Origin of the sequence: Streptomyces sp. NPDC051963, assembly GCF_044593495.1 — a bacterium.
Classification (GTDB): domain Bacteria; phylum Actinomycetota; class Actinomycetes; order Streptomycetales; family Streptomycetaceae; genus Streptomyces.
On the sequence record NZ_JBIUCC010000002.1, the window covers coordinates 63753 to 179095 of the forward strand.

Sequence of the window (115343 nt, forward strand, 5' to 3'; positions counted from 1 at the left end):
GGCGGCGGACGTCGCGCTCGTGCTCCTCGCGGCCCTTGGCGTTGGCCTCGTGGACGCTGCTGTAGTCCGTGCTGCCGCGCATCTGACGCTGGATCTCACGCGTCGTGGCGTCGACCTTCGGCTCACTCGTGGTCACGTCGGCACGCCCGCCGCGCATCGTGGCCATGATCTGTGCCGCCCTGTTGTCGGTCATGGTCCCTACTCCTCTTCTTCGAAAGCGGGGGGTGTGGTACGGCGGAATGTGTCGGGCACGAATTGCCGCGCTTGCTCGGCTCGACCCTGGAGAACCTTCTTCTCCAGCTTGGAGTCAGGCTCCCTTTCCCACGGCGGAGTGGGGTCGGGAAGACCCTTCCTCAGTCGAGCCTCACGAACCACTTTCGCCCATTCCGAGCGCTGGCGGATCTGCTCATCCGAGAGCTTGCGAGGCTTACACGGGGGCGGGCTTTCTGCCGTCCGGCGGATTACCACGACCCCGTCCATGTCGAGTTTGCTCCGCTCCCGCAGGAGCGGGTGATCCGGGTACTTCGGGCAGGGCGGGCCGTGAACAACGCACACTTCCACACCAGCCTCTGCGCGCTCGCGGAGAATCCGGCTCGACATGAGAGGCATTACTCATCCCCCCATACCGGATCACCCTGGAAGTGCAGAAGCTCAACCGCCTTCTCCATTTCCAATGTGACCTTCGCGGGCATCTCCAGACCGAGGAGCTTGGACTTCTTCATCTTGAGATCGGCGATGGTGCGGATAACCGCGTTCCGCTCCGCCACCGTCTCGGCGCTCTTGAGGTTGCCGTAGGAACGTCGGATCAGCTCATCCAAGCTGGCTTCCACGTCCGTACGCATGTCGGCGAGCGCTTCCTCACCCAGGTTCTTCCGAGCCCGAGCGAGACGACGGTTCACGACTTCCCGGGTGATTCCGAGGGAGCGGGCAATGGCCGAGCGGTTGTTACCCGCCAGCCAAAGGCGGTATGTCTTCTCGGCTTCCCGATCCCATTCCGCCTCTTGCTTTGCAGTACCCACGCTGTCCTCCTCCTCTAATCCGGGGCAATTCCATATCGCTTGTCGGCAATTTGATGATGACAGATGCTTGACAAAACGGCAAGGAATCGCATATGGACTGCCTTCGCGGGGAAGCCGCAAATCGGCGTATAGCTTGGATTTATGAAGTCGAACGCTAACCGTCATTACGAGCGGTTCATGTCCCTGGTCGATAAGTCGGGCGAATGCTGGGTGTGGAAGAACTCGCTAGGCCGGAATGGATACGGCACCTTTACGGTGGATGGGAGGAAGTACGCTGCCCACCGCTGGATACTCGCCCACGCTCTCGGGCGAGAACTCGCCGCCGATGAGGTGGCGCGGCATGTGTGCCACACTCCCGGCTGTGTTCGTCCCGACCACTTGGAGCCCGGTACCCAGACGGACAACATGCGTGACATGGCAGAGGCCGGGCGCGGCCGTCGTGGGCCTCATGCCGAATGTGACCACGAGAACAGCAAGCGGGCCCGCTATCTCTGCCGGAAAGCCAACGGAGCAAAGCAGGCGTACACCCGAGGCGTGGGCGACTATGAGCGGTTCATGTCCTACGTAGATACGTCAGCCGGGCCCGATGCCTGCTGGGTCTGGAAGCGGTACATCAACGGCTCGGGATATGGGGAGTTCGACGTAACGGAGAACGGACGGCAGCGGAAGTTCACAGCTACCCGCTGGCTTATGGGTCATCTGAGGGGGAGAGAGCTGGAGCGCGGGGAAGTCGTTATGCACTCGTGCGATCGGCGGGAATGCGTGGCTCCCCATCACCTGAGCGTCGGCACCCATGCCGAGAACATGGCCGACATGATTGCCAAGGGGCGAGGTCGGAACCAACACTCGCCCCGTTCCACACCAGCCAGCGGCGCAGTAACTCAGGCTGCCAGTACGTGAGTTCGCGTCGCACGCATCGAGCGTCACGCGCTCTCTTGTGCGTTAGGGCGACAGAATCGCGTCTCTCGGCTCCCAACAGAGCGCGAGCGACAGAAGACACGCACTCAGCAACCGATCTCGCCAGACGCGCGCACAGCGCTTTCCGCTCTCATGAGACATCCGCGCTGGTCAGCGTGTGCCGGCGAGCACGCCGAGAAGCCCCCGACTCAGTGAGCCGAGGGCTTCTCTGCTGGGGCTGGACTACTTCGCGGCGTCGTCGGCCTTCGGCTCGACAGCCTTCGCGGGAGCGGGCGTTGACTTCTTCGCGGGGGTCGCTCGGGTGGGCGACTTCTTCGCGGCCGGAGCGGCAGCGGGCTTGGCGGGAGCCTTCTTCGCGGGTGCCTTCGCAACCCCTGCGGTCGGAGCCTTCGCGGCGCTCTCGCCCAGTGCATCGGCTCGCATCTGCTTACGGCAGGCAGCGCGCCCGGCCTTCGTGCTGGCGTGCTCGCAGTTGCTGTGGTCGAAGTGCTGGCGGGTCATCTCGTCTCCCTGGTTCGTCGTGTCTTGCTGACACGGCGAAGCTAGGAAATCTGCGAGTGCCGTCCGTAGGGTCTCGGCTGGACTCCGTGGTGAATCGTGATCCTGACTCATGGCTCCTCGCCTTCTCGATGACCAAGGCGGGTGTGGAACAGGAGACGTCCCACACCCGCCCTCGCGTGCGGTGTTGCTAGGCCGTGCCGTCTGTCGTGACGGCCGGGCGTTCGTGCTCTTCCTGGTCGGCTCGGGTCACCCTCGCGTGGTCGGTGGCAACACGGCGGAACAGGTTGTGACCCGTCCGGCCCGTGTGACGCAGCGCCCAGTCCTGGGCGTCGTTCTGCTCACCCTGCGGGCCGCTCTCCTCACCGCACTCGTGGGTGACACAGAAGATCTCGAACGTGTACCCGCCCTCGGGTGCGTGGTTGATCGTGTGGTCTACGAAGCGGTACACGGCTCGGGTCACAGGACGGCTCCAGTGCTCTGTGCGTTGGCTCGCTTGACTTTCTCGGACAGGACTTCTTCCGGGCTCAGTGGCTCCACGTAATCCGGAGACACCTCCCACTCACGGCCACCGCCGAGCGGGCGCAGCATCGCGTACGGGCCCGCCTTACCCATGAACTCGCCGACGCGGTTCCTGGCCGTGTCTCGCACCAGAGCGCCCGCCTGAAGTAGTCCGACGTCGGTCATGCCGTCGCTCCGTGGAAGTCGATGCCGAGGGTTGCGAGGGTGGCGGCGGTTCGCCGGTCACGCTGTCGTCGCCGCTCCTGCTCTCGCTCGTAGGCGAGGAGGTACGGCCGGATGAGTGGGGTGTCCTCGCCTCGCAGATACGCGGGCGGACGGGGGGAGCGGTGCGAGGGAAGTTCCACACCCACCGTGCGGAGAGCGATGGTCGGAGAATCCGCGGGAGTGTGCGGTGTCGGCTCGGGTGAGGTAGCGCGGCGCTTGCCGGTCGATGGCATGAGCCACGAGAGAAGGACTGCCAGTAGGCTTCGCACGTCGGTCACTCCTTGGGTGATCGGCCACGCCCCCGGACTGTTCGCGCAGTCGCGGGGGTCTTCCGTTGGGGCGGTGCTGGTCGTGCTGTCAAGCTCCTGCGCTTTCGAGCATACGCGCATTCGCGTATACGCGGTCGCGTGAAGACGCAGATACGCGGACGCTTGAAGGTATGGATCTTGACCGCAGCAAGCCCGTATGGCCCCAGGTCGCGGCGGAACTGCGCCGCCGTCTCGACGCTGGCCAGTACGAGAAAGGCTCTCGTTTCCCCGCCGTGAATGACCTGGCTGCCGAGATGGAGGTAGCGCCGTCCACGGTGCAGAAGGCCGTGGCCGCCCTCCGCGAGGAAGGACGGCTTTACACCGTGCTGGGGCAAGGCTCGTTCGTCTCGAAGGACTGAGGGCCTGCGCGGTCATCGTCACTCAGTGCCCGTCCGGGTGCCTGGCCATGAGGACGTTGCAGTCGGACACCGTGGTGTAGTCGCCACCCGCTCGTGCGCGGTCTCGCGTGCTGGCCAACTCGGCACAACCCGCGCACCCTTCAACCGGCGTGGGCTCCAGTTGCTCGCTACGGTCCGGCAGATCCAGCGGCGCACTGTGTGATCGCTTCGGCTCGCTCATGGTCCGAGTCTGAAAGCTCGGAGCCTTCACTTCCGGTGACTGGGTGTTGACTGACTGGTGACTGTCTACGCTGGCACCATGAACGGGGAGTTCGGGCAGCGCGTGAGAGCCGCGCTCAAGGAGCGGCGGATGTCGATCCGCGCTGCGTCGCGGGCGATGAACTACGACCACGCGTTCCTGTCGCGGGTCCTCGCGGGCAAGCAACTGCCGTCCATTGAGCTGGCCGAGAGCCTGGATCGCTTACTCGATGCGGGCGGCGAAGTGGTCGCGCTGGCGGCTCGTCTGCTGGACGGAGACGGCAAGTCCCACACCCAACCGACTGTGCCGACGCTGGATGACTTCCTGCCCGAGGGTGACCCGCTCAGTCTGCTCACGGTGCGCTCGCCTCGTCGGGTGGGTGTGGGAGAGGTGACGGACCTACAGAAGCGCGTCCACGGGCTACGCCTCGCCGACGACGTACTAGCGGGCGGGGATCTCATCGGGCCCGCGCTGCGAGAGCTGAGGAAGACCGTCCGTCTGTACCGCGAGAACACGCACACGGAAGAGGTCGGCCGTGCGCTCTTGGTCCAGATCGGAGAGCTGGCACAGATCGCCGGATGGATTGCGTCCGACGCCGGACGGCACGAGGAAGCCGAGCGGATCTACCGTCTCGGTCTGAGCGCGGCCAAGCAGGCCGAGGACATGACGCTAGCCGGGAACCTGGCTGGCTCGCTCGCCTACCAGATGAGCAACACGGGTCGGACAGACGAGGGCCTGACGCTCGCTCAGGCTGCGCTCCACGACGCGGGAGAAGACGCGCCGGGTAAGGCTCGCGCTCTGTACTGGGACCGCGTCGCGTGGGCGCACACGCAAGCGGGCGGGACGGAGAACGCACGTGCCGCCATGCGCGCGCTGGGCGAGGCGTCGGAAGCGCTGGCCCGGGGTGACGGCGGCAGAGAGGGAGACGAACCGCCGCCCGACTACCTGTACTGGGTAGACGCGGGTGAGCTACAGGTCATGGAGTCGCGCGTCTATACGGAGCTGCGTAGGCCGCTGCGAGCGGTGCCCCTTCTCCGTGACGTGCTCTCGGGTTACGACGCCACGCACACGCGAGAGATGGCGCTGTACCTGTCCTGGCTCGCTATCGCGCTGGCTGACGCGAACGAGCCGGAAGAGGCGGCAGCCGTGGCCGAGCGCGTGATCCGCATAGCGGCAGACGTGGCCTCGGAGCGCACAGCCGAACGGGTGCGCGTCGTGCTGGCCAGGCTCCGTGAGTACGACGACGTGCCAGAGGTCGCGGCACTGCTGGCTGACCACGCAGCCTGACAGGGTGGGTGTGGTGCGTAGGTGATGGACGTACCACACCCACCGTGTCGTCACTCAGTGCTCAGCCGGCCGTCTACCGTCAGTAGCGATCCCCGAGCTGGTGCACCGCGCTGACCGCGCGCTGGCTCGCTTGGTCGTGGGCGTACCTGCGCAGCATGGCCGGAGACTTCCACCCGCGTACGGCCATGACGTTCTCCCCGCTCACGCCCGACGACAGAAGGTCGTCCGTCCACGTATGGCAGTACGAGTGAGGCGACACCTCGGCCGAGTCGTACCCGGCTTCCTCGGCCCGTCGCTTCACCATGCGGTACAGGCCCGAGTAACGGAGCCGGTTCCTGTTCCTCGTGCCCAGCCAGAGCCACGGCCCCTGAGACAGGCTGTGCTCTTCCCGCGCCCGTAGATAACGCTGGAGTGCGCGCACGGTCTTGGGCTGGAGCGGAATGGTTCGTCCATCCTGGCTGTTCCTGTCGCCCTTGAGAGGGACGACGACCAGGGTGTGACCGTGGAGGTCCAAGTCTTGGACCCGGAGGTTCAACAGTTCCTCACTGCGTAGACCCTCTGTCAGAACCCGGATGATGGCGTGGTCTCGGGTGGTCTCGAAGTCTCGGATGCGAGGGTTGCCGTTACCCGTGACTTTCAGACAGTCCGTCACGAACTCCGAGGACAAGGTCTTGGGCTTACCCTGCGGCGGCGCTGAGTAGCGGTGGAGCTTCTTGTCACGCCACGGGTTGGGTACCTCGTACTCCTCTTCCAGCCACGCGAACAGGACGCGGACGTTTCGTTGCAGCGTGGACGTGCCGCCCGTGTAGCCCCCTTTGCCGTCCTGGCTCTTGGGTACGTCGTGGGTGTCGTAGTGATGGCGGAAGAAGCGGTTGAGGAGCGCGGTGTCCACGGCGGTGAAGTCTTCTTCCACACCAGCCGCTGTCATCCATCGGTGCAGCGTGCGAGCCCCTGTCAGGTACGCCCGGACGGTGCCCTGCTGATACGGGCGCCCGAGTCGATTGGTGGTCGTGCTGAGGTGCAGCTCTAGTTCATCGAGCATCGCAGCGCGCACGTCCTGAGCGTCCCTGATGACGCGTACGGACGAGGCAGAGAGCGGCTGTGTGTCTGAGTCTGTCGTCGGCGTAGACGTGCGCCGAGCGCTGCGCAGCGGACTGCGCCGAGTCGCTTTGCCCGGCGCGCTCTGTGCTGCCTTGCGTGGTTGTGCTGGCACGCTTCGTGACCCTCCTGCGGGAGGGAGCTAAGCAAGATCAATCTCCTGAGTCTTCTTGCCTAACCCCGCTGGACATGAGTGCCACAGCGGTATGGATCAGCGTTTGCGCAGCTCAGACATACTGGGCGCCCCCGGCAGGACTCGAACCTGCGGCCAAGCGCTTAGAAGGCGCCTGCTCTATCCACTGAGCTACGGGGGCCGGGTGTGTGGCCTCTGTCGTGGTGCCCGGGTGTGGGCTGATCCGTGACGTTGCCGGGGACAAGGATAAAGCTCCTCGATCCATGTCCCTGTTGCTTCGCCTCCGTGGCTCAATGTGGAGGTTCGGTGAAGCGGTCCTGATAATCGCAGGCAGGTACGAATCGTGCATCGCTTTTGGCGTCTCCCGCCTCGGGTGTTGTGCACTCGTTATGCCTGGGCTTTGCCCTCGCCCCACTCATCCCTTCCATCCCTTGTGTCCTGTCGGCGCGCAGACATGCTCATATGCTTCAAATATCCCCTAAAATTGGGCATTCTTCGCATGTGGTGACCTTGGACGTACGGCCTCAGCTGCTTGACGCACTTTCCGCCCTGCGCGACCGCGTCGCCGTCGCACGCTTTCCGCTACCCCTGGCGGGGGCTCCACGCGCGCGTGCCAACCGCGACGAACTGCTCGCCCAGCTCGACGACTACTTGGTGCCCCGGTTGAGAGAACCTGAAGCGCCGTTGCTCGCCGTGGTGGGGGGATCCACCGGCGCCGGGAAGTCGACGCTGGTCAACTCCCTTGTGGGGCGGCGGGTCAGCGAAGCGGGGGTACTGCGGCCGACGACCCGCACTCCGGTGCTGGTGTGCAACCCGGAGGACCATCACTGGTTCAGCGGGATGCGGGTGCTGCCCGACCTCACGCGCGTGTGGGCGCCCCATCAGGACCCGGGCGACGAACTCCTGTTGCCGGGCGAGGACCCGGCGCGTGTGCTGCGGGTCGAGACCGCCGAAACCCTGCCGCGCGGCATCGCCCTCCTCGACGCGCCCGACATCGACTCCCTGGTGGCCGACAACCGGGTGCTCGCCGCGGAACTGATGTGCGCGGCCGACATCTGGCTCATGGTCACCACAGCCGCCCGCTACGCCGACGCCGTGCCCTGGCACCTGCTGCGCACCGCCAAGGAGTACGACGCCACCCTGGTCACCGTTCTCGACCGGGTGCCCCACCAGGTCGTGTCCGAGGTGTCCCGGCAGTACGCGGCGCTGCTCACCAAGGCCGGACTCGGCCATGTACCCCGGTTCACCGTGCCCGAGTTGCCCGAGTCGGCCTGGGGCGGCGGGCTGCTGCCGGCCACGGCCGTGGCGCCCCTGCGGACCTGGCTCGTCCAGCAGGCCCAGGAACCGGCCGCCCGAGCGCACTCGACGGCCCGTACGGCATACGGCCTCCTGGAGTCGCTCAGATCCCGGATGCCCGAGCTGGCCAGCGCCGCCGCCGCCCAGTACGCGGCCGCGCTACGGCTCACCGCCGCCGTCGACGGGGCGTACGACAGCGAGTACGCGCGCGTGCGGGGCCGTCTTCAGGCGGGCGCCGTGCTCGCGGGCGACGCCCTGAAGCGGTGGCGCGCCTTCCCGCTCGACTGCTCAGCGGGCGAACTGCTCGACGCCCTTGTGGAGAGCCTCGCCGCACTCCTGCTGTGCGCCGTCACCGCCGCCGACGAGCGCGTCGACGACGCCTGGCGGCGCGAACCCGCCTCGGGCGCGCCCGGGCTCACCGACCCCGATCCGTCACTGGAGAGCGCCGAGCACCGGATCGGGATGGCCGTACGGCGATGGCGGCGGGAGCTCGAGGAGTACGCCGAGGAGGAGGTACGCGACGTCGACCGGAGTGTCGCGCCCGATCCGGAAGTGGTCTCCGCCCTCGCCGCCACCACCCTGCTCGGCGGTCGCCGGGCGCGGTCGGCCGGTGAGGGGCTCGCCGAGCGGATCGGCGCCCATGGTGCGCTGCGGCTGCGCGACCGGGGCGGACGGCTGCTCGCCGACCACCTGGACCGGGTCATGCACACCGAACGCGAACGCCGTCTCGCCCCGCTCGACGCACTCGAAGTACACCCCGAACCCCAGGCCGAACTCATCGCCGCGTTGTCCGTACTGCAGAAGGAGAGGTGACCGGTGACCGCCATCACTGACCAGGACCACACCGAGCACGCCGATCATCCGGAGACCGCGGTATCCGAGGACGCCCGCCTCGACATCGAGCTCCCTGAAGAGAGCTCTTTCGGCAACGGCGTCCTCGGGAAGAGCCAGGACGAGGAGAGCGCATCCATGGACGACCGGCCCGACCGGCCCTTCGAGGACGGGGGCGACGGTGACCGCGACCGCGACGAGCTCGCGCGTGTGGGGGACGGTGGCGATTCCGGGCGGCTGGAGGTTGGGCGCCTGGAGGCTGGGCGGCTGGATTCTGGGCGTCCGGACGCCGGCCGTCTGGACTCCGGGCGTCTGGACTCCGGGCGTCTGGACGCCGAGCGTGCGGAATCTGGTCGTGCGGAGTCCGGTCGTACGAAATCCGGTCTCACGGAGTCAGGTCCCTCGGAGTCCGGCCGACAGGACTCTGGTCGGCAGGAATCCGGCGGTGCGGAATCAGGCCGTAGCGAGTCCGGCCGTAGCGAGTCCGGCCGTAGTGAGTCCGGCGGTGCGGAATCCGGCGGCGCTGAGTCCGTCGGCACGGAGTCGTCCGGGCGTACCGAATCCGGCTCTCCCTGGGACGACGGGCTGATCGCGCGGCGGGTCGACGAGAGCGCTGTCGCGGAGCCGGTCGCCGTCGTGGAGAAGCGGCGCTCCGGACCGCAGAACGTGGCGCCGCTGGCGTACGACGGGCCGCTGCGGTCGCGACTGGACGGGCTGCGGGAACTGGTCGGGCTGTCCCGCGCGCGGCTCGACAGCGTGACGCTCGCCGAGGCGGGACGTGTCCTCGACGAGGCGGCGGCGCGGCGCAGGCTTTCCGGGCAGCACACCGTCGTGGCGATCGCGGGCGCGACCGGCAGCGGAAAGTCGCAGCTGTTCAACGTGCTCGCCGGAGTGAACATCTCGGAGACCGGGGTGCGCCGCCCCACCACCGCCGCCCCCATCGCGTGCAGCTGGAGCGACGGCGCCTCGTCCCTCATCGACCGGCTCGGCATTCCCGGGCGGCTGCGGCGGCGCCCGGTGCAGAACCCGGACGCGGAGGCGGAGTTGCGCGGGCTCGTCCTGGTCGACCTGCCCGACCACGACTCGGCCGCCGTGGAGCACCGCGAGCAGGTGGACCGGGTCCTGGCGCTCGTCGACGCGGTCATCTGGGTCGTCGATCCGGAGAAGTACGCCGACGCCGTGCTGCATGAGCGCTATCTGCGGCCGATGGCGGGGCACGCGGAGGTCATGTTCGTGGTCCTCAACCAGATCGACCGGCTTCCCGGTGAGGCCACCGATCAGGTCCTCGACGACCTGCGGCGGCTCCTCGACGAGGACGGGATCGCGCTGGGGGAGTACGGCGAGCCGGGCACGATCGTGCTCGCGCTCTCCGCTCTCACCGGGGACGGGGTGGGGGACCTGCGCGAGGCGCTGGGGCAGTTCGTGGCGGAGCGCGGAGCCGCGGCGCGTCGGATCTCGGCCGATGTGGAGGCCGCGGCAGGACGGCTGCGGCCGCTCTACGCCACGGGGCGGCGGAGCGGGCTCACCGAGGAGGCGCGGGACGAGTTCTCCGCGCGGCTCGCGGACGCGGTGGGCGCCACCGCCGCCGGTGAGGCCGCCGAACGCGCGTGGCTGCGCAACGCCGGCCGCGCGTGCGGGACGCCCTGGCTGCGACTGTGGCGGTGGTACAACGACCGGCGCGAACCTCCCACCGGGCGGGTGACGTTGCGCGCGCAGGCCGACGAGGAGGCCACGGCCCGGCAGCGCGTCGAGCAGGCGGTGCGGGCCGTGTCCGAGCGAGCTTCGGCGGGGTTGCCCATCCCGTGGGCGCAGGCCGTGCGGGAAGCGGCCGTACGCGGGGCGCAAGGGCTGCCCGAGGCGCTTGACGAGCTGGCGGCGCGGGCCGGGCTGCCTCCGGGGCGGCCGCCGCGGCCGGGCTGGTGGCCGGTTGCGGTGCTGGCGCAGGCCTCCATGACGATCCTTCAGATTGTCGGCGGGCTGTGGCTGGCGGGGCAGATCTTTCGGACGATGGCGCCGAACCTGGGCGTGCCGGTGCTGCTGATGGTCGCCGGCATCATCGGTGGTCCGCTCGTCGAGTGGAGCTGCAAGCTGGCGGCGCGCGGACCGGCGCGGCGGTACGGGCTCGAGGCGGAGCGGCGATTGCGGGAGGCGGCCGCCGGGTGCGGGCGGGCGCGCGTGCTGGATCCGGTGGCGGCGGAGCTGCTGCGGTATCGGGAGGTGCGGGAGCAGTACGGGAGGGTGCTGGGGGTGGAGGCCGTGGGGCGGTGAAGGGAGGCGAGGGGAGGTGAGGGGAGGTGAGGGGAGGTGAGGGGAGGCAGGGTTTCGTGGGGTTCCCGCCGTGGGTCACCTGTTCGGGTGGTGGAGTTTTCCACAGGCGGGCGGTGGTCCACAGCGCTCAGCGGGTTCGGCCCGGTGGAGGCAGTCTGGCTCTGCGGCGATCGCGTCGGACGCGGTCGTCGTGGTGACGGCGGTGTACCTGGTGTGCGCGGTCGTTGCGGCAGACGCAGCCGTACGGGACGGGCCCGTCGGCGTTTCCGCCCGGGGTGAGCGCTCGGGGCGAGGGAGGGGTTGTGATGAACGAGACGATGGTCTGCGCTGTGGGCAACGTGGCGACGCAGCCGGTGTACCGCGATCTGGCGGCGGGCAGTTCGGCGCGGTTCCGGCTGGCGGTGACCGCGCGTTACTGGGACCGCGAGAAGGGCGTCTGGACCGACGGGCACACCAACTTCTTCACCGTGTGGGCCAATCGGCAGTTGGCCACGAACGCGGCGGCGTCGCTGTCGGTGGGCGATCCGGTCATCGTGCAGGGCAGGCTGAAGGTACGTTCGGACGTGCGCGAGGGGCAGAGCTGGACGTCGGCCGACATCGACGCGGTGGCGATCGGGCACGACCTCGCACGGGGCACGTCGGCGTTCCGGCGCGCGAACAAGCCGGAAATGTGGGCGGCGGGTTCACCGTCGCAGCCGGAGCCCAGTTGGGAGACGCCGCCCGGTGACTCGGCCGGTGACACGGCCGGCTCGGATGCCCAACGGGAACAGGAACCCATGGCAGTGACGTGATGTCAGCTGCCGGGCTGCCGGGCCGTCTGCACGGCCGTGATTCCAACTGCCGCCGTGAGGCGATTGTCGGCCGTCGTCCTACCTGACTGAACTGCGGCTTATCGGCGAATGCGCACCCCGCAACTGTGGTGGATTTGTCGATAAGCCCTGCTCATAAGCGGTCTTGGCGATAACGATTCCGAGTCGGATCGGCTGTCCGACGGCATCCCTGGGAGGTGTGGTGCGCCACGTCCTTAGGATGCGGTGCGTAGCTCTCGGGGCTTCTGATTCTGCTGGTGGGACCGTACCCCCACGTCAACGGGTCCTGCTCGAAGGGGAATTCTGTGTTTTCTTCGTTCTCTGCGTTGTCCGCACGCAGGCGAGGGGCAGTCCGCCTCGCCGCGGCGACGTTGGTGTCCGGGCTCGCCGCCGTCGCCGGTGTGATGGCGGGTGCCGGCCCGGCGGCCGCCGACGGGACGACGCAGAACCAGGGCGGGGCGACCGCCACCATAGGTGGCCTGAAGACGTACGGCGCGGCCGTGATCCATGACGCGGCCGGCGACCAGGAGCTGTCGGCGGGTCTGTTCGAGATGTCCGTCGAGGGCGGCGGCATGCTTCAGACGTACTGCGTCGACATCCACAACCCCACGCAGAAGGACGCCAAGTACCACGAGACGCCCTGGAGCGGCACCTCTCTTGGCGCCAACAAGGACGCGGGCAGGATCCGCTGGATCCTTCAGAACTCCTACCCGCAGGTGAACGACCTCGCGGCGCTCGCCGCCAAGGCGGGCGTCAAGGGCGGTCTCACCGAGCAGGACGCGGCGGCCGGCACCCAGGTGGCCATCTGGCGCTACTCGGACGACGTGGATGTCGACGCCGTCGACCCGCAGGCCGAGAAGCTCGCGGACTACCTCGAGAAGAACGCCCGCGACGTGTCGGAGCCCAAGGCGTCGCTGACCCTGGACCCGCCCGCGATCTCCGGCCGCCCCGGCGAGCGGCTCGGCCCGGTGACGGTGCACACCAACGCGGACTCCGTGACGGTGACACCGCCGGCGGACGCCGCCACGAGCGGGGTGAAGATCGTCGACCGTGACGGCGAGGCCGTTCCTTCGGCGGCGGAAGGCAGTCAGCTGTTCTTCGACGTGCCGGAGGACGCGGCAGCGGGGGCGGCCGAGCTGACCGTCCAGGCCTCCACCACCGTGCCGGTGGGCCGCGCCTTCGCCTCCGAGAGCCGCAGCCAGACCCAGATCCTGGCCGGCTCCAGCGAGTCCACGGTCTCGGCGACGGCAAGCGCGACCTGGGCCGAGCAGGGCGCCATACCCGCACTGTCCGCGGTGGAGAACTGCGCCGTGGGCGGGGTGGACCTCACCGCGGCCAACGAGGGCGACGAAGAGTTCACCTTCGAGCTGATGGGGATCGAGCACACCATCGCGGCCGGCGAGTCCCGGACGGTGACGATTCCCCTGCGGGAGGACCAGGCCTACGACTTCACGATCGAGGCTCCGGGCGGCTTCCAGAAGCGGTTCACCGGCGTCCTCGACTGCCAGACACAGGGCAGCGAGAGCGGCGACTCGACCCAGACCCTCAGCGAGCCCAGCCCGGCCACCGTGGGCGGCACCGCAACCGACACCAACCTCGCCGAAACCGGCAGCTCCGACGCGACCCCGGTGATCGGCGGGACCGCCATCGCCCTCGTCGTGATCGGCGGCGGCGTCCTGGTCCTCGTACGCAACAAGAAGGCGCCCACGAAGGGCTGACCGGGGTGGCTCCGGTCACCCGAGCCGGGCGAGGACCGCGACCGGACGGTTCCTCCGGCACGACAAGGCCGATTCCATGCCGGTGAGGGGCCGTGTCACCCGTGGGCCGCCTGTGGCCGTCGGGTGGCTGGCGCCGGTGCCTGTTTCAAAGCCCACAGCGGGACGGCCAAGTATTGCTGTCAGCACGCGCTGCCGGCGCCCGGTCAGAGGGGCAACGAAGATCACTGCGCCGGCATTGGCCTGGTCGCAGGCCCGAGCGACCTCGCGGACCTTTCCATGGCTCGGCAGCGTCCGCGAGGAATAGGGCAGGTCATCTTCTGGACCCCGCCGTCCGAGACGCCTCGACGCTGCACGATCTGCGCGATGACCCGAGCGCCCCCAACCACGCCCGACAGCCCCAGCCGCCCCCACCCCCCACCTCCGAACCCCCAGGTCAGCGCCCCCCACCCATACCCGTTTCCCCCGAGGGGTGGCGATCCGGCAAGATGGGGTGTATCTGCCCACTGCCAGAATTCAAGCTGCCGGACGGTTTCTCTTGGCTGAGTACATCTACACCATGCGCAAGACGCGTAAGGCGCACGGCGACAAGGTGATCCTTGACGACGTGACGCTGAGCTTCCTGCCCGGCGCGAAGATCGGTGTGGTCGGTCCGAACGGGGCCGGTAAGTCCACCGTTCTCAAGATCATGGCCGGTCTTGAGCAGCCGTCCAACGGCGATGCCTTCCTGTCGCCCGGCTACTCCGTCGGCATGCTCCTCCAGGAGCCGCCGCTCGACGAGTCCAAGACGGTCCTGGAGAACGTGCAGGACGGCGCCGCCGAGGTCATGGGCAAGCTCAAGCGTTTCAACGAGGTCGCCGAGCTCATGGCGACCGACTACTCGGACGCGCTGATGGAGGAGATGGGCAAGCTCCAGGACGACCTGGACCACGCCAACGCGTGGGACCTGGACACGCAGCTGGAGCAGGCCATGGACGCCCTGGGCTGCCCGCCCGGCGACTGGCCCGTCACCAACCTCTCCGGTGGTGAGCGGCGTCGCGTGGCGCTCTGCAAGCTGCTTCTCGAGGCTCCCGACCTGCTGCTCCTCGACGAGCCCACCAACCACCTGGACGCCGAGTCCGTGCAGTGGCTGGAGCAGCACCTCGCGAAGTACGCCGGCACCGTCGTCGCCGTCACCCACGACCGGTACTTCCTCGACAACGTCGCCGAGTGGATCCTCGAGCTGGACCGCGGTCGTGCCCACCCGTACGAGGGCAACTACTCCACGTACCTCGACAAGAAGGCCTCCCGCCTCAAGGTCGAGGGCCAGAAGGACGCCAAGCGCGCCAAGCGGCTCAAGGACGAGCTGGAGTGGGTGCGGTCCAACGCCAAGGGGCGGCAGGCCAAGTCCAAGGCGCGTCTGTCCCGCTACGAGGAGATGGCCGCCGAGGCGGACAAGATGCGGAAGCTGGACTTCGAGGAGATCCAGATCCCGCCGGGCCCGCGGCTCGGCAGCATCGTCGTCGAGGTCAACAACCTCTCCAAGGCCTTCGGCGACAAGGTCCTCATCGACGACCTCTCCTTCACCCTGCCCCGTAACGGCATCGTCGGCGTCATCGGCCCGAACGGCGCCGGCAAGACCACCCTCTTCAAGATGATCCAGGGTCTGGAGACCCCGGACTCCGGCAGCATCAAGGTCGGCGACACCGTCAAGATCTCCTACGTCGACCAGAGCCGCGAGAACATCGACCCGAAGAAGTCGCTGTGGGCCGTGGTCAGCGATGAGCTCGACTACATCAATGTGGGTCAGGTCGAGATGCCCTCTCGGGCCTACGTCTCCGCCTTCGGGTTCAAGGGTCCCGACCAGCAGAAGCCGGCCGGTGTCCTCTCCGGTGGTGAGCGCAACCGACTGAACCTCGCGCTCACCCTCAAGCAGGGCGGCAACCTGCTCCTCCTCGACGAGCCGACGAACGACCTCGACGTCGAGACCCTCTCCAGCCTCGAGAACGCCCTGCTGGAGTTCCCGGGCGCGGCTGTGGTCGTCTCCCACGACCGGTGGTTCCTGGACCGGGTCGCCACGCACATCCTCGCCTACGAGGGTGAGTCCAAGTGGTTCTGGTTCGAGGGCAACTTCGAGTCGTACGAGAAGAACAAGGTCGAGCGGCTCGGCCCGGACGCCGCCCGCCCGCACCGCGCCACCTACAAGAAGCTGACCCGGGGCTGATCTCTTGCGGCATATCTACCGCTGCCCGCTGCGCTGGGCGGACATGGACGCGTACGGCCACGTCAACAACGTGGTCTTCCTCCGCTACCTGGAGGAGGCCCGTATCGACTTCCTGTTCCGCCCGGAGAAGGACTTCAAGCAGGGGTCGGTGGTGGCACGCCATGAGATCGACTACAAGCGGCAGCTCGTCCACCGGCACACGCCCGTGGACATCGAGCTGTGGATCACACAGATCAGGGCGGCCTCCTTCACCATCACCTACGAGGTCAAGGACCCGGACCAGCTCTATGTCCGGGCCTCGACGGTGATAGTGCCGTTCGACTTCGAGGCGCAGCGCCCGCGCCGGCTCACGGCGGAGGAACGGGAGTTCCTCGCGGAGTACAGGGATGACGACGAGGAGGAGGCCGTCGCCGCATGACGGTGCTCCACCTCGCCGACGAGGGGGAGGCGGCGGATTTCGCGGCCTTCCTCTCCCGGCTGCTCCACTACGACCGTGGAGCAGCGGTGCGCCTTCAGGCGGCCGGGACCGCGCTCGCCGTCTTCGGGCGGCCGCCGTCCTTCGAGGTGCTGGCGATCCGTACGGTGCGGCTCGCCAAGCCGTACGAGAACGGGCTCGAAGTGACGCTGGACGTGACCGTCTCCGCCGGTGAGCTGCTGGAGGCCGTGGACGAGTCGGCGGCCACGGCCGTCGTCCCGGACGCGGTCACCGGTCCGCCGTGGGCCGGGGTGCTGCCGCCGCGCGGCGGGTGGCGGCCCGAGGCGGGGCTGCCGGCGCCGGACGCCCTGCGGGCGATGGTCCGCGCGGGGGTCGCCGAATTCCGGTCCCGTATCGAGGAGTTGACGTCCGAGCGGCGTACACGGACCGAACTCGACCGGATCGGGCGGGAGATCTGGTCCCGGTCGGTCGGGGACACCCACCTGCCGGTTCGGGCCGTGCACGCGGCCCAGTCACTGGGCTTTCTTCGCGTACGACCTGACACGCACCTGCCCGACGAAGCCCAGCTCGGGCTGTTCTCGTCGGGCGCGTGGCTCAGGCTGCGCACGCCGTACGGGTCGATTGCCGTACGCAGGGCGGGACTTGGGGCGTTGGACGTCAGCGTGTCCCGCTAGATGCGTTCCTCCCTTTGTCCCTCCCTCCGGATTCCTCCGGTCAGCCCGGGGTGTTCAGCATCGAGGCCGCCGCGTACGTCAGGTAGTTCCACAGCGTGCGCTCGTGCTCCTCGGAGAGGCCGAGTTCGTCGACGGCGTCGCGCATGTGCTTCAGCCAGGCGTCGTGTGCCGCGCGGTCGACGGTGAAGGGCGCGTGGCGCATACGCAGACGCGGGTGGCCGCGGTTCTCGCTGTACGTCGTCGGGCCGCCCCAGTACTGGATCAGGAAGAGAGCGAGGCGGTCCTCGGCCGGGCCCAGGTCCTCCTCGGGATACATGGGGCGCAGGATCGGGTCCTCGGCCACCCCCTCGTAGAAACGGTGGACGAGCCGACGGAAGGTCTCCTCCCCGCCGACCTGCTCGTAGAAGGTCTGCTCCTGAAGCGTGCCGCGCCGAATCTCATTCACACCACCCATGGTCTCAGACGGGGCGGACCAGGACTCAAGGCTTAGGACCACCCGTACGGACTCCCGGACCGGCTCCCATGCAGACCCCGTACTGGCCCTCGCACCCGTACCGCAGGACAGTGGACATATGAGTGCTCACGCTCTCGACAGCGAACTCGACGACCTCGCCGCCTCGGCGCGGGCGGCGATGGTGCGTGAGATCGAGCTGAGCGGGGCCTGGGCCGGGGATCCGGTGTGGCGGGAGGCGTTCGAGGCGGTGCCGCGCCACCTCTTCGTGCCGTACTACTACGTCGGCGTCATGGGCGGCTACGAGCGCCGGTGGGGTGAGAGCCCCGACCCGCGCACGCGCGAACACTGGGTGCGCGGTGCCTACGCCGACACCCCGCTGGCCACCAGGATGCGCGACGGCGAGCTGGTCTCCTCCAGCAGCCAGCCCTCGCTCATGGCGATCATGCTGGTCGAGCTGTGCGTGGAGGACGGTGACCGGGTCCTGGAGATCGGCGCGGGCACCGGTTACAACGCGGCCCTGATGGCCCACCGGCTCGGCGACGACGACCTGGTCACCACCGTCGACCTGGAACCGGAGATCACCGAGTCGGCCCGCCGGCATCTGGCCGCCGCCGGCTACCACCCGACCGTCGTCACCGGGGACGGAGCGCGCGGGGTGCCGGAACGCGCCCCCTTCGACCGGATCATCGCGACCTGCACCCTGACCTCGGTCCCGCGCGCCTGGCTGGCCCAGTGCCGTCCCGGCGCCCGCATCCTGACACCGCTGGCCACCGGCCTGATCGCGCTGGAGGTGCAGGACGCCGAGCACGCCGAGGGGCGGTTCCTGCACACGCCCGCCTATTTCGTGCGGCTGCGTGGGTCCGGCCGGCCGGAGGCGGAACCCGCGCACCTCGGCGGTGTACCGCGCCGGGCCCGGGAGCACGAGCTGTTCCGCTTCCTGCTGGCCCTGAGCCGCGGCGGCCTCGAACCGCAGGAGGCGTACGCGCTGTGGCAGCGCGAGGGGCAGCCGCAGCGCGAGCGCTACGGCATCACGATCAGCGGCGAGCACGAGTGGGCGTGGCTGGACGAACCGGAGGGGCCGTATGCGTGGCCCCTCCCGAACGATCGGCCTCAGCTACTGACCGAGTGATCGGACGGGCCTAGCCCCGCCGGATCGTGATCGTCGTCCACGCGCCTACGTGCACCCGGTCCCCGTCCTGCAACGGCACCGGCACGAAGGGCTGGATCGGTTCCTCGGAGTTGTTGACCGTGGTGCCGTTCGTCGAGTTCTGGTCGACGACCGCCCAGGTGCTGTCCGGCTGCTGGACCAGCACCGCGTGCTGGTGCGAGACGCCCGGGTCCTCCGGCGGCACCGAGAGGTCGATGTCGGGGGTGTCGCCGGTGGAGTGGCGGCGCCGGCCGATGGTGACCTGGTTGCCGGTGAGCGTGCGCTGCTGCTCGGGCGAGTACGCGGGCAGGTTGAGGCCCGCGGCCTCGGGACCGGAGCGCTGCATCATCGCCATGAAGTAGTCACGGTCCGGACCGATGGTCGCCAGCCAGGTCGCGGGCCCCTGCTGGAACGGCGGGCCGGGCGGGGCCTGGGTCGCGCCGGGCTGCGGATAGCCGTAGCCGCCCTGACCGGGGCCGGGGCCGCCGGGGGCGGTCGAGGCGGGCGGGGAGATCACCCAGTCGTCATTGCCGCCGCCGAAGGACTGACCGCCCTGCTGGGGCCGGTTCGTCTCCTGCGGGTACGCGGGCGGGGCGGGCGGACCGGACTGCTGGAACGCCTGTGCGGGATGGCCGGGACCACCGGGGCCACCGGGGCCACCAGGAGTCGGCCCGGGCGGCGGCGGGACCGGTCGCGACGGATCGCCGCCGTATCCGGGCTGACCGCCGTATCCGGGCTGACCACCCGGGCCGGGCTGACTACCCGGGCCGGGCTGCCCACCCGGGCCGGGCCGGCCACCGTAACCGGGCTGACCACCAGGCCCTGAAGGTCCGGGCGGTCCGGGCGGACCGGAAGGCGCCGACGGGTCCGTGCCGAACGGCGGGAGCGGCTCGGCGGGCCGGTTCATCTGCGACGGACGCGAGCTCTGGTAGTCGTACGACTCTCCGCCGCCGTACGACGGGCCGGGCGGCGGCGCCTGCTGCTGATAGCGCACGCCCGGGCCGGGGGCCGACGGGTGCGGGGCGGCAGGGGTGTACGAGGTCGCCGTGTTCGTCAGGAAGTTCCACCGGCACTCCTCGCAGAACGGCGCGCCGCCCTCACGCGGCGTGCGGCACTGCGGGCAGAGCTCCGGCTCGGGGTCCGGCACGGCGGACAGGTGCGGACGCCCGCCGGGGTGAGCACCGGGCGGCGGGGGTGGGGCCTGGGCCGGGCCCGGCTGCGGGTAGCCGTAACCGGCGGCCTGGGGCGGCGGCGGAGGGGGCGGGGGCACGGCACCGGCCATGCGGTGACCGCAGACCTCGCACCAGTCGTCGGAACCCGACTGGTGTCCGTTCGGGCAGGTCGGCATGTCGGCGCTTCCCCCTCTCCTTTCCGGCCTCGATGACCGGATTTTTTCCAACCCCTAGGGGTCGGGCTCGCAACTGTCTCAGGTCACTTCTTTACACGAACAGTCTTTGTGGACCGGGTCTCGAGGGTCATCTCATCGGCCTCCGCGACCTTCGCCTTCAGTCGCACAGTACCTGTCGCGGCATCGACAACGTCCACCACCTTCGCAAGGAGTTTCGCCGTATCCGCATTTCCCGAGGCACTGGCGAGCTGAACGGCCCGGCCCAGTTTGGCCGTTGCTCCATCCATATCGCCCGCTTTGCGCAGATCCAGACCTTGTTGGATGGCTTGTGCCAGTTCGGCCTGGCCGGTGTAGTGGGCGACTTGGGGGTTGATCGAGGTCGAGGCGACCATGTCGTCGGTCCACACGGCCCTTACGAGGCCCTGCGCGCCGAGGTTCTGGACCGTGCCGTCGGGCTGCGGAATGACCAGGGAGACACGGGCGGCCAGCATCTCCTGGCCGAGGTTCGCGGCCGGGACCTCGACGCAAACGTGGTAGTCACGGGACTCGTCTCCCCAGGAGCCGGTGGGGTAGTCCCCGGCGCGCGGGCCGGACTCGGTGCGGCGGTCGGTCAACGGCTCGACGGTGGGCGCGACTTGTTTGACGAACTTGACCGTGGTGCCCACCGGCGTCCAGAGCCGCAGGGCGACGTCCGCGACCTCCTTGCCCATGGCCGTCTCCATCATCTGCGTGAAGTCGGCGGCGAGACCGGCCGGGTCGGCGACGATGTCGGCGCTGCCGAGCAGGGCGGAGGCGATCCCTGTGACTTCCTTCACTTCCCAGTCGGTGCCCACACCGCGGGCGTCACAGGTGAAGCGTCCGGCGCTGGAGTCGAGCGAGGCCTTCAGGGCTTCGGCCGACTCGTGTTCGTTGCGGCCGTCGGTGAGCAGGATGCCGTGCCGGATGGCGACGTCGGCCGAGGAGAGCAGACCGTCGGCGAGGTGCAGCCAGGTCCCGATGGCCGTACCGCCGCCGGCGCTGAGCTTGCGCAGCGCCTGCTTGGCCTGGTCGCGGGTGGCGGCGTCGGCGATCGCGAGGCGCCCGTTGCCCGGGTAGACCTCCTTGGCGACGTGCGTGCCGCCGATCACCGCGAAGTGCACGCCGTCGCGCAGGGTGTCGATCGCGGCGGCCGTGGCGTCGCGGGCGTTGCGCATCTTGGTCGGCGGGTAGTCCATCGAGCCCGAGCAGTCGACCATGATCGCCACCGCCGCGTCCGGGCCCTGTCCCGGTGCGTAGAGGTGGGGTGCCGCGACCGCGCTTCCGATCGTGCCGCCGCCGGTCGCGGTCACGGTGACGATGGCGCTGACCTCGCGGGCGCCCTCCGGCAGGTACTCGTTCTGATAGACGTCCACCGAGAACTGCGGCACATTCGACTTCGAGAAATTGGCCATGCCTTCTCTGATCCCCCTCGAAAACCCCACAGGAGCGGGGTGATGACTGTGTCCGGACCGGTCCCCTCCGGCCCGTTTTGCGCTGCGGCCTCAGGCCGATCCTGCCCCCTGCGGAGGGGTCGGGAACGGGACGACGGCCACTGTTACGTTGTCGTGGCCCCCGCCGTCGAGTGCGTGACCGACCAGGACCTGGGCGCTGTGCAGGGGGCGCGCGGCGGCGTCGAGGGGGACGACCTCGGCCATCTCCTCTGCCGCTTCGGCGTAGTTCCACAGTCCGTCGGTGCACACCACCACTACACCCGCACGGTCCGGCTTGAAGGAAGCGGTGTGCGGCTCCAGTTCGTAGGCGTCGGCGCCGAGCCAGCCGGTGATCGCGTGGGCGCGCTCGTCGGCGTACGCCTCGGCCTCGCTCATCAGGCCCGCGGCGACCATCTGCGCGGCCCAGGAGTCGTCCTCGGTGAGCCGGGCCGGGTGCGAACTGCGGTCCACCGGCACCCAGTAGGCGCGGCTGTCGCCGACCCAGCCGACGACCAGCAGACCGGCGGTGACCACCGCGCCGACAAAGGTGCAGGCGGGGGCGTTCTGGTGCGGGGCGTGCTCGCGGGCCGTCGCCGGTTCTCCGGCCAGCGCGTTGACCGCGCGCGAGGCGGCGACGATCGCCTCGTGCATCGCCTGCTGCGGGTGCGTGCCGCGCGGCAGGGCGGCGAGCAGTGACTCGCTCGCGGCCCGGGACGCGGCGAGTGAGGCGTCATCCGGGCGGGTCGCGGAGGAGACGCCGTCGCAGACGATCGCCACGGTCGCGGGTGCGCCGTCGGGCAGCGCGGTGTTGCCGAGGGCGAACGCGTCCTCGTTGCGGTGGTGGCGCAGACCGCGGTCGCTGACGGCGGCGACCGGGCCGGTGTCCAGCTCCATGTGGTCCCGTTCGCGGGGCTGGGCGTGTCCGCAGTTCTCGCAGTAGCCGTCGCCGTCGACCCGCCCCGAACGGCAGGCCACGCACAGGGTGGTGCCTTCCGGCGGGGTCGCCAGGTCGGCGATGCGCGGGTCGGGCGCCTGGAGCGGGTACTCGTCGGGCTCCGGCGGACGGTCGAAGCGGACACCGGAGGCGGGGGACACGGGGGAGCCCACCGGTGCCTGCGCAGGAAGGACGTGGCCGCCCGAGTCCGTCCCCTGGAGGTCGGTCGGCAGATGCGTGGCGGCGGGCCGGCCGGGCGCAACGGGCCAGTCCGCGCCGGCGACACCGGCCGGTGGGGGTGGTGCCGAGCCGTTCATGATGATCGTCGGCTCGTCGTCCGGCCGTGCGGGGACGGCGGACAGGTCGTATCCGCACGCACCGCAGAAACGGTCACCCGACTCGAGGGGCTCCTCGCAGCTCGGGCACCGGGACAGGGCGGTCTGCTGGGGCATCTGCGACATCAACTACACCCACGTCCGGGGGCGGTAACGGTTGGCACGTTCCACCAGGTCGATCCTCTCCTCGCCGCCCCGCGCGAGCCGGGCCAGCGTGCGGTACGAACGCTCCAGTCCGAAACGCAGTCCCCGCTCGTCCAGGCCGCTGCCGAGCAGCACCCGTCCCCCGGCGGCGGGGGGTACGGAACCCTGGCCCCCGGAGAGTATCCAGTCCAGCGCACTGCCGAGGACTTCTGCCGACAACTGCTCGCGCCGCGCGGGATCCAGACCGTACGCCTCCAGCGCCTCGACCTGCGCGGCGGCCGCGGTCAGATCCTCCAGGAAGGGTACGTCGGTGGCGACGGCCGTGCGCTGACGCAGCCGCGCCCGGACGGCGGCCACGCGCGCGGCCGTGTAGTGGATGGACGACTCCGGAATCGACTCCAGAGTGCGTACGGCACTTCTGCGGTCGCCCGTCGCGAGCTGGACCCGGGCCAGGCCGAACGCCGCGCTCACATAGCTCGGGTCGGTCGACCACACCAGGCGGTAGTACTCGGCGGCGTTGTCGAGCTGGCCCAGCACCTCCGCGCACAGGCCGAGGGCCAGCTTGGGCGTGGGCTCGCCGGGGAAGGCGTCGTAGATCGCGTCGAAGGAGAGCGCGGCGCCTTCGTGATCGCCGGTGACCAGCGCGGCGACACCTCGGTACCAGACGACCCGCCAGTCGTCCGGGTGGTCGGCCTCCAGGCTCGCGAGGGTCTCCAGGGCGGTGTCGGAGTCGCCGTTCTCCAGCCGGGCTCTGAGCTGCCTGAGCCGTGTCTCGGTCGACTGGGCGGGCGCGGCGGCGAGCGCACTGATCAACTCGCCCGGCGCGGAGGCGATGAGACCGGCCAGGAACCCGGCGTTGGGGTCGCCGGGGTCGACATGGGGGACCGGCAGGGCCAGCGCCGCGGCACCGGTGTTCACGGCTTTCACGATGCCCGGCGTGCCGTGGCCGTTGACGGCCGAGCCGCTCGGCAGTTCGGCGGCCGCGGTGGACGAGGACCGCCGGGCGGCGACGACTCTCGCCCCCAGCCGCGACACGTCCCCCTCCAGCTTCGGGAACAACTCCGCGTCCGTCACCTTCACTTCGGGTCCGAACAGCGTCGACAGCGACGGCCGGGCGCGTCCCGTCTGGAGGGAGACGACCTCCCGCAGAACACCCGTCAGCTGCTCGGTCATTTCCTCCGCAGAGGCGAACCGGCGGGCCGGGTCCGGGTCGGTGGCGCGGACCAGGAGCCGGTAGAAGGACTCGTACTGCCGGAAGACCTCGATGTTGTCCGGGTCGGGCAGCGAGTCCACGAACACGTTCGTGTAGCCCTGGAAGTCGAAGGTGAGGACGGCGAGCGTCCGCGCGACCGTGTACAGGTCGGACGCGACCGAGGGGCCGATGTCCGCCATCTCCGGCGCCTGATAGCCCACCGTGCCGTAGATGGCCGACTCCTCGTCGTCCATCCTGCGCACCGCGCCCATGTCGATCAGCTTGAGCTGGTCCTCGGTCTGGATGGCGTTGTCGACCTTGAAGTCGCAGTACAGGAGGTTGCGGCTGTGCAGGTGCCCGAGCGCTTCGAGGGCCTCGATGCCGTACGCGCACGCCTGTTCCACGGGCAGCGGCTCCCGCTTCCCCTCCGGTGTACGACGCTCGTTGGCGATCTCCTTCAGCGATTTGCCGCCGACGTACTCCATGACGATGTACCCGTCCAGCGATCCTGTCCGCTGGTCGAGGTGCTCCACGAAGTTGTAGATCCGCACGATGTTGGCGTGCTCGATCTCCGCGAGGAAGCGCCGCTCGGAGATGGCGGCGGCCATCGCGTCCTGGTCGCCGGTGTCCAGCAGGCCCTTCAGCACGACCCACCGGTCCGACACCGCGCGGTCCACCGCGAGGTAGACCCAGCCCAGGCCGCCGTGCGCCAGACAGCCCGCGACCTCGTACTGGCCGTGGACGACGTCTCCGGACTTCAGCTTCGGGACGAAGGAGTACGGGTGGCCGCACTTGGTGCAGAACCCTTCCGTACGGCCCTCTCGGTCGCCGCGTGACCGGCCGACCGGGGCCCCGCAGTCGGAGCGGGAGCAGAACCGCTTGCGCTCGGGGACCTCAGGGTTCTCCAGGACCATCTCGCGGGGGTCGGGCCGGGGCACCTCCGGCACCTGGACGAGCCCGACGCCGAGCCGACCGCGGCCGCTGGACCCCGCCGAGGAGCCGGAGCTGCGCACCGACACCGAGCGGCCCGTGGAACGGCCCGACAGGGAGCGCGACAGACGTCCCGACACCGAGCGTCGCGACTTCGACGAGTGCGACGACGTACGCGAGCTGGGGGTGGAGCCGGAGCGTGAACTCTCGCTGCCGGTCGAGCCCTTGTCACCGCCGGTGTTCCCGGTGGACCGCGAGCCGGTGCCTCCCCCGGAGGAGGGGCCCCCGGCCGAGACGACCGGGGCGAGACCGCAGGTGTCGCAGTACAGCTCGCCGCCGCCCATGTCCTCGTACGTGCCCTCGCAGTCCGGGCGCTGACACTTCTGCTGTGCCTGACTCATGACGAGTGCTCCCCCCTACGATCCTGCGGCCCGCTCTGCCCCGGGATGCGCGGGCCGCCCAGCAGTTCGGCCGCCGCCTGCTGATAGCGCAGCACGGCCTGTTCGGCGACCCGCAGATCGCAGGGCGCGCTCCACAGCATCCGGCGCGCCGCGTCGTACCGCTCGATCAGGAACGCGTCCTCCGCGAGGCCGTGCCGGGCGACCTTCGCCTTGTACGCGTCGAGGCGGCCGCGCAGCTCGGCGCGGACCGCCAGTGGCTGGGTGACCGCGGTCAACGACTCCCGGGCGCGCAGCAGTTCGTCCTCCGCCTTCTGCTCCAGGGACTCCAGGAGCGGGGACAGGCGGTGCCACTGGGCGTGTCTGCGGTATTCGGCGGCCGTCGCCAGCTGCTCCTGAAGCACGGTCGGCGGGCCGCTGACGACCGGCACCTCCGTGGCCGCGATCTTCGCCAGGACCTCACCGCGGGCGTTGCGCGCCTCGGCGAGGGTGCGGTCCGCGCGCGAGAGCACGTCCCGCAGCTTCACCAGCCGCTGCTCGGCGTCCTGGCGGACCGTCAGCACCGCGTCGATCTCCCGGCGTACGTCCTCCAGGGCGCGTGCCTCGCGGTCGTACACCGTGGTGTCCGGCCGGCCGCCGCCGGGGGCGGAACTCCCGGGCGTGGGCACCCAGAAGGCCAGCGGGTCGGAGACGACCTGCTCGCGGAGGTTCGTCAGTGTGCGGGTGATGCGCTCCAGGTCGTCGCCGGCCGGGTGCTCGCCGGGGCGCACGCCGACGGAGTGCGCGAGCTTGCGGGTGCGCTGGAGCTCCGCGGCCAGTAAATCGATCCGGGCGGGCAGCGCCGACCAGACCGCGTCGGCGGCGACGACCATGTCCAGCGAGGTGGCGTACAGCTCGTTCATCCGGTCGACGAGGGTGATCAGCGTGAACTGCTCACTGAGTTTGCCCGAGCCGCCGTGCAGCGTCGGCGCGTTGGCCATGGCGCCGGCCGAGCCCGCGACGGTGACGGCCTCGCCGCGCAGCAGCTCGGTCAGCTCCACCAGGTCCTCCCGGCTGGACCAGCGGCGCCGGGCGCGGATGTCGCGGGCGGCGCGCAACGCGTCCGTGTACGCGTCGAAGTACGCCCACAGCAAGGTGATCGACGCCTCGGCGGCCGACCAGCGCTCCTTGGTGAAGCCGGTGAGCTCGGCGCCTTCGAGGAGTCTGCGGCCCGCGTGGTCCTGGAGGGCGAGGAGTGAGGTCTCGATCGCCTCGTGCTCCGCGCCGAGCCGCGCCAGCGCACGGTCCACCTCGTCCCGGTCCATCACCGGCCCGGGGGGTCCCGTGACGCCCATCGATCACCTCTCGCTGCTTTGGTTTTCCTATGTGGTTGACGTGGTCGACGTGGTCGCTGACGGTATGTCAGCTCTTGCGCAGGTACTGCGGTGCCGGCGGTTCCGACACCGCCGAGTCCTCACCCAGTGTGGCCGACAGCCACTTGTCGTACGAGGCCTGCCAGCCGTTCGCCGTGTCCTCGCGGTAGTCCACGAGTATCTGGTTGACCCGGCGTACCAGATCGTCGGCGTCCTTCTTCATCGCCACGCCGTAGTACTCGGTGGTGAAGGGGGCGCCTTTCAGCTCGACCGTCGGGTCCTGGGCGGCCTGGCTGGCGGCGAGCGCGCCGTCGGTCACCACGGCGTCCACCTCGCCGAGTTGGAGACGCACCAGGCAGTCGAGCTGGTTGGGGACGGTGTGGTCGATGTCGGCGGAGGAGGCGAGTTCGTTCGCCTTCTTGTCCTCCTCCAGCTTGGTGTACGCGGTGGACCCCTCGGCCGAGCAGATCCGCTGGTCGGCGAGCGAGTCGTCGTATCCCGTGATCGTCGAGGACTTGGGGGCCAGGACCTGCTGGCCGGTCTTGAAGTACGGCGCCGAGAACGCGACGTCCTCGAGGCGGCTGCAACTGATCGTCATCGTACGGACGATCATGTCGACGCGGCCCGCCTGGATGGCCGGGATGCGCTGGTTGGTGGGGATGGCCTTGAACTGGACCGCGTCCGGATCGCCGAGGATCTCCTCCGCGATCCGGTGGACCAGGTCGATGTCGAAGCCCTCCAGCTCGGCCGTGCCGGCGGTGTTGGGGTCGCGGTAGCCCCAGCGGTAGCTGTTCTGGTCGACTCCGACGATCAGCTTCCGCTTCTCGCCCTCGCGGCTCTTGATCGCGTCGATGGTGGAGCCGTCCGAACCGGACGGGGACAGGGTCTGCTTCTCCGGGGCGGTGCACTCCTCGGCTCGTGCCTGGCTGCCGTGGGCGACGCCCTGGCCGCCCGTGTTCGCGGCGTCTCCGGTGGGCTGGGTCTTCGGCAGCAGCAGCGCGAAGGCCAGCGCCAGGGCGCACACGACGGCCATCGCACCCACACCGCCCCAGCCCTTCAGGCCGGAACGCAAACGTCGTGCATGCATCGTCACGCCCCCTTTCACCGGTACTCCGACAGCCTGCGTCCGATGCCCAGCACCGCACCTGCGGCACCGATCACCGCGAGGGCGGCCGCACCCACCGACAGCCCGGTCATGGCGTCCAGGCCGTCCCCGGCCGACCGCTTGAACTCGGTCTGTTCGTGGGTGAGCGCCTTGGCGAGGTTCGCGTCGACGCTGTCGAAGCACTCGCCCGTCGCGCCCTTGGCGCCGATCACCTTGTCCAGTGCCTGCTGGTAGTTGCCGTTGTCGTCCTCCGCGCGGGCGGAGGTGTGGCGCTTCTGCCACTCCTCCATGTTGCCGACGGCCGCGGTGACCGGCTGCTCGCCGGTGTCGTCGTCGGCGAGCTTCGCGGCCACGGACAGGCCCTTGGCGAGGGTCTTCATGTCCGTCTGGAAGGTGACGTCGTACTTGTCGAGTGCCTTGCCGTCCGCGTCGGTGACCGTCTCGGCTCCGCGGGCGACCAGGGTCAGGTTCTCGTTGCCGCGCGCCTTCAGGGAGGCGATCCGGGCGTCGTTCAGCACGTTCAGCGAGCGGACGCCGTGGTCGTACGAGTCGTTCAGGCCGGCGCGGGCGACGCTGTGGCCGACGACCAGCCAGAGCAGCACCACCGTCGCCGTCGCGGTGGCGGCCACCAGGCCGTGGTTCAGCACGCGGTTGGTGCGCTGGTAGTTGCGGTGCTGGGCCCAGGCCAGCGCGGCGAGCACGAGGACCCCGAGGGCGATCGCGGCCCAGGGGTACGGGGTGGCGTCGTCGTAGTCCGCGCGCAGCCGTTGGTTCTCCTTCGTGTAGAGATCCTCGGCCGCGGGGAGCATGTCCGTCTGCATCTTCTCGTTCGCGTACCGCAGATACGCGCCGCCGACCGGGAAGCCCTGCCGGTTGTAGGTGCGGGCCCGCTCGACCAGGCCCTTGTACTCCGGCAGCATGCGGTTGAGCTTGGCGATGGTCGCCGCGGACGGGGAGTCGGGGTCCGAGTTCGCGGCGGCGTTGACGAGCTTGACCGCGGCGGTGCGGATGTCCTTCTCGTACCGGTCGCGGGTGGCGGCGCTCTCGCCGCCGCCGGCCAGGAAGCCGCTGGAGGCGGCCGTGTTGGCGTCGGCGAGCGAGCGGTAGATGTCGGCCGCGTCCGAGCTGAGGGGCTGGCTGCTGTGCAGCACGTCGTCGGCGGTGCTCGCCCGCTCGGTCGTCTGCCAGGCCGTCACGGCGCCGAAGGCGACGACCAGCAGGGCGAGGACCGCGCCGATGATGCGCAGCCGGCCGGGTTCGGTGGTGGCCGCCGCGCGGAGGCGGTCGACGCCCTCCGCCCAGGCGGTGCGGCGTGGCGGCTCGGTGGGGTCGGGTGCGGCCGATCCCTGCGGTGCGGGGGGAAGGGAGGGGCCGGGTGCACCGGGCCCGCCCGGTTGTGGTGGCAGAGACGGCATGGTGGGCACCGCGGCGCCCGGTGGTGCTGCCGTGCTGCTCTTCTGCGGTTGTGTCACCTTTGACCTCCCCCATGGTCATCCGTCACCGCAAGTATCGCTGCCGGGACTGACATTCCGCACCGGCCTTCACTGGATCTTGATTGGATCGCAGCGGTACAGCCCGAGTTTCGGGCATGACGTGGCGCTCCGCACCCTCCCCTGCCCATGAATACGCCGGGGGAATCGGTTCGGTTCCATCGGGGGGCGGGTGGGAGCTCGCCGGTGTCACATCTCGTAGTGCGTACGCACCCGTTCCTGGGCCTCGACCCCCGCTCCGACCCGGTCGAGACCCAGCAACGCCGCACCCAGCACCGGCTGTGCCCGCACCACCCGTGCCACCGCCTTCGGAGCCCGGTCGGCCAGCAAGTCCCGTATCCGGGAGTCCAGTTGCAGGTGTCCCGCGGCCAGCACGCCACCCCCCAGCACCACCGGCGTCTCCTCCTCCAGCAGCCCCAGGCGGGTCAGTGCCACCGTCGCCATCGTCACCACCTCGTCGGCCAGACGGTCCACGACCGCCCGGGCCACCGGGTCACCGTCGGTCGCGGTCGCGAAGAGGACCGGCGTCAGTTCGTGGCGGCGGAGCGGCTCGATGTGCTCCAGGTGCAGGGCCTCGATCAGGGCGTACATGGAGTCGAGGCCGAAGTACGCGGGCAGGACGTGGGCCAGTGCCGTCGGCTCGCCCCGGCCGTCCTCCGCGCGGGCCGCGAACCACAGCGCCTCCTCCGCCAGGCCCCAACCGCCGCCCCAGTCACCGGAGACACGGCCGATCGCGGGGAAGCGGGCGGTGCGGCCGTCGGGGCGCATGCCGACGCAGTTGATGCCGGCACCGCAGACGACGGCGACCCCGCGGGGCTCGGTGACCCCGGCCCGCAGGATCGCGAACGTGTCGTTGCGGACCTCGACAGTCGTGCCCCACGCGCGCGCGTGCAGCGCGGCCGCCAACTGTTCCTCCTCCACGGGGAAGTCGGCGTTGGCCAGACACGCCGAGACATGGTCGACGGCGGTGACCCCGGCCGCGGTGAAGGCCTGCTCCACGGCTGCGGCGACCTCGTCCACCGCAGCCGTCACACCGACCACCGGCGGCCGGAAACCGCCCCCGCGTGCCGCGGCCAGGACCCGTCCGTCCGCCGCGACCACCGCGACATCGGTTTTGCTGTTGCCCGCGTCGACGGCGAGGACGGATGCGGTCAGGCCCACGCGAGGTGCTCCCGGTTGTGTGCGACGAGTCGGTCGGTGAGGCCTTGCGCGTATTCGTACTGGCCGATCAAGGGGTGCGACAGCAGGGCACGGAAGACCCGTTCCCGGCCCCCGTGAACGGCCGCGTCCAGCGCCAGGTCCTCGTACGCCGTGACCTGCGCCATCAGCCCCGCGAACAGCGGGTCCACGGCCGGTACCGCCGTCGGCGTCGCACCGTCGCGTGTCACCGTCGCCTGCACCTCGATCACCGCGTCGTCGGGGAGGAAGGGCAGCGTGCCCCGGTTGTAGGCGTTCACCACCTGGTACGGGCTTCCCCCGCCGCCGAGCAGCCCGGCCGCCAGGTCCACCGCCGCCTCCGAGTAGTAGGCACCGCCCCGCTTGGCGAGCAGCTCCGGCTTCTCGTCCAGGGCCGGATCGCCGTACATCCTCAGCAACTGCCGCTCCATTTCGGCTACTTCGGCCGCTCGGGAGGGCTTGGTGCGCAGCTCTCTTACCACCTCGTCGTGCGCGTAGTAGTAGCGCAGGTAGTACGACGGGACCACACCCAGGCGGTCCAGGAGCGGACGGGGCAGATGCAGGTCCCCGGCGATCGGGTCGCCGTACTCCGCAAGGAGCTTGGGCAGGACGTTCTCGCCGTCGGGGCCGCCCAGCCGTACGCCCGTCTCCCAGGTGAGGTGGTTGAGGCCCACGTGGTCCAGGTGGACGTCCGAGGGGGCGACGCCCAGCAGACCGGCGAACTTCCGCTGGAAGCCGATCGCCACGTTGCACAGGCCGACCGCCTTGTGGCCCGCCTGGAGCAGGGCACGGGTGACGATGCCGACCGGGTTGGTGAAGTCGATGATCCAGGCGTCGGGGTTGGTACGGCGGACCCGTTCCGCGATGTCGAGGACCACCGGCACCGTGCGCAGCGCCTTGGCCAGGCCGCCCGCGCCCGTCGTCTCCTGCCCGACGCAGCCGCACTCCAGGGGCCAGGTCTCGTCCTGCTCGCGGGCCGCCTGACCGCCGACGCGGAGCTGGAGGAGGACGGCGTCGGCGCCCTCGACACCCGCGTCCAGGTCGGAGGTCGTGACGATCCTGCCGCCGTGGCCCTGCTTGGCGAAGATACGACGGGCCAGGCCGCCCACCAGTTCCAGACGTTCGGCTGCCGGGTCGACGAGCACGAGTTCCTCGATCGGCAGGGTGTCCCTCAACCGTGCGAAACCGTCGATGAGTTCGGGTGTGTAGGTCGAGCCGCCGCCGACCACGGTGAGTTTCACTGAAGGTTGCCTCGCTTCCGGGCGCCGGGAAGGGTGTTTATCGGCCGGGGGTCCGGGGGTTGTCCCCCGGGAAGACGCAGCATGAACGATTCAACCCTTTACTCCGGTGAGGGTGACACCCTCGACGAACGCCTTCTGCGCGAAGAAGAACACGAGGATCACGGGGGCCATGACCAGCACGGTGGCGGCCATGGTGAGGTTCCAGTCGGTGTGGTGCATGCCCTTGAAGGACTCCAGGCCGTAACTCAGCGTCCAGGCGCTCTGGTTCTCCGACGCGTAGATCTGCGGGCCGAAGTAGTCGTTCCAGGCGTAGAAGAACTGGAACAGGGCGACCGCGGCGATGCCCGGCTTCGCCATGGGGACGACGACTCTGAGGAGCGTGCGCAGTTCGCCGCAGCCGTCGACCTTCGCCGCGTCCACGTACTCGTTCGGGATCGTCATCAGGAACTGGCGCAGCAGGAAGATGGAGAACGCGTCCCCGAACGCCATCGGGATGATCAGCGGCCACAGCGTGCCCGACAGGTCGAGCTGCTTCGCCCAGAACAGGTACATGGGGATGATGACCACCTGTGGCGGCAGCATCATCATCGAGATCACCAGCATCAGGGACAGATTGCGGCCCCGGAAGCGGAACTTGGCGAGTGCGTACGCGACCGGCAGGGAGGACACGACTGTGAGGACTGTTCCCAGTCCCGCGTAGAGCAGCGTGTTCTTCCACCAGGTCAGGAAGCCCGGGGTGTCGAAGACCTTCCGGTAGTTGCCCCACTCCCAGGTGTGCGGGATCAGATCCCGGCTGAGGGCCTGGGTGTCGCTCATCAGCGAGGTCAGGAACACGAACACGAAGGGCAGCGTGAAGAAGAGAGCCGCGGCGAGGCCGAGGGAGTGGACCGCGATCCATTCCAGGACGGCCCGGCGCCGGGCCGTCCGCTCGGCCGGTGTGGGCGCCGGCAACTCCACCGGCCTGTCCAGTACTTGGGTCATGGGTCAGTCACCTGCCTGGATGAGACCGCCCCGGCGCCGCATCAGGAACGCGGTGAACGCCATCGACAGGGCGAAGAGGACGAGGGCGACGACACACGCGGAGCCGTAGTCGAAGCGCTGGAAGCCGAGGTTGTAGACGAGCTGGGGGAGGGTCAGCGTGGATTTGTCCGGGTAGCCGGGCTGGAACTGCGTGCCCGCGCCCTGGATCACGCCCGAGGCGACCTTCCCGGCGATCAACGGCTGGGTGTAGTACTGCATGGTCTGGATCACGCCGGTGACGACCGCGAACATCACGATCGGCGAGATGTTCGGGAGCGTGACGTAGCGGAACCGCTGCCACGCCGAGGTCCCGTCCAGCTCCGCCGCCTCGTACTGCTCCCGGGGCACGTCCAGCAGCGCGGCCATGAAGATGACCATCAGGTCCCCGATGCCCCACAGGGCGAGCAGGGTGAGGGCCGGCTTGGACCAGGTGGGGTCGTTGAACCAGCCCGGCGCCGGGATGCCGACTTTCTCCAGGACCGAGTTGACCGGTCCCGTACCGGGGTTGAGGAGGAACGCGAAGGCCATGGTGGCCGCCACGGGCGGGGCCAGGTAGGGCAGGTAGAACAGGGTGCGGAAGACACCCGTCGCGGTTTTGATCTTTGTGATGAGTAGGCCGACACCGAGTCCGAAGGCGACCCTCAGGGTCACCATCACCAGGACCAGCCACAGGGTGTTGCGCAGCGCCGGCCAGAAGAACGAGTAGTGCTCGAAGACGTACGTCCAGTTCTTCGTTCCGGTCCACGTCGGCGGCTTGAAACCGTCGTAGTGCATGAACGAGAAGTAGACGGTCGAGATCAGCGGATAGGCGAAGAAGACCGTGAAGCCGATCAGCCAGGGTGACATGAAGGCGACGGTCCGAAGCGCGGACCTGCGGCGCTTCGACGCCAGAGTGACGGTGCTCATCACTGTGCCTGCGCGATGTCCGTGTCGATCTGCTTGGCGGTGTCCTGAAGGCCCTTCTTCAGATCCTTGGCCTTGCCGCTCTCGTATGCGTATCCGAAGTCCTGGATGGTGGCGAGGTACACGCCGCCGTTGACCGACGCGGGAGACGTCGTGGAGTTCGGGTTGGCCGCGATCTCCAGGAACGTCTTGAAACGCGGGTCGTACTTCAGCTTCGGCGACTTCAGGGCGGCCAGCGTGGACGGCACGTTGTGGATGGCGTTGGAGAAGCCGACCACCGCGTCCGTGTCCGTGGTCATGTACTTCACCAGCTCCCAGGCCGCGTTCTGCTTCTTGCTGGTGGCGGCGATTCCGGCGATCGTCCCGGTGATGTATCCCTTGCCGTACTCGTCGGCCTGGTCGTCGGGGACGGGCAGCGGGGCGACGCCGATCTCGAAGTCGGGCTTGGCGTCCACGGCCATTCCCAGGCGCCATTCACCGTCGAGCTGCATGGCGACCTGACCGGTGTGGAAGGGGTGCTTGGGGCCCCATTCGTCGCCGAGCGTGGCCCGGTACTTCTCCAGCTTCTGGTAGCCGCCGAGTTCGTCGACGAGCTTCTTCTGAAGAGTGAAGCCGGCCTCGAACGCGGGGTCCTTGGCGAGGTTGGACTTTCCGCTGGAGTCGAAGTACGTCGGGGAGAACTGCGCGAAGATGTGCTCGGTCGTCGACTCCCAGCCGTGGTAGTTCGGCATGAAGCCGAGCTGCTTGTACGAATCGCCCTGAGCGATCGTCAACTTCTTGGCGTCGGACTCGAATTCGGACCAGGTCTTCGGCGGGCTCTTGATTCCGGCCTTTTCGAAGGCCGTCTTGTTGTAGTAGAGCCCGTACGCGTCGCCCAGCAGCGGCACGCTGCACCGGTTGCCGTCGTACTGGGTGTACTCGTTCATCGCCTTCGGGAAGGTCTTCTCCGGGTCGATGCCCGACTTCTCGAAGAACGGGTTGAGGTCGACCAGGGCGCCGGACGAGCAGAACTTGCCCACGTTGTTCGTGGTGAAGGACGAGATCACGTCCGGGGCCTTGTCGCCGCCGGCCCGCAGGCTCTGGTTCATCTTGTCGTCCGTCATGTTGCCGACGACGTTCACATGGATGTTGGGGTGCTTCTTCTCGAAGCCGGCGACCAGCGAATTGACGGCCTTCACCTCGGCGGGCGCGCTCCAGGCGTGCCAGAAGTTGATGGTCGTCTCCTTGGAGGCGTCGTCCTCGGCGCCGGAGCCCGACTGGCCGGTACAGGCGGTGGTGAGCAGGGCGAGGGAGGCGGAGGCGGCGAGCGCGATCGCTGCCTTTCGGGATATTCCGGGCATGGCAAGTACTCCCTGGGGCGGGACGGGGGCGGTGAGGAAAGGGGTGGTGCGTACGTTGCTCAGCGCGAGGTGTCGAAGACCTCGTCGCGGGTGGCTGCCAGCGCGCTCTCCAATGCGCCGCGCAGCACGGGGTGTTCATGGACGTCGCCCACGACGAGCCGGGGCCTGGCCGCGGCCAGTTCCTCCAGCTCGGACTGGACGAGTGAGCGCAGCACTTCGCCGCCGGAGGCCAGCGAGGCGCCGCTGAGGACGACGAGTTCGGGGTCGAGGACGGAGACGAGTGAGGCGAGACCGGTCGCCAGGCGGGTCGCGTATGTCTCGAGGAGCAGCCGGTGCAGGACGGTGTCCTCCGCGGCGGCCCGCCCGACGAGGGTGGCGGCGGCCTCGGCGTACGGTCCCGAGGGGATGTCCGCGATGCCGAGTTCGCGGGCGAGGTGGGGGATGGCCTGTGAGCCGGCCAGCTCCTGGTAGCCGCCACTGTTGGCTTTGGTCACCTGTCGGACCAGCGGTGCGCCGGGAACCGGCAGGAAACCTACCTCCCCCGCGCCGCCGGTCCAGCCGCGGTGCAGCCGGCCGCCGAGGACGAGGGCGGCACCCAGACCCCCTTCGTTCCACAGCAGCACGAAGTCCTCGTGCCCCCGGGCCGCCCCCAGTCGCTGCTCGGCGACGGCGACGAGGTTGACGTCGTTCTCGTACTCGACCGGCATCGGCAGGGCGGCGGCGAGTTCGTCGAGCAGCGTGGGGGAGTGCCAGCCCGGGAGGTGGGAGGCGTAGCGCAGCCGTCCGGTGCCCGGGTCGAAGGCGCCGGGGGTGCCGATGACGAGCCGGTGGAGGTCGGCGCGGGCGAGCCCGGCCGCCTTCACGGCACCGTCGAGGGCGTCGGTGACCTGCTGGACGACGGGCCCGCTGGGGCGCCTGCCCGGCGTCGGCAGCTCGTACTCGCCGACCGTGCGTCCGGTGATGTCGGCGACGGCGGCGAGGATGCGTTCGGGGGTGACGTCGAGCCCGGCGGCGTACGCGGCGGTCGGGTTGACCGCGTACAACTGGGCGTTCGGGCCCGGGCGTCCCTCGGTGGTGCCGGTCACGAGGACGAGTCCGGCGGACTCCAGGCGGGCCAGGAGCTGGGAGGCGGTCGGCTTGGAGAGGCCGGTGAGCTTGCCGATCTTCGTGCGGGACAGGGGGCCGTGGGCCAGGAGGAGGTCCAGGGCGGCACGGTCGTTCATGGCGCGCAGGACGCTCGGGGTGCCCGGCGTACCGGCGGTTCCTGCCATGTGTCCACACCTGCCTTTCTGAGCCGCCCAGCTTCTCAGTGGCGGGGGAGGGAAGTCCATCGGGGTCCCCTGTGGACTCCCGTCGACCACCGCCGCCAGCCACTGTTAGGAAAGTTTCCTATTGCGGTGCTCAGGAAGGTAAGCCCGGTTCGGAGGGGGCGTCAAGGGAGGTCGCGCACGGCAACAGAGTCGTAACCGTGCAGGGGGTGATGTGGTGGCTTCGACCGCACGCCCCGCACACCAAAAGGCGGCACCCGGAACGATTCCGGATGCCGCCTTCCTCGTAGGTGCTGCTACTTCGTCGGGCTCGACGGGGTGATCGGTGAAGCGGCCGCTGCCTGGGGTGACGAGGTGTTCGAGTAGGCCGACGGGGCCGACATGCCTGCCGTCGGGTCCGCGTCGGTCTCCTGCTCCACCTGGAGGGGGAGACCGCCGACGATACGGATGCCCTCGGCGTCGAAGGCGCGCTTGATGCGCCAGCGGAGTTCGCGTTCGACGGTGAGGGACTTGCCGGGCATGGTCTTGGCGGAGACGCGGACGACCATCGAGTCCAGGAGGACGCTGTCCAGGCCCAGGGTCTCGATCGGGCCCCAGAGCATCTCGTTCCAGGGGTCTTCCTTGCTCATCGTCTCGCCGACCTGGGACAGGACCGCCTTGACCCGGTCGAGGTCCTCGGAGGGGCGGACGGTGACGTCGACGCCGGCCGTGCTCCAGCCCTGCGAGAGGTTGCCGATGCGCTTGACCTCGCCGTTGCGGACGTACCAGATCTCGCCGTTGTCGCCGCGGAGCTTGGTGACGCGCAGGCCGACCTCGATGACCTCACCGGAGGCGACACCCGCGTCGACGGTGTCGCCGACGCCGTACTGGTCCTCGAGGATCATGAAGACGCCGGAGAGGAAGTCCGTGACCAGGTTGCGGGCGCCGAAACCGATGGCGACGCCCGCGACGCCGGCCGAGGCCAGCAGCGGGGCGAGGTTGATCTCGAAGGTGGCCAGGACCATCAGGGCCGCCGTGCCCATGATCAGGAAGCTGGCCACCGAGCGCAGGACCGAGCCGATCGCCTGCGAGCGCTGGCGGCGCCGCTCGACATTCACCAGGAGGCCGCCGAGCGCCGTGCCGTCCACGGCCTGGGCCGTGCGGTTCATGCGCTCTATCAGCTTGGTGATCGCGCGGCGCACCACCACTCTCAGTACCGCCGCTATCACCAGGATCAGCAGGACCCGGAGACCGATCGCGAGCCAGGTGGACCAGTTCTGCTCGATCCAGCCGGCTGCGTTGGTCGCGCTCTCCTGGGCGTCCTGGATCGAGGGGACCGACGGGGTCGTCTCCGAGGGGGACGGCGTCGGCGACGGCGACGAACCGGCGGCCAATAGGACGGCGGACAAGGACACGGCAGGTACCTCCAGGTGCAGGTTCCGCCCGCCGGTAGGCAGTAAAGATCACGGGAAGGTCACCGGACGGGCAGGCCAACCACACTATCGGGGCATCGTGTGTGGATCGTTGCAATGTTCGAGGGAGGAAAGCCGCCGACCCGGGCATGAACAGGTGGGATGAACCGCCCGTGATCCGGGGGATGAATTCAGATGTGGTCGAAAACACTCCCAGCCCGTTACCGGGACATGGTGGCGCTTCCACCAGGCATGAGGGGAGACTGACTACAGATCGTCCCGGCGCGAGCCACGCGCCGCCGACGCACAAGGAGGCATCCGTGCCGCATGTCCTGGTCCTCAACGCGTCGTACGAGCCGCTCGGCGTCGTACCGCTCCGCCGCGCGCTCGTCCTCGTCCTCGAGAACAAGGCCCAATGCCTCGAGGAGTCCGGCGCCTTTATGCACAGCGCAACCGTCACAGTCCCCGCACCAAGCGTGGTCCGGCTCAAGCGATTCGTCCGGGTTCCCTATCGGGGGCCCGTTCCTCTTACCCGGCGGGCGCTCTTCGCGCGCGACGGAGGCCGGTGCATGTACTGCGGTGGCGTCGCAACCAGCGTCGACCACGTCATCCCGCGCAGCCGCGGGGGCAAGCACGTCTGGGACAACGTGGTGGCGTCCTGCCGCCGCTGCAACCACGTGAAGGCCGACCGACATCTCTTCGAGATCGGCTGGCGGCTGCGCCACAAACCTGCTCCGCCCACTGGCCTGGCCTGGCGCATCATCGGGACCGGCCATAGGGATCCGCGCTGGCTGCCCTACTTGCAGCCATACGGCGCGGAGGACGCCATGGCCCGGATCGACGGCGCTATTTCAGCCTGACGATCCGGGCCTTCGCATTGCCCCGGCCGGGCGACGGTACGGCCGGGCATACGGCACGCCTTGAGCCGGTCCCGGGGGTCCCCCGTGCCCCCGGGACCGGACGTCTTACGTGTAGCGCAGCTCCCCGGGGTGCGCCGAGCGGCGTAGCAGGGGCAGCGAGGTGGCCGCGGCCAGCAGGCAGGTCGCGTACACCGCGAGCGGCACCAGCAGGGCCGCGAACGAGGACGGGGCGAAGACGTCGCCGACGAGACCTCCGTATCCGACGCCGAGCACCAGGCCGCCCAGTCCCGCCAGCAGCAGCGCCGGCGCGAGCGGCAGTGCCGTCTCCAGCAGCAGCGCCCGGCCGAGCACCGCCCGCGGCACACCGGCGGCGGTCTGCGCGGCCAGGCCCCGGCGGCGGGTGGCCAGTGACTCGGCGGTGCCGACGGCCAGGGCGCCCAGCGTGATCGCGAGGGCGACGAGGATCGCGGCGGCGGTGAGGTTCAGGCCCGTCTCGTAGAAGGACATGCTGGAGGCCGTGTGCTCCATGTCGTGCAACTGGGCGAGCAACCCCTGCCGTACACCCACGAAGCCCGTCCCCACGACCGTCACCAGCAGCACGGCCGCATGCGTACGGGCCGCCGCCCACGGGTCGTCGTGCAGCCGCTCCGCCGCGATCAGCACCGCCGGGTTCTCCGTGCGGGCGGCGAGGTACCGGCCGGTCAGCCGGGCCGTGAACCCCGAGAGCCAGACCGAGACCACACCGACCAGCACCACCGCGGCGCAGACCGTCAGCGGAACCATCGCGAACCCGATGAGGGGGTTGTCCCGGTACGGCGTGAAGGCCACAAGCAGCACCAGGACGGCGAACGCCGGCACCACCACCGCCAGCGCGAGCCCCGGCCGCCGCGTCGTCCGCACCCGGCGCACCCAGCCCAGCGGCGAGGCGATCACCCGGCGCAGCGCCAGCGCGCTCACCAGCGCACCCAGCACCGGCACGGCCGCCCCGACCAGCACGAACCCGGCCCAGGCGAGGGCCGGCGGCTCCTCCCACTGGCCGAGCACGACCAGCGCGGAGGCGAGTACGGCGGCCACCGACCCCACCAGACAGGCGAGCCCCACCTCCAGCGCGGCGATCCGCCGCACCTGTGCCGGCGCGGCACCCGCGAGCCGCAGCGCGGCCAGCCGCCGGTCGCGGTGCACGGCACCGATCCGGGCGCACTGCCCGAGGAACCCGAGCACGGGGATCAGCAGCAGCGCCAGCGCGAAGACCACGCCCGTCCGCTCACCGGGGTGATTCAGCAGGCCGCTCGCGAAGGGGATCGAGTACTGCCCCTCGATCGACGCGATCGCCACGGCCACCAGCCCGAAACCGGTCGCGAGCCCCGCCCCCAACGCCGTCAGCACCACCCGCCACCACTCCCGCCGGTCCGACCCCCGGCTCAACAGCCAGGCCAGCCGCAGATCGGCCCTCACGCCGTCACCTCCAGTGGTGTGACGGTCCCGTCGCTGAGTCGCACCTCGCGGTCCGCGTACGCCGCCACCTGTGCGTCGTGCGTGATCAGCAGGACGGCGGTGCCCGCCTCGCGGGACGTGTGGGTCAGGGCCGTCATCACCTGCTCGCTCGCGAGGGAGTCCAGTGCACCGGTCGGCTCGTCCGCGAAGACCACCTTCGGGGCGGTGACCAGCGCCCGGGCCAGCGCGGCCCGCTGTGCCTGGCCGCCGCTCAGCTCGCCCGGTCGCAGCGCCTCCTGCCCCCGTACGCCGAACCGCTCCAGCCACTCGCCGGCCCGCTCCCGCGCCTCGGCCCGGGTGCTTCCGGCCAGCATCAGCGGCAGGGCGACATTGTCGAGCGCGGTCAGTTCCGGGATGAGCTGGCCGAACTGGAAGACCACGCCGAAGTCGGTACGGCGCAGCTCGCTCAGCCGCTTCTCGGGCAGCGTGTCCAGCCGCTCCCCGTCGTACGTCACCGCGCCCTCGTCCGGGCGGACCAGCCCCGCCAGACAGTGCAGCAGCGTCGACTTCCCGCTGCCGCTGGCGCCGGTCACGGCGAGGATCTCGCCGGCGTGCAGCTCGACCGAGGCGCCGCGCAGGGCCTCGGTCCTGCCGTGCGCCTTGGCGAGGTCACGGGCCGCCAGGAGCGGCACTGGGTTGCTCATGCTGCGTCTACCTCCGCGGTCAGGGTGGTGAGCCGGGCCGCCGTCGTGGTCATCCAACGGAGGTCGGCGTCAAGGTGGTTGAGGGCGTAGTCGGCCGAGAGGACGGTCGCGAGATCGGCGCCCGGGGAGGTCTTGACCGCCGTGAGCTCGCGCATCCGCTCCATGTGTGCGGCGCGTTGTGCGCGCAGATAGGTCTCGGGGTCGCCGCCGGACAGGATCGCGACGACGACCTTGGCGAAGATCTCGTTCGTCACGAAGGGCGCGGGCGGCGCGATCTCGCCCGCCCACGCGGCGAGTTCGCGCGCACCGTCGCCCGTCGAGCGGTACATCGTGCGCTCCGGACCGCCGTCCGAGTCGGTGCCCTCGACCTCGGCGAGACCGTCGCGGACCAGGCGCTGGAGGGTCGTGTAGACCTGTCCGTAGGCCAGCGGACGGGCCTGTGGAAAACGTTCGTCGTGGCGTCGCTTGAGGTCGTAGCCATGGCTCGGCCCCGCCGCGAGCAGCCCCAGGAGGAGATGGCGGGTGCTCATGGGTATCAGTATGCACTCGCTACATGTACTGAGTGAATAGTGATCTGCGAATTTGTGGGTAAGAAGTTCAGGGGTCGGGGCGGGTGATGTGTGACTAGGCGCACGTCGTCCGGCCAAGGACGTCTGGTCCGGCGCCCGCTGGGTAGGGCTGCGGTTACCCGTACGAAGCCGCACCCGCCGTACTCGACAAGGAGGCCCCCGTGGCCGCATCGGCACACCTTCTGCTCTCGGCCCTCTCCAAACAGGAGGCGGAGCAGTCCGCCGCACCCGATCTCCATGCTTGCGTCTTCAGCGCGGAGGGCGCCTGCGCCGAGGCCCCGCTGACCAGCGAACCCCCGCTGCCCGACGCGGAACCCCTCACCAGCGAGCCGCCGCTCGCCGACGCCGCCCCGCTGACCAGCGAGTCCGACGCCTACTCGGACATACCGACCGGAGAGCTCGACGCCTACCCGGACCTTTTCAGCCCGGAGCGGTAGATGACGGCACCCCGGTCGGCCGCGCCCCCTGACGAGGACCTCTCCCGGCTCGCCGAGCTGCACGGCGTCGCCATGTCCTACAGCCCCTCGCCCGACCGCACGGTCGCCGCCTCGACCGTCGCACTCACCCGCGCGCTGACCGCGCTCGGCGTCGACGTGAGCACCCCCGAGGCCGTCCGCGCCGCGCTCGACGCCCGGGAACGCGAACTGAGCGAACGGCTGCTGCCGCCCACGGTGGTCTGCTGGGCCGGCGGTACGTCCGCCGCCCTCGCCGCCCTCCCGGCGGGCACCGGACTGCGTATCGAGACCGAACAGGGCGAGACCCGCGCCGCCGCCGAGCAACTCCCGCCCGGAGTCCACCGGTTGACTGCGACCGCCCCCGACGGCCGCACCGCCCGCGTCCACCTGGTCGTCGCCCCTCCCCGGCTGCCCGCGCCGCCCGGACGCTCGTACGGCCTCCTCGTCCAGCTCTACTCCCTGCTCTCCCGGCACTCCTGGGGCATGGGCGACCTCGGTGACCTCGCCGAGCTGGCCGCCTGGGCCGGGCGGGCGCTCGGCGCCGGATTCGTGCAGGTCAACCCGCTGCACGCGGCCGTTCCCGGCGCGCCCACCGACCCGTCCCCCTATCGGCCCTCCTCGCGCCGCTTCCCCGACCCGGTGCATCTGCACGTCGAGGACATCCCCGAGTTCGCCTACGTCGCCGGGCGCGAGCGGGTCCGGGGACTGCTGGAGCGGGCGGCGCGGTTGCGGGAATCGGTGCTGGAGAAGGGGGAGTTGATCGACCGGGACGCGGTGTGGGAGCTGAAGCGGGAGGCGCTGGAGCTGGTACGGGAGGTACCGCTCGGGCCGGGGCGCCGGGCCGCGTACGTCGACTTCCTCGCCGAACAGGGCGAGGCCCTGGAGGACCACGCCACCTGGTACGCACTGGCCGAGGTGCACGGCTCGGACTGGCGCACCTGGCCGACAGCTCTGCGCGACCCGCGCTCGGCGGAAACCGCCCGCGCCCGGCGCGAGTTGATGGACCGCGTCGACTTCCACTCCCGGCTCGCCTGGCTCACCGACGCCCAGCTCACCGCCGCCCAGCGCGCCGCGCGCGAGGCCGGCATGCCGCTCGGGATCGTGCACGACCTGGCGGTCGGGGTGCACCCCGAGGGCGCGGACACCTGGGCGCAGCAGCGGTACTTCGCGGCCGGGATGTCGGTCGGCGCGCCGCCGGACGCCTTCAACGCCCGCGGCCAGGACTGGGGGTTGCCGCCCTGGAGACCGGACCGGCTGGCCGAGTCCGGCTACGCCCCCTTCCGCATGGTGCTGAAGGCCCTGTTCCGCTACGCGGGCGCGCTGCGCATCGACCACGTCATGGGCCTGTTCCGGCTGTGGTGGGTGCCGGAAGGGCTGCCGCCCACCGAGGGGACATACGTCCGCTACGACGCCGAGGCCATGCTCGCCGTCCTGGTGCTGGAGGCCTCCCGCGCCGGGGCCGTGGTGATCGGCGAGGACCTGGGCACCGTGGAACCCGGGGTCCGCGAGACGCTGCGTGAGCGCGGGGTGCTCGGCACGTCGGTCCTGTGGTTCGAACGGGACTGGGAGGGCGACGGCCGCCCGCTGCCCCCCGAGCAGTGGCGCGCCGACTGTCTCGCCACCGCCACCACCCACGACCTGCCCTCCACCGCCGCCCGTCTCACCGGCGAGCATGTCGAACTCCGGGACAGTCTCGGCCTGTTGACCCGCCCCCTGGAGGAGGAACGGGCGGAGGCGGCCGCCGACACCGGGGAGTGGCTGACCCTGCTGGCCCGGCTGGGCCTGTTGCAGGGGACGAGCGGAGGCATCGGCACGTCCGCCGAGGAGGCCGAGGTCCAGGCCCTCCACCGCTATCTGCTGCGCACCCCGGCCCGGATGATCGGTGTCTGGCTGCCGGACGGGGTGGGCGACCGCCGTCCGCAGAACCTGCCGGGTACGTGGGACCAGTACCCGAACTGGCGGCTTCCGGTGGCGGATGCGGAGGGGAAGCCGGTGACGCTGGAGGAGGTGGCCGGGTCGCCCAGACTGCATGCGCTCGTCGAGGTGCTGCGGGCGGCCGGCGGGCGGCACCCGTGAGCGCCCTCGCCGCTCGCCCGGGCCCCGGCGCACCTCTTACGGCACCCCGAACGCGCGCCCCCACCCGGCGTTGGATACTTTGGCCCCGTGGACAAGAAGAACGCCCTGCGCGCCGGCGCCCTGGCTGCCGGTACGACGCTGATGATGCTGCTCATGACGTCTCCCGCGCTCGCGCTCACCCGCGACGACGGTGACGACCCCGGCACGGGCCTGAGCGTCATCGAGACGCTGGGTCTGTTCGTCGTGGCCCCGCTCGCCCTGTTCGCGGTCATCGCCGGTCTGGTGATGGTCCTGGACAAGTCGCACGTGGCGCACCGGGTGACCATCCCCAAGACCAAGGACAAGGCCGGCTCGAAGGCCTGACCTGACCGGGCTTCCCGCAGGCCCTCGCGCGCTCTCCAGGGCGCCGAACCCGCCGTACGCACGGCGGGTTCGGCGCCCTTGCCGTGTTCCGGGGCGTCACGGCTCACGGCGTCACGGACTCGGCGCCGTCAGATACCTCTGCACCGTCGGCCCCAGCCACGCCACGATCTCCCCGCGGCTGAGCGCGACGGCCGGCGGGAACCTCAGGACGTACCGGGTCAGCGCCAGCCCGAGCATCTGCGTCGCCACGAGCGCGGCCCGCGCCGGGATCTGCTCGGGGTCGGGACACACGTGCCGGGCGACCGGCAGCAACTGGTCCCGGAAGATGCCCTGCATCCGCTCGGCCCCCGCCTGGTTGGTGGCGCCGACCCGGAGCAGCGCCGTGAGCACCTCGTTCTCCTCCCACATGGTGAGGAAGTGCCGCACCAGGATCTCTCCGACGTCGTGCCGGGGCAGCGCGGCGAGGTCCGGCAGCTGGAGATCGACGGAGACCACCGCCGCGAACAGGCCCTCCTTGTTGCCGAAGTAGCGCATCACCATCGACGGATCGATGCTCGCGTCCTTGGCGATGGCGCGGATGGTGGCCCGCTCGTATCCGTCGGTCGCGAAGCGCTCACGGGCGGCGGCGAGGATCGCGGTGCGGGTGGCGTCGGAGCGGCGGTGGGGGGTGCCGGTTCCGGAATCTGTGCTGCCGCTGTTGCTGACTCTCATGCCAACGACTGTAGGCCAACATGCGTAGGCCAACAAGTGTTGACAGGGTTCGAGGCCCGCTCTACGTTGGTCAACGAGCGTTGGTCAACAGTTGTTGGCAAACAAGCGTTGGCGCCCAGGAGGCCACCATGAACGGCAACGGCAACGGCACCACCCCCTCCGTCATCGTCGTCGGCTCCGGCCCCACCGGCCTGCTCCTCGCCGGTGACCTCGCCACCGCCGGCGTCCCCGTCACCCTCCTGGAAAGGCGCCCCCACAAGATCAGCAACCTCTCCCGCGCCTTCGGTGTGCACGCCCGCACCCTGGAGCAGCTCGACGCCCGCGGTCTCGCCGACCCGCTGCTCGCCACCGGCGACACCATCACCGGCCTGCGCCTCTTCCGCCGCCTCTCGCTCGACCTGGGCACACTCCCGTCCCGCTTCCCGTTCCTGCTGATCACCCCGCAGTACGAGGTGGAGCGGCTGCTGGAGCGGCGGGCGCGCGAGGCCGGGGTCGACTTCGCGTACGAGAGCGAGGTCGTCGGGCTGCGCCAGGACGAGGGCGGCGTCGACCTCGATGTACGCGGCCCGGACGGCACGGTCGTCACCCGCCGCGCGGCCTACGTCGTCGGCGCGGACGGCCATCACAGCGCCGTACGCCAGGCGATCGGCCAGCCTTTCCCCGGCGTCTCCGTCATCAAGTCCCTGTTCCTGGCGGACGTCCGGCTGGCGCAGCGGCCCGAGGGCGTGCTCACCGTCAACGGCGCGGGCGACGCCTTCGCGATGATCGCCTCCTTCGGCGACGGCTGGTACCGCGTCATGGGCTGGAACCGCCGCAACGAAGTGGCCGACGACGCCCCGCTCGACCTCGACGAGATCAAGGAGGTCACCCGCCGCGCCCTCGGCACCGACTACGGCATGCATGACGCGCGCTGGCTGTCCCGTTTCCACAGCGACGAGCGCCAGGCGCCGGAGTACCGGGTCGGCCGGGTCTTCCTCGCCGGGGACGCCGCGCACGTCCACTCACCGGCCGGCGGCCAGGGCATGAACACCGGCCTCCAGGACGCGGCCAACCTCGGCTGGAAGCTCGCCGCGGCCGTCAAGGGCCGGGCACCCGCGGGCCTCCTCGACACCTACCAGGCCGAACGCCACCCCGTGGGTAAGGCGGTGCTGCGCAGCAGCGGCGGTCTGGTCCGGCTGGCCCGCGCACAGAGCCCCGTACTGCGCGCCGCACGCGGCCTCGTCTCGGCCTTCCTGAACGTGTCCCGGCCCGCCCAGCGCAAGGCCCTCGCCCAGATCTCCGGGCTCGGCTACAAGTACCCCGCCCCCCGCGGCTCCCACCGCCTCACCGGCACCCGCGTCCCCGACGTCGCTCTCAGGAGTGGCCGCCTCTACGAAGCCCTGCGCGGCGGCCGGTTCGTGCTGATCACGCCAGAGGAGTACGGGGAGAGCGGCGCCCGCGAGGACCGGCTGGCCGTGGAGCGCTGGGCAGGCGACCGCCGTACGACCGTGCTGGTGCGCCCCGACGGATATGTGGCCTGGGCGACGGACGACGCGGACAGCGAGGCGCTTGAGGCCGCACTCGCCGCCCACCTGGGCTGACCTCGACCTGCGATCGATCTTTCACTTTCACTGAAGGGAATCATCGAAAAGATTCGATGGACCTGACAGGTCGCGCGCTGCGACGGTAGATCCACCGCGATCACCGCGATCACCGCCCAGCGAAAGGACCTCTGTGGCCGTCATAGCCGACCGGACCACCCCTTCCCGTACGGCATCGAGGGCGGCCCCCGTGCTGGGGGTCGCCCTCGCCGCTCTGGCCACCCTCGTCTGGTCCGGCAGCTTCGTCACCTCCCGGGCTCTGGGCGACAGCGTGCCGCCCGTGCAGCACGCCTTCTGGCGCTGGGTGGTGGCGCTCGCGGTCGTCGCCCCCTTCGGCGCCCGGCAGGCCTGGCGGCAGCGGGAGCTGATCCGGCGCCACCGCGGCTATGTGGTCCTCGCCTCGCTCCTCGGCGTGACCGTCTACAACACGCTCGTCAACCAGGCCGGAGTGTCCACGCCCGCCGCCAACATGGGCATGATCATGGCCGCGGCGCCGGTGCTGATGGCGGTGTACGAGCGGGCGAGCGGCGTACGGCTCGGCGCGCGCCGGGTGGCCGGGCTGCTGATCGCCTGCTCGGGTGTGGTGCTGCTGGTGGGCGGAGGAGCCGGCTTCGCGGCGGGCGACCTCTGGATGATCGCCGCGGCCTGCAGTTTCGGCGCGTACAGCGCACTGCTGCGCCGCAGGCCCGCCGAACTCGGCGGCGCCGCCTTCCTGTTCACCACGTTCCTCGTCGGCACCGTCCTGCTGCTGCCCGCCCAGGGTGTGAGCCTCGCCGTGCAGGGCGGCTTCGAGCCGACGGCCCGAACGGTCCTGCCCCTCCTCTACGTCGGCATCGCCTCCTCTGCCCTCGCCTTCTTCGCCTGGAACACGGCGATCGCACTGGTCGGCCCGACCCGCGCCGGCGTCGTCTACTACCTCCAGCCGGTCTGCGTGGCCCTGCTGTCCTGGGCGCTGCTCGACGAGTCGACCGGCCCGGCGCAGGTGCTGTGCATGGCGCTGATCCTGGGCGGGGTCGTGCTGGGCGCCGGGTCGAGTCGCACCGCCGGATAGGTTGCCGCCATGGTCGAGTGGGACATCCGGAAACTTCAGATCCTGCGGACGCTGCGGGAACAGGGCACCGTGACGGCGACCGCCGAGGCGTTGCGGATGACCCCGTCGGCCGTCTCGCAGCAGTTGACCAACCTGGCCGGACAGCTGGGGGTGCCGCTGCTGGAGGCACAGGGGCGGCGGGTGCGGCTCACGGACGCGGCCCGGCTGGTGCTGCGCCATGCCGAGGCGGTGTTCGAGCAACTGGAGCGGGCGGACGCCGAGTTGGCGGCCCATGTGCACGGAGAGGTCGGCGAGGTGCGGGTCGGTGCCTTCTCGACCGCGGTGCCCGCCCAGGTCGTACCGGCCGTACGGGCCCTTCGGGCCGCGCATCCCGGGGTGAGCGTGCGGGTGCGGGAGGCCGAGGCGGGTCAGGCCTACGAGTTGCTGGCCGCCGGAGAGGTGGACCTGGCCCTGTCGCTGGCGGCCCAGGCGCCGAGCGCCGCGGACCCCCGGTTCACCCGGCTGCCCCTGCTCGCCGATCCACTGGACGTCGCCCTCCCGCACGACCATCCGCTCGCCTCCGCCGAACCGCTGCGGCTCGCCGACCTCGCCGCCGAGCCGTGGATCTTCGGGGGGAGCGGGCCCTGGTCCGACATCACGAGGGGGGCGTGCGAGGCGGCCGGGTTCAGCCCGTATCAGGGGCACTCGGCGGCCGGGTGGACCGCGATTCTGGCGATGGTGGAGGCGGGGATGGGGGTGGCGCTGGTGCCGCGGATGGCGGCGGTGCCGAGGGAGGGCGTGGTGATGCGGGAGTTGGGCCGAGACCGGCCGGTCCGGTATGTGGTGGCGGCTGTGCGGAAGGGGGCGGAGGAGAGGGGCGCCTTGCGGAGGGTGCTCGGGGCATTGCGGGAGGTTGCTGAGGGGCTGTCCGGCTAGGGCACTTGCTTTGGCGCAGGGTGAGCGCCATGACGGAGAGCCCCAGGTGCTCCCTCGAAGGACACCACCTCCCCGACCGTCTCGTAACCCACGGGGTACGGACCATCAGTTCGGACAGAGCAAACGTGCGGTTACCGGTCTCGGGGGGATCAAATCCCTGATAGGCGGTGCAAATTGCGGGGCAGGCGAGCCATCGCCGCGGGGCTGCCTACCGGCAGGCCGCCCGCCCCCACAGGTGCTCATTCAGATGGATTAGGGGGAGGTTGTGGAGGATGGGCTGGAGGTGGAGGCAGGGGGCGTTGCGCTGGGCGACGGCTCAAAAGCGAAGGGAACACAAAGCCGATGATGCCTGCTCCAGCAGCCCCGATCAGAGCGGACAGCAGAACGCCCCAGCCGATACCGGAGTCGAAAAACTCCGGTGGTCCTGATACAACGCCTCCGAAGATGCTCATAAGGAGTGCTCCATGCCAACGACGCCGCAGACTAGGCCAGTTTCTTCTCATGGCAGCGCTCCTCTCTTCCCGTTGAGGGCCTGCGAGACGGCATACGCTCGCAGGCCCTTGTCACATGGTGTCTGTTACCTCACAGGTAGCGTCCGAGCCAGGCGCTGGCTGGGGTCGCACCGAGCGCTCCCCAGATTGTTCCGTTGATGAAGGCATCGGTGCGATCCTCGTTGTTGCCGCCGAGTGCGGCTGATCCTATGGCTGCGCCGGATCCTGAGCTGAGGCCGACGATGACTGCTCCGGCGACGATGCACCCGACGCCTGTGGAGCACAGGGCCGCTGTAGCTGCAACGCCGACTACGGTCCCGACGGCTCCTCCCAAGCCCTCACCGATGTCCGACCACCCGAACAGGCCGGTGGGGTCGATGATGTTGGTGGGATCGCCGGAGGCGTAGAGGTACGGGTTGGCTTCGAGGCCGGCCGGATCGGGCTGGGTGAAGCGTCCGATGTTCGGGTCGAGGTAGCGGGCCTTGTTGTGGTAGAGCCCGGTCGGGTCCTGGTAGCCGCCCGCGAAACGGTAGGGCTGCGGGACCTGTTCGGTGGCGTCGGTGATGCCGTTGGGGCTGTAGTAGTACCAGTTGGCCTTCTTCCCCTGGGAGTTGGCCACGGCCTCGACTGTGCCGAGGGCGTCGGTGAGGTAGTAGTACGTCTCGCTCTTGGTGCGGAAGGAGTGGAGGTTTCCGGACGGCTCGCGGGTGAAGTTCATGTCCACCCCGGCCTCGGTCTGGGCGGAGAGGCCGACCGGCCCGTGGTGGAAGCTGGTGTCGCCGAACTGCGTGCGCTCGGACTGGTCGGTGGACGCGTAGCGGCCCTCTTACTCCTTGCCGCTCTGGCTCATGGAGGTGAGCTGGGAGAAGTCGTTCCACTGCCCGCCGGAGCGTGCGGTGTCCGTAGTGGGGTTCGCCGCGGTCTCGTTGCCCGCCTTGTCGTAGGACCAGCCATCGGTGCTGCCGTCGCGGGCGGTGAGCTGAGAGGCGTCGTTGTACGTGTAGGCACTGCCTCCGGGGCAGGTGTCATCGGCCTGAACACTACGCAGGCCAGGTAGGTTGCCGTTCTGGGAGGTGAGGTTGCCGGCCTTGTCGTAGCAGTACAGCCAGCTGTTGTTGACCGCCGAGCCCTCAGTTTCCTCGGCGTACTTCAGGCGTCCGACGGAGTCGTAGTCGTAGGTCCGCTTCAGGCCGTCCACGTGGTCGGTGCGGGAGCGGATCTGCGTGCCGTCCACGGTCTCGCCGCCGCTGGTGTAGGCGTAGCTGTAGGCGAGGTCGATCAGGGTTCCCTCCGCGTCGGAGGCCGCCGTGATCCGTGTCGCCCGGTTGGACTTGTCCCGCGTAACCGTCTCCGTGATGCCTGCGGGAAGGCTCGTCTTGGTGCGGGCGTCGTTGGCGTTGTACTCGTACGTCGTCTTCTTGCCCTGTGGGTCGGTGAGGGAGAGCAGGTTGTGCGTCTTGCTGTATGTGTACTCCACCGTGCCCGACGGGTCTGTGTAGGACTCGACGTTGCCCTCGGCCGTGTATTCGAGGACGGTCTGCGAGCCGTCCTGGAGAGTCCGGACCGTTTCCCGGTTGAGGGGATCGAAGTCGTACTTGGTGATGCCGGTGGCGTCCGATCGCTGCTTGAGGTTGCCGTCGCCGTCCCATGCGTAAGTGACGGTCATGTTCGTACTGGACACCTTGGTGATCCGGTCACGGTTGTCGTACACGAACACCGTCTTGATGACCCGGCCGTCGATGACGGTTTCGGGCCGGCCCGCGCTGTCGTATGTGTACGTGGTTTCGCCGAGGGGGCCGGGCAGGGTGGTCTTCGTCAGGTTGCCGTTGATGTCGTAGTGGAACTTGGTCGTTTTGCCGTTGGCGTCCTTCACCTCACATCGCTGGCCCTCGAAGCCACCGCAGGTGGGGGTGGCGGGGTTGTAGGTGAACGTGCGGGTGCCGCCGTCCGTCCCGGCCACGGTTTCCTTGGTGGTGTTGCCCGCGGAGTCGTAGCTGTAGCTGACCTCCACCCCGTCCGCGCTCGTGATCTTCCCGGGTACGTCCGCCCCGGCGATCGTCTGATAACCGGTCAGGGCGGCGGTGGCGCCGGTGGGCAGTTTCAGGCTGCTGGGGTTGGAGCGGGCGTCCCAGCCGTAAGCAGTGACGTTGGCCGGGTCGGAGCCGGTGCCCATGGCGTCCGTGGCCGTCTCGAGGTTCAGGTTGGCGTCGTAGGTACGGTCCCGGTTCCGGCCGAGAGCGTCAGTGACCTTTGTGACTGAACCGTCCACGGTATGGGTGTACTTGGTCTGGTTCCCTGCCGGGTCGGTGACGGTGGTGACCCCGGCCTCGCCCGGAGTGTCTGCGGTGTAGGCGTAGGTGTAGGTGGGGCCCGTCTCGCCGGAGCCGTCGAAGCCGGTGGCGCGCTTCATGGAGGTGACACGGTTGTTGCTGTCGTAGGTGAAGACCGTGACCCGCCCCTCCGGGGTGGTGATCTTCGTCAGACGGCGGTCGGTGTCATAGCCGAAGGAGGTGGCCTTGCCCTCGGCGTCCGTGGTCCTGGCCAGGTCCCCGGAGGGGTTCAGGTCGTAGACGACGGTTCGGCCGGTGTTGTCCTTGGCCTGCCACTGCGATGCATCGGTCTTGAGCATGTCGATGCTGCGGCCGGAGCGGGACTCGGTGAGCTTGAAGCCCTTGTGCTCGGTGCCCTCGTCGTGCTGGTCGATGAGGATGTGGCCGCCGTTGCGGTCGGTCACCCTAACCAGCGTGCCGGAAGCACTGTAGGTGTCCTTCGTGCCCGAGCCGCGCTCGGTCACCGTGTACTCGCCGCCGGAGGTCTTCTCCAGATCCAGACGGTACCCCTTGGGGGTCGTGTACGTTCCGTCCGCCTTCTTCGTGAAGGACACCGATCCAGAGAGTTGTACGTCCTCGTCAGTTGCAGCGACTTGCCGACCCCGGCGACCTGGAAGTCCGTTGCGGCGAGCATCAGGTTGCCGTTCGAGTAGTTCACCCGTGCCACGAGCGAGTCGGTCACCCGTACATCGGAGATCTGATGCCACGGCACCTGCCCCTGTCCCTCGGGCACGACCGCCTCAATCGCCGCCCTGGCGCTCCGCGGCACCTCGCCGGTGCGAGCGCGGTCCTCCTGCGCGGCACGCCACCGGGCCAACTGCTCCGAAACCTTCTCCTTGGCCGTCTTCGGCGCCTTGGTCGTGCCGACCTTCACCGGCGGCATCTTCGCTTTCTCGCCGCCCTGGCCCCACACCGAGACCGGTTTGTTCGGCTCATCAGGCGCGGCGACTGCCGGCATCGCCGAAATGGTGAGCGCAGTGACAGCTAATGAGGCGATCACGCCCCTGCAACGCTCGCACCGCTCCTGGGGTCGAAGACCAACAGACCCCGGCAACCGCTCGCGACGGTCCCGGGGTGTGGCCAACGCCACGAAGGAGCGTCGACGTTGCACTGTGTATCACAGGCACTTGAATGGATGACTGTCCGTCACCTCAGATGTGGGGTGCCATCCTCGCGAGCGCGCGCCCAACGTGCAGTGCGCCGAGGACGCCACGCTGCGCGCCTATCGCCTGTGGTTCGAGCACGTTCTCAAGTGTGATGGCTGCAAGTGCGTCAGCGCGGCGCGGGATGGCTGTGAGGAAGGGCGGGAACTTTGGGGCGTATACCGGCTCGCGCGCATCGAGAGGCCGGAGCCGGAGAGTCTTCGGCCCGCTGACTGACCGTACGAATGAGGGCCGCCCGGCGCGACAACGCCGGGCGCCCCTCATCGACGTACGAAGGACTGACTAACGAAGGGCCGGACTACGAACTACTGCTCCGCGTCCGCCGCCTGGGCCTTCAGTGCCCGCTCCACGCCCGAGCGGGACTCCGAGATCAGCCGGCGCAGGGCCGCGTTGGGCTCGGCGGAGGCCAGCCAGGTGTCGGTCTTGGCGAGCGTCTCCTGGGAGACCTGGACGGTGGGGTAGAGGCCGATCGCGATCTGCTGGGCGATCTCGTGCGAGCGGGAGTCCCAGATGTCCTTGACGACCTCGAAGTACGTGTCGGCGTACGGCGCCAGGAGTTCGCGCTGATCGGTCTGGACGAAGCCCGAGATGACCGCTTCCTGGACGGCGTTGGGGAGCTTGTCGGACTCGATGACCGACGCCCAGGCCTCCGCCTTCGCCTCCTGGGTGGGCCTGGCCGCCCGGGCGGTCGCCGCGTGCCGCTCGCCCGCCGCCGTCTTGTCGCGCTCGTACTCGCCCGCGATCTCCGCCTCGTCGAACCGGCCCACGGCCGTGAGCCGCTGGACGAACGCCCAGCGCAGCTCGGTGTCGACGTCCAGGCCCTCGATCGTGTGGGAACCGTCCAGCAGCGCATCGAGCAGGTCCAGCTGCTCCGGCGTACGAGCCGTCGCCGCGAACGCCCGCGCCCACGCCAGCTGGTGGTCGCTGCCGGGCGCCGCCGCCCGCAGATGGGCCAGCGTGGCGTCCGTCCAGCGGGTCAGCAGGGCCTCGCGGGTGGCCGGCGCCGCGTACAGGTCGATCGCCAGCTTCACCTGGCGTTGCAGCGACTGCACGAGGCCGATGTCGGACTCCTTGCCGATGCCCGACAGGACCAGGGAGAGGTAGTCGCGGGTCGCCAGCTCCGCATCGCGCGTCATGTCCCATGCCGACGCCCAGCACAGGGCGCGCGGCAGCGACGACTCGAAGTCGCCCAGGTGCTCGGTCACGAAGGCGAGCGACTTCTCGTCGAGGCGGACCTTGGAGTACGAGAGGTCGTCGTCGTTGAGCAGGATCACGTCCGGGCGGCGCTTGCCCACCAGCTGCGGTACGGCGGTCAGTTCGCCGTCCACGTCCAGCTCGATGCGCTCGTCACGGACCAGCTTGCCGCTGGCGCCTTCTGAACTGTCCAGGTCGTACAGGCCGACGGCGATGCGGTGCGGGCGGAGGGTCGGCTCGCCCTTGGCGCCGGCGGGGAGCGCCGGGGCCTCCTGGCGGATGGCGAAGGAGGTGATGACGCCGTTCGCGTCGGTCTCGATCTCCGGGCGCAGGATGTTGATGCCGGCCGTCTCCAGCCACAGCTTCGACCAGGTCTTCAGATCACGCCCGGAGGTCTCCTCCAGGGCGCCCAGCAGATCCGACAGGCGCGTGTTGCCGTACGCGTGCGCCTTGAAGTAGGCCTGCACGCCCCGGAAGAACTCGTCCATGCCGACGTACGCGACGAGCTGCTTCAGGACGCTGGCGCCCTTCGCGTACGTGATGCCGTCGAAGTTGACCAGCACGTCGTCCAGGTCGCGGATCTCGGCCATGATCGGGTGGGTGGACGGCAGTTGGTCCTGCCGGTAGGCCCACGTCTTCATGGAGTTGGCGAAGCTGGTCCAGGAGTGCGGCCAGCGCGACTCGGGGGCGTACGCCTGGCAGGCGATGGAGGTGTACGTGGCGAACGACTCGTTCAGCCACAGGTCGTTCCACCACTCCATGGTGACCAGGTCGCCGAACCACATGTGGGCCAGCTCGTGCAGGATCGTCTCGGCGCGCATCTCGTAGGCCGCGTCGGTCACCTTCGACCGGAAGACGTACTGGTCGCGGATGGTCACCGCGCCCGCGTTCTCCATCGCGCCCGCGTTGAACTCCGGCACGAACAGCTGGTCGTACTTCTTGAACGGGTACGCGTAGTCGAACTTCTCCTGGAACCAGTCGAAGCCCTGCCGGGTGACCTCGAAGATCGCGTCCGAGTCGAGGTACTCGGCGAGGGAGGGGCGGCAGTAGATGCCCAGCGGGACGCTCTGGCCGTTCTTCTCGTACACGCTGTGGACCGAGTGGTACGGCCCGACGATCAGAGCCGTGATGTACGACGAGATCCGCGGCGTCGGCTCGAACACCCAGGAGTCGTCCTTGGGCTCGGGCGTCGGGGAGTTGGAGATGACGGTCCAGCCCGTCGGCGCCTTCACGGTGAACTGGAAGGTGGCCTTCAGGTCGGGCTGCTCGAACGACGCGAAGACGCGGCGGGCGTCCGGGACCTCGAACTGGGTGTAGAGGTAGGCCTGGTTGTCGACCGGGTCGACGAACCGGTGCAGGCCCTCGCCGGTGTTGGTGTACGCGCAGTCGGCGACGACGCGGAGGATGTTCCGGCCTTCCAGAAGCCCCTGCAGGGCGATCCGGGAGTCCTTGAAGACCTCGTCGGGGTTGAGCGGATCGCCGTTGAGGGTGACCTCGTGGACGGTCGGGGCGACCAGGTCGATGAAGGACTCCGCGCCGGTTTCGGTGACGTCGAAGCGCACCGTGGTCACGGACCGGTAGGTACCGCCCTCTTGCGCGCCGGAGAGGTCGAGATCGATCTCGTACGAGTCAACGGTGAGCAGCTTGGCTCGCTGCTGCGCCTCTTCGCGAGTCAGGTTTGTGCCAGGCACGCGGTCATCTCCTCGATATGGGTAGGTTCGGCGGTTCGGTCATCCTTCCACGGGACCTGCACGAAACGCGATGTCCGGATCCCGCCGGTGAGCGGGCCGGACGAGCGCGACGCTGGTCGCATGACGACGTACATCGCACGACCCATCACCCCCGTGATCCTGAAGGAGCTGCGTTCTGCTGACGACGCGGGGCGCGAGTTGGTTCCCGTGACCGACGAGGAGGGCGGGGCGCCGCTGCGCTGCTGTCTGCGGCGCAGTGAGCCGGGGGAGCGGATCGCCCTCGTCTCGTACGCCCCGCTGCGTCGCTGGGCGGCTCGGACGGGCGCGGATCCCGGCGCGTACGACGAGCAGGGTCCGGTCTTCATCCACGCCGAGGAGTGCTCGGGCCCCGATCCGGACGGCTATCCCTTCGCGGGCGCCCACCGCACGGTCCGGCGCTACTCCGCCGAGGGTCGCATCCTGGGCGGAGCGCTGGTCGACGCCCCCGACGACGAGGCCTTCCGGCAGGCCTTCGATGACCCGGCCGTGGTGCTCGTCCATGTGCGGGCCGTGGAGTACGGGTGCTTCCTCTATGAGGTACGCAAGGGGTAGCCACCCATGGGTAGTACTAATGGTAGCAAGGATGGTAGCCTTCTGTTACGTTGAGGGTGTGAAGATCAGTGTGAGCTTGCCGCAGGAGGATGTCGCGTTCGTGGACGGCTACGCCGCCCGCACGGAAGCCGAGTCCCGGTCGGCTGTGATACACGACGCCATCGAGCTGCTGCGGCGCGCCCATCTGGAGCAGGAGTACGCGGAGGCGTTCGCCGAGTGGGACGGCAGTGAGGACGCCGAGTTCTGGGACCAGTTCTCGGCGGACGGACTCACTGATGAAGCGCGGTGACATCTACCTGGTCGACTACGAGCCAGTGCGCGGCAGTGAGGCCAACAAGGCGCGTCCGGCGGTGATCGTCTCGAACGACGGTGCCAACACGGCGGTGGAGCGAACCGGGCGAGGCGTGGTGACGCTGGTTCCCCTGACGACGAACACCTCCCGCGTCCATCCGTTCCAAGTGCTGCTTCCCGCAGGGGAGTGCGGTCTGCTCAAGGACTCCAAGGTGCGGTGCGAGCAAGTTCGCGCCCTGGCCCTGGAGCGGCTGCTGCGGCCGATCGGTTCGGTACCTCATCAGCGCATGGCCCAGATCGATGCGGCGCTTCGGCTGCATTTGGCCCTCTGAACACCAAGAAGGGGCGCCCACCGTCCACCGGTGGGCGCCCCTTCGGGCGTGTTACTTGCCCAGCTCCGCCGCCACCAGCTCCGCGATCTGTACCGCGTTCAGGGCCGCGCCCTTGCGGAGGTTGTCGTTGGAGATGAAGAGGGCGAGGCCGTGGTCGACGGTCTCGTCGGTGCGGATGCGGCCGACGTACGACGGGTCCTGGCCGGCGGCCTGGAGGGGGGTCGGGATGTCGGTGAGCTCGACGCCCGGGGCGCCGGCCAGCAGCTCGGTCGCGCGCTCGGCGCTGATCGGGCGCGCGAAGCGGGCGTTGACCTGGAGGGAGTGGCCGGAGAAGACGGGGACGCGCACGCAGGTGCCGGAGACCTTGAGCTCCGGGATCTCCAGGATCTTCCGGGACTCGTTGCGCAGCTTCTGCTCCTCGTCGGTCTCGTCTCGACCGTCGTCGACGATCGAACCGGCGAGGGGGAGCACGTTGAAGGCGATCGGGCGCTTGTAGACGCCGGGCTCCGGGAAGTCGACCGCGCCGCCGTCGTGCGTCAGCTGGTCCGCGTCGGCGACGACCTTCTGCGCCTGGCCGTGCAGCTCCGCCACGCCCGCCAGACCCGAGCCGGACACAGCCTGGTAGGTGGCGACGACCAGGGCTTCCAGACCGGCCTCCGCGTGCAGCGGCTTCAGGACCGGCATCGCGGCCATCGTCGTGCAGTTCGGGTTGGCGATGATGCCCTTGGGCCGGTCGGCGATCGCGTGCGGGTTCACCTCGGACACCACCAGCGGTACGTCCGGGTCCTTGCGCCAGGCCGAGGAGTTGTCGATCACGACCGGGCCCTGCGCGGCGACCTTCTCGGCCAGCGCCTTGGAGGTCGCGCCGCCCGCAGAGAACAGCACGATGTCCAGGCCCGTGTAGTCGGCGGTCGCCGCGTCCTCCACCGTCACGCCGTCCAGGGTCGTCCCCGCCGAGCGGGCCGAGGCGAACAGCCGCAGCTCGGTGACCGGGAAGGCGCGCTCCTTGAGGATCCTGCGCATGACCGTGCCGACCTGACCGGTGGCTCCGACGATTCCGACCCTCACGGCGACTCCTTCTACGTGTACGTGCATGTCTGCGGCTTTTCCATCATGCGGCCGACCCCGGTCCACCTGTCCAATTCTTTGCTCTCCATGCCCGAGGAGTGGAACGCCGGACCGTGTGACGTACGCCTCTGTATGAATTTCCCGGGGGCCGGCCGAACGTTTCCGCCGGCTGCTGCGTCGTAGAGGAAACGCGGTGAGGGGGGTGGCTTGTGCTGCGCAGAAAGGCCCGCCGTGTCCAAGAGGACGATGATCCTCTGGACGCGGCTCAGGAACGCCGGGTGCGGGCGGTGCTCGCGCTGGGCGGTGTGCCGCAGACGGACCTGCCGGACGGGGTGCAGCAGGTCCGCCTGCGGCTGCTGGAGCGGGCGGCGAAGGGGTACGAGGCCCCGCGCGACGTCTCCGCATGGGCGGCCGTCGTCGCCTCCAACCTGGCCATGGACTGGCACCGCGCCAAGCGCCGGCAGGAGCGCATCGGCGAGCGGCTCGCCTCCCTGCGCCAGCTGGAGCACCCCTCGGGCGAGGACACCAGCGTGCTCTCCCTCGCCGTGGCCCAGGGACTCGACGAGCTCCCCGACTCCCAGCGCCAGGTCCTCGTCCTGCGCTTCTACGCCGACCTGCCGGTCCGCTCGATCGCCGACGAGCTCGGCATCCCGGAAGGCACGGTCAAGAGCAGGTTGCACACGGCGGTACGGGCTCTGCGCGCCCGCCTGCACGAGGACGAGGTGGTGTGACGTGACCGCCGAACACAACGGCGCCGACGCGCTGATGGCCGCGCTCACCGACGAGCCGCTCACGGACGAGGCCCGCGCGGACGCCGCCTTCATGGCCGAACACCGCTCTGCTGCCGCCGATGTGGCGCTGCTGCGCGAGCAGTTGGGGATCATCGGGGACGCGCTGGCCGCCGAGCCGGTGAAGGTGAGGAAGAGGGCCGAGAAGCCCGTCGCGGTACGACCGTCCTGGCGCCATGGGTTCAAGATCGCGCTGAGCGGGCTCGCCGTGGCGTGTGCCGTCGCGATGTTCGCGGGGATGGGGTGGCTCATCGCCCAGTCGGGGGGCATGGGGGCCGCCGACGGGGGCTCGTCGGACTCCGCCGGTGAAGCGGCCACCGCGTCCAAGGACGGCACCGCCCAGTACCTCGCCTGCGCCCGCATCGTCGTCGAGGGCACGGTCGTCGCCGTCGATCCGCTCCCCGGCAGCGAGCAGGACCGCGTCACCCTGGACGTCACCCGCTACTACAAGCCCGCCGAGGGCAAGAAGGAGATCACCTTCCTCACGGGCGACCCCGGCGACTCCCGTATCCGCAAGGACGCCCACCTCCTGATCGGCATCCCGGACAAGGGGGCCGTCCCCGACAAGGTGATCGCCGGCGAACAGAACATCGCCCGCGAACGCGCCCGGCTCAGTGGGGCGGAGTCCGAGGCCGCCGACCTGGACTGCGCATGAGAAGGGGCGGGCGCCCGTCACGGACGCCCGCCCCGACTGCCGTAGTGACTACGGGATGACCTTCTCGATCTTCACGCTGCCGAGGCCCGCGACCGTGCCGCGGGCGTTCACCAGCTGGACCCGGCCGAAGAACTCGCGTCCCTCGGGGGCGGCCGCCTTGGCGGTGACGGAACCGGACACCGTCGCCGACGCGCCCGTGCCCAGCTTCACCGGCGTCGACTCGTCGACGGTGACGGTGCCGAGCGTGGACGCGAAGAACACGTCCAGGTAGTCGTAGGCCGTGGAGCCGGACGGGACGGAGTAGCCGGCGACCACGACGGTGTACGTACCGGCGGCGGGCTTGGCGATGGAGACCGCCTCCTCCGAGTCGCCGTCCGCGGACGAGGCGACTTCCTCGCCGGCCGCGTTCAGCACCGCCAGGTCGAGGTCGGCGGCCGTGTCGGAGACGTTGCCGATGGCCACGTCCAGCGACTCGGCGCCCTCGGGCACCACGACCGTGCTGGTCTGGGTCCCGGCGTCGGCGATGGTCGGCCGGTCCGTCCTGGACGAGCCGAGCGGGCCGCCGACCAGCTTGCCGTCCAGGGCGGCGAAGTTGTTCGTGACCTTCCAGGACGCCTCGGCCGGGGTGCCGACCTTGGCCTCGGGCACGGTCACGACCTCGGGGTCGAAGGACGCGCCGAGGACCTCGGCGTCCAGCGTGTACGGGTTGTCGAGCAGCGGCGACGTACGGCGCGACTCGACCTCGATCTCCCAGACACCGGCCTGCGGGTCGGCGTACGAGCGCACGTCGGGCTTGCAGCCGTTGCCGTCGAGGTAGTTGTTGTAGCAGAACGGCGTGGAGGTGTTGTCGATCGGAACGCCGTACGGGTGGATGGCGATGAACCGGGTCTGGCTCTTGTCCTTCAGCCCGCCGATCGCGACCTGAAGCGACTTCGCGCCCTCGGGCACGGTCACGAAGTAGGACATGGTGCTGTTGCGCTGCACCGAACCCGACGCGGAGTAGGTGTACTTCAGCGGCGCCGAGACCACGACCGTGCTCAGGGCCTGCTTGTCGATGCCCTCGGTGCGCGGGTCGTCGATCTCGAGGATCGCGCTCTTGAGACCGGCGGACTTCGGCGCGGCCTGGACCTTGACGGTCACCGGCTCGTTCAGCGGCAGCTTGACGACGTCGGAGCCGACGATCTTGAAGGTGCCGCCCGCGTTGTTCTCGAAGTACAGCTCGTGCTTCAGCGGGCGGTCCGCGCCGGACGTACGGGTGATGGTGACGTCGTACGTCTTCTTCTGGCCCGCCTTCAGGCCGCCCTCACGGTCGTACAGACCGGTGCCGAAGCCGGGCGTCTTCAGGGCGAAGTCGATCGCGGTGTCGACCGGTGCCTTGACCGTGTAGTCGTGGGCGGTGGCGCCGTCCTTGATGGAGTCCCAGGCGTCCACGATGTTGATCAGGCCCGCGCCCTCCTCGTACGCCTGGACCCCACTGATGTGGTCGGCGGTCGAGGTGAGGGCGGTGCGCAGCTTCGCCGGGGTGAGCGCGATGCCCTTCTGCTCGGCGGCGGACAGGAGCAGCGCGGATGCGCCGGCCGCCTGCGGGGACGCCATCGAGGTGCCCTGGAGCATGCCGTAGCCGGCCGGCAGCGAGTAGCCCGCCTCGGCGACCGGGGCGCCCGGCAGCCAGGTCTGGATGGTGTTGATCGCGGCGCCGGGCGCGGAGAGCGTCGGCGTGAACCCGCCGTCCTCACGCGGACCGCGCGAGGAGAACGGCATCATCGCGTACGACTTCTGCACCGCCGAGCCGTAGTTCGCGGCCCACGTCTTCTTGGAGATGGTCGCGCCGACCGAGATGACCTTGTCGGCCAGACCGGGGTCGCCGATGGTGTTCGCGCCGGGGCCGGAGTTGCCCGCGGAGATCACCAGCTGCACGCCGTACTCGTCGATGAGCCGGGTGTACAGCTCGGCGCGCGCGTTGTTGCCGTCGTTGAGCGAGGGCAGACCGCCGATGGACATGTTGACGATGTCGACACCGCGCTTGGTGACGAGGTCGATCATGCCCTCGGTGAGCGCGACGTTGGTGCAGCCGCCGGTCCAGGTGCAGGCACGGGACGAGACGATCTTCGCGCCGGGGGCCTGGCCGTTCATCTCGCCGCCGAACAGGCCGTTGGCGGCGGTGATGCCGGCGACGTGCGTGCCGTGCTCGGACTCGATGACGCCGATGTTGACGAAGTCGGCCTTCGCGCCGGCCGCGTTGTAGACGACGTCCTTGCGGATCTCGATGACGAAGGGCTGGCGCTCGGCGACGTCGGTCGACGGGTCGTCGGTGCCGAAGTAACCGATCTGGAAGCCGTCCTTGTACGGCTTCATCGGCGCGTCGTCACCGAAGTCGTTGTTGTTGTTCAGGTCGACCCGGACCGTGCCGGCCGCGGCGTCGTAGAGGACGCCCCAGGAGTCGGTCTTGTCGCCGTCGCGGTTGGCGTCGCCCGCCGCGTCGCCGCCGGTGGTGTACGACTCCAGGAAGGTGCTGATCTGGTACGAGCCCGCGGGCGCCGTCCAGGTCTTGCCGCCGAAGGTGAACGTCGGCCCGGACACCGAGGTGAGCATCGGGCGCCAGGTGCGGTCGGCGTCCACGACCGGGTCGGTCGCCGTCACCCAGTCGACGATCTTGCGCTCGCCGGTGGTGGTCTTCTGGAGCGCCGGGTGGCCCAGGTCCACGCCCGAGTCCAGGATGCCGATGGTGATGCCGCGGCCGTCCGCCTTCGGGTGTTCGTCCACGAAGTCGACGGCGCCCGTCTCGAAGGACGGGTTGTACGGGTTCTCGGCGGGCGTCTTCTTGCCGGGGGCCGGGTAAGTGCCCGTGGCCGTCGCGCTCTTGGCGGTGTCCGCGCTCGGCGTCGGATCGTCGAGGGGTATCTCCTCGCGCAGGTCGATGCCGTGCACGGAGGAGAGCTTCGTGGCGGCGGCGATGGCCGAGTCCGCCTTGCCGGTGGGGACGGTGGCGCGGACGTAGCCGAGCTTGTCGTAGGTACGGCCGACCAGGCCGCCCTTGACCGCGTCGAGCTGCTCGGCGACCTGCTCGGTCTTGCCGGGCGCCGTGGCCACCATCATCGTGACCGTCTTGGCACCGTCGGCCTTGGCGTCGGCGAGCAGATCGGCGTCGTCCGAACCGAGCTTGTCGTGGGCGGACTTGACGGCGGGGTCGGCCGCGGGCGCGGACTGGTCGGCGGACATGGCCATGGGTATCGGCCCGGCCGCGGAGAGCGCGGCGACGAGACCCGCCGCCACGGCTATTCGGGCCACACGTCTTGCACCCGATATCGGATCGCGCTGGGGGGTGAGGGTCATCGGCATCCCTTGTAGGTAAAGGAACGATCGTGGCGCGACCGGGCCGGTCAACCCCGGTCACGGTGGTCCGGAATGCGAACCCGGACGATCGCACAGCTTTACGCAAGGGACAGTTGTTTGGGGAGTGTTGACCGAAACGAAATGAATGTGTGGGGAAAACCCGCGATGATTTTTGCGGGGATAACTCACAAACACGGACAAGACTCCTGTCACTTCACGCTTCGCCGGTCAATCCGGACTCCGCCCGTTAACGTCCGTATGTGCGCAAGAAGTCGAGGGTGGCGGCCTACGCCATATGCGTCCGCGACGGACAACTCCTGCTCGCCCGCGGCGACGGCGCGGACGGCACCCCGGAGTGGACGCTGCCCGGCGGTGGCATGTGGCACGGCGAGGATCCCTACGACACCGTCCTGCGCGAGGTCGACGAGGAGACCGGCTACCGGATCGAGGTCGCGGGGCTCCTCGGGGTGCATTCCCGGCACGTCACCATCCCCCGCCGCTTCCGCCGCGACGTCGACCACCACGCCGTTCGGGTCCTCTACGAGGGCCGCATCGTCGGCGGCGAACTCCGCCACGAAGTCGGCGGCACCACGGACCTGGCCGCCTGGCACGACCTGGACGCCGTACCGGCGCTGAACCGTGTGGGTCTCGTCGACATCGGCCTGCGGCTGTGGCGGGAGCGGCCGGTGTCGGGGCATGTCGTGAAGGGGCGGGACTAGGTTCTGTACCCCGGAAGATGAACACGGAGTGACCGACTCCCGGACGTTCGCCGAGCGGTCGAATACGCGCAGGGTGATCCAAGATCCACGTACGGTGATCGGCGTTGCGCGTTGTGGTCCTGTTTACGCGCAGGTCACCCCTACTGCCAACGATCCAGTAAGAACGGGCTGTTCGCGTCGGCGACGGCCCGTGACCACTGTCGACGCGTTCGCAATCGGGGAGATACGCGCATGTCGCGGATACGCTCTGTCGCCGGCTCCACGCTGGGGGTCCACCGTCGTACGCTGCTCGCCGCCACCGGGGCGGTGTCCCTGTCCGTCGGTGTCGGCTACGCCCTGCGGCCCACCGACAGCGAGGCCGCCACCGCCACCGACGCGCGCGCCGCCGCCGAGGCCCCGGTCGCCCCCGCCCGCACCGCCGCCGCAGCACCCCTCGTGCCCTACACACGCGGCACCACGCTCGCCGCCGTCGCCGCCCCCCGCACCTCCTCCGGCTACCGACGGCTGGGGGACGGCCCCGGCTGGCAGCGCGTCGTCCGCAGCGAGCTGGCCGCGCCCAAGTCGGGGCGCGCGGGCCGCCGTACCGCGCTCGCCGCGTTCGTGCAGCTCACCGATCTGCATCTGATCGACAGCCAGCACCCGCTGCGCCTGGAGTTCCTGCGCTCGGCGGACGTGCACGCCTGGCGGCCGCACGAGGCGCTGACCGTGCCGGGCGCGATCTCCCTGGTCGAGCGGGTCAACGCGCTGCGGGGAGCCCCCGTCACCGGCTCCCCGCTCCACTTCGCCATGACCACCGGCGACAACACGGACAACAACGCCAAGTCCGAGCTGGAGTGGTTCCTGAAGATCATGAGCGGCGGCCGGGTCACGCCCAACACCGGGGACCCGCGGCACTACGAGGGCGTCCAGAACAGCGGCCTCAAGCAGTACTGGCAGCCGGAATCCACCACCCGCGACGCCGACAAGCAGCTCGGCTTCCCGCACCTCGAAGGCTTCCTGGCCGCCGCGATCCGCGAGATGAACAGCCCGGGACTGACCATCCCCTGGTACTCCACGGTCGGCAACCACGACGCGATGCCGCTGGGCACGTACGGCCACGGCGACTCCTACCTCGCCGAGTTCGCCGCCGGCGGAAGGAAGCTGATGAGCCTGTCGGCGTCCGAGGCGAGGAAGCTCCAGGACACCCTCAAGGGCGACTCGGACCCCAAGGGGACCTACTTCCGCGACCTGCTCAAGGCACACGCCCGCGACCTGCGCTCGGTCACCCCGGACGAGCAGCGCGCCCCGTTCACCGCCGCCGAGTACATCAAGGCCCACCTGGACCCGGCGTACAAGGGCGCGGGCCCGGTCGGACACGGCTACTCCGCGGCGAACGTCGAGGCGGGCACCCAGTACTACAGCTTCCGCATCTCCGACGACGTGATCGGCATCAGCCTCGACACCACCGACGCGGGCGGCCACTACAACGGCTCCATCGGGGCCGCCCAGCTGAACTGGCTGGACCGGACGCTGAAGCAGGCACGCACCAACTCCTCGTACGCGATCGTCTTCAGTCACCACACCAGCGGGACCATGACGAACCTGCGCCCCGACCCGGCCCGCCCGAACGACCGCCGGCACGGCGGCGAGGACGTCCTCGGCGTGCTCGGCCGCCACCCGAACGCCCTCGCCTGGGTCAACGGCCACATCCACAAGAACGTCGTCACCCCGCACACCGGGTCCGGCGGCCACTCCTTCTGGGAGATCTCCACCGCCTCGCACGTGGACTTCCCCCAACTCGCCCGCATCATCGAGGTGGTGGACAACAAGGACGGCACACTGTCGCTGTTCACCACCCTCATCGAGTCCGCGGCCCCGCACCGCACGGACTTCACCGACCTCTCCCAGACCGGCCTGGCCGCCCTCTACCGCGAGCTGTCCTTCAACGCCCCGGGCAGCAGCACAAGCCTCGGAGGCGGGGCCGGCGACCGGAACACGGAGCTGGTGCTGAAGAAGGGCTGAAAGTCACTCAACCCCCCTTCCGCGCGGCAACCCTGCTCCAGGACCCCGGGTCCTTCCCCGCGACCGTGCTCAAGGGAGTGCAGGAAGTGGGGGATGGGACATGACCGTACGGACGACCCTGGCCGCGGCGACGGCAGTCGCGCTGTCGGCGGTGGCATTCGCGGGACCCGCCGTGGCCGCCACCGGCAGCGGCGGCGGCCACGGCGCCACCCGCAAGGCGATCGAGGCGGCCGTCGAGGCCGGCGTGCCCGGTGTGACGGCGACCGTGAAGGACGGCCGCGGCACCTGGTCCGCGACGGCCGGTGTCGGCGACGTCGAGACGGACCAGCCGCGTTCGGCACAGGACCGCTACCGCGTCGGCAGCATCACCAAGACCTTCGTGGCCACCGTGCTGCTCCAGCTGGAGGCCGAGGGCAGGCTGTCCCTGGACGACACGGTGGACAAGTGGCTGCCGGGTGTCGTCGAGGGCAACGGCCACGACGGTGGGCAGATCACCGTCCGGCAACTCCTCAACCACACCAGCGGCATCTACAACTACACCGGCGACGACGACTTCGTCCGTACGTACTTCATGGCGGAGGGGTTCTTCGAGCACCGCTACGACACCGTGACGCCCCGGCACCTGGTGGCGATCGCGATGAAGCACAAGCCGGACTTCGCGCCCGGCACCTCCTGGAGCTACTCGAACACGAACTACGTGCTGGCGAGCATGGTGATCGAGAAGGCCACGGGACACCGGTACGGCGACGAGGTGCGCCGCCGCATCATCGAACCCCTGCACCTCACCGGCACGTCCGTCCCCGGCACCCGGGCCACGCTCCCGCAACCCAGCGGTCGCGCCTACTCCAAGCTGGCGGAGGAGGTGACGGGACCGACGTACGACGTCACGGAGCTCAACCCCTCCTTGGCCTCGGCAGCGGGCGAGATGATCTCCGACTCGGCGGACCTGAACCGCTTCTACCGGGCCCTGTTGCAGGGCAGGCTGCTGCCGGCCGAGCAACTGAAGGAGATGAAGACCACGGTCGCGAACCCCCACACGAACGAAACCCGTTACGGGCTCGGCCTCATGGACGTCGAGCTCAGCTGCGGTATCCACGTCTGGGGCCACGAGGGCGGCATCCACGGCTCCTCGTCGGTGGCCCTCACCACCGCCGACGGCCGCCACTCCCTCGCGTTCAACTTCAACGGGGACTGGACGGGGGACGGTGTCGCGGTGATCGAGGGGGAGTTCTGCGGCAATTGACCGGGGGACCGCCGGGTGCCGGCATGTGAGGAGGGGCCGTCGGCAGCGCGCCGCGGCCCCTCCTCTCCCCTCCTGATGCCGGTCCCGGTCCGTCACTACCGGGGCAGCACCACGACATACGCGGCCGGATCGCGGTCGGCGGCCGCCATCAGGGCCGTACGGACCACCGCCGCCTGCTGTTCCGTCGAGTCACGGAGCTTCTTCGGCGTGATGTGGACGACGGTGATGCCGAGGCGCTCCAGGTGCTCGCGCTTGCGGGCGTACTCGGACCAGAGGGCGTCTTCGTCCTGGCGGGGGGCCCGGGTGTCCAGTTCCACGGCGACGGCCTGGTCGGGCCAGTAGGCGTCCAGGCCGCCGAGGTGAGGGCCTCCGGGTAGCCGCAGGTCGACATTCCACACCGGGTCGGGCAGACCGTGTTCGCGGACCATGCGGTACAGGCGGTCCTCCGCGATGGCGCGGCCCTCGGCGAGCAGGGAGTCGACGGCGTCCACGACGTGCGGCCGGCTGAGCAGCTTGGCGTTGTTCAACTCCCGGACGACGGAGGCCGGTTCGCAGTGGCCGCCGCGGACGGCCTCGGTGAGCAGACGGCGTACGGCGCCCGCGTCGGCCAGGCCCGAGACCGCGTCGGCGAGGGCCCGCGGCACGGGGGCGACGGGCACGCCGGTGACCCCTTGCGGGGTGGGCAGGGCCGCCGTACGGACGATCCGTGCCGGACCCGTGGAGCGCAGCCGCCGCAGCCGTGGGACCAGGACGTCGATCTTCTCCAGGGACAGCAGCGGGGGAGCGGAGGCGAAACCGTGCAGGGCCAGCGCGGCCAGGCCGGTGATCATGGCCTCCGCGTAGACCGGTCGGTGCGGGTCTTCCGCGCCGGGTTGTGCGGGCACTCCCGGGGACGACTCGCGCGCCGCGTACATCAGTACCGCGTGCAGTCGCTCCTCGCTGGTCGGCGGGCCCGGGTGGAGCAGGACGACGCCCGGCAGGATCTGCTGCCACGGGCCGCCGGCCCGGCACTGGTCGTTGGTGTCGGCCGCGGACACACCGTGCGAGCGCAGCTGGGCCGCGGTCATCACGCGGCGGTGCACCTCGGAGAGGTGGCGAAGGGGGCGGGGGGAGAGCGGGGGGAGCGGGGTGTTGTGGTTCATGACCCGGAGGCTTCCGCGTCCGATCCGTCCCCTAACCGCTGTTACACGTCCGTCGACAAAACCGGACAACCCAGCACTAAAGGACGGGTGTTCGGATGCCGAGTAGGCATGGAAAACCCCTGGTCCGTTCGGGTTGGACCAGGGGTTACGGCTGCTATTGCCTGAATTCCGTAACGGTCACGGAGGGCCGTGATCGTTGGCCAAAGGTCCTGTGGTGCCTACGGTGCCTGCGGTGCGGTGGCCGCCGCATCACACGCCTGCCCCCGCAGCGCCCGCGCCAGATCGTCCCGCGCCTCCAGCACCAGCCGCCGCAGCGCCGGCGCCGCCGTCCCGTGCGCCGCCAGCCACGCGTCCGTCGCCTCCAGCGTCCCCTCGGAGTCCTGCAACCCCGGGAACAGCCCCCGCACGACATCCATCCCGATCTGAATCGACCGCTGCGTCCACACCCGCTCGATGGCGGCGAAGTACTTCTCGGCGTACGGCGCGATCAGCTCCCGCTGCGACGACTGCACAAAGCCGGCGATCGTCGCCTCGACCAGGGCGTTGGACAGTGCGTCCGACTCGACGACCTGCGCCCAGGCCTGCGCCTTGACCGCGGCCGAGGGGCGGGCGGCGAGACAGCGGATCTGGTGGCGCTTGCCGGACGCGGTGTCGTCGCGGGCCAGTTCGGCGGCGAGCACCGACTCACCGGCGACCCCGTGGGCGGCCAGCGGTCCCAGGAACGCCCAGCGCAGCTCCTGGTCCACCTCCAGCCCCTCGATCGTCTCCGCCCCCTCCAGCAGGCCCTTCAGCAGCTTCAGGTCACCCTCGCCCGCCGCCACCGTCGCGAAGAACCGCGCCCACGCCAGCTGGTGCTCGCTGCCCGGCTCGGCACCCCGCAGCTCGCGCAGCGCGCCCTCGGCCAGCAGCCGTTCGCCGGCCGGCCGCCACTCGGGCGCGACGTAGTGGACCAGCGCCGAGTGCGCCCAGGCGTGCAGCATCTGAAGCACGCCGATGTCCGACTCGCGCCCCGCGAACCGCAGCACGAGGCCGACGAAGTCCCGCGCCGGCAGCAGCGCGTCCCGGGTGAGATTCCACAGCGCCGACCAGCACATGGCCCGCGCCAGCGGATCGGTCATCGCGCCGAGGCCGTCCTTCAGCGTGGCCAGCGAGGTGTCGTCGAACCGGATCTTGCAGTACGTCAGATCGTCGTCGTTGACCAGCACCAGGTCCGGGGCCTCGGCGCCGGCCAGCTCCGACACGACCGTACGCGGGCCGTCCACGTCCGCCTCGGCCCGCGCGTACCGCTCGACGGCACCCTCCGGTGTACGCCGGTACAGGCCCACCGCCACCCGGTGCGGCCGCAATTCCGGGTGCGACTCGGCAGCGTCCTGCACCACCGCCAGCTCGTCGATCCGGCCCTCCGGGCTCAACAGCACCTGCGGGGTCAGCGAGTTCACGCCCGCGGTCTGGAGCCAGGACCGCGCCCACGCGGCCATGTCCCGCCCGCTGGTCTCCTCCAGCACCGACAGCAGGTCACCGAGGCGCGTGTTGCCGTAGGCGTTCCGCTTGAAGTAGCGCCGTGCGCCTTCGAGGAACGCGTCCTGGCCGACGTACGCCACGAGTTGCTTCAGTACGGAGGCGCCCTTGGCGTACGTGATGCCGTCGAAGTTGAGCTTGGCGTCCTGGAGGTCGCGGATGTCTGCCGTGATGGGGTGGGTGGACGGCAGCTGGTCGGCGCGGTACGCCCACGCCTTGCGGCGGTTGGCGAAGGTGATCCAGCCGTCCTGGAAGCGGGTGGCGCCGACCAGCGCGAACGCGCCCATGAAGTCGGCGAAGGACTCCTTGAGCCACAGGTCGTCCCACCACTCCATGGTGACCAGGTCGCCGAACCACATGTGCGCCATCTCGTGCAGGACGACGTTCGCCCGGCCCTCGTACGACGCCCGCGTCACCTTGCCCCGGAAGATGAACTCCTCCCGGAAGGTGACCAGTCCGGGGTTCTCCATCGCTCCCAGGTTGTACTCGGGCACGAACGCCTGGTCGTACTTCCCGAAGGGGTACGGGTAGTCGAAGTGGTCGTGGAAGAAGTCCAGGCCCTGCTTGGTCACCAGGAACACGTCGTCGGCGTCGAAGTGGGGGGCGAGTCCCTTGCGGCACAGGGCGCCGAGGGGGATCTCCAGTTTCGTGCCGTCCTCGAAGGTACGCGCGTACGAATCCGTCACGTAGTGGTACGGGCCCGCCACCACACAGGTGATGTACGTCGAGATCGGCTTCGTCTCCGCGAACCGCCACACCCCGTCGTGCAGTTCACCGACGCCGTTGCTCCACACCGTCCAGGCCTCCGGTGCCCGCACCTCGAAGCGGAACGGCGCCTTGAGGTCCGGCTGCTCGAAGTTGGCGAAGACGCGGCGGGAGTCGGCCGGCTCGTACTGCGTGTAGAGGTACACCTCGCCGTCCTCGGGATCGACGAAGCGGTGCAGGCCCTCGCCGGTGCGGGAGTAGGCGCACTGGGCGTCGACGACGAGTTCGTTGTCGGCGGCGAGGTCCTCCAGGGTGATCCGCGTACCGTCGAAGACCTCGCTCGGGTCCAGGTCCCTGCCGTTGAGGGAGACGGCCGTCACACTCGGCGCGATCAGGTCCGCGAAGCTGGTGGCACCGGGTTCGGCGCAGCGGAAGCGGATCGTGGTGACCGAACGGAAGGTGCGCGGCGACCCGCTTTCGGAGTCCCCGTCGCCGATGGCGGTCCGTACGTCGAGGGACACGTCGTACCCGTCGACGGACAGCAGGGCGGCCCGCTCCCGGGCCTCGTCGCGGGACAGATTCTCACCGGGCACGGGTGGCACTCCCTCGGGGTGTGTTCAGTATGCGGACAGCACTGATCCTGCCATGCGGCCCTGACGCGCGGCACCGGGGAATGGCACGGCGAGCAGCGGCGTTCCCTCAGACGTTGTGCGGACATACGCCTGCCTCATGAGGAGAGACATGTCGGACAAGACTCCCGTCGACTTCTGGTTCGACCCGCTGTGCCCCTGGGCCTGGATGACCTCCCGCTGGGTGCGTGAGGTGGAGAAGGTCCGGGACATCGAGGTGCGCTGGCATGTGATGAGCCTGGCCGTTCTCAATGAGCCCCGGCTCGACGAGCTCCCCGAGGAGTACCGGGAAATGCTCTCGACCAAGGCGTGGGGTCCCGTCCGGGTCGTGATCGCGGCGCAGGAGGAGCACGGCGCCGAGGTGCTCGGCGACTTCTACACCGCGCTCGGCACCCGCATCCACAACCAGGGCGAGGGCCCCGAGAAGGAGACGGTCGCCGCCGCCCTGAAGGACGTCGGTCTGCCCGAGTCCCTGATGGACCACTGGGACGACACCCCGTACGAGCCCCAGCTGCGCGCCTCCCACAAGGAGGGCATCGACAAGGTGGGCCAGGACGTCGGCACGCCCGTCATCGCCGTCCCCGGCGCCGACGGCAACCAGATCGCCTTCTTCGGCCCCGTCGTCACCCCCGCCCCCAAGGGCGAGGAGGCCGCCCGCCTCTGGGACGGCACCCTCGCCGTGGCCTCGGTCCCCGGCTTCTACGAGATCAAGCGCACGCGTACGAAGGGTCCGGACTTCAGCAACCTGTAGCGAGCACCGGGGCCGCCGGGATCACCCGGATCACTCGGGCTTCTCGGGGAAGTTGCCGCCGTCGTCCCACTTGAGTTTCCGCTGGAACCGTCTGCATCCCTCGCGGGTGCAGCGGACGTAGGCCTCCGGCGGAAACTCCTTCTTCTGCTGTCTGACGACGGCCTTCTCCGCGTCGTTGAGCTCGCGGAACTCCTGGAGGGGGCCACCGCAGTTCGGGCACCGTCTGAACATCAGGTGTTCCTCTCCGCCGAGCCCACGTTGGCGCGGGCCTGTGCCAGCCGGGTCAGATGGTCCCGGTACCCCGCCGCGTAGTACGCGGCCCGCCCCGCGTCCGGCTCGACGACCTCCGTCGGTTCGGTCCACGCGCCCGCGTCCAGCGCGACCCCGTACCGCTCGGCCGCCGCCAGCACCGCGCCCCGCGCGCCCACCTCGCCCTCGACCACCCGCAGCGGCCGGCCCAGCACATCGGCGAGCAGCCGCATCCAGGCGTGGCTGCGCGTACCGCCGCCGCACACCGCCAGGGAGCCGGTCAGACCCGCCGCCTCCAGACAGTGCCGGGCGGCGTAGCCGATGCCCTCACAGGTCGCGCGGACCAGGTCGCCGCGGGTCGACTCCAGACTGACGCCGGTGAGTTCGGCGCGCAGGCCGGGCTCGACGAAGGGAGCACGCTCCCCGGAGGGGGCGAAGTACGGCAGGACACGGACGCCGTGTGCGCCCGGCGGTGTGTCCGTCAGCAGGGCGTCCACCTCCTCATGGGCGACGCCCGTCGTCGACAGCACCCAGTCCAGGGCGGCCGTGCCGACCATGGCCGGCATCGCGCGCAGCCAGTGCCCTGGCCGGTCGGTGGAGATGTACATCCCGGCCGGTTCACCGGTCAGGTCCAGGTCGGTCGTCGCGACCAGGGCGGCCAGACAGGTACCGACGATCAGCAGGCCGTCGCCGGGGGAGGTGACGCCGGCACCGAGCGCGCTCGCCGGGAGGTCGTACGGGCCGTTCGCGAGCCGGGTTCCGGACGGCAGCCCCTCGCCGTGCGCCTCGGCCGTCGCCGGCGGGTCGCTGATCGGGGCGAGCAGTCCCCGCCGGTGGGTGAGACCCAGCAGCTCCACGACCCGGTTGTCGTACGACCGTGACCGCGGGTCGAGGAACGGCATCGACGCGTCCGACACGTCCGTCGTCGCCCGCGCCGCCCCCGTCAGCCGCTGGAAGACCATGTCCTTGCAGTACACGGCGGCCTTCGCGGCGTCCAGGGACTTCGGCTCGTGCGCGTCCAGCCAGGCGAGCAGCGGGCCCGGGCAGCCGGGGAACATGGCGTTGCCGGTGCGCCGGAACACCGTCTCGAAGGTGCCGTCCGCCAGCCACCGGTCGAGCAGTTCGTGCGCCCGCCCGTCCATCCAGGACGCCGCAGGCCGCACCGGACGGCCCTCGCCGTCCACCAGCCACACCCCGTCGCCCTGTCCGGTGAGCCCGGCCAGCTCGACGTCGTCAGGCAGCCGTGCGGTCAGTGCGTCGAGGACGGCGACCACCGCCCCGTACACCTCCTCCATGTCCTGCTCGACGAACCCGCCGTGCAGCGACAGGCGCACCGGCCGTGCCTCGACGGCGAGTTCACGGCCGGTCCGGTCGAAGGCCGCGGCCTTGACCATGGATGTGCCCACATCGATCCCGAGGAACATACAGACCTACCTCCAGTCCTCACGCCAAGCCGTGCGCCGGCGGCTCCCCGCGCACCCACCGTCCGACCTCTCCGGCCGCGATCGCCGCCGCCTTCTCGGCCGTCGCCCGGCTCGCCCCGCCCAGGTGCGGGGTCAGTACGACACGTTCGGCGAGGCCCAGCAGCCGTGATCCGGGTGGCAGCGGTTCCCGCTCGTAGGTGTCGAGTGCCGCCGCCGACAGCCGCCCGTTCTCCAGCGCGTCGCAGAGCGCGTCCTCGTCGAGGAGCGGGCCGCGGGCCGCGTTCACGACGACCGCGCCGGGCGGCAGCAGGGCCAGCTCGCGGGCGCCGATCAGAGCGCGGGTCTCGGGGGTGAGACGGGCGTGCAGGGTGATCACCCGTGAGGCGGCGAGCAGTTCGTCGAGGGAGGAGACCCGCAGACCGTGGATCTCGCCGTGCACATACGGGTCGTACACCATCACCCGCGCCCCGAAGGCGCAGAGCACGCGGGCCACCCTGCTGCCGACCGCTCCGTAGCCGACGAGCCCGACGGGCAGGTCCGCCAGCTCCAGACCGCTGTGCTCGTACGTGTAGTAGGCCGCCCCCTGCCAACTCCCCTGCCGGGCCAGGAGGTCATGAGCCTGGGGGATGCGCCGCAGGGCCGCCAGCATCAGACCGACGGTGAACTCGGCGGTGGCGGCGGAGTTGCGTCCGGGCGCGAAGCACACCCGCACGTCATGGGATGCGGCCGCGTCCAGGTTGACGTTGACCGGGCCGCCGCGGCAGACGACGACCAGGCGGAGGGAGGGGGAGGCTTCCAGGACGCGTTCGGTGACCGGGGCCATCTGGGTGATCAGCACCTCACGGTCGTCCGACAGCGCCTCGATCAGCTCGTCCTCGGCGTCGCTCGCCTCCGTCACCTCGGCGACCGGGCCGAAGGGTTCGAGCGGCCAGCCGAGGGTCAACTGCCGTACTTCGCAGGGGTGTTCGCGCAGTTCTTCCACCACGGCCGACTCGATCAGCGACGGCAGCACGAAGTGATCCCCGGCGGCCACGACTCGGAGCGTCCCTGTCATCCGGTACCTCCGTGGATACTCCGCCCCTCAGCCATGGCTGCCGCCCTTCGTCGCGCAGATCTCGTAACGGACCTTGTGCTCGGCCAGATCCCGCAGTGCCTCGGCCGGCGCCCCGTCGTCGACGAGGAGCAGGTCGAAGCGGGAGAGCGGGACGACCCGGTGCAGGGCGACCCGGGCGAGCTTGGTGTGGTCGATCAGCAGGATGTTGCGTGCCGCCGAGTCGAGCATCGCCCGCTTCACGGACACGATGTGCTGTTCCTGGTGGTAGGCGTAGCCCCCGTGCACGGCCGACGTCGAGGCGAAGCAGACGTCGACGCGCAGCGACTGCACTGCCTCGACGCAGGACACGCCGAGAAAGGAGGAGTGCAGCGGATCGTAGTCGCCGCCGAGGGCCATGAGGTGGATGCCGCGCTGGTCGGCGAGGAGGTTGATCGCCTCCAGGAAGTTGGTGACGACCGTCAGCGGGGTGATCTCGGCGAGCCGGAGTCGTCGGGCTATCTCCAGGGCGGAGGTGGAGTCGTCGAGCATGATCGCCATACCGGGCTCTATCGACTTCATCGCCTGCTCGGCGACGGCGGCCTTCTCCGCCCGCATGCTCTTCAGCCGGTACTGCACATTCGACTCGAACACCCCGGACGGCTGCGCGGTCACCCCGCCCCTGAACTTCCGTACGATTCCCTGCCGTTCGAGTTCGTCGAGGTCCCGGTGGATCGTCATCAGGCTGACCCCGAAGCGTTCGGCCAGCTCGGCGGCGCTCGCCGAACCGTCGGCCAGGACCTGCTCCGCCATGGCGGCCTGGCGGGCCGCGGGTCCCTGTTGTGCGTTGGTCATCGCCCGATCCTTCGTCCTGGACGCTCCGGCCGGCCGGCCTCGAACAGCAGCAGGTTCTCAGGCCGGACCCTCACACGTACCGGATCGTCGGGACGCGGTCCGGCGGGGGCTGGGTTAACACATCGAGTCGAATCGTTAACAGAGGGTGTAACGGCGGAAGATGGCCGTCAATCCCTCGCGCAGGGGGAAATCTCGGTGCAGAGTGAGAAGTTCACGGCCAGGTGTGGGAGGTCCGATGGAGTCATGGCTCGGGATCGACCTGGGAACGCAGGGCGTCCGTGCGCTGCTCGTCGCCGGGGACGGCACGGTCCTCGGCAGCGGTACGGTCCCGCTGGCCGGGCGGCGTGACGGCGTACGGCACGAGCAGGATCCGGGTCAGTGGTGGGACGCGGTGTGCGTGGCGTCCCGGCAGGCGGTCTCCGCCGGCGTACGGATCTGCGGGCTCGCGGTGTGCGGTACGTCCGGGACGGTCCTGCTCACCGACACCTCCGGCGAACCCGTCAGCCCCGCCCTGATGTACGACGACGGACGGGCGGGCGAGCAGGGCGCGAGCGCACGGGCGGCGGGGCTGAGGGTGCAGGACACCTGGGCGCTGCCGAAGGCACGGTGGCTGGTCGAGGCGTACGGACCGGGGCGGCTCACCCATCAGCCGGACGTGATCACCGCGCGGTTCGTGGGCCGGGCCGTGCCGACGGACTCCAGTCACGCACTGAAGACGGCGTACGACGTGGAGCGCGACGCCTGGCCCGACATCCTCGGTCTGCCGGAGGGGGCGCTGCCCGACGTCGTACGGCCCGGCACCCGGCTCGGCGAGGTGTGCGTGGCCGCCGCCGAGGCCACCGGCATCCCCGCCGGCACCCCGGTGATCGCCGGGATGACCGACGGCTGCGCGGCCCAGATCGCCTCCGGCGCGCTGCGCGAGGGCTCCTGGAACTCGGTGCTCGGTACGACGCTGGTGCTGAAGGGCGCCACCTCGCGCCCCGTCCGCGACCCCACCGGTGTGGTCTACAACCACCGTGCGCCGGACGGGGGCTGGCTGCCGGGCGGGGCGTCCAGCGTGGGCGCGGGTGTGCTCACCGCCGCCTTCTCGGGTGCCGACCCGGCCGCCATGGACGCCACCGCGGCGGCCTTCGAACCGTCCGGCGCGGTGGCCTACCCGCTGGTGTCGCCGGGTGAACGCTTCCCGTTCCTGGCACCGGACGCCACCGCCGTCGTCCTCGGCGAACCCAGCTGCGACGCCGACCTGTGGGCCGCGCTGCTCCAGGGCGTCGCCTTCGCCGAGCGCCTGTGCCTGGACTACCTGCACTATCTGGGCGCCCCGCTCGACGGCCCGCTCACCTTCACCGGGGGCGCGGCCCGCAGCCCGTACTGGAACCAGCTCCGCGCCGACATCCTGGGCCGCCCGGCCCGCGTACCCGAGCAGACGGAACCGGCCCTGGGGATGGCGGCGCTGGCGGCCTACGGCACCGGAGCGGCCGAGTCGCCGGCCGACGCGGCCGAGCGCATGGTCCGGGTCCGCACGGAGCTGGAACCGTCCCGCACAGTCCGCTTCGCCGGGCCGTACGCCCGTCTCGTCGACGAACTCGAAGCACGCGGCTGGCTGCCGTCGCCGGTCGCCGCGCACGCCCGCGCCCGGCTGAACCTGGATACTGCGGGTTCATGAGCACGACCCTCCTCCTGACCCGCCACGCCGAGACCGTCTGGCATGCCGAGAACCGCTACGCCGGCATCAGTGACATCGCCCTCACCGACACGGGCCGCGCCCAGGCGGACGCCCTCGGCCGCTGGGCGGTGACCCTCGCGGTCGACGCGATCTGGACGTCCCCGCTCTCCCGCGCCATCGCCACCGCCGAGCCCGCATGCCGTGCCCTGGACCTCACCCCGCACCGCGAACCGGCCCTGATCGAATGCGACTTCGGAGCACTGGAGGGCCGTACGCTCGCCGAGTTCGCGGCCGAGGACCCCAAGCGCGCGGAGGCCTTCCGTACCGACCCGGTGGCGAACCCGTTCCCCCGGGCCGAGGACCCCGCGGCCGCCGCGGCCCGCGGCACGTGGGCCCTGCGCCGCATCGCCGGAGCCCACCCCGGCGAACGGGTCCTCGTGGTCGCCCACAACACGCTGCTGCGCCTGGCGCTGTGCGAGCTGCTGTCGATCCCCCTGGGCGAATACCGCCGTGTCTTCCCCAGGCTCCGCAACACGGCGATCACCGAACTCCGTATGGCGGGCAACGGCTCCGCCGCCCTGCTCTCGCTCAATGTGCCGTGCCGGAATCCCTGACCGGCACGGGAAGGCCCCCGCGAGTCACGTCCTCGCGGGGGCTTCCTTCTGTCCGCCTGCCGGGTGAGCGGTGAGAAGACGATCACGAGGCAGGACGCTCTTATTGCGAGTAGCTTGCAACTACAGGCTAGCAACAAAAAGAGCGAGGCGCCGGTCACCTCCGGGCGCGCGCCCGCTGCCAGGCGTATCCGACCGCCGCCAGGGCCAGCGTCATCCCGCCCGTCGAGTACAGCTGGACCCGGGTGTCGGGCTCGCGGGCCATCAGGACGAAGATCGCCGCCATGCCGGCGAGCGCGACCCAGGTCAGTGCCGGGAACGCCCACATGCGGACGACCAGCTTCTCCGGCGTCTCGCGCTCCAGCCGGCGGCGCAGCCGCAGCTGGGAGACGGCGATGAAGATCCAGACGACCAGGATGACCGCGCCGATCATGTTCAGCAGCCAGGAGAAGACGTCGTCGGGCCGCCAGTAGCTGAGCAGAACGCAGCCGAAGCCGAAGACGGACGAGACGAGTACGGCGGTCCGCGGCACGCCCGAGGAGACCTTGCCCAGCGCCTTCGGGCCCTGGCCGCGCTCGACGAGCGAGTAGGCGATGCGCGAGGCGCCGTAGATGTTGGCGTTCATCGCGCTGAGCAGGGCGACCAGCACGACGACGTTCATCAGCTGCCCGGCGCCCGGGATGCCGAGGTGGTCCAGGGCGGCGACGTACGGGCCCTTCTCCACGACCGCCTTCGAGTCCCACGGGACGAGGGTGACGATGACCGCCATCGAGCCGATGTAGAAGAGGGCGATGCGCCACATCGCCGTACGGACCGCGCTCGCCACGCCCCGCACGGGGTCCTCCGACTCGGCGGCGGCGATCGTCACCGTCTCCAGGCCGCCGTACGCGAAGACGGACGCGAGCAGGCCGATGACCAGGCCCTCGCCGCCGTTCGGCAGGAAGTCGGTGAGGTTCGAGGCGCCGGGGGAGTCCGTGCCGGGCAGGACGCCGACGACGGCCAGCACGCCCAGCGCCAGGAACAGCGTGATCGCGCCCACCTTCAGCGCCGCGAACCAGAACTCGAACTCGCCGAAGTTCTTCACGGCGGCCAGGTTCGTGCCGCAGAACACCACCATGAACAGCGCCACCCACGCCCACTCGGGCGTGCCCGGCAGCCAGCCGCTGACGATCTTCGCGGCGCCGATGCCCTCCAGGCCGACCGCCGTGCAGAGCAGGACCCAGAAGGACCAGCCGGCGGTGAAGCCCGCCCAGGGGCCGATCGCCCGCTCGGCGTGCGCCGAGAAGGAGCCCGACGAGGGGTACGCGGCCGACATCTCGCCGAGCATCCGCATCACCAGCATCACCAGGACGCCGGAGAGCGCGTAGGCGACGACGATCGACGGCCCGGCGGCGGCGATACCGGCGCCGGAGCCCACGAACAGACCGGCGCCGATGACACCGCCGAGGGCGATCATCGACAGGTGGCGCTGTTTCAGGCCGTGGGAGAGGGAGACGTCCGCCTCGGGCGGCGTCTCGACCGTGGTGCTGGGCATGGGCGCGGCTCGTCCAATGCATGAGATCGGGCAAAAACGCCCACAGCATGGGCAGCCTCTCCGCTCAGACGGAGAGGCTGCCCACTATCCGGACACCTTGGAAGCTGTCCGTGATCGCCCGTTTACGCGGCGACCGGCGTGTAGTGCGACGCGTCCCCCTCGATCGAGTAGCTCTCCTTGCCCTCGATGCCGACCGGCACGTCCCCGGCGACGGTCACCCGGTGCAGGCGGCGCGGCTGGCCGTCGTAGTTGTCGATGGCGTAGTGCTGGGTGATCCGGTTGTCGAACAGGACGAGCTGGTTGGGGGACCAGCGCCAGCGCAGGACGTTCTCCGGGCGGGTGACATACGCCTGGAGCAGGTCGAGGATCTTGCGGGACTCGCCCACCGACAGCCCGACGATGCGCTGTGCGAACCCGCCGATGAACAGCCCGCGTTCACCGGTCAGCGGGTGGACGCGGACGACCGGGTGGGCGGTGCGGTACTTGATGGACGTGAACTGGGCGCGCTGGGCGGCCCGTTCGCCGTCGATGTCCTCCTCCGGCACCGCGTAGTCGTAGTCGTTGGTGTGCTCGGCCCACAGCGTGTCCGCGAGCCGGCGCAGCGGCTCCGGCAGGTCGCGGTAGGCGGCGGCGGAACTGGCGATCAGGGTCTCGCCGCCGTACGGCGGGACGGTGATGCTGCGCAGGGTGCTGGCCTGCGGCGGGTTGAGGACGAACGTCACGTCGGTGTGCCAGTGGTTGGCGCGGCCCTGCTCGCTGTCGACGGGGAGCACGTTCGGGGCGTCGTCGACCGCGGGCACGGTGGGGTGGGCGGTGGTGAGGTCGCCGAAGTGCCGGGCGAAGGCCTGCTGGCCCTCGTCGTCGAGGTCGACGTCGTCGAAGACCAGTGCCTTGTGGGCGTTCAGCGCGTCCCGGAGGGCGGAGACCGTCTCCTCGTCGAGGGGCTTGGCGAGGTCGACGCCGGACACCTGGGCGCCGATGTGCGCGGTGACCTTGCGGAGCTGGATGTCGGACATGTGCGGGTCCTCTCTAGACAAGAGCGGGCTTGGCGTACTGGTTGGCGGGTCGCGGGAGGCCGTAGCGCTCCCGCAGGGTCTGCCGCGGGCCGTACTCCGTGCGGAGCAGGCCGCGGGCGCGGAGGATCGGGACGACGTGGTCGACGAAGAGGTCGAGGCCGGACGGCAGTACGGCGGGCATGATGTTGAAGCCGTCGGCGGCGCCGCCGGTGAACCACCGCTCGATCGCGTCGGCGACCTGCTCGGGAGTCCCGGCGAAGGTGAGGTGCCCGCGACCGCCGCCGAGCCGGCCGACGAGCTGCCGGACGGTGAGCCGCTCCCGCCGGGCCAGCCCGACGATGAGCGTGTAGCGGCTCTTGGCGCCCTCGATCGAACTCTCCGGCGGCAGATCGGCGGGCAGCGGAGCATCCAACTCCAGGGTTCCCGGCTCCAGTTGGAGCAGGCTCTCCAGGCGTGCCACGCCGTGCGTGTGCACGATGTGGTCTTCGAGCAGCTGCTCCGCGGACCGTGCCTCGGCCTCCGTCGAGCCGAGGACGGGGACGATGCCGGGCAGCACCTTGATGTGGCCGGGGTCGCGGCCCGCTTGGGAAGTACGGGACTTGAGGTCGGCGTAGAAGGCCTGTGCGTCGCCCAGGGTCTGCTGGGCGGTGAACACGGCCTCCGCGTAGCGGGCGGCGAACCGCTTGCCGTCCTCGGAGGAGCCCGCCTGCACCAGCAGGGGGTAACCCTGCGGGGTGCGGGGGACGTTGAGGGCGCCCTCGACACTGAAGTACGTCCCCTGGTGCCGGGGCGGATGGATCTTCGCGTCGTCGCCCCAGACGCCGGCCGCCTTGTCGGCGACGATCGCGTCGTCCTCCCAGCTGTCCCAGAGCTTCAGTGCCACATCGAGGAACTCGGCGGCGCGGGCGTAGCGCTCGGCGTGCGCGGGCTCGGCGGCGAGACCGAAGTTGCGGGCCGCCTCGGCGCCCGCCGTGGTGACGATGTTCCAGCCCGCCCGGCCGCCGCTGATGATGTCGAGTGAGGCGAACTTGCGGGCCAGGTTGTAGGGGGAGTTGTAGGAGGTGGAGGCGGTGGCGATGAGGCCGATGTGCTCGGTGGCCGTCGCCAGCGCGGTGAGCAGGGTGAGCGGCTCCAGGGCGCCGGCGGGCCGCTGTGCGAGGTTGCCCCACAGCTGCGGACCGTCGGCCAGGAACAGCGAGTCGAAGGTGCCGCGTTCGGCGATCCGGGCGAGCCGCACATAGTGGTCCAGCTCGACATGGGCGTACGGGTCGCTCTCCGGCAGCCGCCACGACGCCTCGTGGTGCCCGGTGTTCATCAGGAAGGCGTTGAGATGCAGTTCTCTCGAAGTCACCGGTGGTCCTCCGTCACACCCAGCGCGGCCAGCAGCCGCTCCCGGTACTCGCCCAGCAGGGGATCCCGGTACGAGCGCGGGTGCGGGCGGTCGATGGTCAGGTCGAGGCCGATCCGGCCCTGGTCGAGCACGAGCACCCGGTCGGCGAGCACGATCGCCTCGTCCACGTCGTGGGTGACGAGCAGGACGGAGGGCCGGTGGCGTTCCCACAGCTCCCTGAGCAGAACGTGCATCCTGATCCGGGTGAGCGCGTCCAGCGCGCCGAACGGCTCGTCGGCCAGCAGGAGTTCGGGCTCCCGGACCAGGGAGCGGGCGAGCGCGGCGCGCTGTGCCTCGCCGCCGGACAGCTCGTTCGGCCAGGCGCGTTCACGGCCCGCGAGTCCCACCTCGGAGAGGGCGTCGCGGCCCTTCTGCGCGGCGTTCCTGCCGTCGAGGCCGAGCAGTACGTTGTCCAGGACCCGGCGCCAGGGCAGCAGCCGGGAGTCCTGGAAGACCACGGACACCTTTTCCGGCGCCGTGAGCTGTCCGCTGCCCGCCACCTCGTGGTCGAGACCGGCGACCGCCCGCAGCAGCGTGCTCTTGCCGGAGCCGCTGTGTCCGAGCAGGGCGGTGAACTGCCCGGCCGGCAGGTCGAGGTCGATGCCGTCGAGGACCTTCCGCCCGTCGAACGACCGGGTCAGGCCCCGGAGCTGGACGGCGGGCCGGGTCAGCTGCTCAGTGTGCGGCGCCATGACAGCACCCTCCGTTCGATGAGCCGGACCGCGCTGTCGGAGGCCAGGCCGAAGATGCCGTAGACGACCAGGCCGACGAGGATGACGTCCGTCTGGCCGTAGTTCTGGGCCTGGAACATCAGATAGCCGAGCCCGCTGGTGGCGTTGATCTGCTCCAGGACGACCAGTCCGAGCCAGGAGCCCGTCACGCCCAGCCGGAGACCGACGAAGAAGCCGGGCAGCGCGCCGGGGATGACGATCTGCCGGATGAAGGCCCACTTCGACAGGCCCTGGACCTCGGCGAGTTCGACGAACCGGTGGTCGATGCCGGACAGCGCGGCGTGTGTGTTGAGGTAGATCGGGATGTAGACGACGATGGCGATGATCGCGACCTTGAAGGTCTCGCCGATGCCCAGCCAGAGGATGAACAGCGGGATCAGACCGAGGGTCGGGATCGCCCGGTTGAGGTTCACCGTCCCGTCGATCAGCGCTTCCCCGGTGCGGCTGAGCCCGGACGCGAGGGCAAGGGCGATCCCGGCGGTCAGTCCGAGCACGAAGCCGGAACCGGCCCGCTGCAGCGAGGTCAGGACGTCGTCCGGGAGCGTGCCGTCCGTCCACAGGTGGACGCCGGTCTCCAGCACCGTCCAGGGCGCCGGGATCGCGCCGGGGTCGAGCTGTCCGGCGGCGGAGGCCGCGGCCCACAGGCCCAGCAGAAGGGCCGGGCCGATGAGCCGGGCGGCGGGCAGTCGCCTGCCGGGTGAGAGACGGCGGCGCCTGCGGACCCGGGGACCCTCCGCGGGGGCGGTGACAGCCGCGGCGGCTGCGGTCGTGGTCATGGCCGTCACCTCCGGTACTCCGCCGGTACGGCTTTCGCCGCGATGTCCTCGAAGCGGTGGTCGAAGAGCGAACCCACGTCGAACTTCTTCACGAAGCCGCCCTCCGCCAGCAGATCGGCGGTCTCCTGCTCCCAGGCGATGGCCTCGTCCCAACTCGGCGGGAACAGCGGCTTGTTGGCGAGCGCCGTGATGTCCCGCGCCTGGGCGAGGGTCAGGTTCTGCGTCCCGACGTAGAACTCCTCGTTCCAGACGTCCGGGTGCTCGTACGTCCAGACCGCGCCCTTCGCCCAGTACGGGATGTACGCGGCCACCGCGGCGGACTTCGCCGGGTCGGACAGCACCGAGGACGGCGCCCACAGCAGGTTGAGCAGATCCACCACGTCGGTGGTGATGGTGCGGGCGCCCTTGGACTCGTACTGCGCCAGATAGGCGGGTGCCTGGGTGTTGCCCAGCGGAGCGATGTCCACCTGGCCGGACTGGAGGGCCGTGAGGAACTGGTTGCTGGTCAGCGGAACGAGCTCGGCGTCGTCGTAGGCGATTCCGGCCTTCTTCAACGCCCGCAGCAGGACGACACCTTGGGCCTGTCCCTGGGAGAAGGCGAGTTTCCTGCCCCGGAAGTCCTCGACCGTGCGGATGTCGCTGCCGGGCTTGGTGGCGAAGAGATAGTTCGGCTTGCGGGTGATGTTGATCGCGACGATCTTCGCGTCGTAGCCCTGGAAATGCGCCTGGATCGGCGGGATTCCCGCGTTGTTGGCCACGTCCAGGGAGCCCGCGCGGAAGGCGTTGATGACATCGGGACCGGCGCCGATGTTCGCCCAGCTCGACACCTTGAAGGGCGGATCACCCAACTCGGCCAACTTGAACTGGAGTTGCTGGACGTTCTGATAGGAGGCGATCTTCAGGCTGGTACCGGCCGGGACCCGGTCGGCCAGCGGGGCGGACAAGGCGTCCTCGGCCCCCGTCGCGGCGCTGCTCTCCGCGCAGCCGCTCAGGCCGGCCGCCGCGGCGGTGACGCCGAGCAGTGAGGTCAGAAAAAGCCGCCGGTCGACACCGGGCACAGCAGGAGAAGGCATGGGAGTACTCCCTGAGTTCACATGGAAGAGCAAGAGGCAGGAATGCATGCGGAATTCCCGGCGGAAGAAGCCGGAGAAGGGGAATTCACGCAGGAAGAAGGAGAGCGCGCCAGGCGCCTCGACGCGTCAGCAACAAAGGGTGCGACAGCTCATGAACAGGATGTTCCTGGTCACGCGCACCCCCTGTCAACATTCCGAGATTCTGAATTAATTCGGCACCGGTGAAGAGCCCAGCGGATCCCGGTAGAGCAGGTCCAGAGCCACCGCGCCGCCCGCCACGGCCAGCACGGAATCCGGGAAACTCGTCGGCACCACGGCCGCCGCCCGGTCCGCCCCGACCGCCTCCCGCACCGCGGAAAGGCAGTCCGCCCGGTGGATGACGCCGATATCGGTGACGACGACGGTCTCCGGATTCAGCACGTCGAGCAGCAGCCCGACCGCCCGCCCCACCCGGGCGGCCCGCTCCACCAGCAGCCGTACGGCGACCGGGTCGCCGCCGGCCGCCGCGGCGACCACACGCATCGGGTTCACGCCCGCGACGATGCCCGCCTCGCGCGCCCGCCGGCACAGCGTCCGCTCGCTCAACTCGGCCTGTAGGCAGCCGCTCCGCCCGCACTCGCAGGGCTCCCGGCCGCCCGGCACCGGCAGATGGGCGATGGCGCCGGCCTGGGACCGGGGACCGTAGTGCACCTCGTCGTTGGTCGCGAACGCCGCGTCCACCACATTGCCGACGAACAGATGCAGCACGCTCCGGCTGCCGCGCGCCCGCCCGAACAGCCGCTCCGCGTTCACCAACGCCCGCGCGTGTCCGTCCACATGGACCGGCAGTCCCGTGCGGGCGCCGATCATCTCCCGCACCGGCACCTCGCGCCAGTCCAGCAGCGGGTGGTCGACGACGGTCCCGGAGTCCCGGTCCACCCAGCCGCCGGCTGCGAAGCCCACGCCCAGGGGACGGCATCCGGGGGCACGGTCCAGCAGGGCCGTGAGCCCGTCGGCGGCGCGTGCCAGCACCGCGGAGGGATCGGTGGCGCCGTGCTTCAACTGCCGCTCGGCCACCACCCGCCCGCGCAGATCGAGCAACGCGACCGTGGTGTACGGCACCGCCACATGCACCCCGCCCACCACGAACCGTGAGTCGTCCAGGTCGAGGGGGACGTGCGGACGCCCGACGCCCTTGGCCTGTCTGGGCGGTTCGGCCTCGCGGATGAGACCGAGCCGGGCGAAGCGGGCGCAGTAGTCGGTCACCGAGGCCGGGGACAGCCCGGTCAGCCGGGCGATGGTGGAGCGCGCGACCGGCCCGTGCTCCAGCACGGACCGCAGTACGACGCTGGCACTGGTCCGCCGCCGGTCGCTGTCGGCGGCGCGCGGTATGGGTGAGGGGGAGAGGGAGGGAAAAGGGGGTGCTGCCGCGCTACGGGGCATGGCGATCATCCTCGGGAACGGGTCCGACACTGCGCCGTCTCGTGAAGGGAGGCGCGCCGGAGCCGCCTCACCCGGGGCGGCGACAGGTGGCCGTGCCCACGCGTCGCAGGTCGACATAGCGACGCGACGAGAAGTTCCGGGCCTGGGCAACCATGTGTTCGAAGTTAGCGAAACGGACGACTGCTGCCCAGACGGCGTCCGACGGGCGAGACACCACGCGTCGATGCGGGCGGACCGTTTGGTGAGACCCTACAGACAACGCCCTGGGCGTCCCCGTAGCTCACACCACTTCACCGCAGTGACCGGCATCACGCCGTACCCGGTGTAACCCACACTCTTTGTCCGAAGCCAACCAAGCCCCGGATCCCCCCTTTGTCGACCGCTGACGGTGATCGGCTCAAGTGCCCTGGGATAGCGTCGCCGTGTCCCTACGTGCCCACACCTCGCGGAGTCCCCATGAGCACCGCTGCCGTCGCCCCCGCCCGCACCGGGCAGGTCCTCGCCGACCTCCTCCCCGCCTCCCGCGTCCGCGACGCCGCGCTCGTGCTCGGCGGCGCCGCGCTCACCGGCATCGCCGCCCAGATCGCCGTGCCGGTACCCGGTTCCCCGGTGCCGGTGACCGGCCAGACCTTCGCCGCGCTGCTGGTCGGCACCAGCCTCGGTGCCGGCCGCGGTCTGCTCTCGCTCGTCGTGTACGCACTGGCCGGCCTGGCCGGTGTGCCGTGGTTCGCCGAGGGCACCTCCGGAGCCGGTGTCTCCTTCGGCTACATCATCGGGATGATGCTGGCGGCCACCGTCGTCGGCGCCCTGGCCCGCCGCGGTGCCGACCGCTCCGTACTGCGGACGGCGGGCACGATGCTGCTCGGCGAGGCGATCATCTACGCGATCGGCGTGCCGTATCTCGCCCTCGCCGCCGACATGTCGGCGTCCGCGGCGATCGCGGCGGGCCTCACTCCGTTCCTGATCGGCGACGCCCTCAAGGCCGCACTGGCGATGGGGCTGCTGCCGGCGGCCTGGAAGTTCGTCAACAAGCGCTGAGGTCCTCGCGGCCGGGCGAAAGGAAGGACCGGGGTGCGGCAGCAAGTGCCGCACCCCGGTCCTTTTCTGCGATGCCGCTCAGCTCTCCCGCTGCCGCGGCCGCCGCTGCGACCACCACAGCCCGGCCGCGCCGGCCGTGATCAGCGTCGCGCCCGCCGCGCCCAGCGGCAGGACATCGCTTCCGGGACCGGTCTTCGGCAACTCGTCGTCGCCGCCGGGTGCCACCGGTGTGTTGTCGGTGCCGAGCAGCAGCGGGGTGGCCGGGGCGTCCGGTGACGGGTTCGTCGTACCGAAGGGCACCGGGCCCTGCTGCCAGAACGTCTTGCTTCCGTCGCTGTTCTGCACGGGCAGACAGATCTTTCCGGTCTTGTTCAGGTCGTACGTCGCATCGACGTCGTACGACTTGGAATCACCGGCCGCGAGATTGTCGAGCGGGCAGGTGTAACCACTGTTCGAACCTTCCGGGAGATCGCCTTCCGCAATGGGCGAACACCCCTGAACGTTGTTCACCGTAAGGCCGTCGAAGCCGACGACCCAGAGCCTGATCTTTCCGCTGTCCTCGGTCCCCTCGTTCTTCACCGTGGCGGTCATCGCCGTTTCCTGTGAACCGTTGTCGACCGAGATCTCCTCGGGCAGCAGCGTGGTCAGCTGCACGCCCGCCGGCGCCTCGTCAACGGCCTTTCCCCCCTTGCTGCTTCCGGGTCCCTCGTCAGCCGCACTGGCGGTGGCGGAAAGGATCACCACTGTCGAGAAGGATGCCGCAACCAGCGATCCCGCGATGGTCGTCATACGACGAGAACTCATGTTCGTCCCCCTTGCCTGCGCCTGAATTCGCAGTACTTGAAGAGCTACCACAAGATTTCTCCGCACTATGCTGGTACGGCCTGAAGTGTGACCATTGTGTTTCAGTCGAGGTGTCGTTGAGGGGGTGCAGCGGATTGCCGGGGAATACGGAAAACACGAGGAGCGGCGGGGTTCCTGGGTTAATGGTGACGGGGCGCTACCGGTTGGTCGAAAGTATTGGACAGGGGGGTATGGGGCGGGTGTGGCGAGCCGCCGATGAAATGCTCGACCGTCAGGTGGCGGTGAAGGAAATGCGAATCGACGGCCTCGATGCCGAGGACGCGCGCACCCGCCGCGAACGCACCCTGCGAGAGGCCAGGGCCACCGCCCGGATCGACCACCCGAACGTCGTGCGCGTGTATGACGTGGTGGACGAGGGCGAACGCCTGTGGATCGTCATGGAGTTGGTCGCCGGCCGCTCCCTGGAACGCCTGATCGCCGAGGACGGGCCGCTCGGACAGCGCGACGCGGCACGCATCGGGCTCGGCCTGGTGGAGGCTCTGCGCCAGGTGCACGCACGCGGTGTGCTGCACCGGGACATCAAACCCGGGAACGTCCTGGTCGAGAGCGGCGGACAGCGCGTCGTCCTCACCGACTTCGGTATCGCCGCCATCCAGGACGCCAAGGCGCTCACCATGGTCGGCATGCTGGTCGGCTCGCCCGACTACATGGCCCCCGAGCGGGTCTCCGGCCGCCCCCAGGGTCCGCCGTCCGACGTGTGGTCCCTCGGCGCGACTCTCTGCGCGGCCATGGGCGGCCGCTCACCCTTCTCCCGCGACACCACGCTGGCCACGCTGCACGCGGTCCTCTACGAGGAGCCCGAACTCCCCGCCTCCGCAGGCGCGCTGGGCGCGATCCTGGCCGCGCTGCTGGAGAAGGACCCGTCGGTCAGGCCGGGCCTGGACGACCTGGAATCGACGCTGCGTGCCGTCGCGTTCGAGCGGGATGCCGTAGACGAAGCACAGGAATCCCTGGATTCCGGGGAAGAACAGGAATCCGAATCCGTAGCGGCAGAAGAGGAGCCGCAGGACGCGCCGCCGACGCCGGAGTCACGCACACCTGCCCTCATCGAGCCCCATCGCATCCCCGCACCCCGGGACCCCAGGCAGCCACCGCCCGAACCCATCAGGGACGTGACGCCTCCACTGCCCCAGCCACAGCCCCAGCCACAGACGCAACGGACCGCCGAAACCCATGACTTCGGCCGCAACCGCACCTCTGCCCCCACACCCCCACTCACCCCCACGCCCGCATCCGCCTCCACCGAAGCCGGCCCCGAGTTGCGCTCGGAGACACGCTCCGAGACTCCGGCCGCCGCCAACTCGGCAGCACCCGCACACGGCCTGTCCAGCGGGACCGGTGTGCCCACGGTCCGGCGTACTCGTACGGGTCTGATCGCCGCGGTGGCCGCGGTCACCGCGGGGGCCGTGATCGCGGTCGTCCTGGTGCTGAACTCCGGTTCGCCGGACGACGACAAGGCAGGCTCGTCGACCGCCCCGAGCGACACCCCGTCGTCCACCGTCGAGGGCACCTCCAGGCCGCAGAGCCTGCCGCCGGGCTCCCGAAAGGAGGCCGGTGGGTACGCCTGGGTGCCTCCCGAGGGCTGGCGACGGGATGTGCAGACCGGATCGGAGGTGCACTACACGTCACCGGACACCCAACAGGAACTCGCCGCCAAGTCCTCGGTGGCCCGCGGCAACCTGATCGACACCTGGCGGCGCTCGGAGCAGAACGCCCAGGAGGGTACGTACGACACGGTCCGCCTGGAGGAGACGACCTTCCGCGGCTACCCGGCGGTCGTCTGGGAGTACGCCTTCACCATCAAGGGCGTCGACTGGCACGCCCAGCTGCTGGGCTTCACCGTGAAGGGGACGTCGTACCAGGTCAACACGTGGTACCAGCCGGGCATCGAGGCGCAGGCGCTCAAGACGTACAAGAAGGTCAAGGACACCTTCACCGTGCTGTGAAAAGCGAGAGGGAGCCCCGCAGGGCTCCCTCAGGCGGTGCAGGACTCAGACGGTGTCGGGCTCAGAGACTGTCGACGGTCGTACGCCCGGGGCGCTTCATCCGCTCCTTCACGAAGGCGATGACCAGCACGATCGCGGCGACCAGCAGCGACAGCAGCACGGTCTTGCGTCCGTCGTGCTCGGTGTCGGTGAGCATGTAGCCGAGGACGAACACGATCAGCGCGGCCGTGGCCCAGGTCAGATAGGGGTAGAGCCACATCCGGACGACCAGCTTCTCCGGCGCCTCGGCCTGGATGATCTTCCGCATGCGCAGCTGCGAGAAGCAGATGACGAGCCAGACGAACAGGGCCACCGCACCACTGGAGTTGACCAGGAAGAGGAAGACGGAGTCCGGGAACCTGTAGTTGAAGAAGACGGCGACGAAGCCGAACACGACGGAGGCGACGATCGCCACGAGCGGCACACCACGGCCGGTGGTCTTCGCGAAGGCCTTGGGCGCGTCACCGCGCCGGCCGAGCGAGAAGGCCATCCGGGAGGCCGTGTAGAGGCCGGAGTTGAGGCAGGACAGCACCGAGGTCAGCACGATGAAGTTCATGATCTGACCGGCGTGCGCGATACCGAGGGAGTCGAGGGCGGCGACGTACGAGCCGTCGTCGGCGATGGACTTGCTGTCCCACGGCAGCAGGGTGACCACGACGAAGATCGAGCCGAGGTAGAAGACGCCGACACGCCAGATGATGCTGTTGGTCGCCTTGGTGACCGCGCGCTGCGGGTTCTCGGACTCGCCGGCGGCGAGCGTGGCGATCTCGCTGCCCATGAAGGAGAAGACGACGAGCAGTACACCGGTGAGGATGGCGCCGGGCCCGTTGGGCAGGAAGCCGCCGTGTTCGGTGAGGTTGCTCAGCCCTGCCTGGTCGCTGTCGACACCCGGCAGCAGCCCGAAGACGGCCAGCCCGCCGATGACGATGAATGCCGCGATGGCGACGACCTTGATCCCGGCGAACCAGAACTCGAACTCGCCGTAGGAGCCGACGGAGACCAGGTTGGTGGCGGTGAGCACCACCATCACGATGAGCGCCCAGGCCCACTGCGGTACGGAGGGCACCCACCCTTCGAGGATCACGGCACCGGCGGTCGCCTCGACGGCCAGCACCACGACCCAGAAGAACCAGTACAGCCAGCCGATGGAGAACCCGGCCCAGCGGCCGAGCGCCCGGTCCGCGTGCGCCGAGAACGAACCCGAGGTGGGGTTGGCCGCGGACATCTCACCGAGCATCCGCATCACCAGCACCACGAGCGTGCCGACGAGGGCGTACGACAGGAGGATGCCGGGTCCGGCGGTGGCGATGCCGGAGCTGGACCCCACGAAGAGTCCGGCGCCGATGACACCGCCGATGGCGATCATCGACAGATGACGGTTCTTGAGCCCTGCCTGGAGGCCGTTACCGGGGTCGCCGGTGGCTCCTGGGTCCTTGCTGGCCTTCGAGATGGTCGGCTGCGCGGTCATAGAGGGGATTTCCTTTGCGCCGGACGAGCAGATTCCCGTGCGAGCGGTGCACGGGGGCGTACGAATCGGTCCAGTGAATCTGAGGCAAAGAGATTATTGAACCTTTGATTCCGGATCGTTACTTGAGGTTTCCCTGAGGTTCCGTAGTGTTGCTCACACTTTTCCTGATCGGGACCCGGAGCTGCTGCTCGGAAACGGGCGTGTCACACTCGTGCCATGCGCGTGTATCTCGGCTCCGACCATGCGGGCTTCGAACTCAAGAACCACCTCGTCGAGTGGCTCAAGGCGGCCGGCCACGACCCCGTGGACTGCGGCCCCCACATCTACGACGCCCAGGACGACTACCCGCCCTTCTGCCTCCGCGCCGCCGAGCGCACCGCGGCCGACCCCGACGCCCTCGGCATCGTGATCGGCGGCTCCGGCAACGGCGAGCAGATCGCCGCGAACAAGGTCAAGGGCGTACGCGCGGCCCTCGCCTGGAGCGAGGAGACGGCGTCCCTCGGCCGTCAGCACAACAACGCCAACGTCGTCGCGGTGGGCGCGCGCATGCACACCCAGGACGAGGCGACGAAGTTCGTCGAGACCTTCCTCGGCACACCGTTCACCGGCGAGGAGCGGCACGTGCGGCGGATCGAGATGCTGGCGGACTACGAGACGACGGGGGACCTCCCGCCGATCCCGGCGCATCACCCACAGCAGTGAAATCCAGCCCCTCTGGGGGAGTTTGAGGAGCGGGGTCTGGGGCGGAGCCCCAGGGTCTTTCGAGTCCCGCCCGTCAGGAGAGCGAGACGGGCGGGTGGGTGGGAAAGGATTGCGGGACTTGCCCGAGGGCCACACGATTCACCGCCTGGCACAGGACTACGCCAACCGCTTCTCCGGCCAAGCGACGCACGTCACCAGCCCTCAGGGCAAGTTCACCGACGCCGCCACCCTCCTCACCGGCGGAGCCCTCCGTACCGCCGACGCCCACGGCAAACACCTCTTCCTCGGCTTCCGCGACGCCGACTGGATCCACATCCACCTCGGCCTCTTCGGCAAGGTCAACTTCGGCGACGCCCCCGCACCCCCGCCGACGGACACCGTCCGGCTCCGCCTCGCGAACAGCACGTCGTACGTCGATCTCCGCGGCCCCACGACCTGCGCCCTGATCACGGACGCCGAGAAGGACGCGATACACGACCGCCTCGGCCCGGACCCCCTGCGCACGGACGCCGACCGGCACGCGGCCTACCGGCGTGTCTCCCGGAGCCGGACCACGATCGCCGCGCTCCTCATGGACCAGAAGGTCATCGCCGGCGTCGGCAACGTCTACCGCGCCGAGGTCCTCTTCCGGCACGGCATCGACCCCTACCGCGCGGGCAAGGACATCACCGCGGCCGAGTGGGACGCGATCTGGACCGACCTGGTCGCGCTCATGCGCGAGGGCGTCCGCAACAACCGCATCGACACCGTCCGCCCGGAACACACCCCGGAGGCGATGGGCCGTCCGCCCCGCGTCGACGACCACGGCGGCGAGGTCTACGTGTACCGCCGGGCCACCCTGCCCTGCCACATCTGCGGCGGCGAGATCCGCACCGCCGATCTCGCCGCCCGCAACCTCTTCTGGTGCCCGAACTGCCAGCAGCGCTGACCGGCCGTCAGAACCCGTGCGGCAGCCAGGGCGCCACGGCGGACGCGAACCCCACGGACGCCTCCGTCAGCGCACCCTCCCGCAGCTCCCGCACCCGCCCGGCCGCCGCCAACGCGGACAGGCTCACGCCGCCGAGATAGGCCGCCCCCAACTCCCGTACGGACAAAGCGAGATCGGCCGCATCCTCGGTACGCCCGCAGAACGCACCCTTCGCGTCCCCGGTGAGCCGCCAACGCCCCGTGTTCCAGGGGCAGAACGCGTCCTCGACCTCGAACACCACGTCCACCGGCGCCTGATAAGTCCGGGCCTCCAGCGCGGCCCCCACGTCCACCAGCCGTACATGCAGCGAGTCCCGCACCTGGAGCGAACACCGCCGGATGTCGGACACCTGGTACTGCCATGCCTCGTCCAGCGGCCGCCCGCGCGCGGTCAGCTTCGAGGTGAGGTCGATGTCGAACAGGAAACGCCACAGTGCCGCCTGCGCCGCCGGGTCCAGCCCGTAGATGTCCCGCAGCTGCACCTCGCCCTTGGGCCCGGTGATCTCCCACTCGGGCTTCACATGGAAGCGCGCATACCCGACGACCTCGCCGTCCCGCTCCGCCAGCACGCACTGCAGCGGTGACGCGTCGTCCCGCTCGCTCTCCGGGTCGAGCAGCCCGAGCCGCTCCCAGCCGGGCCGCCGGGCCAGCATGCCCGGCCGCAGCGACACCTCACGCGCGTACACCGCCTCACAGGCGTCGAGCACATCGGCCGGCGCCGCGTACCGCAGCCGTACGTCATCGGTGCCGGGCGGAAGGGACAGCCGTACGCGATCCGTGTCGATCTCGATGCTGGCGTTGTAGGTCGCGACGCCGTAGCCGAACCGGCCGTAGATCTCGGGCTCGGAGGCGGTCAGCACGGCCAGCGGCTCGCCCCAGGAGCGGACGTCGTCCAGCTGCCGCCGCATCATCGCCGTGAGCAGCCCGCGCCGTCGGTGGGTGGCGGCCACGCTGACCATGGTGACGCCCGCCGCGGGCACGGAGGCGCCGCCCGGCACGGTCAACCGGAAGCTGAACGCCCCGGCCGACCCGACGCACACATCACCGTCCCAGGCGCCGATCGAGCGGTTCAGCTCGGTGAGCGAGTCGTACAGCTCCCGCTCCTCGGCGGGTTCCGGGACACCTCCGAAGGCACGGAGCAGGTTGTCGTACCAGGTGTCCCACTCGCCTTGACGCAGTACCCGCAGGTCGGTCACGGCGTCCTTTGCGTTGTCTGTGCCCATGGCCCATGACTATCAGGGCGCCGGTGGACGAGCGAGGGAATTTCGCCGCGGTGTGGGCGCGATGGGTTTCTGTGAAGTTCACTGTGAAGTCGGGCCTCGGACGGGGGACAAGTGGGACCTCCCGTGCCAAGCGGCTGGTCGGATGGATAGGGTCCCGAACTAATGGCAGCAGGACGAGAGCGGCGCACGGCGGCCGAGACGTTCACGGCCCGGTTGAAGATGCACTGGCACCGGGTCCGCACCGGCCTGCGCCGAAGCGCCGTCGACTACTTCCGCGGCGACGGCTCGGACTGGGTCGCGCTGGCCGGACTGCTGCTCACCATCCCGCTGATCGCGGTCACCACGCTCGCCAACTCGGTGTGGTGCTCACCGGCCGCGCTGGTCCTCCCGATCGTCGCCGGCGGGCTGCTGCTGCGCCCCGCGAGCCTGCTCGGCCTCTACGCGGCGGCGGCGACCGCGCTGATCGTGGAGTCGGTACAGCTCGGGCCGTACACGGAGGGGCCGTCCCGGGTGACGCCGGGCGTGGTGCTGGTGGTCGCCGCCTGCGGGTTCTTCGGGCTGTTGATCGCCCAGTTCCGCAGCCGGGTCGGCGTGCCCTGGCGGCGCGGCGGCACGATGCTGTTCGACCTGCGTGAACGCATCCGGGTGCAGAGCAAGTTGCCCAAGCTGCCGATGGGATGGCACCGCGAGATGGCCCTGCGGCCGGCCGGCGGGCAGTCCTTCTCGGGCGACTTCGTGGTGGCCGCCCGGACGAACGGCGGGCGCACCCTGGAGGTCGTCCTCACGGACGTCTCCGGCAAGGGCATGGACGCGGCATCGCGGGCGCTGCTGCTGTCCGGCGCGTTCGGCGGCCTGCTGGGCAGCCTGCCCCCGCACGCCTTCCTCCCCGCCGCCAACGGCTATCTGCTCCGCCAGGACTGGGACGAGGGCTTCGCGACCTCCATCCACCTCGTCCTCGACCTGGACTCCGGCGACTACGAGCTGTACACCGCGGGTCATCCGCCCGGGCTCCAGCTCAGCGCGGGCAGCGGGCGCTGGGAGGAGAAGGCGGCCGAGGGGCCGCTGCTGGGTGTGTACGACGGTGCCCAGTTCGACCCGGTGAAGGGGTCTTTGCGCGCCGGTGATGTGCTGATGCTGTTCACGGACGGTCTGGTGGAGACGTCCGACCGCGACATCGTCGAGGGCATCGACCGCCTCACCGGCGAGGCCGACCGCTATGTCGCCGCCGGCTTCCACGGCGCGGCCTGGCATCTGATCGAGGCGGTGGCCAAGGACGTGAACGACGACCGGGCGCTGCTGCTCATCTGCCGTGAGGGGCCGACGGCTCAGGCTCTCGCCCGATGACCGAAACCCCGCGAACCCCCCGAACCCCCCTGACCCTGCCCGAGGTGGAAGAAATCGCCCGCGCCGCCCACCAGGGGCAGACCGACAAGGCCGGGCGGCCCTACGCCGAACATCTGAGGGCCGTCGCCGAGGGCGTACGCGCGCGTGGCGGGGACGACGAGCAGATCGCCGCGGCCTGGCTGCACGACGCCGTGGAAGACGACGCCCTCTCCGAGCGGTGGCTGTTCGAGGCCGCGCTGAGCCGTCGTACGAAGGACATCGTGCTCGCGGTCACCAAGCGCGCCGGGGAACCGCCTGAGGCGTACGCCGCGCGCATTCTCGCCACCCCGGGCGCCCTCCTGGTCAAGGAGGCGGACCTGGCGCACAACGCGGACCCGGCCCGGCTCGCCGTACTCGACGAGACCACCCGCACACGACTGACCGAGAAGTACGCACGGATGCGCGCACTTCTCGGTCCGAAGGGTGAATAGCGGCTAGGCGCGTGCCTTCTCGCGGTCACGCTCGCGGTCACGGGCCACCTCGGTCGCGTCCCGCTTGAACGCCCACTCCATCTTCGGCTCCATCGCGAACCGGAACAGCCGCCGTACCGGCGCCGTGCACAACAGGGTCACGACGGCCGCCGCGAGGACGGTCACGAAGATCTCGCCGAGCGGACGGTGCAGCCACGCGTGGTCGAACCAGCCCTGGTAGTCACCGGCCTTGACCAGGAAGCCGTGCAGCAGATAGCCGTACAGCGTGCCCGCGCCGAGCGCCGTGAACCACATGTGGCGGCGCGGCACCCAGGCGAAGAAGCAGGCGGTCAGCAGCATCGAGCAGCCGAACATCGCGAGCACCATGACCGGCCCGGCCCACCACGGCGCGCCCAGCTGCTGCGCGGCGTCACGGTGGTAGAACCACGAGGTGTTCATCCGCGGCACGGCCCACCAGCCGACCACCAGCGCCGCCGCGAACACCGGCACGGACGCGATCCGCACCGAACGCCGGCGCACCAGCTGGAAGTGCTCGGGCTTCACGCACAGACCGAGCACGAAATAGGGCAGGAACTGCAACACCCGCTGGAGATCGAGGTCGTTGCCGATCTCCGGGGTCACCGACGCCAGCATGGCGATGCCGAGCGCGATCGGCAGCGGCCATCGCACCAGCTTCCAGATCGGCGTCGTCATCCGCCAGATGAACAGTGCGCACAGGAACCAGGTGAGGTACCAGGGGTCCAGAAGGCTGATGTCCTGCCCGGGATCGTCGGCGATGACGCGCTTGAAGAGCGGATAGGCCGTCTCGAAGAGGACGTACGGCACCGCCACACCGGTGATCAACCGCTTGAGGCGGTCGGGGCGCATGTCGAAACTGCGGGAGAAAAAGCCGGAGATGACGATGAAGGCCGGCATATGGAACGAGTACACGACCGAATACAGGCCTTCGAGGATCCGGCTGTCACCCTTGAGCGGTTCCCAGGAGTGGCCGATCGCCACCAGCACGATCGCCAGGTACTTGGCGTTGTCGAAGAAAGCGTCGCGCTGCTGTTTCTGCTGTTTCTGCGGTGAACCCGGACTCGGCGCTCCCGATGTCGGCGACTGCGCCGGAGGCAGCTGAGCTTGGTTGTGGCCGCTTGTGGGGGACGTGGCAGCGTGGAACATCTGAGGCACCCTAGCGTTGTCTGTGGGTTCCCGTAAAACCCCGACGTCATTCCTGCTTTTCCGCCGCGACTACCCAAGTTTCCCTGGAGTTGGCATGGCGGACGACGTGACGGTGAACACAGTGAGCCAACTCGGCGAGCGCCGGAATGTCCGCTTCCGCTGCCTTTGCCTGCAACAAATCGAATTCCCTGCGAACGTGTTGTGTGGACACCGAAACGAACCGGCCGAATTCCTTGCGTGGTTGACTGTCGAATTGCCGTGCCGGCTGTGACGGAGGTGTGAGTCCACCGGACGGATCCGGACTTGTCGGATACGGGTGTGGCGGACGATGCGTCACAGTCCGCATACCTGGGCCCTGTTGGTGGCACGATGGTTCTGGCGGGGGTGCGCGGGGCTGCATCCCAGGCCGGGAGAGCGGAACCGACCGTAGGGTGTGATCAGTTGTGGCCATTTCACTGTCAGTGGTGCTGCTATTGGCGATCATCCTGGTGGTGATGATCCGGGCGGGGAACATCAAGGCCGGCCCCGCGGTCGTCGCGGTCCTCTTCGGCTTCTTCCTGGCCTCGACCGGTATGGCCGACGACATCCAGCGCTTCCTGGACTCGATAGCCCAGACCATCAACGAGATCCAGTTCTGACCCGTACGAGGCCTGTGGAACGCGAAGGGCCCGGTTCCGTAGAACCGGGCCCTCGGCCACACAGAGCGGGCGACGGGAATCGAACCCGCGTAGCTAGTTTGGAAGACTAGGGCTCTACCATTGAGCTACGCCCGCACAGCGCGCGCCGCAGGTCAGGTGACCGCGGCACTTCAGGCATCGTAGCGGGTCGGCCCCCTTCACCGCACACCCCATTCCCGCCCGCCCCACTGCCCGGCGTGGGCTCGGGAAATGCGGGAGCCGCGCTGCCTGCGGGCATGTACCCTACGTGTCGCACCAGACGGGGTGTGGCGCAGCTTGGTAGCGCGTCCGCTTTGGGAGCGGAAGGCCGTGGGTTCAAATCCCGCCACCCCGACCACGTACCGATCGTGTACGCGATCACCTCGCATGATCGCCTTTGGGGGGCTCGGCGGCTGCGGCTACTATGCAAGCTGCGCGCCCGTGTGCCTCAGCAGTGAAGATCACTGAAACCCCGGTGAAGAACACTGAAGTCCTCCGGGCGGCGAAATCCGCCGGACCAGTCTGGCTCCGGCAGAAACCAAGAAGTCAGCCACAAGGAGACCGAACCGTGAAGAGCGCCGTGGAGACCCTGAACCCGACCCGGGTTCGGCTCACTGTCGAGGTGCCCTTCGAGGAGCTCAAGGACAGCCTCGACGCGGCGTACAAGAAGATCAACCAGCAGGTCACGGTGAAGGGCTTCCGCAAGGGCAAGATCCCGGCCCGCGTCATCGACCAGCGGTTCGGCCGCGGTGCGGTTCTGGAGGAGGCCGTCAACGACGCGCTCCCGAAGTTCTACACCGAGGCGGTCAACGAGGCCGAGATCGACGTCCTGGGCCAGCCCGAGGTCGACATCACGGAGCTGAAGGACGGCGAGACGCTGAACTTCACCGCCGAGGTCGACATCCGCCCGGCCCTCGAGATCCCGGACTTCTCCGGTATCGAGGTCGAGGTCGACGCCGTCGAGGTGACCGAAGAGGACATCGCGAAGTCGGTCGAGCAGCTCCGCGAGCGCTTCGCCTCCACCTCCCCGGTCGAGCGTGCCGCCGAGGACGGCGATGTCGTCACGATCGACCTGGAGGCCAAGGTCGGCGGCGAGATCCTCGAGGACGGCGTCGCCAGCGGCGTCTCCTACACCATCGGCTCCGGCGAGCTGCTCGAGGGAATCGACGACGCCGTGAAGGGCCTGGAGGCCGGTGGCGAGGCCACCTTCACCTCCGAGCTCAAGGGCGGCTCCGCGGCCGGCCAGGAGGCCGAGGTCACCGTCAAGGTCAGCCAGGTCGCCGCGCGCGAACTCCCCGAGCTGGACGACGACTTCGCGCAGCTCGCCTCCGAGTTCGACACGCTCGAGGAGCTCAGGGCCGACAGCCGCAAGCGCCTCGAGAACATGAAGCAGTACGACCAGGCCACGCAGGCCCAGGAGCGTGTCCTGGAGAAGCTGCTGGAGCTGGTCGAGGTGCCCGTCCCCGAGAAGCTGCTCGACGACGAGATCAACACCCGCAAGCACAACCTCGAGCACCACCAGCTCGGCCAGATGGGCCTCGACCTCGACAAGTACCTGGAGATCCAGGGCAAGACCGCCGAGGAGTTCGACACCGAGACCCGCGAGGCCGCGGTCAAGGGCATCAAGACCCAGTTCGTGCTCGACGAGCTCGTCAAGCAGGAGAAGCTCAACGTCAACCAGGAGGAGCTCACCGAGCACCTCATGCGTCGCGCCGCCTCCTCCGGCATGTCCCCCGACCAGTTCGCCCAGGCCGTCGTCGAGGGCGGCCAGGTCCCGCTCCTGGTCGGCGAGGTCGCCCGCGGCAAGGCCCTGGCCGTCGTGGTCGAGAAGGCCACGGTCAAGGACACCAACGGCGAGATCATCGACCTGGATGATGAAGACGAGGTCGAGCAGGCGACCGATGCCGCCGCTGAGGCCACGGAGCCCGAGGCCGACGAGAAGACCGAGGGCTGACGACGCCCACGGCGCCTCTGACGTCGTAGGAAGGGCCCTGGGGAGACATTCCCCGGGGCCCTTCTGCCGTACGGTGAGGGAAACGCCCCTGAAAGGGGCGCGGGGAACTGCGCGAGCAACCACGACGGACCCGCAGCCGCCGACGTACCGGCACAACTACGGCGAGTAGCAAGCGGCCACCCGCCGCAGGCTCTACGCCCCCGGCGAACAGCACCCTCTCCGGGATTCCCCGAAGGGACCCGCGCGTTAGGGTCCATGAGTACGGGGGCAGGGGAGTCGGCGAAACCGCCGGAGGCCCCCGGCAGGGAAACGTGTAGACGGCCCGGACGCCGTCGTAAGACGAGCAGGTGGATACGTGACGAATCTGATGCCTACCGCCGCCGGCGAGCCTTCCATCGGTGGCCTCGGCGACCAGGTCTACAACCGGCTGCTCAACGAGCGGATCATCTTCCTCGGCCAGCCGGTCGACGACGACATCGCGAACAAGATCACCGCGCAGCTTCTGCTCCTTGCCGCCGACCCGGACAAGGACATTTACCTCTACATCAACAGCCCCGGCGGCTCGATCACGGCCGGTATGGCGATCTACGACACCATGCAGTACATCAAGAACGACGTGGTGACCATCGCCATGGGCCTCGCCGCCTCCATGGGCCAGTTCCTCCTCAGCGCGGGTACTCCGGGCAAGCGCTTCGCGCTCCCGAACGCCGAGATTCTGATCCACCAGCCCTCCGCCGGTCTCGCCGGTTCCGCGTCGGACATCAAGATCCACGCCGAGCGGCTGCTGCACACCAAGAAGCGCATGGCCGAGCTGACGTCCTTCCACACCGGTCAGACGATGGAGCAGATCACCCGCGACTCGGACCGCGACCGCTGGTTCGACGCGGACGAGGCCAAGGACTACGGCCTGATCGACGAGGTCATCACCACGGCTGCCAACATGCCGGGCGGCGGCGGCACCGGGGCCTGAGGCCCCAGCACAGCCCCCAGCCGACCGCCACAGCCTCTAGGAGACAGACAGTGAACGACATCCCCGGCAGCAGCCTGTACGACCGCGCACGCGCCGAGAGTACGGTCCCCGTGGCCGAGTCCCGATATGTGATCCCGCGCTTCGTCGAGCGCACCTCGCAGGGCGTCCGCGAGTACGACCCGTACGCGAAGCTCTTCGAGGAGCGCGTGATCTTCCTCGGCGTCCAGATCGACGACGCCTCCGCCAACGACGTCATGGCGCAGCTGCTGTGCCTGGAGTCGATGGACCCCGACCGGGACATCTCGGTCTACATCAACAGCCCCGGCGGTTCCTTCACCGCGCTGACTGCGATCTACGACACGATGCAGTTCGTGAAGCCGGACATCCAGACGGTCTGCATGGGCCAGGCGGCCTCCGCCGCGGCCGTCCTGCTGGCCGCCGGTACGCCCGGCAAGCGCATGGCCCTGCCGAACGCGCGTGTGCTGATCCACCAGCCCTACAGCGAGACCGGTCGCGGCCAGGTCTCGGACCTCGAAATCGCGGCGAACGAAATCCTCCGGATGCGTGCGCAGCTGGAGGAGATGCTGGCCAAGCACTCCACCACGCCGATCGACAAGATCCGCGAGGACATCGAGCGCGACAAGATCCTCACGGCCGAGGACGCGCTGTCGTACGGCCTGATCGACCAGATCATCTCCACCCGGAAGATGAACAACGAATCGGTGCGCTGACGCGGAGGCTGTATCGTCTGCCGCTCCTTGGCACGGTTCGGCACTGTGCACGACAAAGCGCGCGTCGAAGTGAACCGTGCCAAGGGGGGCCCGAACGAGGGCCCCGGCAAGGTACCGTCGGACATAAGGCAGCACCAGGAGCCGCTGGACCTAGGCGTCTCCCAGGCGAAGGGGAAGCACACCGTGGCACGCATCGGTGACGGCGGCGATCTGCTCAAGTGCTCGTTCTGCGGCAAGAGCCAGAAGCAGGTCAAGAAGCTCATCGCAGGCCCCGGTGTGTACATCTGCGACGAGTGCATCGATCTCTGCAACGAGATCATCGAGGAAGAACTCGCGGAGACCAGCGAGGTGCGCTGGGAGGAACTCCCCAAGCCCCGGGAGATCTACGAGTTCCTCGAGGGCTATGTGGTCGGCCAGGAGCCGGCCAAGAAGGCGCTCTCGGTCGCGGTGTACAACCACTACAAGCGGGTCCAGGCCGGTGAGCACGGCGGCCAGAACCGCGAGGACGCCATCGAGTTGGCGAAGTCCAACATCCTGCTGCTCGGCCCCACGGGTTCCGGCAAGACGCTTCTGGCCCAGACCCTGGCCCGGATGCTCAACGTCCCCTTCGCCATCGCCGACGCGACGGCGCTGACGGAGGCCGGCTATGTCGGCGAGGACGTCGAGAACATCCTGCTCAAGCTCATCCAGGCGGCCGACTACGACGTCAAGAAGGCCGAGACCGGGATCATCTACATCGACGAGATCGACAAGGTGGCCCGTAAGAGCGAAAACCCGTCGATCACCAGGGATGTGAGTGGCGAGGGCGTCCAGCAGGCGCTGCTGAAGATCCTTGAGGGCACCACGGCCTCGGTGCCGCCTCAGGGCGGCCGCAAGCACCCCCACCAGGAGTTCATCCAGATCGACACGACGAACGTCCTGTTCATCGTGGGTGGTGCCTTCGCGGGCCTGGAGAAGATCATCGAGTCCCGGGCGGGTGCGAAGGGCATCGGCTTCGGCGCGACGATCCGCTCGAAGCGGGAGCTGGAGGCCAAGGACCAGTTCGAGGACGTCATGCCGGAGGACCTGGTCAAGTTCGGCATGATCCCCGAGTTCATCGGCCGCCTCCCGGTCATCACCAGCGTGCACAACCTCGACCGCGAGGCCCTGCTCCAGATCCTGGTCGAGCCGCGCAACGCCCTGGTGAAGCAGTACCAGCGCCTCTTCGAACTCGACGGCGTGGAGCTGGACTTCGAGCGCGAGGCCCTCGAAGCCATCGCCGACCAGGCCATCCTCCGCCAGACCGGCGCCCGCGGCCTGCGCGCCATCATGGAGGAAGTCCTCATGTCCGTGATGTACGAGGTGCCTTCACGCAAGGACGTGGCCCGCGTCGTCATCACCGCCGACGTCGTCCACTCGAACGTCAACCCGACCCTGATCCCGCGCGATGCGCGGGGACGCGGTGCGGGGGAGCAGAAGTCGGCCTAGCCGCCGTACAGACGCGAAAAGGGGCGCCGACGTGAAGAACGTCGGCGCCCTTTGCTGTGCGCGTCAGGCCTTGACGCGGACTTCCTTGCGGACGTCGGCCGCGATCTGCGCCGACTCGTCCAGGGTGTACGTCTTGGCGCCCGCGGTCGGCTCCACGACGCCCAGCGTGCTGTAGTCCGCCCAGATGCACATGAAGGTCTTCTGGGTCTTCTCGGTGACCAGGTTCTTGGACTCGGCCTGCTGACACTTCATCACGGCGCCCTCGAAGCCGTCCGGCGAGACGGTCTCGGCCTCACCGATCAGCTTGACGTCCTCCTCGCTCTCCTTCTTGAACTGGGCGAACGTCGTGTCGAGGGCCTTCTCCGGGTCCTCCACCTTGCCGTAGACACCGAAGTAGGTGACGTTCTCGGCGCTTTCCGCCTTCTCCAGCTCGCTCGGGTCGCTGATGGCCGTCAGGTCGACGGTCGAGTAGATGGCGGCGACCGACGTGGCGTCGCTGACTCCGGCCTTCGCGAGGTCCTTCGCGTCGCTCGAACTCGCCTCTTCCTCCTGGGCGTCGCCCATGCGCTGGTACTTGTCCGTCGCGAGGGAGGCAGGAGCGGTGAGCTTGTGCGGACCGTCGTCCTCTATGCCGCCCGCACCGCTGCCGCTGCCGATCAGGAAGTACGCGCCGACGCCCAGCGCCGCCACAACCGCCACCGCACCGATGATCAGGCCCGTCTTCTTCTTGCCGCCGCCGGGGGCGGGCGGCTGGGGCATGCCGTAAGGAGCCTGGCCGCCCGGGGGCTGCTGCGGGTAGCCGTAGCCGGGCTGGGTGGGCGGGGCCTGCTGGGGATAGCCGTAGCCGGGCTGAGGAGGCGGGGCCTGCTGGGGGTAGCCATAACCGGGCTGAGGGGGCGGAGCCTGCGGAGGGTAGCCGGCACCGGGCTGGGGGGCCTGCGGCTGCTGGCCGTACGGGCCCGGCTGGCCGTACGGTCCGGGCTGCTCGGGCTGCCCGCCGTACGGGCCCGGCTGGTTGTAGCTCATCTCTGGGTTCCCCTCCAGATGTTTATGTGTTCCCGACATCCTGGCCCAGGCACAGGGAACGCACGGCATCGGGGTGCGCAGTGTTACAGAACAAACGCGTTTCGGGACACGCCCGGGACACCCCTAAACTGAGCGGGTGACCGAGAACGCTCAGCAGCAGCCACCAGCGCCCGACACCGAACTGCCGACCCAGTACGCGCCGGCCGATGTAGAGGGGCCGCTGTACGAGCGCTGGGTGGAGCGGGGTTACTTCGAGGCGGACGCGAAGAGCGACAAGCCGCCGTACACCGTCGTCATTCCGCCGCCGAACGTCACCGGCAGCCTGCACCTCGGGCACGCCTTCGAGCACACCCTCATCGATGCCCTGACGCGTCGTAAGCGCATGCAGGGGTTCGAGACGCTCTGGCAGCCGGGCATGGACCACGCCGGTATCGCCACGCAGAACGTCGTCGAGCGCGAGCTGGGGAAGGGAGGCAAGTCCCGGCACGACCTCGGTCGTGAGGCGTTCGTCGAGCGTGTCTGGCAGTGGAAGGCCGAGTCCGGCGGGCAGATCAGCGGACAGATGCGGCGGCTCGGTGACGGTGTTGCCTGGTCCCGTGAGCGCTTCACCATGGACGAGGGGCTCTCACAGGCCGTTCAGACCATCTTCAAGCGGCTTTACGACGACGAGCTGATCTACCGCGCCGAGCGCATCATCAACTGGTGCCCCCGGTGCCTCACTGCGATCTCGGACATCGAGGTCGAGTACCAGGACGACGACGGCGAGCTCGTCTCCATGAAGTACGGCGACGGGGACGAGACGATCGTCGTCGCCACAACCCGTGCCGAGACGATGCTCGGTGACACCGCTGTCGCCGTTCACCCCGACGACGAGCGCTACAAGCACCTGGTCGGCAAGCTCATCAAGCTGCCGTTGACCGAGCGTTCGATCCCGGTCGTCGCCGACACCCACGTCGACCCCGAGTTCGGCACCGGCGCCGTCAAGGTCACCCCGGCCCACGACCCGAACGACTTCGAGATCGGCCAGCGGCACGACCTGCCGGCCATCACGATCATGGACGAGCACGCCGTCATCACCGCCCACGGTCCCTTCCAGGGCCTGGACCGGCTGGAGGCCCGCTCGGCCATCGTCGCCGCGCTGCGCGCCGAGGGCCGGATCGTCGCCGAGAAGCGGCCGTACGTCCACTCGGTGGGCCACTGTTCGCGCTGCAAGACGACGATCGAGCCGCGCCTGTCGATGCAGTGGTGGGTCAAGGTCGGCCCGCTTGCCAAGGCCGCCGGTGACGCGGTCCGCGACGGCCGTGTCAAGATCCACCCGCAGGAGATGGAGAAGCGGTACTTCGACTGGGTCGACAACCTCCACGACTGGTGTATTTCACGGCAGTTGTGGTGGGGCCACCGCATCCCGGTCTGGTACGGCCCGAACGGCGAGGTCGTCTGCGTCGGCCCCGACGACGAGGTCCCGACCGGCGAGGGCTGGCACCAGGACACCGACGTCCTCGACACCTGGTTCTCCTCGGGCCTTTGGCCCTTCTCGACCCTCGGCTGGCCCGAACAGACCGAATCCCTCGCGAAGTTCTACCCGAACTCCGTCCTGGTCACCGGCTACGACATCCTTTTCTTCTGGGTTGCCCGGATGATGATGTTCGGCCTGTACGCGATGGACGGCACCCCGCCGTTCCACACCATCGCCCTGCACGGCATGGTCCGCGACCAGTTCGGCAAGAAGATGTCGAAGTCCTTTGGGAACGCGGTCAATCCGCTGGACTGGATGGACAAGTACGGCAGCGACGCGCTCAGGTTCACTCTGGCCCGCGGCGCGAACCCGGGCGTCGACGTCCCGATCGGTGAGGACTGGGTCCAGGGTTCCCGGAACTTCGCCAACAAGATCTGGAACGCCACGCGTTTCGCGCTGATGAACGGCGCGACGGTGGACGGGCCCCTGCCGGCCCCGTCGGCGATGTCCTCGACCGACCGCTGGATCCTGTCCCGCCTCAACTCGGTCGTCGCCGAAGTCGACGCGCTCTACGACGACTTCCAGTTCGCGAAGCTGTCGGACGCGCTCTTCCACTTCGCCTGGGACGAGGTCTTCGACTGGTACGTCGAGCTGTCGAAGACCACCTTCCAGGCGGGCGGCGAGCCCGCGGAGGTCTCCAAGCGCGTCCTGGGCGAGGTCCTCGACGTCACGCTCAAGCTGCTCCACCCGGTCGTCCCGTTCGTCACGGAGACCCTGTGGACGACCCTCACGGGCGGCGAGTCGGTCGTCATCGCCGAGTGGCCGAAGGACAGTGGCTTCCGGGACGCGGCCGCCGAGCGGGAGATCGAGACGCTCCAGTCGGTCATCACGGAGGTCCGCCGCTTCCGCGCCGACCAGGGCCTCCAGCCGGGTCAGCGCGTCCCGGCCCGTCTGACCCTGGACGGCACGGCCCTCGCCCCGCACGAGCCGGCCATCCGCCAGCTGCTGCGGCTCCAGCCGGAGGGCGACTCCTTCACGGCCACCGCGACCCTGCCGGTCGCCGGCGCCGAGGTCGCCCTCGACCTCTCCGGCACGATCGACGTCGCCGCCGAGCGCAAGCGCCTGGCCAAGGACCTCGCCGCCGCGGAGAAGGAGAAGGCCCAGGCACACGCCAAGCTCGGCAACGAGGCGTTCCTCGCGAAGGCCCCGGACAACGTCGTGGAGAAGATCCGAGGCCGCCTGGCGAAGGCGGACGAGGACATCGCCCGAATCAAGGCGCAGCTGGAGAGGCTGCCGCAGGCGTAGGCGTTCGTACGGCCACGAAGGCCCCCGGTGCTGTCATGCGCCGGGGGCTTTTGCCGACCTTCTTGGGGGCGCGGGGAACTGCGCGACCAGCCCCAACGCGCCCGCACCCGCCGACCAAGACCAGCCACCCCACTCCGTAGGCACTCCGTAGGCACGCTGTCAGTCGCCCTCCGTAGACTGACCCCGTGAGTGAAAGCGACGACCCCTTCGACGAGATCATCGCGGCTGAGACCGAGCGGGACCCGGATCTCGCGGTCATCGAGGCCGGCAGCCGCACCCTGCGCACCCAGGGCGGACAGCCGCAGGCCGACGTGCCGACGCGCCCGGCGGACCCCGAGGTCGACAAGGCCCTCCGCGAGGTCGAGGCGGAGCTGGCGACCCGCTGGGGCGAGACCAAGCTGGAGCCCTCGGTCAGCAGGATCGCCGCGCTGATGGACGTGCTCGGCGAGCCGCAGCGGTCGTACCCCTCGATCCACATCACCGGCACCAACGGCAAGACCTCCACCGCCCGCATGATCGAGGCCCTGCTGGGCGCCTTCGAACTGCGCACCGGGCGGTACACATCCCCTCACGTGCAGTCGGTCACCGAGCGGATCAGTCTCGACGGTGCGCCGATCTCCGCCGAGGGGTTCATCGAGACGTACGAGGACATCAAGCCGTACATCGAGATGGTCGACTCCCAGCAGGAGTACCGGCTGTCGTTCTTCGAGGTGCTGACCGCCATGGCGTACGCCGCCTTCGCGGACGCGCCCGTCGACGTGGCCGTCGTCGAGGTCGGCATGGGCGGCTCCTGGGACGCCACCAATGTGATCGACGCCGATGTCGCCGTCGTCACCCCCATCGACCTCGATCACACCGACCGGCTCGGTGAGACGCCCGCCCTGATCGCCGGTGAGAAGTCGGGGATCATCAAGCAGGACGCCACGGTCATCCTGGCGCAGCAGCCGGTCGACGCCGCTCAGGTGATGCTGAAGAAGGCGGTCGAGGTCGACGCCACCGTGGCCCGCGAGGGCCTGGAGTTCGGGGTCGTCGCGCGGCAGGTCGCCGTCGGCGGGCAGCTGGTCACCCTGCGCGGGCTCGGCGGTGAGTACCCCGAGGTGTATCTGCCGCTGCACGGCGCCTACCAGGCGCACAACGCGGCCGTGGCGCTCGCCGCCGTCGAGGCGTTCTTCGGCGTCGGCGCCCAGCGTCCCGACCAGCTCGCCCTGGACACCGTGCGCACGGCCTTCGCCTCCGTGGCCTCGCCGGGGCGGCTCGAAGTCGTACGGCGCTCTCCCACCGTCGTCCTGGACGCCGCGCACAATCCCGCGGGCGCGCGTGCCGTGGCCGATTCGATCGGTGAGGCCTTCGACTTCAGCCGGCTGATCGGAGTGGTCGGGGCCAGCGCCGACAAGAACGTACGGGGGCTGCTGGAGGCCTTCGAGCCGATCTTCGCCGAAGTCGTCGTCACGCAGAACTCCAGCCACCGCGCCATGGACACCGACGAGCTGGCCGCGATCGCGGTCGAGGTGTTCGGCGAGGAGCGGGTGCAGGTCGAGCCGCGGCTGCCGGACGCCCTGGAGGCCGCGATCACGCTGGCCGAGGAGGAGGGCGAGTTCGCGGGCGGCGGTGTGCTCGTCACCGGTTCCGTCATCACCGTCGGCGAGGCACGGCTGCTGCTGGGGAAGGGCTGAGTTCCAGGAATGCGTACGCTCTGTTCCTCGACCCTGATCGGCGAGGTCTTCATCATCGGCTTCGCCGGTCTGGTCGCCATGAAGGACGACGATCTGTCCATGTCCACGGTGTGGACGGTCAGCGGTGTCGCGATGTTCCTGTGCGTGGTGCTGTGCGGTCTGGTGACCCGCCCGGGCGGCGTCGCACTGGGCTGGACCCTCCAGATCGCCCTCATCGCCTCCGGCTTCATCGTGCCGACGATGTTCTTCCTCGGCGCGATCTTCGCGGCGCTGTGGTGGGCGTCGGTGCACTACGGGCGGAAGATCGACGAGGCGAAGGCGAGATTCGCGGCCGGCCAGGCGGATCAGCCTGACGCTGCGTAACGACCACTCAGCCGGGCCCTGTAGCCTCATCATCACCCCGCACAACCTTTGATTCAAAGGAGCTCGCTCGTGACGCAGCGCACCCTCGTCCTCCTCAAGCCCGACGCAGTCCGTCGTGGCCTGACCGGCGAGATCATCAGCCGTATTGAGCGCAAGGCGGGCTGGCAGATCACCGCGCTGGAGCTGCGCACCCTGGACCAGGAGACCCTGGAGCAGCACTACGGCGAGCACAAGGGCAAGCCCTTCTACGAGCCGCTGGTGGAGTTCATGGCCTCCGGCCCGGTCGTGGCCCTGATCGTCGAGGGCGAGCGGGTCATCGAGGGGCTGCGTGCCCTCGCCGGTCCGACCGACCCGATCGCCGCCGCGCCCGGCTCCATCCGCGGTGATTTCGGCGTGATCGTCCGCGAGAACCTGATCCACGCCTCCGACTCCGAGGAGTCCGCCGACCGCGAGGTGAAGATCTTCTTTCCCGGTCACGCCTGACCGTGGACCCGCCCGTCACCGAGCCTTCATCTGAGGGACCGTCATGTCCGGCGTGTCGCCCTGCCTGACCTGGGACGGCCGGTTATTTCCGGCCGTCCTCCGGCATATGCGTGCCGATCGGGGGAACGAGAGCCCCCGATGGACCGTCTCCAGCAGCGAGGCGGCTCATGATCTGCTGACAATGGCGAAGACCCTCGCGCAGTGTTCGGGAAGGCGCGTCTACGATGGAAGCCTTCACGTCACCGCACCCACTTCGCCGACCTGAAAAGCCCTCAAAAGCTCTGTGGGAAGGCCAGACGAATCCTCATGGGGAACTCAATGTCGTTCATCGGCCGTGACATGGCTGTCGACCTCGGGACCGCCAACACGCTGGTGTACGTCAGGGGTCGCGGGATCGTACTCAACGAGCCGTCCGTGGTCGCGATCAACACCAACACCGGTGGCATTCTCGCGGTCGGCGCCGAAGCGAAGAAGATGATCGGGCGCACGCCCGGCAACATCGTTGCCGTACGGCCGCTGAAGGACGGCGTGATCGCCGACTTCGAGATCACCGAGCGGATGCTCCGCTACTTCATCCTGAAGATCCACAAGCGGCGTTATCTGGCTCGTCCGCGGGTCGTCGTCTGTGTTCCCTCGGGCATCACGGGCGTCGAGCGCCGTGCCGTCATCGAGGCGTCGTCCCAGGCCGGCGCCCGCCAGGTGCACATCATCGAGGAGCCCATGGCCGCGGCCATCGGCTCCGGCCTGCCGGTCCACGAGGCCACGGGCAACATGGTGGTGGACATCGGCGGCGGCACCACGGAGGTCGCGGTCATCTCCCTCGGCGGCATCGTCACCGCCCAGTCCATCCGCGTCGCCGGCGACGAACTGGACAACGCGATCATCCAGCACATCAAGAAGGAGTACTCGCTCCTGCTGGGTGAGCGGACGGCGGAACAGATCAAGATCACGATCGGTTCGGCGTACGACCTCGACGCTGACGAACACACCGAAATCCGCGGCCGGGACCTTGTCTCCGGACTGCCCAAGACCGTCGTCATCTCCGCCGCCGAAGTGCGCAAGGCGATCGAGGAACCGGTCAACGCCATCGTCGACGCCGTGAAGACGACCCTCGACAAGTGCCCGCCCGAGCTGTCCGGCGACATCATGGACCGCGGGATCGTGCTCACCGGCGGCGGCGCCCTGCTGCGCGGCCTGGACGAGCGGCTGCGCCGGGAGACCGGCATGCCGATCCATATCGCCGAGGATCCGCTGGACAGCGTCGCGCTCGGTTCCGGCAAGTGCGTCGAGGAGTTCGAGGCGTTGCAGCAGGTGCTCGACGCCCAGCCGCGCAGATGACGTAACTCTTCGATTCCGCCGTACGAGACGATCTCTTCTTGTGCGGCGGATCGTTGATATTGAGACATAAGCTCACCCATAAACGCTGCTCTTCATCACCTGCACATTCCTAGAGGGAAGGCACGGCCGCCGCACGTGAGGGACACGAAAGAGAGCCGGCTGCTCCTGGTGCTGCTGATCGCCATCGCGTTCGCGTTGATCACGGTGGACATCCGCGGTGGGGAGGACTCACCGGTCGACGGTGCCCGCCAGGGGGCGGCCGCCGTGTTCGGCCCGATCGAGGACGGCGTGTCGGCAGCGGTCGACCCGGTCGGCAACGCGGTCTCCGCGATCCGTGACTCCGGCGAGCGGCACGACCGGCTCGCCGCGCTGGAGCAGGAGAACGCGGCCCTCAAGGCGAAGCTCGGCAGCGACGACCGCAACCGCAGCAGGCTGACCCAGCTCGACAAGATGCTGAAGATCGCGGGCAAGGGCCAGTACGGCATCAAGGGCGCCGAGGTCATCGCCATAGGGGCGGCCCAGGGCTTCTCCTGGACCATCACCATCGACGTCGGCGCCAATGACGGCATCAAGCGCGACATGACCGTCCTCAACGGCGACGGCCTGGTCGGGCGGGTGACGACCGTCGGCCCCAACACCGCCACCGTGCTGCTCGCCAGCGACCCGGACTTCACCGTCGGCACCCGGATGGAGGCCAGCGACGAGCTCGGCTTCGCCTCCGGACAGGGCGACCGTCCGCTGCGCGTCGAACTCCTCAACGGCAAGGCCGAGGTGAAGAAGGGCGACCGTCTGGTCACCTTCGGCTCGCAGGCCGACAAGCCCTTCGTGCCCGGCGTGCCGGTCGGCGTGGTCTCCCGCGTCGACCCCTCCGGCGGCGACCTGACCCGCACGCTGTACGTCACGCCGTATGTCAGCTTCACCAAGCTCGACGTCATCGGCGTCGTCGTCGAGACCCCGCAGCAGGACCCGGGCGACACCGTGCTGCCGAGCAAGCCGAAGCCCACCCCCACGCCGACCGTGACGGTGACGGTGACGCCCTCCGCCGGGGCGCCCGTCGACGGCCAGTACGAGCAAGAGCAGTAGGAGCTGAGCCCCATGCGCGTCAACCGGATCCTGCTCTCCACCTCGCTGGTCGTCGTCGCCCTGGTGCTCCAGGTGAGCGTCCTCGCCCGCCTCCACCTCCCGGGCGCCGTCCCCGACCTGCTGCTGCTCACCGTCCTGGGCCTCGCCATGGTGTACGGCCATGTCGGCGGCGCCCTCGTCGGCTTCGGCGCCGGTCTGCTCGCCGACCTCGCCCCGCCCGCCGACCACGCCGCCGGCCGCTACGCCCTGGTGCTGTGCGTCATCGGCTATCTCGCCGGGCTGGCCAAACCGGACAACGGACGGCTGAAGTCGGCCACCGGCCCCATGGTCGTGGTCGTCGCCGCGGCGCTCGGCTCCACCCTGCTGTACGCCGGAGTCGGCGCCCTCGTCGGCGACACCGCCGCCCGCCATGTCGGCCTCGGCAGCCTGCTGTTCACGGCCGCGCTGTACGACCTGCTGCTCGCCCCGTTCGTCGTCCCCGGGATCATGGGACTGGCCCGGCGCGCGGAGAACGACCCGCTCGCCGAGACCAACTCGGCCGCCAAGTCCACCGACATCTCCACCGGCTGGCTCTCCTCCGGCACCGGGCTGCGGATCGGCGGACAGCGGGGCGGCCTCAGGGTGAAGGCGGCCCGGTCGCGGGTGGCCCGTGCCGGACGCATCAAGGGGGTCAAGCGGCTGTGATCCCAGGGGACTTGAGCGCCCCGAAGGGGCGCGGGGAACTGCGCGACAAGCCACGACGGCACTGCAGCCGATCAACAGCCCATCGCGGCACCACCCGCGGAGCGTTTCGTACTGAGAGGGGGAGGCAGCAGCAGTGACCAACATCCCGGAGACCGGTCGGACCCCACGTGTCCAGACCAGGCTCATCGTCATCCAGATCCTCGTCCTCTCCCTCCTCGGCACCCTCGGCGGGCGCCTGTGGTACCTCCAGATCCGGGAGGGACAGGAGTACGCCAAGGAGGCGTCCGGCAACCACGTCCAGCAGGTCGTCCAGCCCGCCGTACGCGGCTCCATCCTGGACGCGCGCGGGGTGCCCGTCGCGGACAACGAGACCCGGCTCGTCGTGTCCGCCTCACGCACCGAGCTGCTGAAGATGGCGGACGACGGCAAGGCCGTCCTGACCAAGCTCGCGGGCGTGCTGGGCATGAAGCCCAAGGAGGTCATGGACAAGGTCCGGCTGTGCGACGCGAAGACGCCGCAGCCCTGCTGGAACGGCTCGCCGTACCAGCCGATCCCCGTCACCGACGAGGCCACGCCCCGCCAGGCCCTCCAGATCCGCGAACGCTCCGAGGACTTCCCCGGCATCACCGCCGAGCCGCAGGCCGTGCGCCGCTATGCCGCCCCCGGCGGAGCCAACACCGCGCAGGTCCTCGGCTACCTCTCCCCGGTCACCGACGAGGAGATCACCCAGGCCCAGGACACCAGCTCGCCCTATCTGCGCTCCGACCAGGTCGGCCGCTCGGGCCTGGAGCGCGAGTACGACAAGGAGCTGCGCGGCAAGGCCGGCGTCACCCGCTACGAGGTCGACAACCTCGGCCGCGTCATCGGCGAGGCCGAGGCCGACGCGGCCCAGCCCGGCTCCAACCTCGTCACCAGCATCGACTCCCGGGTCCAGCGCGTCGCCGAGTTCGAGCTGAACGAGGCGATGAAGACCGCCCGCAAGGAGTTCGACGACAACACCGGCGAGAACTACAAGGCGGACTCCGGCGCCGTCGTCGTGATGGAGGCCAAGACCGGCCGGGTCGTCGCCATGGCGTCCAACCCGTCGTACGACCCGAACGCCTGGGTCGGCGGCATCTCCGCCAAGGACTACACCAGGCTCACCGGCAAGAGCTCCAACTACCCGCTGCTGAACAGGGCCATACAGGGTCAGGCCGCGCCCGGCTCGATCTTCAAGGTGGTCTCCACGGCCGCCGCGGTCGAGGCCGGCTACGACTTCGACGGCAACTACGACTGCTCCAGCTCGTACTCCGTCGGCGGCCAGGTCTTCAAGAACTTCGAGTCGCAGAGCTACGGCCCGATCGGTCTGGGCCGGGCCCTGGAGGTCTCCTGCGACACCGTCTTCTACGGCCTCGCGCACAACGAATGGAAGAAGGACGGCGGCATCAACCCGAAGAAGGGTGAGCCCAAGGACTACTTCTTCAAGGCGGCCCACCAGTTCGGCCTCGGCAAGGAGACCGGCATCGACCTGCCCAACGAGGTCACCGGCCGCGTCCCGGACCGCCAGTGGAAGGAGAGCTACTGGAAGGCCAACAAGGACGGCTGGTGCAAGACCGGCAACAAGGACGGTTCCTACGTCGAGAAGATTGCGTACGAGAACTGCCTCGAAGGCAACAAGATGCGCGCCGGTGACGAGATCAACTACTCCATCGGCCAGGGCGACACGCTCGTGACCCCCATCCAGATGGCCACGATCTACTCGGCGATCTCCAACGGCGGCACCCTGTACGACCCGACCGTCGGCAAGGCGATCATCAGCGCCGACGGCAAGGACGTCTCGGCGATCAAGCCCCAGTCGCACGGCAAGCTGCCGGTCAGCGGGCAGACGCTGGCCAAGATGGACGACGCCCTGGCCGGCGTCGCCACCCGCGGTACCGCCGCCTGGCGCTTCGGCGGCTGGCCGCAGGACGAGATCCCGATGCACGCCAAGACCGGTACCGCCGAGGTCTACGGCAAGCAGACGACCTCGTGGTTCGCGACGTACACCAAGGACTACTCGATCGTGATGACGATCTCGCAGGGCGGTACGGGTTCCGGAGCCTCCGGACCGGCCGTGCGCAACATATACGACGCCCTGTACGGCGTCTCCGACGACGGCGAGATCAACAAGAAGAACGCCCTGCTCCCCACGCCGCAGTCGAGCCTGCCGAAGATCAAGACGGACGGTTCGATCACCGCGCCGAAGATCAAGGGGGACCCGGCGAAGGAGCAGCAGGCCAGCCAGAAGGGCAAGGACGCGCTGGACGAGGCGGAGCAGGCGGCGGCCACGGTGCAGACGCCGAGCACCGGGAACCGTGACACCCGCCGCAGGAGGCGGAGGAAGGGAAGCCGGAGGATGCTCACATGACCGGCAACAGCTTCTCCGTCTCCGGGTACGGACCCGAACGCGCGGGCTGGACCCGGCTGTTCGCCCGTGACTCGCTCGCCCGCCGGCTCGACTGGCCGATACTGCTGTCGGCCATCGGGCTGTCGCTGATCGGCGCGCTCCTCGTCTACTCGGCGACCCGCAACCGCACCGAGCTCAACCAGGGCGACCCGTACTACTTCCTCATCCGCCACCTGCTCAACACCGGCATCGGGTTCGCCCTGATGATCGGCACGGTCTGGCTGGGCCACCGCACCCTGCGCGGGGCCGTGCCGATCCTGTACGGCCTCTCGGTGTTCCTGGTGCTGCTGGTGCTCACCCCGCTCGGTGCGACCATCAACGGCGCCCATGCCTGGATCGTCATCGGCGGCGGCTTCTCGCTCCAGCCCTCCGAGTTCGTGAAGGTCACGATCATCCTGGGCATGGCGATGCTGCTGGCGGCCCGGGTGGACGCGGGCGACAAGCAGTACCCGGACCATCGCACCGTCCTCCAGGCGCTGGGCCTGGCCACCGTGCCGATACTGGTCGTCCTGCTCATGCCCGACCTCGGCTCGGTCATGGTCATGGTCATCATCGTGCTGGGTGTGCTGCTCGCCTCGGGCTCCTCCAACCGCTGGGTCTTCGGGCTGCTCGGTATCGGCATCGCGGGCGCGATCGCGGTCTGGCAGCTGGGGGTGCTGGACGAGTACCAGCTCAACCGCTTCGCCGCCTTCGCCAACCCCGAGCTCGACCCGGCAGGCGTCGGCTACAACACCAACCAGGCCCGTATCGCGATCGGTTCGGGCGGGCTGACGGGCTCGGGCCTGTTCCACGGCTCGCAGACCACCGGCCAGTTCGTCCCGGAACAGCAGACCGACTTCGTGTTCACGGTCGCAGGGGAGGAGCTGGGCTTCGTCGGCGGCGGCCTGATCATCGTGCTGCTGGGCATCGTGCTGTGGCGGGCCTGCCGGATCGCCCGCGAGACGACCGAGCTGTACGGCACGATCGTCGCCGCCGGGATCATCGCCTGGTTCGCCTTCCAGTCCTTCGAGAACATCGGGATGACGCTCGGGATCATGCCGGTGGCGGGTCTGCCGCTGCCGTTCGTGTCATACGGCGGTTCATCCATGTTCGCGGTGTGGGTGGCGGTGGGACTGTTGCAGTCGATTCGGGTGCAACGGCCCATGTCGGCGTAAGTCGGTCAACCTCCGGGTTCCCTGCCGTTCATTCGTGATTCACCTCCTGTAGGCACTGTCGTCCTGCCTCGCCTGCCACTAGATTCAGTGCATGGCGGACACGAAGCGCGAAATCGAGCGCAAGTATGAATCCGACGAGAGTGGACTGCCCGACCTCACCGGCATCGCCGGAGTAGCAGACGTAGTGGACAAGGGTGTCGCCGAACTCGACGCCACCTACTACGACACCGTCGACGAGCGCCTCGCGGCCGCCTCGATCACGCTGCGCCGCAGGACCGGCGGCTCCGACGCGGGCTGGCACCTGAAGTTCCCGGTCGGGCCCGACGTCCGCGACGAGATCCAGGCCCCCCTCTCCGACGAACTGCCACCCGCCTTCGCCGGGCTCGTCCGCTCACGCGTCCGGGACGCCGAACTGGTCCCCGTGGTCCGGCTGCGCTCCGCCCGGGACCTCCGCGACCTCCTGAACGCCGACCGCCGCCTCCTCGCCGAGGTCAGCGTCGACGCCGTACACGCCGAGCGGCTCACCACGGGCGGCGGCACCGCCCAGTGGACCGAGATCGAGGTCGAGCTCGCCGACGGCGGCGACCCGGAGTTCCTCGACAAGGTGGACAAGCGACTGCGCAAGGCGGGCGTACGGCCCTCGAAATCGGCGTCGAAGCTCGCGCGCGCCCTGGAGGAGACCGCCCCGACGAAGCGTGAGCCCGGACCCGTCAAGGCCCCCGAGACCGCGGGCGACCACGTGCTCGCCTACGTGCGCGAGCAGCGCGACGCCATCGTCGGACTCGACCCCGC

Annotated in this window: 98 protein-coding genes, 3 tRNA genes and 1 pseudogene (2 of these 102 cut by a window edge); 52 read left to right on the forward strand and 50 right to left on the reverse strand. The window is 69.6% G+C overall.

The window, feature by feature from the left end; translation table 11 throughout:
• Together ACIHFB_RS06820 and ACIHFB_RS06825 are read right to left on the reverse strand one after the other, a co-directional pair.
• On the reverse strand, nt 1-193 hold the start of the coding sequence (locus tag ACIHFB_RS06820; RefSeq protein WP_400125702.1) for a hypothetical protein. 335 nt of this gene lie to the left of the window's left edge; the window shows 193 of its 528 coding nt (coding positions 1-193); its start codon is at nt 191-193; its stop codon lies beyond the left edge, outside the window.
• Between the two features lie 415 nt (nt 194-608).
• Nucleotides 609-1019 carry a hypothetical protein gene (locus ACIHFB_RS06825; protein ID WP_400125703.1) on the reverse strand — a complete coding sequence of 137 codons (411 nt, stop codon included), beginning with the start codon at nt 1017-1019 and terminating at the stop codon, nt 609-611.
• A gap of 177 nt (nt 1020-1196) precedes the next feature.
• On the opposite strand from ACIHFB_RS06825, the gene ACIHFB_RS06830 reads away from it, so the two are divergent.
• Nucleotides 1197-1919 (forward strand): HNH endonuclease, encoded by a 723-nt coding sequence (locus ACIHFB_RS06830; protein WP_400126733.1) that lies wholly within the window; start codon nt 1197-1199, stop codon nt 1917-1919.
• A gap of 240 nt (nt 1920-2159) precedes the next feature.
• Here ACIHFB_RS06830 and ACIHFB_RS06835 read toward each other — a convergent pair whose 3' ends face one another.
• From ACIHFB_RS06835 to ACIHFB_RS06850, 4 genes are all read right to left on the reverse strand, one after another.
• Complete coding sequence (locus ACIHFB_RS06835; protein ID WP_266762970.1) at nt 2160-2438, reverse strand: hypothetical protein; 279 nt, start codon at nt 2436-2438, stop codon at nt 2160-2162.
• A 187-nt stretch (nt 2439-2625) separates the two neighbouring features.
• A complete protein-coding gene (locus ACIHFB_RS06840; RefSeq protein ID WP_400125704.1) occupies nt 2626-2898 on the reverse strand; it encodes a hypothetical protein in 273 nt (90 codons plus the stop codon).
• The gene (locus ACIHFB_RS06845; protein WP_400125706.1) at nt 2895-3122 is read right to left on the reverse strand and encodes a hypothetical protein; all 228 of its coding nucleotides are present in this window, start codon (nt 3120-3122) and stop codon (nt 2895-2897) included. The genes ACIHFB_RS06840 and ACIHFB_RS06845 overlap by 4 nt, the downstream gene beginning before the upstream one ends.
• On the reverse strand, nt 3119-3301 hold the full coding sequence (locus ACIHFB_RS06850) for a hypothetical protein (protein ID WP_400125708.1): 183 nt from the start codon (nt 3299-3301) through the stop codon (nt 3119-3121). Before ACIHFB_RS06850 ends, ACIHFB_RS06845 begins: the two co-directional genes overlap by 4 nt.
• 299 nt (nt 3302-3600) lie before the next feature.
• Here ACIHFB_RS06850 and ACIHFB_RS06855 point away from each other — a divergent pair, with 299 nt between their 5' ends.
• Together ACIHFB_RS06855 and ACIHFB_RS06860 are read left to right on the forward strand one after the other, a co-directional pair.
• On the forward strand, nt 3601-3828 hold the full coding sequence (locus ACIHFB_RS06855; RefSeq protein ID WP_329276247.1) for a GntR family transcriptional regulator: 228 nt from the start codon (nt 3601-3603) through the stop codon (nt 3826-3828).
• A 298-nt stretch (nt 3829-4126) separates the two neighbouring features.
• Nucleotides 4127-5353 carry a multiprotein-bridging factor 1 family protein gene (locus ACIHFB_RS06860; protein ID WP_400125711.1) on the forward strand — a complete coding sequence of 409 codons (1227 nt, stop codon included), beginning with the start codon at nt 4127-4129 and terminating at the stop codon, nt 5351-5353.
• A 79-nt stretch (nt 5354-5432) separates the two neighbouring features.
• Here ACIHFB_RS06860 and ACIHFB_RS06865 read toward each other — a convergent pair whose 3' ends face one another.
• Nucleotides 5433-6407: a tyrosine-type recombinase/integrase gene (locus ACIHFB_RS06865; protein ID WP_400125713.1), complete on the reverse strand. Its 975-nt coding sequence runs from the start codon at nt 6405-6407 to the stop codon at nt 5433-5435.
• Nucleotides 6408-6692: 285 nt separating this feature from the next.
• Nucleotides 6693-6765: transfer RNA gene (locus ACIHFB_RS06870), tRNA-Arg, on the reverse strand.
• A 320-nt stretch (nt 6766-7085) separates the two neighbouring features.
• Here ACIHFB_RS06870 and ACIHFB_RS06875 point away from each other — a divergent pair.
• From ACIHFB_RS06875 to ACIHFB_RS06905, 7 genes are all read left to right on the forward strand, one after another.
• Entirely contained in the window at nt 7086-8693 is a 1608-nt protein-coding gene (locus tag ACIHFB_RS06875; RefSeq protein WP_365279431.1) for a dynamin family protein, read from the forward strand.
• A 156-nt stretch (nt 8694-8849) separates the two neighbouring features.
• A complete protein-coding gene (locus tag ACIHFB_RS06880) occupies nt 8850-10979 on the forward strand; it encodes a GTPase (protein WP_400126735.1) in 2130 nt (709 codons plus the stop codon).
• Between the two features lie 305 nt (nt 10980-11284).
• Nucleotides 11285-11770, forward strand: a complete 486-nt coding sequence (locus ACIHFB_RS06885; RefSeq protein ID WP_400125715.1) for a single-stranded DNA-binding protein — start codon at nt 11285-11287, stop codon at nt 11768-11770.
• A gap of 323 nt (nt 11771-12093) precedes the next feature.
• Nucleotides 12094-13506, forward strand: a complete 1413-nt coding sequence (locus ACIHFB_RS06890; protein ID WP_400125717.1) for a Cys-Gln thioester bond-forming surface protein — start codon at nt 12094-12096, stop codon at nt 13504-13506.
• Between the two features lie 535 nt (nt 13507-14041).
• Nucleotides 14042-15706 (forward strand): energy-dependent translational throttle protein EttA, encoded by a 1665-nt coding sequence (gene ettA, locus ACIHFB_RS06895; RefSeq protein ID WP_400125719.1) that lies wholly within the window; start codon nt 14042-14044, stop codon nt 15704-15706.
• 4 nt (nt 15707-15710) lie between these two features.
• Nucleotides 15711-16124, forward strand: coding sequence for a thioesterase family protein (locus ACIHFB_RS06900; protein WP_365279419.1), 414 nt, complete (start codon nt 15711-15713; stop codon nt 16122-16124).
• Nucleotides 16121-16816, forward strand: a complete 696-nt coding sequence (locus tag ACIHFB_RS06905; protein WP_365279416.1) for a hypothetical protein — start codon at nt 16121-16123, stop codon at nt 16814-16816. Before ACIHFB_RS06900 ends, ACIHFB_RS06905 begins: the two co-directional genes overlap by 4 nt.
• Before the next feature lie 40 nt (nt 16817-16856).
• On the opposite strand, the gene ACIHFB_RS06910 is transcribed toward ACIHFB_RS06905, so the two are convergent.
• Nucleotides 16857-17270 carry a globin gene (locus tag ACIHFB_RS06910; protein WP_400125721.1) on the reverse strand — a complete coding sequence of 138 codons (414 nt, stop codon included), beginning with the start codon at nt 17268-17270 and terminating at the stop codon, nt 16857-16859.
• Nucleotides 17271-17388: 118 nt separating this feature from the next.
• On the opposite strand from ACIHFB_RS06910, the gene ACIHFB_RS06915 reads away from it, so the two are divergent.
• Nucleotides 17389-18399: a methyltransferase domain-containing protein gene (locus ACIHFB_RS06915; protein WP_365279410.1), complete on the forward strand. Its 1011-nt coding sequence runs from the start codon at nt 17389-17391 to the stop codon at nt 18397-18399.
• Between the two features lie 10 nt (nt 18400-18409).
• On the opposite strand, the gene ACIHFB_RS06920 is transcribed toward ACIHFB_RS06915, so the two are convergent.
• The 14 genes from ACIHFB_RS06920 to ACIHFB_RS06985 form a co-directional block, all read right to left on the reverse strand.
• Nucleotides 18410-19765: an FHA domain-containing protein gene (locus ACIHFB_RS06920; RefSeq protein WP_365279408.1), complete on the reverse strand. Its 1356-nt coding sequence runs from the start codon at nt 19763-19765 to the stop codon at nt 18410-18412.
• Between the two features lie 83 nt (nt 19766-19848).
• The gene (locus ACIHFB_RS06925) at nt 19849-21195 is read right to left on the reverse strand and encodes a VWA domain-containing protein (protein ID WP_365279405.1); all 1347 of its coding nucleotides are present in this window, start codon (nt 21193-21195) and stop codon (nt 19849-19851) included.
• A gap of 90 nt (nt 21196-21285) precedes the next feature.
• Entirely contained in the window at nt 21286-22611 is a 1326-nt protein-coding gene (locus ACIHFB_RS06930; protein WP_365279402.1) for a PP2C family serine/threonine-protein phosphatase, read from the reverse strand.
• Nucleotides 22612-25149, reverse strand: a complete 2538-nt coding sequence (locus ACIHFB_RS06935; protein WP_365279399.1) for a tetratricopeptide repeat protein — start codon at nt 25147-25149, stop codon at nt 22612-22614.
• The gene (locus ACIHFB_RS06940; protein ID WP_365279396.1) at nt 25146-26480 is read right to left on the reverse strand and encodes a hypothetical protein; all 1335 of its coding nucleotides are present in this window, start codon (nt 26478-26480) and stop codon (nt 25146-25148) included. Before ACIHFB_RS06940 ends, ACIHFB_RS06935 begins: the two co-directional genes overlap by 4 nt.
• Nucleotides 26481-26547: 67 nt before the next feature.
• Nucleotides 26548-27585 carry a glutamate ABC transporter substrate-binding protein gene (locus ACIHFB_RS06945; protein ID WP_365279393.1) on the reverse strand — a complete coding sequence of 346 codons (1038 nt, stop codon included), beginning with the start codon at nt 27583-27585 and terminating at the stop codon, nt 26548-26550.
• Nucleotides 27586-27599: 14 nt separating this feature from the next.
• The gene (locus ACIHFB_RS06950) at nt 27600-29018 is read right to left on the reverse strand and encodes a hypothetical protein (RefSeq protein WP_400126737.1); all 1419 of its coding nucleotides are present in this window, start codon (nt 29016-29018) and stop codon (nt 27600-27602) included.
• A 264-nt stretch (nt 29019-29282) separates the two neighbouring features.
• The gene (locus ACIHFB_RS06955; RefSeq protein WP_365279391.1) at nt 29283-30254 is read right to left on the reverse strand and encodes a BadF/BadG/BcrA/BcrD ATPase family protein; all 972 of its coding nucleotides are present in this window, start codon (nt 30252-30254) and stop codon (nt 29283-29285) included.
• Nucleotides 30245-31510, reverse strand: coding sequence for a 6-phospho-beta-glucosidase (locus ACIHFB_RS06960; protein WP_365279388.1), 1266 nt, complete (start codon nt 31508-31510; stop codon nt 30245-30247). The genes ACIHFB_RS06955 and ACIHFB_RS06960 overlap by 10 nt, the downstream gene beginning before the upstream one ends.
• A 90-nt stretch (nt 31511-31600) precedes the next feature.
• On the reverse strand, nt 31601-32491 hold the full coding sequence (locus tag ACIHFB_RS06965) for a carbohydrate ABC transporter permease (protein WP_365279386.1): 891 nt from the start codon (nt 32489-32491) through the stop codon (nt 31601-31603).
• Nucleotides 32492-32494: 3 nt separating this feature from the next.
• Complete coding sequence (locus ACIHFB_RS06970) at nt 32495-33436, reverse strand: sugar ABC transporter permease (RefSeq protein ID WP_365279383.1); 942 nt, start codon at nt 33434-33436, stop codon at nt 32495-32497.
• Nucleotides 33436-34773, reverse strand: coding sequence for an ABC transporter substrate-binding protein (locus tag ACIHFB_RS06975; RefSeq protein ID WP_365279380.1), 1338 nt, complete (start codon nt 34771-34773; stop codon nt 33436-33438). The genes ACIHFB_RS06970 and ACIHFB_RS06975 overlap by 1 nt, the downstream gene beginning before the upstream one ends.
• A 59-nt stretch (nt 34774-34832) precedes the next feature.
• Nucleotides 34833-36044: an ROK family transcriptional regulator gene (locus ACIHFB_RS06980; protein WP_365279377.1), complete on the reverse strand. Its 1212-nt coding sequence runs from the start codon at nt 36042-36044 to the stop codon at nt 34833-34835.
• A 293-nt stretch (nt 36045-36337) separates the two neighbouring features.
• Nucleotides 36338-37435 carry a mechanosensitive ion channel family protein gene (locus ACIHFB_RS06985; RefSeq protein ID WP_365279374.1) on the reverse strand — a complete coding sequence of 366 codons (1098 nt, stop codon included), beginning with the start codon at nt 37433-37435 and terminating at the stop codon, nt 36338-36340.
• Between the two features lie 317 nt (nt 37436-37752).
• Here ACIHFB_RS06985 and ACIHFB_RS06990 point away from each other — a divergent pair, with 317 nt between their 5' ends.
• The gene (locus ACIHFB_RS06990) at nt 37753-38292 is read left to right on the forward strand and encodes an HNH endonuclease (protein WP_365279372.1); all 540 of its coding nucleotides are present in this window, start codon (nt 37753-37755) and stop codon (nt 38290-38292) included.
• Nucleotides 38293-38397: 105 nt separating this feature from the next.
• On the opposite strand, the gene ACIHFB_RS06995 is transcribed toward ACIHFB_RS06990, so the two are convergent.
• From ACIHFB_RS06995 to ACIHFB_RS07005, 3 genes are read right to left on the reverse strand one after another with little or no spacing between them, the layout of a single operon-like run.
• The gene (locus ACIHFB_RS06995; RefSeq protein WP_400125728.1) at nt 38398-39747 is read right to left on the reverse strand and encodes an FtsX-like permease family protein; all 1350 of its coding nucleotides are present in this window, start codon (nt 39745-39747) and stop codon (nt 38398-38400) included.
• Complete coding sequence (locus ACIHFB_RS07000; RefSeq protein WP_365279367.1) at nt 39744-40430, reverse strand: ABC transporter ATP-binding protein; 687 nt, start codon at nt 40428-40430, stop codon at nt 39744-39746. The genes ACIHFB_RS06995 and ACIHFB_RS07000 overlap by 4 nt, the downstream gene beginning before the upstream one ends.
• Complete coding sequence (locus ACIHFB_RS07005) at nt 40427-40960, reverse strand: PadR family transcriptional regulator (RefSeq protein ID WP_365279364.1); 534 nt, start codon at nt 40958-40960, stop codon at nt 40427-40429. The genes ACIHFB_RS07000 and ACIHFB_RS07005 overlap by 4 nt, the downstream gene beginning before the upstream one ends.
• A 200-nt stretch (nt 40961-41160) precedes the next feature.
• Between ACIHFB_RS07005 and ACIHFB_RS07010 the strand changes: the two genes are divergently transcribed.
• The 3 genes from ACIHFB_RS07010 (at nt 41161) to ACIHFB_RS07020 (ending at nt 43893) form a co-directional block, all read left to right on the forward strand.
• Nucleotides 41161-41436, forward strand: a complete 276-nt coding sequence (locus ACIHFB_RS07010) for a hypothetical protein (protein ID WP_365279361.1) — start codon at nt 41161-41163, stop codon at nt 41434-41436.
• Complete coding sequence (malQ, locus tag ACIHFB_RS07015; protein WP_400125731.1) at nt 41437-43530, forward strand: 4-alpha-glucanotransferase; 2094 nt, start codon at nt 41437-41439, stop codon at nt 43528-43530.
• Between the two features lie 87 nt (nt 43531-43617).
• Nucleotides 43618-43893 carry a hypothetical protein gene (locus tag ACIHFB_RS07020; protein ID WP_365279355.1) on the forward strand — a complete coding sequence of 92 codons (276 nt, stop codon included), beginning with the start codon at nt 43618-43620 and terminating at the stop codon, nt 43891-43893.
• A gap of 111 nt (nt 43894-44004) precedes the next feature.
• On the opposite strand, the gene ACIHFB_RS07025 is transcribed toward ACIHFB_RS07020, so the two are convergent.
• The gene (locus ACIHFB_RS07025) at nt 44005-44604 is read right to left on the reverse strand and encodes a TetR family transcriptional regulator (RefSeq protein WP_365279352.1); all 600 of its coding nucleotides are present in this window, start codon (nt 44602-44604) and stop codon (nt 44005-44007) included.
• 128 nt (nt 44605-44732) lie between these two features.
• On the opposite strand from ACIHFB_RS07025, the gene ACIHFB_RS07030 reads away from it, so the two are divergent.
• From ACIHFB_RS07030 to ACIHFB_RS07040, 3 genes are all read left to right on the forward strand, one after another.
• Nucleotides 44733-46184, forward strand: a complete 1452-nt coding sequence (locus tag ACIHFB_RS07030) for an FAD-dependent monooxygenase (protein WP_365279349.1) — start codon at nt 44733-44735, stop codon at nt 46182-46184.
• Nucleotides 46185-46326: 142 nt separating this feature from the next.
• Nucleotides 46327-47235, forward strand: coding sequence for a DMT family transporter (locus tag ACIHFB_RS07035; RefSeq protein ID WP_365279588.1), 909 nt, complete (start codon nt 46327-46329; stop codon nt 47233-47235).
• 9 nt (nt 47236-47244) lie between these two features.
• A complete protein-coding gene (locus ACIHFB_RS07040) occupies nt 47245-48150 on the forward strand; it encodes a LysR family transcriptional regulator (RefSeq protein ID WP_365279346.1) in 906 nt (301 codons plus the stop codon).
• Nucleotides 48151-48732: 582 nt separating this feature from the next.
• Here the strand turns inward: ACIHFB_RS07040 and ACIHFB_RS07045 are convergent.
• Nucleotides 48733-51854: pseudogene (locus tag ACIHFB_RS07045) on the reverse strand (RHS repeat-associated core domain-containing protein).
• 585 nt (nt 51855-52439) lie between these two features.
• Nucleotides 52440-55019 carry an aminopeptidase N gene (gene pepN, locus ACIHFB_RS07050; RefSeq protein WP_365279335.1) on the reverse strand — a complete coding sequence of 860 codons (2580 nt, stop codon included), beginning with the start codon at nt 55017-55019 and terminating at the stop codon, nt 52440-52442.
• A 120-nt stretch (nt 55020-55139) separates the two neighbouring features.
• On the opposite strand from pepN (ACIHFB_RS07050), the gene ACIHFB_RS07055 reads away from it, so the two are divergent.
• The 3 genes from ACIHFB_RS07055 to ACIHFB_RS07065 are packed head-to-tail and all read left to right on the forward strand — an operon-like array spanning nt 55140 to nt 56233.
• Nucleotides 55140-55610, forward strand: a complete 471-nt coding sequence (locus tag ACIHFB_RS07055) for a DUF1203 domain-containing protein (protein WP_365279332.1) — start codon at nt 55140-55142, stop codon at nt 55608-55610.
• A gap of 58 nt (nt 55611-55668) precedes the next feature.
• A complete protein-coding gene (locus ACIHFB_RS07060) occupies nt 55669-55899 on the forward strand; it encodes a ribbon-helix-helix domain-containing protein (RefSeq protein ID WP_365279329.1) in 231 nt (76 codons plus the stop codon).
• Nucleotides 55886-56233 (forward strand): type II toxin-antitoxin system PemK/MazF family toxin, encoded by a 348-nt coding sequence (locus ACIHFB_RS07065; protein WP_365279326.1) that lies wholly within the window; start codon nt 55886-55888, stop codon nt 56231-56233. Before ACIHFB_RS07060 ends, ACIHFB_RS07065 begins: the two co-directional genes overlap by 14 nt.
• A 51-nt stretch (nt 56234-56284) precedes the next feature.
• On the opposite strand, the gene ACIHFB_RS07070 is transcribed toward ACIHFB_RS07065, so the two are convergent.
• On the reverse strand, nt 56285-57301 hold the full coding sequence (locus tag ACIHFB_RS07070; RefSeq protein ID WP_365279323.1) for an aspartate-semialdehyde dehydrogenase: 1017 nt from the start codon (nt 57299-57301) through the stop codon (nt 56285-56287).
• A 209-nt stretch (nt 57302-57510) separates the two neighbouring features.
• Here ACIHFB_RS07070 and ACIHFB_RS07075 point away from each other — a divergent pair, with 209 nt between their 5' ends.
• Both ACIHFB_RS07075 and ACIHFB_RS07080 read left to right on the forward strand, forming a co-directional pair.
• Entirely contained in the window at nt 57511-58032 is a 522-nt protein-coding gene (locus ACIHFB_RS07075; protein ID WP_365279320.1) for a sigma-70 family RNA polymerase sigma factor, read from the forward strand.
• A gap of 1 nt (nt 58033) precedes the next feature.
• Complete coding sequence (locus tag ACIHFB_RS07080) at nt 58034-58744, forward strand: hypothetical protein (protein WP_365279317.1); 711 nt, start codon at nt 58034-58036, stop codon at nt 58742-58744.
• A 48-nt stretch (nt 58745-58792) separates the two neighbouring features.
• On the opposite strand, the gene ACIHFB_RS07085 is transcribed toward ACIHFB_RS07080, so the two are convergent.
• Nucleotides 58793-62077: a S8 family serine peptidase gene (locus ACIHFB_RS07085; protein ID WP_400125736.1), complete on the reverse strand. Its 3285-nt coding sequence runs from the start codon at nt 62075-62077 to the stop codon at nt 58793-58795.
• Between the two features lie 260 nt (nt 62078-62337).
• Between ACIHFB_RS07085 and ACIHFB_RS07090 the strand changes: the two genes are divergently transcribed.
• The 3 genes from ACIHFB_RS07090 (at nt 62338) to ACIHFB_RS07100 (ending at nt 66040) form a co-directional block, all read left to right on the forward strand.
• Nucleotides 62338-62796 (forward strand): NUDIX hydrolase, encoded by a 459-nt coding sequence (locus ACIHFB_RS07090; protein WP_365279312.1) that lies wholly within the window; start codon nt 62338-62340, stop codon nt 62794-62796.
• A 231-nt stretch (nt 62797-63027) separates the two neighbouring features.
• Nucleotides 63028-64797: a TIGR03767 family metallophosphoesterase gene (locus ACIHFB_RS07095; RefSeq protein WP_400125738.1), complete on the forward strand. Its 1770-nt coding sequence runs from the start codon at nt 63028-63030 to the stop codon at nt 64795-64797.
• 100 nt (nt 64798-64897) lie between these two features.
• Nucleotides 64898-66040: a serine hydrolase domain-containing protein gene (locus ACIHFB_RS07100; RefSeq protein ID WP_365279306.1), complete on the forward strand. Its 1143-nt coding sequence runs from the start codon at nt 64898-64900 to the stop codon at nt 66038-66040.
• A gap of 95 nt (nt 66041-66135) precedes the next feature.
• On the opposite strand, the gene ACIHFB_RS07105 is transcribed toward ACIHFB_RS07100, so the two are convergent.
• Both ACIHFB_RS07105 and pepN (ACIHFB_RS07110) read right to left on the reverse strand, forming a co-directional pair.
• A complete protein-coding gene (locus ACIHFB_RS07105) occupies nt 66136-67182 on the reverse strand; it encodes a hypothetical protein (RefSeq protein ID WP_365279303.1) in 1047 nt (348 codons plus the stop codon).
• Between the two features lie 218 nt (nt 67183-67400).
• Nucleotides 67401-69998 (reverse strand): aminopeptidase N, encoded by a 2598-nt coding sequence (pepN, locus tag ACIHFB_RS07110; RefSeq protein ID WP_365279300.1) that lies wholly within the window; start codon nt 69996-69998, stop codon nt 67401-67403.
• Nucleotides 69999-70146: 148 nt separating this feature from the next.
• Here pepN (ACIHFB_RS07110) and ACIHFB_RS07115 point away from each other — a divergent pair, with 148 nt between their 5' ends.
• Nucleotides 70147-70785: a DsbA family protein gene (locus ACIHFB_RS07115; RefSeq protein ID WP_365279297.1), complete on the forward strand. Its 639-nt coding sequence runs from the start codon at nt 70147-70149 to the stop codon at nt 70783-70785.
• A gap of 30 nt (nt 70786-70815) precedes the next feature.
• On the opposite strand, the gene ACIHFB_RS07120 is transcribed toward ACIHFB_RS07115, so the two are convergent.
• Genes ACIHFB_RS07120 through ACIHFB_RS07135 form a run of 4 tightly spaced genes read right to left on the reverse strand, consistent with a single transcriptional unit; the run spans nt 70816 to nt 74343 of the window.
• Nucleotides 70816-71016 (reverse strand): hypothetical protein, encoded by a 201-nt coding sequence (locus tag ACIHFB_RS07120; RefSeq protein WP_365279294.1) that lies wholly within the window; start codon nt 71014-71016, stop codon nt 70816-70818.
• On the reverse strand, nt 71016-72458 hold the full coding sequence (locus ACIHFB_RS07125; protein WP_400125741.1) for an FGGY family carbohydrate kinase: 1443 nt from the start codon (nt 72456-72458) through the stop codon (nt 71016-71018). The genes ACIHFB_RS07120 and ACIHFB_RS07125 overlap by 1 nt, the downstream gene beginning before the upstream one ends.
• A 19-nt stretch (nt 72459-72477) precedes the next feature.
• Nucleotides 72478-73512, reverse strand: coding sequence for a 2-hydroxyacid dehydrogenase (locus ACIHFB_RS07130; RefSeq protein ID WP_400125743.1), 1035 nt, complete (start codon nt 73510-73512; stop codon nt 72478-72480).
• 27 nt (nt 73513-73539) lie between these two features.
• Nucleotides 73540-74343 (reverse strand): DeoR/GlpR family DNA-binding transcription regulator, encoded by an 804-nt coding sequence (locus ACIHFB_RS07135; protein WP_400125745.1) that lies wholly within the window; start codon nt 74341-74343, stop codon nt 73540-73542.
• Nucleotides 74344-74578: 235 nt separating this feature from the next.
• On the opposite strand from ACIHFB_RS07135, the gene ACIHFB_RS07140 reads away from it, so the two are divergent.
• The gene (locus ACIHFB_RS07140) at nt 74579-76006 is read left to right on the forward strand and encodes an FGGY-family carbohydrate kinase (RefSeq protein WP_400125748.1); all 1428 of its coding nucleotides are present in this window, start codon (nt 74579-74581) and stop codon (nt 76004-76006) included.
• Entirely contained in the window at nt 76003-76620 is a 618-nt protein-coding gene (locus tag ACIHFB_RS07145) for a histidine phosphatase family protein (protein WP_400125750.1), read from the forward strand. The genes ACIHFB_RS07140 and ACIHFB_RS07145 overlap by 4 nt, the downstream gene beginning before the upstream one ends.
• Nucleotides 76621-76774: 154 nt before the next feature.
• On the opposite strand, the gene ACIHFB_RS07150 is transcribed toward ACIHFB_RS07145, so the two are convergent.
• The 7 genes from ACIHFB_RS07150 to ACIHFB_RS07180 form a co-directional block, all read right to left on the reverse strand.
• Nucleotides 76775-78151: an amino acid permease gene (locus ACIHFB_RS07150; RefSeq protein ID WP_400125752.1), complete on the reverse strand. Its 1377-nt coding sequence runs from the start codon at nt 78149-78151 to the stop codon at nt 76775-76777.
• 122 nt (nt 78152-78273) lie between these two features.
• Entirely contained in the window at nt 78274-79167 is an 894-nt protein-coding gene (locus ACIHFB_RS07155; protein ID WP_400125754.1) for a TauD/TfdA dioxygenase family protein, read from the reverse strand.
• Nucleotides 79168-79180: 13 nt separating this feature from the next.
• Nucleotides 79181-80518: an LLM class flavin-dependent oxidoreductase gene (locus ACIHFB_RS07160; protein WP_400125756.1), complete on the reverse strand. Its 1338-nt coding sequence runs from the start codon at nt 80516-80518 to the stop codon at nt 79181-79183.
• A complete protein-coding gene (locus ACIHFB_RS07165; protein WP_365279270.1) occupies nt 80515-81249 on the reverse strand; it encodes an ABC transporter ATP-binding protein in 735 nt (244 codons plus the stop codon). The genes ACIHFB_RS07160 and ACIHFB_RS07165 overlap by 4 nt, the downstream gene beginning before the upstream one ends.
• A complete protein-coding gene (locus ACIHFB_RS07170) occupies nt 81225-82064 on the reverse strand; it encodes an ABC transporter permease (protein WP_400125758.1) in 840 nt (279 codons plus the stop codon). The genes ACIHFB_RS07165 and ACIHFB_RS07170 overlap by 25 nt, the downstream gene beginning before the upstream one ends.
• Nucleotides 82065-82069: 5 nt before the next feature.
• Nucleotides 82070-83137, reverse strand: coding sequence for an ABC transporter substrate-binding protein (locus ACIHFB_RS07175; RefSeq protein WP_400125760.1), 1068 nt, complete (start codon nt 83135-83137; stop codon nt 82070-82072).
• Between the two features lie 207 nt (nt 83138-83344).
• Nucleotides 83345-84559 carry an ROK family protein gene (locus ACIHFB_RS07180; RefSeq protein ID WP_400125762.1) on the reverse strand — a complete coding sequence of 405 codons (1215 nt, stop codon included), beginning with the start codon at nt 84557-84559 and terminating at the stop codon, nt 83345-83347.
• Between the two features lie 456 nt (nt 84560-85015).
• Between ACIHFB_RS07180 and ACIHFB_RS07185 the strand changes: the two genes are divergently transcribed.
• Nucleotides 85016-85597 carry a biotin transporter BioY gene (locus tag ACIHFB_RS07185; protein ID WP_400125763.1) on the forward strand — a complete coding sequence of 194 codons (582 nt, stop codon included), beginning with the start codon at nt 85016-85018 and terminating at the stop codon, nt 85595-85597.
• A gap of 78 nt (nt 85598-85675) precedes the next feature.
• On the opposite strand, the gene ACIHFB_RS07190 is transcribed toward ACIHFB_RS07185, so the two are convergent.
• Nucleotides 85676-86401 carry an LPXTG cell wall anchor domain-containing protein gene (locus tag ACIHFB_RS07190; RefSeq protein WP_365279255.1) on the reverse strand — a complete coding sequence of 242 codons (726 nt, stop codon included), beginning with the start codon at nt 86399-86401 and terminating at the stop codon, nt 85676-85678.
• A 230-nt stretch (nt 86402-86631) separates the two neighbouring features.
• Between ACIHFB_RS07190 and ACIHFB_RS07195 the strand changes: the two genes are divergently transcribed.
• A complete protein-coding gene (locus ACIHFB_RS07195) occupies nt 86632-88407 on the forward strand; it encodes a protein kinase (RefSeq protein ID WP_400125765.1) in 1776 nt (591 codons plus the stop codon).
• A 61-nt stretch (nt 88408-88468) separates the two neighbouring features.
• On the opposite strand, the gene ACIHFB_RS07200 is transcribed toward ACIHFB_RS07195, so the two are convergent.
• Nucleotides 88469-89914 carry an amino acid permease gene (locus ACIHFB_RS07200; RefSeq protein WP_400125766.1) on the reverse strand — a complete coding sequence of 482 codons (1446 nt, stop codon included), beginning with the start codon at nt 89912-89914 and terminating at the stop codon, nt 88469-88471.
• A gap of 216 nt (nt 89915-90130) precedes the next feature.
• Between ACIHFB_RS07200 and ACIHFB_RS07205 the strand changes: the two genes are divergently transcribed.
• On the forward strand, nt 90131-90616 hold the full coding sequence (locus ACIHFB_RS07205) for a ribose-5-phosphate isomerase (protein WP_365279246.1): 486 nt from the start codon (nt 90131-90133) through the stop codon (nt 90614-90616).
• A 118-nt stretch (nt 90617-90734) separates the two neighbouring features.
• Entirely contained in the window at nt 90735-91544 is an 810-nt protein-coding gene (locus ACIHFB_RS07210; protein ID WP_365279243.1) for a DNA-formamidopyrimidine glycosylase family protein, read from the forward strand.
• 7 nt (nt 91545-91551) lie between these two features.
• Here the strand turns inward: ACIHFB_RS07210 and ACIHFB_RS07215 are convergent, their stop codons facing one another.
• A complete protein-coding gene (locus ACIHFB_RS07215) occupies nt 91552-92805 on the reverse strand; it encodes a GNAT family N-acetyltransferase (RefSeq protein WP_365279240.1) in 1254 nt (417 codons plus the stop codon).
• Between the two features lie 162 nt (nt 92806-92967).
• Between ACIHFB_RS07215 and ACIHFB_RS07220 the strand changes: the two genes are divergently transcribed.
• Complete coding sequence (locus tag ACIHFB_RS07220; protein WP_365279237.1) at nt 92968-94149, forward strand: PP2C family protein-serine/threonine phosphatase; 1182 nt, start codon at nt 92968-92970, stop codon at nt 94147-94149.
• Nucleotides 94146-94619, forward strand: a complete 474-nt coding sequence (locus ACIHFB_RS07225) for an HD domain-containing protein (protein ID WP_365279234.1) — start codon at nt 94146-94148, stop codon at nt 94617-94619. The genes ACIHFB_RS07220 and ACIHFB_RS07225 overlap by 4 nt, the downstream gene beginning before the upstream one ends.
• A gap of 3 nt (nt 94620-94622) precedes the next feature.
• Here ACIHFB_RS07225 and ACIHFB_RS07230 read toward each other — a convergent pair whose 3' ends face one another.
• Nucleotides 94623-95783 (reverse strand): acyltransferase family protein, encoded by a 1161-nt coding sequence (locus tag ACIHFB_RS07230; protein WP_365279231.1) that lies wholly within the window; start codon nt 95781-95783, stop codon nt 94623-94625.
• 94 nt (nt 95784-95877) lie between these two features.
• Here ACIHFB_RS07230 and ACIHFB_RS07235 point away from each other — a divergent pair, with 94 nt between their 5' ends.
• Together ACIHFB_RS07235 and ACIHFB_RS07240 are read left to right on the forward strand one after the other, a co-directional pair.
• Nucleotides 95878-96054, forward strand: coding sequence for a hypothetical protein (locus tag ACIHFB_RS07235; protein ID WP_365279228.1), 177 nt, complete (start codon nt 95878-95880; stop codon nt 96052-96054).
• Between the two features lie 172 nt (nt 96055-96226).
• A complete protein-coding gene (locus ACIHFB_RS07240) occupies nt 96227-96421 on the forward strand; it encodes a hypothetical protein (RefSeq protein ID WP_210577588.1) in 195 nt (64 codons plus the stop codon).
• A gap of 64 nt (nt 96422-96485) precedes the next feature.
• Here ACIHFB_RS07240 and ACIHFB_RS07245 read toward each other — a convergent pair.
• Nucleotides 96486-96556: transfer RNA gene (locus ACIHFB_RS07245), tRNA-Gly, on the reverse strand.
• Nucleotides 96557-96720: 164 nt separating this feature from the next.
• Between ACIHFB_RS07245 and ACIHFB_RS07250 the strand changes: the two genes are divergently transcribed.
• The 5 genes from ACIHFB_RS07250 to clpX all read left to right on the forward strand — a co-directional run bounded on the left by ACIHFB_RS07250 (nt 96721) and on the right by clpX (nt 101561).
• A tRNA-Pro gene (locus tag ACIHFB_RS07250) sits at nt 96721-96797 on the forward strand.
• A 210-nt stretch (nt 96798-97007) separates the two neighbouring features.
• Nucleotides 97008-98393, forward strand: coding sequence for a trigger factor (gene tig, locus ACIHFB_RS07255; protein WP_365279226.1), 1386 nt, complete (start codon nt 97008-97010; stop codon nt 98391-98393).
• A 367-nt stretch (nt 98394-98760) separates the two neighbouring features.
• The gene (locus ACIHFB_RS07260) at nt 98761-99363 is read left to right on the forward strand and encodes an ATP-dependent Clp protease proteolytic subunit (RefSeq protein ID WP_365279585.1); all 603 of its coding nucleotides are present in this window, start codon (nt 98761-98763) and stop codon (nt 99361-99363) included.
• Nucleotides 99364-99413: 50 nt separating this feature from the next.
• Nucleotides 99414-100094 carry an ATP-dependent Clp protease proteolytic subunit gene (locus ACIHFB_RS07265; RefSeq protein ID WP_365279223.1) on the forward strand — a complete coding sequence of 227 codons (681 nt, stop codon included), beginning with the start codon at nt 99414-99416 and terminating at the stop codon, nt 100092-100094.
• A 183-nt stretch (nt 100095-100277) separates the two neighbouring features.
• Complete coding sequence (gene clpX, locus ACIHFB_RS07270) at nt 100278-101561, forward strand: ATP-dependent Clp protease ATP-binding subunit ClpX (RefSeq protein ID WP_365279220.1); 1284 nt, start codon at nt 100278-100280, stop codon at nt 101559-101561.
• Between the two features lie 63 nt (nt 101562-101624).
• Here the strand turns inward: clpX and ACIHFB_RS07275 are convergent, their stop codons facing one another.
• Nucleotides 101625-102587 carry a hypothetical protein gene (locus tag ACIHFB_RS07275; RefSeq protein ID WP_365279217.1) on the reverse strand — a complete coding sequence of 321 codons (963 nt, stop codon included), beginning with the start codon at nt 102585-102587 and terminating at the stop codon, nt 101625-101627.
• 136 nt (nt 102588-102723) lie between these two features.
• On the opposite strand from ACIHFB_RS07275, the gene ACIHFB_RS07280 reads away from it, so the two are divergent.
• The 10 genes from ACIHFB_RS07280 to ACIHFB_RS07325 all read left to right on the forward strand — a co-directional run.
• Nucleotides 102724-105348 (forward strand): valine--tRNA ligase, encoded by a 2625-nt coding sequence (locus tag ACIHFB_RS07280; protein ID WP_365279215.1) that lies wholly within the window; start codon nt 102724-102726, stop codon nt 105346-105348.
• 185 nt (nt 105349-105533) lie between these two features.
• A complete protein-coding gene (locus tag ACIHFB_RS07285) occupies nt 105534-107021 on the forward strand; it encodes a folylpolyglutamate synthase/dihydrofolate synthase family protein (protein ID WP_365279212.1) in 1488 nt (495 codons plus the stop codon).
• Nucleotides 107022-107030: 9 nt separating this feature from the next.
• Nucleotides 107031-107384: a DUF4233 domain-containing protein gene (locus tag ACIHFB_RS07290; protein WP_365279209.1), complete on the forward strand. Its 354-nt coding sequence runs from the start codon at nt 107031-107033 to the stop codon at nt 107382-107384.
• A 69-nt stretch (nt 107385-107453) separates the two neighbouring features.
• Nucleotides 107454-107867: a nucleoside-diphosphate kinase gene (ndk, locus tag ACIHFB_RS07295; protein WP_365279206.1), complete on the forward strand. Its 414-nt coding sequence runs from the start codon at nt 107454-107456 to the stop codon at nt 107865-107867.
• A 318-nt stretch (nt 107868-108185) separates the two neighbouring features.
• Nucleotides 108186-109205, forward strand: a complete 1020-nt coding sequence (locus tag ACIHFB_RS07300) for a rod shape-determining protein (RefSeq protein ID WP_004931372.1) — start codon at nt 108186-108188, stop codon at nt 109203-109205.
• Nucleotides 109206-109340: 135 nt separating this feature from the next.
• On the forward strand, nt 109341-110288 hold the full coding sequence (gene mreC / locus ACIHFB_RS07305; RefSeq protein WP_365279202.1) for a rod shape-determining protein MreC: 948 nt from the start codon (nt 109341-109343) through the stop codon (nt 110286-110288).
• A 12-nt stretch (nt 110289-110300) separates the two neighbouring features.
• Nucleotides 110301-110972 (forward strand): rod shape-determining protein MreD, encoded by a 672-nt coding sequence (mreD, locus tag ACIHFB_RS07310; protein ID WP_365279199.1) that lies wholly within the window; start codon nt 110301-110303, stop codon nt 110970-110972.
• A 133-nt stretch (nt 110973-111105) separates the two neighbouring features.
• Nucleotides 111106-113358 (forward strand): penicillin-binding protein 2, encoded by a 2253-nt coding sequence (mrdA, locus tag ACIHFB_RS07315; protein WP_400125773.1) that lies wholly within the window; start codon nt 111106-111108, stop codon nt 113356-113358.
• Nucleotides 113355-114551, forward strand: a complete 1197-nt coding sequence (gene rodA, locus ACIHFB_RS07320) for a rod shape-determining protein RodA (protein WP_365279193.1) — start codon at nt 113355-113357, stop codon at nt 114549-114551. Before mrdA ends, rodA begins: the two co-directional genes overlap by 4 nt.
• Before the next feature lie 91 nt (nt 114552-114642).
• A protein-coding gene (locus ACIHFB_RS07325; RefSeq protein ID WP_365279190.1) for a CYTH and CHAD domain-containing protein crosses the window boundary here: on the forward strand, nt 114643-115343 show its start. The gene runs 799 nt beyond the window's last position; only the first 701 of its 1500 coding nucleotides appear in the window; its start codon is at nt 114643-114645; its stop codon lies off the right edge, out of view.

Coding starts and splice junctions, on each gene's coding strand:
- ACIHFB_RS07235 (WP_365279228.1), top strand. CDS start 95,878: ATGGCGGACGACGTGACGGTGAACACAGTGAGCCAACTCGGCGAGCGC.
- malQ (WP_400125731.1), top strand. CDS start 41,437: ATGACGGCACCCCGGTCGGCCGCGCCCCCTGACGAGGACCTCTCCCGG.
- ACIHFB_RS07300 (WP_004931372.1), top strand. CDS start 108,186: ATGTCGTTCATCGGCCGTGACATGGCTGTCGACCTCGGGACCGCCAAC.
- ACIHFB_RS06940 (WP_365279396.1), bottom strand. CDS start 26,480: ATGGGCGTCACGGGACCCCCCGGGCCGGTGATGGACCGGGACGAGGTG.
- ACIHFB_RS06910 (WP_400125721.1), bottom strand. CDS start 17,270: ATGGGTGGTGTGAATGAGATTCGGCGCGGCACGCTTCAGGAGCAGACC.
- ACIHFB_RS07170 (WP_400125758.1), bottom strand. CDS start 82,064: ATGACCACGACCGCAGCCGCCGCGGCTGTCACCGCCCCCGCGGAGGGT.
- ACIHFB_RS06925 (WP_365279405.1), bottom strand. CDS start 21,195: ATGGCCAATTTCTCGAAGTCGAATGTGCCGCAGTTCTCGGTGGACGTC.
- ACIHFB_RS07025 (WP_365279352.1), bottom strand. CDS start 44,604: ATGAGAGTCAGCAACAGCGGCAGCACAGATTCCGGAACCGGCACCCCC.
- ACIHFB_RS06855 (WP_329276247.1), top strand. CDS start 3,601: ATGGATCTTGACCGCAGCAAGCCCGTATGGCCCCAGGTCGCGGCGGAA.
- ACIHFB_RS06845 (WP_400125706.1), bottom strand. CDS start 3,122: ATGACCGACGTCGGACTACTTCAGGCGGGCGCTCTGGTGCGAGACACG.
- ACIHFB_RS07115 (WP_365279297.1), top strand. CDS start 70,147: ATGTCGGACAAGACTCCCGTCGACTTCTGGTTCGACCCGCTGTGCCCC.
- ACIHFB_RS07105 (WP_365279303.1), bottom strand. CDS start 67,182: ATGAACCACAACACCCCGCTCCCCCCGCTCTCCCCCCGCCCCCTTCGC.
- ACIHFB_RS07225 (WP_365279234.1), top strand. CDS start 94,146: ATGACCGAAACCCCGCGAACCCCCCGAACCCCCCTGACCCTGCCCGAG.
- ACIHFB_RS07030 (WP_365279349.1), top strand. CDS start 44,733: ATGAACGGCAACGGCAACGGCACCACCCCCTCCGTCATCGTCGTCGGC.
- ACIHFB_RS06920 (WP_365279408.1), bottom strand. CDS start 19,765: ATGCCGACCTGCCCGAACGGACACCAGTCGGGTTCCGACGACTGGTGC.
- ACIHFB_RS06945 (WP_365279393.1), bottom strand. CDS start 27,585: ATGCATGCACGACGTTTGCGTTCCGGCCTGAAGGGCTGGGGCGGTGTG.
- ACIHFB_RS06975 (WP_365279380.1), bottom strand. CDS start 34,773: ATGCCCGGAATATCCCGAAAGGCAGCGATCGCGCTCGCCGCCTCCGCC.
- ACIHFB_RS06885 (WP_400125715.1), top strand. CDS start 11,285: ATGAACGAGACGATGGTCTGCGCTGTGGGCAACGTGGCGACGCAGCCG.
- ACIHFB_RS07140 (WP_400125748.1), top strand. CDS start 74,579: ATGGAGTCATGGCTCGGGATCGACCTGGGAACGCAGGGCGTCCGTGCG.
- ACIHFB_RS06980 (WP_365279377.1), bottom strand. CDS start 36,044: ATGGCAGGAACCGCCGGTACGCCGGGCACCCCGAGCGTCCTGCGCGCC.
- ACIHFB_RS06970 (WP_365279383.1), bottom strand. CDS start 33,436: ATGAGCACCGTCACTCTGGCGTCGAAGCGCCGCAGGTCCGCGCTTCGG.
- ACIHFB_RS07085 (WP_400125736.1), bottom strand. CDS start 62,077: ATGACCCTCACCCCCCAGCGCGATCCGATATCGGGTGCAAGACGTGTG.
- ACIHFB_RS07145 (WP_400125750.1), top strand. CDS start 76,003: ATGAGCACGACCCTCCTCCTGACCCGCCACGCCGAGACCGTCTGGCAT.
- ACIHFB_RS07290 (WP_365279209.1), top strand. CDS start 107,031: ATGCGTACGCTCTGTTCCTCGACCCTGATCGGCGAGGTCTTCATCATC.
- ACIHFB_RS07185 (WP_400125763.1), top strand. CDS start 85,016: ATGAGCACCGCTGCCGTCGCCCCCGCCCGCACCGGGCAGGTCCTCGCC.
- ACIHFB_RS07150 (WP_400125752.1), bottom strand. CDS start 78,151: ATGCCCAGCACCACGGTCGAGACGCCGCCCGAGGCGGACGTCTCCCTC.
- ACIHFB_RS06905 (WP_365279416.1), top strand. CDS start 16,121: ATGACGGTGCTCCACCTCGCCGACGAGGGGGAGGCGGCGGATTTCGCG.
- rodA (WP_365279193.1), top strand. CDS start 113,355: ATGACCGGCAACAGCTTCTCCGTCTCCGGGTACGGACCCGAACGCGCG.
- ACIHFB_RS07055 (WP_365279332.1), top strand. CDS start 55,140: ATGACGACGTACATCGCACGACCCATCACCCCCGTGATCCTGAAGGAG.
- ACIHFB_RS07260 (WP_365279585.1), top strand. CDS start 98,761: ATGCCTACCGCCGCCGGCGAGCCTTCCATCGGTGGCCTCGGCGACCAG.
- ACIHFB_RS06860 (WP_400125711.1), top strand. CDS start 4,127: ATGAACGGGGAGTTCGGGCAGCGCGTGAGAGCCGCGCTCAAGGAGCGG.
- ACIHFB_RS06915 (WP_365279410.1), top strand. CDS start 17,389: ATGAGTGCTCACGCTCTCGACAGCGAACTCGACGACCTCGCCGCCTCG.
- ACIHFB_RS07100 (WP_365279306.1), top strand. CDS start 64,898: ATGACCGTACGGACGACCCTGGCCGCGGCGACGGCAGTCGCGCTGTCG.
- ACIHFB_RS07005 (WP_365279364.1), bottom strand. CDS start 40,960: ATGAGCACCCGCCATCTCCTCCTGGGGCTGCTCGCGGCGGGGCCGAGC.
- ACIHFB_RS07040 (WP_365279346.1), top strand. CDS start 47,245: ATGGTCGAGTGGGACATCCGGAAACTTCAGATCCTGCGGACGCTGCGG.
- ACIHFB_RS07190 (WP_365279255.1), bottom strand. CDS start 86,401: ATGAGTTCTCGTCGTATGACGACCATCGCGGGATCGCTGGTTGCGGCA.
- ACIHFB_RS06935 (WP_365279399.1), bottom strand. CDS start 25,149: ATGAGTCAGGCACAGCAGAAGTGTCAGCGCCCGGACTGCGAGGGCACG.
- ACIHFB_RS07095 (WP_400125738.1), top strand. CDS start 63,028: ATGTCGCGGATACGCTCTGTCGCCGGCTCCACGCTGGGGGTCCACCGT.
- ACIHFB_RS06950 (WP_400126737.1), bottom strand. CDS start 29,018: ATGCCGTCTCTGCCACCACAACCGGGCGGGCCCGGTGCACCCGGCCCC.
- ACIHFB_RS06965 (WP_365279386.1), bottom strand. CDS start 32,491: ATGACCCAAGTACTGGACAGGCCGGTGGAGTTGCCGGCGCCCACACCG.
- ACIHFB_RS07135 (WP_400125745.1), bottom strand. CDS start 74,343: ATGACCAACGCACAACAGGGACCCGCGGCCCGCCAGGCCGCCATGGCG.
- ACIHFB_RS07065 (WP_365279326.1), top strand. CDS start 55,886: ATGAAGCGCGGTGACATCTACCTGGTCGACTACGAGCCAGTGCGCGGC.
- ACIHFB_RS07230 (WP_365279231.1), bottom strand. CDS start 95,783: ATGTTCCACGCTGCCACGTCCCCCACAAGCGGCCACAACCAAGCTCAG.
- ACIHFB_RS07155 (WP_400125754.1), bottom strand. CDS start 79,167: ATGTCCGACATCCAGCTCCGCAAGGTCACCGCGCACATCGGCGCCCAG.
- ACIHFB_RS07165 (WP_365279270.1), bottom strand. CDS start 81,249: ATGGCGCCGCACACTGAGCAGCTGACCCGGCCCGCCGTCCAGCTCCGG.
- ACIHFB_RS06880 (WP_400126735.1), top strand. CDS start 8,850: ATGGACGACCGGCCCGACCGGCCCTTCGAGGACGGGGGCGACGGTGAC.
- ACIHFB_RS07175 (WP_400125760.1), bottom strand. CDS start 83,137: ATGCCTTCTCCTGCTGTGCCCGGTGTCGACCGGCGGCTTTTTCTGACC.
- ACIHFB_RS07200 (WP_400125766.1), bottom strand. CDS start 89,914: ATGACCGCGCAGCCGACCATCTCGAAGGCCAGCAAGGACCCAGGAGCC.
- ACIHFB_RS06830 (WP_400126733.1), top strand. CDS start 1,197: ATGTCCCTGGTCGATAAGTCGGGCGAATGCTGGGTGTGGAAGAACTCG.
- ACIHFB_RS07000 (WP_365279367.1), bottom strand. CDS start 40,430: ATGAGCAACCCAGTGCCGCTCCTGGCGGCCCGTGACCTCGCCAAGGCG.
- ACIHFB_RS07130 (WP_400125743.1), bottom strand. CDS start 73,512: ATGACAGGGACGCTCCGAGTCGTGGCCGCCGGGGATCACTTCGTGCTG.
- ACIHFB_RS07205 (WP_365279246.1), top strand. CDS start 90,131: ATGCGCGTGTATCTCGGCTCCGACCATGCGGGCTTCGAACTCAAGAAC.
- ACIHFB_RS07120 (WP_365279294.1), bottom strand. CDS start 71,016: ATGTTCAGACGGTGCCCGAACTGCGGTGGCCCCCTCCAGGAGTTCCGC.
- ACIHFB_RS06835 (WP_266762970.1), bottom strand. CDS start 2,438: ATGACCCGCCAGCACTTCGACCACAGCAACTGCGAGCACGCCAGCACG.
- ACIHFB_RS07220 (WP_365279237.1), top strand. CDS start 92,968: ATGGCAGCAGGACGAGAGCGGCGCACGGCGGCCGAGACGTTCACGGCC.
- ACIHFB_RS07125 (WP_400125741.1), bottom strand. CDS start 72,458: ATGTTCCTCGGGATCGATGTGGGCACATCCATGGTCAAGGCCGCGGCC.
- ACIHFB_RS07180 (WP_400125762.1), bottom strand. CDS start 84,559: ATGCCCCGTAGCGCGGCAGCACCCCCTTTTCCCTCCCTCTCCCCCTCA.
- ACIHFB_RS07195 (WP_400125765.1), top strand. CDS start 86,632: ATGGGGCGGGTGTGGCGAGCCGCCGATGAAATGCTCGACCGTCAGGTG.
- mreD (WP_365279199.1), top strand. CDS start 110,301: ATGCGCGTCAACCGGATCCTGCTCTCCACCTCGCTGGTCGTCGTCGCC.
- ACIHFB_RS07215 (WP_365279240.1), bottom strand. CDS start 92,805: ATGGGCACAGACAACGCAAAGGACGCCGTGACCGACCTGCGGGTACTG.
- ACIHFB_RS07275 (WP_365279217.1), bottom strand. CDS start 102,587: ATGAGCTACAACCAGCCGGGCCCGTACGGCGGGCAGCCCGAGCAGCCC.